A 102,165-nucleotide genomic window follows, 5' to 3' on the forward strand; every position below is an offset into this window, starting at 1 on the left:
GCGCTCAACATTAATCCCCGATACGCAAAGGCTTACAACAATCGCGGGGGTCTTTACGGTGAACAGGGAAAAGCCGACCTCGCCCTGTCCGATTTCAATCAGGCGATCAACATTAATCCCCGATACGCCGAGGCTTACTACAATCGCGGGTCTCTTTACTACGAACAGGGGAAACCCGACCTCGCCCTGTCCGATTTCAATCAGGCGCTCAACATTAATCCCCGATACGCAAAGGCTTACAACAATCGCGGGTTTCTTTACTACGAACAGGGGAAATCCGACCTCGCCCTGTCCGATTACAATCAGGCGCTCAACATTAATCCCCGAAACGCAACGGCTTACTACAATCGGGGGGTTCTTTATTACTATCGACTAGAAAGGGAAAAAGCGATCAGAGATTTGCGACAAGCCGCCGAACTGTCCCGCCAGCAAAGAAACGCGGCGTTATATGAAGCGGTTATGGAATTCCTACGGAAATTAGGCGCGGTCTAGTCCTTTTTCTTGGGTTGAGTCCGTCGGTTGGGTTGAGCGAATCAATGGGTTAAAGAAGACCTCTCAATTTTAGGGGAAAGGGAAACCTAAAACCCAACACCTAAATCTGTCTGAATGAGCGATCGCAAATTTTGTCGGCTGCATTAACGAAGTCTAAGGCGGCAATCTCGCTGCCAACCCTGATAATAAAGCTGATCGTGGCTTGAGAGCAATTCCGTTATAATAGGGGTCAACTTAATATCGTTAGCAACGCAGAATGAGGATTTCACCATGAGAATTCCATATACATATTGGAAAGAATCAGATGGGATGTTCTTGGGCTATTTGAATGAATTTCCCGATCATTGGACCCAAGGTGTTGACTTAGAAGAATTAATCGAAAACCTGATCGATCTCTACAGAACATTTACTACGGAAGAAATCCCCGGAATCAAGAGAGTTGCAGAGTTTGAATTCGCATAAAAAGACATGATTTAATTGCACAATTGGAGCAAGCTGGCTGCTACTTGATTAGACGTGGAGGGAAACATGATATTTACCATAATCCAGATACTGGAAAAACAGAACCAATTCCCAGACATCGAGAAATTAATGAGCGATTGGCTAAAAAGATTATCAAAAGTCTTACTGGTGACAGATAAATTCACAGTGCCAATCAAACAAGGCTACAAGGAAGCAAAGGAGCTATGGAAAAATGATTACTGTAGGATTTTAAAAAAGGGCGATCGCTATTCCCATCCTCTTATTTTTTTGTTGGGTTTCCTTCTTGATCTTGAGAATCGCAATATCAACTGATTTTGGTAGATAATTGAGATGGGATTTAATCCTTATTCTTCACTTAAATTAAAATCAATTCGTTGATAAATATCCAGCAATGAGATTTGAAAATTTACAGAATAAAACCTTAAAACATCATTCTCTGATTCAGATGCTTTAAATAACCATTCTCCATTATTTTGTTGATAAAATTGTTCCACATAATAACGGTATTGATCGATCAAAATATATTCCTTAAAGTCAGGAATTGAACGATAAAACTTAAACTTATCAGTGCGGTCATAATCTCTGGTTGATTTTGATAAAACCTCGACAATGATTAACGCATTAGTTACAGTATTTGTGCCTTTTCCTTCATATAATGGTTTGCCTTTAATCACCATGACATCAGGATAAGTATAAAAGCGGTATATTGGCATCCATAACCGGACATCACTCATAAAAGCCCAATAATCTTCATTGTTAATCTTAGTCGGAAAATTTTTATAAAAATTACCAGCAATTAGATTATGATTGGTTGTTGCTCCCGTCATAGGAATAATTTCTCCATCTAGATATTCATTTTTGTATGCTGCTGTTTCTTCTAGCTGACAATATTCTTCAGGTGTATAATACCGTTTTTCGACTTGAACTTGCATACTAACCTCCCTTATCTTGGTTAAATTCCCATTCAATAGCAACTTTAATATTAGCTGGTGCTGAACCTTTGGTCACTAAAGAGATACCCGTTTCACCTCCAACTTGTCAGCCAAATTCTCAAGTAACCTGACTGGGTGGATTGGCGTGGGAAACTCCCTGTTTAATCGAAGTTAATAATAATTATACATAGTCATTGACAATATTAGTAAGTAGGTAGGTATTGAAAACTTTCAGATTCCCCCGCCTATCGGCACCCCCCTGATCAAGGGGGGATCAAGGGGGGATTAAAGGGAAAATCCATTTTTAATTTAATTATAACCAGCTACTTAACTCCTGTTTAAAAAAATTTTGTTTTTTCTTCTATATTCTCGAACTGTATATAAATTTTTACACGATCGGAGGCTTGTATTTCTGTAATTTTTATCGAAAAAATCGGGTCTAAAACCTCGCATTTTAAGGCGAAAAGTTTTTGGAGCGGGGCATAAATCCCCATTACAAAAACGGCCTCCTGCCTCCTGCCCCCTGCCTCCGTTAACCCCTAGGGAAAATCAAGCCTTTTGGCGAATTGATTAAAAAGCCATTAAGCGCTCTTGCCAAAACAGGCCACAACCTGATAGACTCATTAAACCAAGGCTTCAGGGAATAAAATGGGGCAGTTCATCCCTAAGAGGGATTGACTTTTACAAGGTTTTATGGCCGCTCAACTGGAGAGTCCCCGAAATCTGGTGATTAAGAGTTTTAGCCTTTTGGCTACTGGACTGACTAAGCAGACCTAACCAATTCAACTGTATGATACCGAGTCAAGACATCGGCGAGGCAGTAGATTCAGTCAGAAAAACTGACGCACAAGACTTCTCTAATTTAATGCCTAGACCTGGCTGGCAACAAGTGGCGGGTTTAGGTAGGGGTTGTTTTTGGTATTGAACCCCGATTCTTTTTGTTCTTTACCGGTTTTAGTGATTACCAATAGGGATTAAGCCCGTAATTGGTTGAAAATTTCTATTTATTCGCAAAAATCCCTAGTTGCTCCCTGTACTAATCCTAGAAATCGACTTCATCATCAGTAATTTTCCCCAACCAATTCTCTGGAAATCAGCTTCCAGAACAATTTAGTTATTTTATGAGTAGCAATGCCTTAACCAATCGTGAACATCTAATCGAACTGTATAATCGAGGTGAACGCAACTTTGCCGAAGTCAGACTTAGCGGAGTCAATTTAAAGAGACAGTGTTTAAACCAGATTAACCTAAGTCATAGTTACTTAAAACGAGCCAATTTAACCGAAGCTTGTTTAATTAACGCTAATTTCAAGGACGCTTCCCTCGAAGAAGTTAATTTAAGCAAAGCTTGTCTTATCGATGCTAACCTAACTAAAGCCGCTCTTTCTGGGGCAAATTTGCGCCAAAGTAACCTAAGCGGCGCAATTTTGAGTAATACTGTCCTCAAAAAGGCTGATTTAAGTTCTGCCTGTTTAATTCACAGTAGCTTACTTTTTGCCCAACTGTTGAAAGCGAATCTGGAAGCCGCTAATCTCACCTCAGCTACTTTAACCCATGCCATGGCGGAGAAAGCTAACCTAAAACGGGCCATTCTCACTCGTGCTATTCTTAGCTCTGCTAATCTTAGCCATGCTAACTTAAAAGAGGCTAACCTAATTCGAGCCTATCTCTATCAAGCCAATCTGGAAAACTGCCAGCTTCAATACGCCGACCTCAGCTATGCCGATTTGCGCGGGGCGAATTTACGCGGGGCGGATTTACGTTATGCTAACCTCGAAGGTGCTAATCTGACGGGAGCTAACCTCAATTGTAGCGATTTTGAGGGAGCTAACTTAACCGGAGCCGATTTAAGCAAAACTGACGCGAATAAAGCCAATTTTCGCCAAGCTAACTTAACCGGTTGTAATCTTCTCGGTGCTAATTTAGCCTCCGCTAACCTTTCCGGTGCTAATCTACACCAAGCGGGATTACTCTTGAGTTATTTAGTGGGAAGCAATCTTAAACGAGCTAATCTCAAACAAGCTAACTTAATCGGGGCGATTTTAACCGAAAATAATCTTCTTTCTGCTTCCCTCGAAGAAACTATTCTTCCTAACGGTAGTCGCGGTAATCTCCTTTCCTAATATTCCTAGAAAAACTCGGTTGTAGAGACTTTTCTGCCAAGATTTCTATAACCGTGGGGTTTTTCCTGGGGAGATGGAAGTATTTTCAGTGAACAGTGAACAGTAAACTGTGAACTGAAAACTCACATCTGATAACTGATTCAAGGCTGACTCCTAGCCCGACCAACAAACTTTTTCAGCAGCCCTTGTGTATTATGTCCCGTTTTGTATAGCTCTAACCTGTTTAACTTCTAATTCTAAGGCGGATGCGACTTGCTCAACACTTAACCCTAAGGCTAACAAACGAGGGACCGCCTCTAGTGCTTTGTTTAGTCTGCCTTCCTCACGACCTTCCTGACGCGCTTCCTCGCGCACATCTTGAAAATACTGAGTTTGTTTTAATTCATCTAAACTAAACATAGTTTCTATCTCCCGACGATTGAGAAGCGGTAACTTATAAACGAGAATCGTCTCTATTAATTGTAAGAGTTCTTGCGGTTTTTGGTCGGGGGTTAATTCTTCTCTCACTCTTTGGATTAATTTTCGGGTGCTATCAATAGCTTTTGCTTTAGATAGGGTGATTAATTGGACTGTGGCTAAACCAATCGAAGTTTGAGGAGTGTTTTCTAATTCATTCAGATAAATCCGTCTGACTCGCTCGGAGTTGAGGAGTTCCCGATAGCGTTGAACTTGATTGGTTTCTACTTGAGGGTTAGGATAGACAATCACACCCCGCCAATCATTGGTTAAGTCGGTTTTACTGAGATATAAGAAGATTTCAGTGAAAAAGCGCTGATAAAAAGCCTCATCTTCTTGAAATTGTACCTCACACTAAATCCGTTGAGTAACGCACAGAAAACGGGTTTCTCCGAGAAACCCGTTTTCTACTCATGGATTGAAGAGCCTAAGTTAAAATTTAATTTTTTAGTATTTCTGTAGGGAGGAAGTCCAAGAATACTGACTCCTAAAGACCGACTCCTAACCCCCAAAGTTTTTCACTACATCCTAATTATATATTGGCTTCAAAAACGGGACAATAGCCTTCGGCAACCACTTTAAAACCGTAGAGGGGAGAAGCGGGATTCCAACAGCGCTGACTTTTGTAGTGGACACAGACACGACAGCAATCCATCTCCTCTAAAGCTTTGGTGATGCGATTAGGACTCTCGCTTAATAATTCCCGTTGGGAGACTCCCCGCAATAATAATTCTTCTCCTTGCCAGCGTGCTTCCACCAGTCCCGTATCGGCGAAATTACTCCACCGGGGATCCCGGGTAATCGGCTCTGGTAAGGTGATAGTGACGATCGAATCCGATTCATTTAATTCTCCCTCATAGTGACTGGGGGTCGGGGGTGTCGGTTGCAGAAAGCGATCGCCAATAGGCAATTCCACCAGAGTTCCCACGGCCGGAGAATGGAGTTGATAACGGCTTTGTAATTCTTCTAAACTGGTCAAATCCGCTAGATATAGGGGCGAGCCATGGACGAACATGATATGCTGCGGTCGCAGGTTATGGATCAGTTGGGTGGTGTTGCGACTATCGCTATGTTCGGCCAGTAGATAGGTTTCTTGGCTAATTAATCCCGAACGCTGTGCCGCTTTTAATCGGGGATTCTCCAGGTTGATATCGTGCAGGTGTTGGGGAACTAACATTAACCAAGGTTTATCCCCTTGCAGATATTTACTCACCTCCTCTAGGCGATCAATTAGTAAAATTATCGGAGTGGTTCCCCCTAGAGGTGTCGGTTTTTCTGGCAACCTTCGCAACCGGGGACAGATGCGCTCATCCCAAAATAAGGGCTGATGTTTGGCAAAATTCTGGACAGATGCGGGAAATTGTGGTAAAATTTCTAGGTAGGCATCGCAAGCTTTAGCGATCTTGCCCCCAACCCAGATATCAATGTCGCGGCCCGTGAATTGGTGGTGCGATCTCAGTAATTTTAAAATTTCTTGACCCAATCCCAAAGCGGGGACGGGTAGTAAGACATTTTGTCCCTCAGCGATCGCATGATAGATGCGATTCATCAACTGTTTTTCCTGCTGTCGTCGGTGGGGATGGCGTTCTGTGCCGTAACTGCCTTCAATAATCAGCACATCGGGGGATATTCCCCGCAGCAGATCGATCGATAATCCTTCCACCAGTTGAAAATTAGACAGGGAAAAATCGCCGGTATAGAGGACCTTATAGGTGCGTTTGGGGGTTTTGTAGGTGAAGAGAACCACGGCGGCCCCGGGTAGGTGGCCAGCCGGAAAAATCTCGACGGTGAGATCATCAAAGAGAGCGATCGGCGATCGCCATGGCCAACCCTGACAGAAACTGCCGATTTCCTCGACAGAATCGGGCCATTGTAGGGGCAGCAGTTGTACTGTCACCTCACTGGCATAAACTGGCAATTGGGGATAGGTCTGATGGAGAGCCATTAACCCACGGATGTGATCGCTGTGGGCATGACTACAGAACACCAGATCCACGGGTGGTTTTTTGTTTTGGGTCAGGGGTTGCATATCGGCCAAACCGCAATCTAAAAGTATGCGATAGGGACCGATTTTCAGTAGGAGACAAACCCCTTCCGACGCGTGACCGACACCAAAAGGTAAACAGGATAAAAGGGATTTTGACCCCCAGACGGCAGTAGAGCGTTGAACCATGGCAACCCTGATCATGATGACTGGTTAGTGAGCGGAACCATTGCCATCGTAGTTATCGCTATCGTAAAAACCGTTGCGGGTGCCGAAAAAGAGACAAGAGACGGTGAATACAGCCGTTAATGCCAACAAGATTAATTTGATGTCCATATAATTAGTGCAACTCCTCAGAGGGTATCTCCCCTCATACTAACCCAACTTTTTCGGTTGTTAGCAGCTAGGTTTCGGGTTTGACCATCGGCGCTCAACCTTTTTTCATAATTAAACCTCTTGCATAATTAATTTTTAAGGGTTCAAAAACGGCAAAAATAAGGATTAAATTGCATAAAATCTGTAAATAGACCATTTAATTAATTATTATTCATTCTTAATTCTCCTGACTACTGACTACTGACTACTGGCTCCTAACCCCAACAACAATTTTTGATTTTTATAAGAGGTCTATTAAACTTGCCAGTAATTTGTGATGATTTCATCAAAAACTACTGAAAATTATCTGAAAACCTAGCATCTTTTGTCATAATAGTCAAGAAAATTTTACAAAAATTTAGCCTGACTTTAAATTCTCCTTTGCTAAAGTGCGACCTAATGATAGGTGTAAATTGTCCCTTTTAGACATGAGGCAAAAGCAAACAAGTTATTGATTTTAACTCAGATTAGCTCAACTCAATTATAGTGAAATTTTACTATGAGTTTTCGATTAGAGTTGAAGGCTATTTAGTCAGATTATAAACTTAATTAAGGTTGATTAAAATTAAAGTTTGTTAAACTTGGCTAAGTCATTGGTCTTTTCCAGAAGAGGATAACGAATTGCTGTTTCATCGACTAGACTAGATAAATACTCATAAGTGTGACGAAGTTCATAGGCATTATCATCACTTTTTGCTTGGTTACACTGCCAGCATACCAGTTGTAAATTATCAAAATCAAACATTTTTTCTGGACAGCGGACTTTATTAATTATATGATCGATAGTGACATAATTGGGATGAAAAAATATCCGATTGATTTGATTAATAACTTTTTCCCCTTGAGAATTATTATATTCGTAACCCCTTTTGATAGCTTCTGACTTAGAAGAAGTTTTAAATTCTTCGCCATGTTTCATCTTTTTGCCACAAAAAGGACAGGGTTTTTCTTTGGCCATTGTTCGATATTGATTCGGGCTAATTAATCCTTTTTGGGGATGTTCGATAACTGCTAGATGTTGATTAGCATTCCAGATTTCTGCAATTTCATCGGAGCTATATAATTGGGACAACTTTGATTTTGATACTTTAGTCATGGCAGTACATAATAATCATAATAAAGGATATTTAGCCAAAGTTTTATCGGCTATTTCATGCAAATTTTTCGAGACTTTTTCCAACTCTTGTTTTCCTTCTTCAGACATTTTTTGGGCTTTTTCAGACTCAATAATTGCTAAATCCATGGCTTTGACAAGATTTCCCTTATTTAATTCATGCTCAAATAAACTGACAACTTTATAAGTATTATTTTTTAAATCCTGAAGAAGTTCCCAAGAGCTTTTAACCTTTCCCCAGCCGCTATTATAATAGCCCTTTTTTCTCGCTTGTCTTTGTTGCTCTAGGGAAAGGCCATGAAATAGTTCACTATTTCTTTTTTGCCATTGGCGATAGTTTATTTCTTCTAGTAACTTCATTGCTTCAGTTCCTGGTCATCTGCAAAGTAACGACTGATTTCTTGCCACTTTTTATCGCCATAGTTATTAATAATATATTTTTTAATATCCCCCAGTTGTCTTCGTAGTTTATCATTAGTTTTTTCCAGAGATTCAACTGTAGAGATGGCTCGCTCTTTTATTTGTGTAATCCCATCCTGTTGTTGCTGAATAGTATTTTTTAGATCGCTCACCGCTAGATTATAACTGTCTTTATGAACTAATTCCTTTTCTAGTAAAGCCTGTTGACGTTCCTGGCCAGTTTTAGATAGACTAGCCTTTAACCATTGACCTAAACGATAAATCTCAGATTGATCAAAATCTAATAAATCTTGACGTAACTGCTCTAACTTTTGTAGCAATTCATTAACTTTTTCTTGCCAATAACTGACTTCTTGTTTAAGCTCAACATTCTGGTTGTATAAATTCTGATTACTTTTTCCTAACTGTTCAATTTTGCCCTCGTGTCTGGATATTTGCAAGGACTGATTTGAATTAACTTTGGCTCTCTCATTTCGTTCTTGTATGATAATCTGGAACAATTCCGCCGCTACAGGATCATCAAGATGTTCTACAATCCATTCTAGATGACGTGCTTTTAACCTATCGCTCAAATAGCCCTTGATTTCTATATGTTGTTCTTTCAATAGGGCTAGATTAGATTTAATGGTCATGACCGTAATTCTGACTTTGGTAACTTATCCATAGTTATTTTAGTACAAGTATAAGCTTTTGGAAAAAAGCAATCTTATCGGTCATGGTAGTTGTGCCTGTCTCTGGGAATCAACTCGGACTGACGAAAGAAACAAAGGAAAATGGAAATTTTGCCGATCTAGGGCTGGCCTTTGCTATAAGTGAGCTATATAGCGCCTCCTTGGCTAGTGAGGAAATTCTCAAACGCTAAAGCTGAGAACTTACCGCTATAAATAAGCACACGAATCACCCAGACAGAGAAAATATCATGCGTATCGCTCACGATGTCACCGAATTGGTTGGCCGCACTCCTTTAGTACAATTGAATCGGATTCCCCAGGCGGAGGGCTGTCTTGGCCGAATTGTGATGAAATTAGAAGGGATGAATCCCGCTGCTTCCGTTAAGGACCGCATTGGCACTCACATGATTAATAGCGCCGAAAAAGCGGGTTTAATCAATCCAGAAACCACGATTTTAGTGGAACCCACCTCTGGCAATACGGGAATTGCTCTAGCGATGACTGCGGCAGCTAAGGGTTATCGCTTGATTTTAACTATGCCGGAAACGATGAGTTTAGAGCGCCGGGCGATGTTAAAAGCCTACGGTGCTACCCTAGAACTTACCCCCGGTTCCCAAGGCATGAAAGGGGCAATTTTACGCGCTCAGGAAATCGTCGATAGTATCCCCGGCGCTTATATGTTGCAACAATTTCGCAACCCTTCTAACCCAGAAATTCACCGTCTCACCACTGCTGAGGAAATTTGGCAAGATACGGAGGGACAGGTAGATTTTATTGTTGCAGGTGTGGGTACTGGAGGCACGATTACGGGAGTCGCTGAATTGATTAAACCGCGTAAACCTAGTTTTCAAGTAGTCGCGGTGGAACCTTTCAATAGTCCGGTGATTTCCGGGGGTAATCCCGGTCCCCATAAAATTCAAGGTATCGGTGCGGGTTTTATTCCAGAAGTTTTACGCACGGATCTGATTGATGAGGTAATTACTGTCAGTGATGAGGAAGCTTTTCAATTTGGTCGTCGTCTGGCAAAAGAAGAGGGTTTGCTTTCAGGGATTTCTTCCGGTGCCAATCTTTGCGCTGGGATTCAACTGGCCCAACGACCAGAAAATGAGGGTAAATTAATTGTGGTGATTCAGCCTAGTTTTGGAGAACGTTATCTGAGTACGCTGATGTTCCAAAATATCGAGGAGCGCGAGTTAACTTTGGTGTGAAAAAATATCCTCCTCAGCCTCTAGCAGTCAGCTTTAGTTGAGGGCTGATTGCTAATAGCAGAGAGCTTTTTAATCATATTTCAAGAGGGATTTTTTCACCTGTAGGGGTATTTGTAAAGGTTGCGGTTTGATTGCTTCTTTGCCAGCAAAATTATCCAATAAAGCCGATCTCACTTGTGCATCGGTTTCTCGCGAGAGAAGATAACGAAAGTATTCTTGACATTGTTCTCGACGACTGGGGGAAAGTGGCATTTCACTTAAACGTCGGACTGCCATTAAGCGCATTAAGGGATCATTGACTGTTAATTTTTCTAACCAGCCATCGAAGTTTTTTGACTCATTTTGACCGCGATGGTCGAGAAAATGCCATCCTAGCAGGATTAAAGTCAAAACCGTGCCAAATCCTTGCAAAATTGAGGCCAGAGCTAACCAGCGATTTTCGGCATAGGTCCAAATTGCCACAGCGAGATAGGTGGCTAAACTGCCTAAACCGCCACAGACTACCGCTAAAGTTAACTTACCGCTATCGGCACTGAAAAAAGCACGCCCCCACAGCCACAGTGATGGCCAGTTTTGACCCTGGAGATGGTAAACTCCGATCATCGCCCCCACCCCAGTTAAAGTGGCCAAAACTAACTGCCAATTCCACGCCCAGAGGATCAAAAAACTAGCACAAGCTGCCGCCCATGTCAAGAATTGACGGGTTTTTTTTGCGGCGAGAGTTTTCATGACTCGACGCTGCAGAGCGGGAGAGAAATAGGGAGGAAGGCGGAATACTGAAGACACGGGAAGTTTTTCACTGAGGGTTTGATGATCACTATAGCCTGTTCTCAGGCAGACAGATCATTTTTCTTGATAAAAATCCTCGTGGGAAAAGAGCGCAGTGCTAGGGTGGCCTAAAATTGCGATCGAGAATCGGCTAAAGTTCAGATTGGCGAGCTTAGGTGTTAAGATTGTTTGCCATCAAACTCAATTTTTTTTAGTAATAAATAGCTCAACAATATTCTGTAAACTTATATATAGAAACCTCAAGAAATATATTAATTTGCTGTCTTTAGGGCAGCAAGCTCTGATAGACGATCTAGAGTATTAAGTATAAATACCGCAACTAATTTTACCTAGTCACGCCAGCTGTCTAACTCATCTATTTCACTTCCGAACAGAGTTAGAACTTCCTTTGTCTCGGTTGAGTCTTGCGGAAATTTTACCTTAAGGAAAATCTCGATAATTTTGAGTCATGATTCACTAGAATCCTCAAATATTCCATAAACTGGCGAGTTTTAAGAAACCTAGGAGGTTCATCGCTATGAAAAGCCGTCTTATTGTTTGTTGTGATGGAACTTGGCAAGATTTAGGACAAGGTTATCCGACCAATGTTGTCAAAATGGTGCAAGCTATCACGCCACTTGATGATAGTAAGGGCAACCCTATCCGTCAAATCATCTATTATGACGAAGGCATTGGGACAAAACAAACTAATGCCGAGGTGACTGATACTTTAATTAAAATTGGTGGAGGTGCTTTAGGCATTAGCATTGATCATAAGATTGAGGATGCCTATCGTTTTCTGTGCTTAAACTATCAACCTGAAGATGAAATTTATCTCTTTGGGTTTAGTCGGGGAGCTTACACTGTACGCTGTTTAGCTGGGTTAATTTATAATTGTGGTTTGTTGTATCGAGAATTTATCCGACAAATCCCCAAAGCCTACGAAATTTACCGAGAAAAACAAGACCCAAATAACGCACCTAACGGTAAAAATGCCATTGATTTCCGTAATCAGTATGGACGACGAGTTCCCATTAAAGCCTTATGCTGTTGGGATACGGTTGCTTCTTTAGGTATCCCCAATATCATTCATTCTCTGCACTTGGATGAAAGGTTCAACGAACGTTATCGCTTTTATGATTCGACCATCAATCCCACAATTGAAAAGGCGTTTCATGCAGTTGCCATTGATGAAATTCGTAAAGTCTTCGATGTAACGCTAATGCACCCCCATTCTACCCAGATCAGACAACAAAAAGAACAAGTGGTTCAGGTTTGGTTTCCGGGGGGTCATGGTTGCGTTGGTGGAGGTTCTCAGGAAGAATCTGGCCTATCCGATGGAGCTTTATTGTGGATGATGGAACAAGTCGAAGCCTTGGGTTTGGCCTTAGATAAAAGTTATATTCAACATGAAGTTCATCCCAATTCTAGTGCGTATTTTGATAATACGACAAAATGGCCATTTAATGTAACGGGAACAGCACCTCGCCAATTTGAAGGGGATGTTAGCAATTTACATGAAAGTGTTAAAAATCGCTGGATAGACCTGAATCTTAATCCCCCTTATAAACCCGCTATTCCCGAAATTCAAATGATGCTTGAGAAAGAGCTTGGTGCTTTGAGAAAGAAAGAAATAGTCTCTGTTTAGCACTTCTCTACCTCAAAAATGTCGCCTTCACTTTACTTACATAAACACTCATAATCTGACCTAATTAGGAGGATTTACAGAGCTGCTCGGCTTTGTGTGGTAATTTTTGCCTATGGACGTGAAATGCTTACTAAGCAACACTTTTAGGACTATTTGGCGTTTGAATCATAACTCATTGATGACAAAAGTTTCCTCAAATGGGGATGGATGCTATGAAAAACTTGATGAGAAGTATTATTTCAGTTAGTTTAAGTCTGGCTGTTCTCCCCATTAATAGCCCCCATCTCCTATCTCAATTAAGCGAAGAAAGCTATGTCAAAATCATCCAAAATTTATTGATAACGGATAACCTAGAATCCGATTCTTTTGCTTTGATGAGAGAGGAAATATTAGGGGAAATAAAACTTGATTTTTCTGCTCAACAAGTTATTCAATTACTCGGAAATCCTACACAAAAAGGACAAGTAGAATTTTGGGCAGGGGATGCACTTTATCATCAATATTGGTATTATTCTAATCAAGGTATTACCCTCAGCATGGCATCAGAAACTGAAAAAGGACAGCAAAATATTGCCTTTATTAAATTAGTTTCCCCTTCAACACTTCCAACCAAACGAGGCATAAAAATTGGCAGTTCAATAGAGGAGGTTAGCCTTGCCTATGCCAAAGAAAAAGATCAAGAGATGTCAATACCTGATCAAACTTTTGTCGCTGGTTCAATTTATGGAGGATTAATTTTTACCTTTGATCAGGGTCGGGTCATTGAGATTTTCTTAGGAGCAGCAGCTGAATAAATGCCTATCAGTCAAGTCTCCTTGTCTGTTGTTAAAACTTGTAATTTCAGGGATAGAAATTATGTCTTACTTTATCTTTCCACTTCGTCAAAGACCCAGTTTAAGCTATAAAGATGGCGGACGACAATTTGGTGCAGATCGTCCCGGTGGTCGGAAACACGCAGGTTGTGACTTAATCGCACCAAAAGGAACGGAAATTTTAGCAATGGCAGATGGGAAAGTTATCGTCGGTCCCTATGCTTTTTTCTCTGGAACGAATGCTATAGAAGTGAAGCATGATAACGGAATGGTTATCCGTTATTGTGAAATTGGACAGATGCTTCCTCGTGGCATTCAAGTGGGAGCAAGAGTATCAAAAGGTCAAGTGATTGCCTATGTTGGTCGTCTTCATTCCGGCAGTTCAATGTTGCACTTAGAAATGTATCAAGGAACTCAAAATGGTGCATTAACACAAGCTGGAAATCGTCCTTATCAACGGCGCTCTGACTTGCTAGATCCTACTGATATTTTAGATATTTTAGATCATGCACCTTTAGTGGACTCAACACCCACACCTGATGGCGATATCGGCACAGTTAATGCTCAAGTTACTACGAGTCTTAATGTCAGAAATGATGCCAAATTATCCGCACCTGTGCAGTTTACCTTACGCTTTGGGGAAACTTGTATTGTCTTAGAAAAAGTCACAGGAGATACCTATTCCCGTGACCAAAATCAATGGTACAAAATTTACAAAGACGGAAAAATAGGATTTGCGGCGGCAGTTTATATTGATGTCACCGAGCAACCTGAAGAACCCAGTAATCTGGCAAAAGGCCGAGTTAATAATCATGTGCAGACTGTCCTAAATGTTCGGAGTCAAGCCTCCACAACCGCCCCCATTCTCTTTGAATTAAGCCCCGGTGCTACCTGTACCATTCTGCAAGGAGTGACAGGTTCTCCCTATCCTCCTAATGATCAAACCCAATGGTATCAAATCCAACAGGGGGGACAAACGGGATATGCCGCCACTTACTACATTGATAAATTCGATGAGAATAATCCTCCTCAAGTCCTGGAAATTGAGAGTGCCGAAGGACGAGTGAATCATCGGGTATCGAGTACCCTTAACGTCAGAAGCCAACCCAATACCAATTCAAACATTTTATTCACCTTAAGCACAGGAACAACCTTCAAAGTCCTAGAAGAAATTCCTGGCAGTGAATATGACTTTGGGCGCACAGATTGGTTAAAAATTGATTGCAACAATCAACAAGGTTATGTGGCCGCCTATTACGTTGATATTAACCTCGATCCACCACCGGCCAGCCGTTGGGATCAAGCCTTAATGCAAGCCCCCACAACAGGTGCATCCGCAGCGACTGCTTCTCAGGATGGACTGTCAGCAGGGGTGCAATCTTCCCACAAAATGGCACAAACTGACCTACAACGGGTAAAAGCCATGGCCGATTGTTTCTGTACTGCCGCAGCTAAATTTGGAGTTCCGGCAGCTTTATTGGCGGCCGTTGCCAGTCGAGAATCTCGGTGTGGAAATGTTTTACACAACGATGGTTGGGGAGATGGGGGTAACGCTTTTGGCATTATGCAAGTGGACAAACGCTCCCATACGGTCGAAGGAATACCTGATGGTCCCAAGAGTTTAGCCCACGTTGAACAAGCTACAGGCATTTTTGCTAATTGCCTCCAACAAGTCCAACAAAAACATCCTAATTGGGAAGATCGTTACGTCATTAAAGGCGCAGCAGTTGCCTATAATTCAGGACTTCGTAATGTCCAGACCAAAGAAGGGATGGATATTGGGACAACAGGCAATGACTACGGTTCTGATGTCATGGCACGGGCGCAATATTACGCTAATCATGTGGATTTAAGTGTCTTCCGAATTAGCCTTTAAACTGCTACCGATCCTAGTAGTCAGACCCCATAAGGGATTTATCAGGCTACTAGGGGATTATGAAAAGTTGGTTCTTCGTTACTTGGTATGGTTTGATCGGGTTTAGTTATGAAGATGTGCGTAATGTCGGAGTTAAAAGCCTTGAATTTAACCTTTGGCTAGGCCGGGAGTGGCCTAACCATCTACCACCTCTTGATTTCAGGCTATATATCTTCATTCTATATCCCCCAGGGTTTTAGAAGAGCGATAAGCATAATCATCTCGCTCTCGTTAAAAATCACTAATTACTGTTGACTAACTCCTGCTTAATTACTCGATAATTTTGATGGGCAAGGGGTAAAGTAAACCAAAACTGTGAGCCAACCTGGGGGGTACTTTTTACCCCAATTCTGCCGGAGTGAGCCTCGATAATTTGCCGACATTGGTAGGAACCTAAACCGATTCCCGTTAGGTGTTGATTATGAAGATTTCTTACATATAAATGGAAAAGATGTTGACATTGTTCTTCGTCCATGCCAATACCATTATCGCTTAAAGTGCAGTAGAGCATATCTTGGTCAATACGAGCATCTAAAGCTAATTGAATCGGTGAAGGATTATGTTTTAAGGCATTATTTAATAATTGTTCAAAAACACTTCTTAGCTGACAAGGATCGGCATCAATAGCGGGTAAGTTATCGGGGAGAAGATTAATAAAAGTAGCTTGGTATAAATCAAAATCTTTTTGCCAATCTTTCAGCCAAATTTCCACCTGTTCTTTTAAAAATAGAGGTTGACGATGCAAGATTAAAGGCCGTTCTTCAGCAAAATGATTTTCTGATAAAGCATTAATTAAAGTTAATTGTCGATCGCAACTACGCACCACCTGATCGAGCATTACTCGCGAGATAGTTACTTTTTCTGTTGGCCGACACTGGAAATTTTTTAATAACATCACTAATCCCATAATCGAAGTGCGAAGATCGTGGGATACTGCTTGTAAAAAAACCGTTTTCATTTCGTATAAACGCTGAATTTCCCGGACTTTTTCCCGCAGTTCCAGGGTTCTTGTTTCCACTTCCCGTTCCAAATTATTATTCAATCTTTGCACCCTCTGATATAGTTGCGCTTGACCGATAGCGATACAAACTTGGGTGGCTAACTGTTCTAATAATTTGACCTCGCTTTTTTGCCAATGACGGGGATGGGAATATTGATGGACAACTAAAGCACCTAAATGTTGATGATTAACCGTTAGAGGTAAAACTAAAGAGGATTTAACTTGCAGGTATTCGTAATAACCCTTGAGAGTCGGCAGAGTTTCCACCTTAGCGGTATTATCGGCAATAATTAACTTATCTAAAGAAAATAATTGTCCCAATTCTTCCAGTAATTCTGGTTCGGGAAACCAACCCATCAGCGGTGGAATCTGGGGACTACGGGACTCGGCGATTACCTTGGCCCAACCCCCCTCTTGACAGTGACCGATATAGACTTGATCGGCATCGAGAAAATTTCTGATTTCCTCAACAATGGTATTTAAAACCTGATCTATATCTAAAGATTGATGGACTTTTAAAGCCACTTGTGTTAGTAAATGTTCTCGTTCTAAAGTTTCATTTAAAGCTCGATCGATCTGTTGTCTTTCGCTAATCGTCGCCGATAAAAACAGAGAAGTTGACATGACAATGACTAAAAAGATTTGTAATATCAGGACACCTCTGGTATAATCGGGAGCCTGTAGGATAAAAGGGCTGATTCCCCCAGCCAATCCCATCAAAGCTAAAATAGATACTAAAAAATTGGCTATTACCGCTCCCCAGGTCTGAAAACGCATGGCGGCCCAAACCACAAAGGGAAAAGGGAGATATTCGAGGTACTGCACCATACTCCAATCGGGGTTAAGAAAATTCTGTTGACCACCAAAAACCACGGAAGTCACCACCGTTAGCAAACTGAGACAAAGTAAGGCCTCGCCAAAGCGTTGGGGTTGCCGGGGTTCCCGCAGAGAGTGACGATGGAAGCAAAAACGCAACAGCAGCGGCGTGGTCATTAATATTCCTGTACTATCTCCGAGCCAGATAATGCCCCACGACTGTCCAAATTGCCGCCAATCCCAAGTATTTAGCCAACTACGGGCAAAAGTATCGATAGTGGCATTAACTGCCGAGGCGCATAAAGCCGCTAAAAATACCAGTAAAAGGATATCGCGAATGCGCTGTAAAGTGGCGGAAAATCTCAGATAATGCAGGAATTGCGCCCCTAACAGGGCCGATAAACTGCTGCCGAGCGCTGAAAATAGAGCTATGGGCCAACTGCCCCCTAAAAAGAAGGTCAGAAGCAAATCCCCGATAAAAACCCCTAAAACTAGCCTTTTTCCCCCTAAAAAAACAGCAGTTAAGCCAATACCGGCACTCATCCAAATCGGGGCAGGTCGCAACCCTAAATTTAAGCAGAGATAGCCTAGCCAACCAACACCCAGATAAACTAGGGCAACAAGCACAATTTTAGACCGATCTGATGAAATCCGTAGCATTTTCAGTTATCAGTTATCAGTTATCAGTTATCAGTTATCAGATTTGAGTTCTAAGTGAGCAGTGTGTATTAAGCGAGCAGTATTAAATAGTAGTTTCCCACTGTCTTTTCACTGATTACTGATTACTGTTTACTGATCACTGGTCACTGGTCACTGATCGCTGATCACTGTTAATCTCTCTCCAGATTGCCTAAACTAGGAGTAGTTCTGCTTCATGCAGATGGGTGAAAACCGTACATTTTCCCGTTAGGAATCAAAGATCATGCGGATTTTAATTGTTGAAGACGATCCTTTAATGCAGTTAGGTTTAGAACAAGCGCTCGGTGAACAGCCGGATTTTGAGATCGTCGGTCAAGCTAGTGATGGTCTAGCGGGGGTACAATTAGCCCTATCCCTACGGCCGGATTTAGTGATCATGGACATCGGTTTACCCCGTCTCGATGGCATTGCGGCAACTAAACAGATTAAGGAGGGTTTAGCTAATGTTCATGTGGTCATGCTCACTTCCCACACTCTGCAACAGGAAGTGATCGCGGCGCTGGCCAGTGGTGCTGATGCCTATTGTATCAAGGGAGCCAGTCTCGACCGCCTTTTGGCCGCCATTGAAGCGGCCAGGGACGGAGCCACCTATTTAGACCCCCAAATTGCCCGTTTAGTCATGGATAATCTCAAACCGCCGGCAGTGCAACCTAATCCCAATCTAGCACTTTTATCCGAGCGAGAAATGGAGGTTTTAAAGTTAATTGTTGAAGGCAAAAGTAACGCTGAAATCGCCGAACAACTCTATTTAAGCACCAATACGATTAAAACCCATGTGCGGGGAATTATGAATAAATTAGCCGTGGATGACCGAGTACAAGCGGCCGTAATTGCCCTACGGTCGGGTATTGTTTAAGGAGAAAATTGCGATTTACTTATCCCCTATTCGATGCTTCTCTAATCACCTCTAAAACCTCTGAAGCATGGGAAATAGTCGGGACGTGACCGGATGCCAAAACCACTGTCTTTGCTCCCATTCTCTCGGCCAAATTAAACTGTAATTCTGGGGGGACGGCTTGATCTTGACTAGAGACAATATACCAATTTGGCGCAGCTACGTCATCGGCTAGAGAAGTGAGAGGATTTTGCACAGCGATCGCTGCGTATCCTTCGGCTAATAACTGGGCAGTTATCTGATTATAACTAGAACCATCGGCCCAAAAACCGTGAACCAAAACAATATTGTTAATTCTGTTCATAAGATCTCTTACAAAACTCGAATTACTGGCCGTTGACAAAATGATGCAAACCTCAAGCCTTAAACACTTCATCAATTCTTAGGGGTTAGAATACGGGAAGACCTTTACAAAACTATACAAACTCATGACCGTTGCTTACCCTCGTAAATTCAAGAAGACGATGAGCGCTCGCGACATCATGAAGCGTGTCATTAGCGATCGCGAAATTCATCTTGTCACCCTCAACCGCTACCGCTACAACGAACAACGTAGCTGTAAAGACCTCACCGAACTGATCGAAACCTTAGACGGACAACCGCAAGAACTGATACAGGATCTTTCCCACCACGTTGCTGATGAGGCCCGCCATGCCTACTGGTTAACCGATTTATTGATCGAATTGGGGGCCGATGTGGGGAAACCGCCGGGGTTGTCCTATATCGATGAATTTGAACGTCTTCTCGATCAAGATCAATTCCAAGGCGAAGAACAAAGGGAAGATGCACTGATTGCGGCCCTAGCGGCAATTAACGTCACCGAAAAACGGGGATGCGAATACTTTGCCGCCCATATCTATGCCCTCAAAGCAGGGGAACAAACCCCAGAAAATCTGAAAATTCAGGAAACAATCGCCAAAATCTTTCCCGAAGAAGCGGGCCATGTGCGTTGGGGTAATCGTTGGTTAGCCAAAATTGCCCAAAAAAGCCCCGAACATCGGCAAAAAGTCGAAAAAGCTAAGGCCAAATACTCAGCGATCGAACAGGCCGCCTATGAATCGGGTATGGACATCACCCTAGGGGCAGAATTGCGCCGCGTCGGTCATTTAATGGAAATCGCCGCCACTATGCCGCTTTGGGAACGTCCTCAATATCTGATCGAACGTTTACCCCAATCCCTTCTCGACCCGAAATTGCAATTATTCCGGGTAGAAGCGGCGCAAAAAGCCTGGAATCGTGATCCACAAATGTTTATGGAACGCTTTTTGCCGATGTTTTTTAACGCGGACGGCAATATCGGCAAAAAAGAGAAAGTCAACTAATTTAACCTTGATTTTCAGAAGCAATCATTCAGCGATCGCCGAATAAAGGTTCATCGAGGATCGAGAAAATCAGCTATTGTTTTAAATAGGGGTGAGTTCTCAGCTTTAGGGCCAGAGAATCACCACTTTTTTACTGTTTATTTTGGCTTTTCTCTTTTGGATTATGCGTCTTTTAGCTGCCCTTGATCGCTATCCCGATAGTGTATCGTTAACCCTAGAACCAGTAACCACCGACTCGCAAAAATTTGATTTATATTTAACTTTACACCTACAAGCTCAAATTCAATCTCTCCTCGGCGGGGAAATTAAATGGGGACTGAAAGGAGGAAAATTAGATTTTGTTTTAGTTAATTGTCTCCTAACACCAAATCTTCTTTCTAGTCAAGAGTTATACATAAATCGTATTAATAATCATCAATGGCGGTTATCCTTCAAAAGTCCTCAGTCAATATTTACAGGAGCGCTCGAAAGGATTAACCTAGGAACCGTCAGTGTGGAGGAAGAACCTTATCATCTGACGGTGCAATTTTCGGTGACAGCTGCCGATATCTGTATCACGGAAACATCGGGATTATGGAAACACGATCTAAGTCCCAATAAACATAGTATTTTAGAGCGAAAGTTAGCATTTTTCCTGATGGAAAATCAATTTGATGCTTTTTTAAGTCGTATTTCTTTGGGGTCATCCCAGGTAGAATTAGATACTGTTCTAGTTGAACCGAAAGCGGCAGCATCAGAAAATTTAGAGAAATTGCCAGGACAAATCGAGGTAATTTATGCTGCTGTTACTGATGATTTTCTGGAATTAGCCCAATTAGCTGAACTCAATCCCCTAACGGATTTTACTGGGGCAAATCTCCTAGCAGCAGAATTAAATGGTATATCTTTAGGCATGGCTAATCTCTATCAAGCGAATCTGCGGGGAGCCAATTTAACCGATGCTGATTTAAGCGAAATTAACGGCAGTCACGCTAGTTTTAAGGGAGCGGATTTAAGCGGAGCCTTATTAGCTAATGCCGATTTAAGTTATGCTGATTTTTACCGTTCTAGTTTGGCTTTAGCTAATTTAATCGGCTCCAATTTAGAAGGAGCTAATTTGGTTGAAGTCAATATCACTCAAGCGAATTTTAGCGGGGCAAAAGTGAAGGGGGCAAAGTTTGCCGATAACGTGGGTATGACCGAGGAATTGCGGGAAAATTTACGCTCGCGCGGGGCTTTCTGCGATTAGTCAACTATTAAGCTTCTATGGTAAATTGATAGGATTCCTGCCAAGTATTGCCGATCACTTCTTCGTTTTCTTCTTGATAATCCTGGTAAACTTTGCATAGTTTTTGACCTACATAGCTATCTTGATCGCACCTATTGATCAAGGAAATATTAATTACTTTCTTCTCAAATCTTGTCTCTCCTCATACATTCATTTTCTCTCATTCCCCACGCCTAATTATTATCATTCAAAGATGGGGAAATTAGTATTTATGTCAAGTTTTTAACAATTTTTCCAGAAAAAAGTTTAAATTATTTTAAGTAATTTGCCAGTTTATTACAATCTATGTCAAAATGTGATCACTAAACTGTTCCCCAGTTCCGGCCTTCCCCAAAACCAGAGACTTCCTACTGCTATAGCTAAAAATTGAGTTTAGTATCAAGGAAAACTAGAATTGTCTATGAACACATTTACTCCCCATCAAATTGTTAGTTTATTCTGCAAAAATCGAACTTTATACGGAGAAGTAATTCAGGTGATCGAAAGTCGTTCGGCTCTTTGGGTGCGTCCTCTTTGGTTAATTATAGCCGATAATTTTGAGACAATTGATGTGCGGGAAGGTTCCGATTTAATCCTGCCGATGGACTTATTTAACCCCGCCTTAGACACGGAAGTTTTGCCCTTATTCTCCCAAGTAATTAAAGATAATTATATCGCTAATATTTCCTATCCTCTCCAGGAATTTGTGCAGCAAGTTTGTCAAAGTTATCCCGAATATTTTCAGAAAAATCTATGATTGATGAAGGTTACGTTAAATACAATTGTACTTGGATTCCTGACCGTCCCTTAATAAGCTCAGAGATTGCAGAATTAAATTATTGGCGCAATCGCCTCTATCAACTGGGATTAATCGGTCAATACGATAACGGAATCGGTTTTGGGAATGTGAGTAAACGAGGAAAAATAGACAAAGAAATCATTATTTCTGGCACTAACACTGGGGGTATCTCAGTATTAAATGAATCCCATTACACCACAGTTATAGACTACGATTGGAGAGAAAATTGGGTCACTTGTCGGGGAACAATCGCCGCTTCTTCGGAAACTCTCACCCATGGAGCGATTTATGAAGCGAATCCCCAGATTAATGGGGTGATTCATATTCATCATCGCCCCCTGTGGCAAAATTTAATGTATCGAGTGCCGACCACTCAAGAAAATATCGCCTATGGAACCCCAGAAATGGCCGCAGAAATTATCCGTTTATGTCAAGAAGAGCGTCTAGAAGAGCAACAAATTTTAGTGATGAGTGGTCATGAGGAAGGAATTATCGCCTTTGGGCAAGATTTAGCAAAAGCGGGCAATTTATTATTATCCTATTACCTGCAATCTCAGTCATCTTGAAAGTGACCTCCTTTCCAACTCACCACCGGGGAGAAAAAAGTGGTTTTGATTTAGTCGTTTTCATGTTAACTTGTTCTGTAGATTTTCGTTTTTGAGGAATGCCATAGTGATCGACATCTTCCATCATCTATCTGTCTCGATCGACTTTTCGCCCCTTACCAATGTCTTGATGACTATTTCCGATCAAGACGTGGATGTCATCGGGAATTTCCAGAAATCCTTCTCAAATTTCGTCAAAACTGGGCAAGCATGGGCCCTATTAATCGGTTTCATTGTCGGTTATATGTTTCGAGGTTTTACCTCTTATTAGCTTTTCGCCTATCAGCCTTCAGCCAGAGTGAGCAATTCTTGCTATTCTTATGCTTGTAGAGTTGGAGATTTTTCTAACCTGAAGCGGTAATGCTATCAGCACCAGATTATCCCTAAAAATTGCCTAGCATATTTTGGTTAACTTTATACACAATCATCTAACGAAAACAGTGACAGCAAAGAAAACTTGGAGCGATCGCTTTGAAGGTAGTCTCCATCCTACGATCGTAGAATTTAACGCCAGTATTGGCTTTGATATCGAATTAATCGAGTATGATCTCACCGGATCGATAGCTCACGCTAAAATGCTCGCCTATACGGGTATTATCAGCCCCGAAGAAGCAGATAGTCTCGTCTCTGGATTGGAACAAATTCGTCAAGAATACCGCACTGGCAACTTTAACCCCGGCATCGATCAAGAGGACGTGCATTTTGCCGTGGAACGTCGTTTAACCGAGATTGTGGGAGATGTGGGCAAAAAACTGCACACGGCCCGTTCGCGCAACGATCAGGTAGGAACGGATATACGTCTGTATCTTAGACAACAAATCGATGATATTAGGCAAGAAATTCGCAATTTTCAGCAAGCTTTAGTCAATCACGCTGAAAACCATCTAGAAACCCTGATCCCCGGTTATACCCACCTGCAGCGCGCTCAACCGATTAGTTTAGCCCATCATCTCCTCGCTTATTTTCAAATGGCCGAACGGGATCACCAAAGATTAGGAGAAATTCGCGCTAGGACTAATATTTCGCCCCTAGGATGCGGGGCCTTAGCGGGGACGACTTTTCCGATTGATCGTCATTACAGTGCCAATTTACTCGATTTTGAGCAGGTGTATAACAATAGTCTCGATGGAGTCAGCGATCGAGATTTTGCCATTGAATTTATGACGGCCGCTAGTCTGATTATGGTCCACCTGAGCCGTTTGAGCGAAGAAATGATTCTCTGGTCTTCCCAAGAATTTAGTTTTATCACTCTCACCGATAGTTGTGCCACGGGATCTAGCATTATGCCCCAGAAAAAAAACCCCGATGTTCCCGAATTGGTGCGCGGCAAAACAGGGCGGGTTTTTGGGCATTTACAGGCGTTATTGACCTTAATGAAGGGTTTACCCCTAGCCTATAACAAAGACTTGCAGGAGGACAAGGAGGCGTTATTTGATGGCGTTAAAACCGTGCGGATTTGTTTGCAAGCGATGACGGTACTTTTAGCCACCGGGATTCAATTTAAAACTGACCGATTAGCTAACGCGGTGGCGGAAGATTTTTCTAATGCAACGGATGTGGCGGATTATTTAGCCAGTAAGGGAATTCCCTTCCGAGAAGCCTATAATTTAGTCGGGAAAGTCGTTAAAAGCAGTTTGGCAGCGGGTAAGTTATTAAAAGATTTAACCCTGACGGAATGGCAAGAATTACATCCGGCTTTTGACGCCGATATCTACGACGCGATCGCTCCTCGTCAGGTGGTAGCGGCCCGTAATAGCTATGGTGGCACAGGTTTTGAACAAGTGCGATCGGCTTTAATTCAAGCTAAAGCCATTCTCGATCATCGAAAATTTGCGTCTGAAACCCCGCCGTTCTAGGTTGGCTTTACGTTAGAATTAAAAGGCCAGTCTCGAAAACCAAGTGGACGGCGCAGCACCTTGAAAACTCGGCTTAGGGGGTTCCGACCAGAAAAGCTTGGCCGGGTAAAAAGTCGCGCGCAACAAGTACAAGAAGCTATAGGCGGTCAACGTACCGTGGGACACACGGAATCGGGCTTCTGAAATGGGGCGAAAGTCTGTGGACTCTGTGTAAGACAGTACATGGTTTTTTAACTGTGGTATGCGACGGTGGTGGAAGCAGAAACTTAAATCGTGAGGTTTAGGAATCGCCGCACTTTTAGGGCGGCGAGGATGTCAAGATTGATATTGTTAGGGGTTGGGGGATAGGTGTTAGGCAATAGGCAATAGGCAAAAGTCCTAACTCCAGTAATCCCGTCCCCTTTTTTTATTTTTTAGCTTTATATATGGGTCGTGTTTGGCATTTTATTAAAAGTGTGATGGGAATTATCTTTCGTCATCCTGTAACTGGGGTGACAATGATTCCGCTGCTTGCTGATGGTACAATTGTTTTAATCCGACGCAGAGACACCGGCAAATGGGCCCTACCGGGAGGGATGGTCGATTGGGGGGAAGATATTTTTAATACTGCCCAAAGGGAATTAAAAGAGGAAACAGGATTAAATTTAGTCAGTTTAGGGCGTTTAGTCGGGGTTTATTCCTCTTTTGAGCGTGATCCGCGCATTCACTCCATTTCAGTGTTAATTGAAGTTACAGCGTCGGGGAATTTTCAGATCAAAGATACATTAGAAGTTAGCGAGGTGAGAGCTTTTAGCGTCGAAACTTTACCTCTAGGCAATCTCAGTCACGACAATGATCGCCAACTAGAAGATTATCTCAGGGGTGCCACTGTAGTGGCTTGATTTTTTTCTAGTATCTGCGACCCTAAGTAGCTGGTTATAATTAAATTAAAAATAGATTTTAGGTTCGATCCCCCCCAACCCCCCTTAAAAAGGGGGGAGAAGAGTTCATAGTAGGGTGGGTTAGACGGCAACAATCTAGGCGTTAAAGTCAATCTAACAATCCGTCGTAACCCACCGCTTTAGTCAACCGAAAGGATATTTGATTTATGTTTGAAAATAAGATTGATCAGGTTTTACACGCGTTATAAGGAGATGTTGGGATGAGCAAACCGACTAAGTTGCCCGAAGGCTGGAAACTGGTAAGTTTGGGTGAAGTAGGAACCCTAATAAATGGAGATAGAGGTAAAAACTATCCAAGTCAAAAAGATTTTGTTGATAATGGAGTCCCTTTTATAAATGCTGGTCATATTCAAAATGGTGAAATAGATTTTGAATCGATGAACTTTATTTCTAGAAAAAGGTTTGACTTATTAGGAAGCGGAAAGGTTAAGTCTGGCGATATTTTGTACTGCTTAAGAGGCTCATTAGGCAAGACGGCAATTATCAAAGATATTCAGGAGGGAGCAATAGCATCTTCTCTGGTAATTATTCGACCTTCTGAACAAATTAGAACGGACTATTTCTATCGTTATTTAGCTAGTCCAATTGGACAGGCAGAAATTTATAAATATGATAACGGATCCTCACAACCTAACCTCTCAGCCCAAAGCCTCAAACAGTACCAGCTTCCCCTCCCACCCCTCGAAGAACAGCGAAGAATTGCGGCAATTTTAGATAAAGCGGATGGGGTGCGACGCAAGCGCAAAGAGGCGATTCGGTTGACTGAGGAGTTATTGCGATCGACTTTCCTAGAGATGTTCGGTGATTCTGAAAGAAATTTTAGGGAACACTGTGGACAGGATTGTTTTCTACCCCTAGAAAAGTGTATTGAGAGGTTCATTGATTATCGTGGAAAAACACCAACAAAAGCTAATTCAGGTGTTCCACTTATTACAGCAAAAATAATCAAAAATGGCCGAATACAGCCACCTAATGAATTCATTGCCCGAGAAAATTATGACTCATGGATGCGTAGAGGTTTGCCACAATTAGGTGATGTTCTTTTTACGACAGAAGCCCCCCTAGGAGAAGTCGCTCAAGTTGATGATCCTGATATTGCTTTGGCTCAAAGAGTTCTATTGATGCGAGGTAAATCTAATATTCTTGATAATACCTATTTGTTTGGCACTCTTCAGAGTTCATTTGTTCGTGACCAAATTGAGCGCAGATCTACAGGTAGTACGGTTAAGGGAATTAGACAGAAAGAGCTAAGAAAAGTTGTAATTCCCATTCCTCCAATATTCTTACAACGTAAATATGCAAGTTTTGCTGTTTCCCAACAGAAATGCACGGACAGACAAAAATTGCTATTTAAAGAATCTGAAAATCTCTTTAATTCCCTTTTACAAAGGGCATTTAGGGGGGAACTGTAGCCATGACAGCCGGAGGATTACTGCCATAATCTTGTGGGAAATGCCATTAAAAAAGACCGTTGGACAATTAGCCAAGATTCCTATCATCTCACACTGTCACGAGGGAAAACCTAGATAAAATAACCGAACTTGCTGTTTTTTTATATAGCAAAAAATGGGTTATTTAGGACGCTTTCAATTTTCAAACTCTTATCGGTCAAGGGTTTCAGCGATTGATTGTCCTAACCACCCCGATCTTTGCTATAGATTGAAAAACTATGTTAGTCAGATTATCAATGATAGTGAAAACCTTGTGGATGCTGTGAGTAAAGCCTTCAGGCATCTGTCCTAACTAACTCGTTCTATGCCATACCAAGCCGGAAGGAGCCGCATTCCTAAAACTCACCCTTGGCTCATTTTGTTGTTTCTCCCATCTCCCCATCACCCCATCACCCCAAGTCCACAGACAGGCTTAAGTGGCTAGAAGCTAGATATATCAATGGTCTTAATTAATTCTTATCAATCGAATTAAATTTTTGTAAATAAAATTCTCGATCGGATTAATTATTTTTTCCAAATTCCGCTAGACTTATTTAGTAAGTTCAATCGAGATTCAATATTCCATAGCTAAATTTCTATAGCACGGGCTAGAAGGAAAGTTTAGCGAGGGATTCCTTTACCCATAATTCAGCACACATATTTGCTTTAGCAGCAGGTAGGAGGATTCTATGTCAAATTTTTCGAGACGGAAATTTTTAACCACGGCGGCGGTTTCAGCGGCAGGGGCTGTTGTCCTCAAAGGTTGTTTGGGTAATCCCCCCGACACTACGGGTGGAACCACCACCACCGCGCCCGCTTCCCCGGTTGCTTCTCCCGTAGCGGTGGCCCCCGGAGAGGCCCCCGAAACCACCAAAATTAAATTAGGTTATATCCCGATTGTTGAATCAGCACCTTTAATTATTGCCAAGGAAAAAGGCTTTTTTGCCAAACACGGGATGCCCGATGTGGAAGTCTCCAAACAAGCAAACTGGGGATCCGCTAGAGATAACGTCGAAATTGGGGCAGATGCGGGCGGAATTGACGGAGGACAGTGGCAAATGCCCATGCCTTACCTAATTTCCGAGGGACTAATCACCAAAAATAACGTTAAAGTCCCCATGTATGTGTTAGCGCAGTTAAACACCCAGGGTAACGGAATTGCGATCGCAAGTAAACACGAGGGCAAAAACATCGGTTTAGACCTAAAACCGGCCAAAGATTACATCCTCGGCATGAAAACGACGGGAACTCCCTTCAAAGCTGCCTATACCTTCCCGAAAGCTAATCAAGACTTCTGGATTCGTTATTGGTTAGCCGCCGGTGGTATTAACCCCGATACGGATATTAACCTAATTGCCGTACCCGCAGCCCAAACCGTGGCCAACATGAAAACGGGAACCATGGATGCGTTTAGTACCGGTGATCCTTGGCCGGCGCGAATTGTAGCTGATCAGATCGGTTTTATGTCAGCTTTAACCGCAGAAATCTGGCCCTATCACCCGGAAGAATACCTCGCTATCCGCGCCGATTGGGTGGATAAAAACCCGAAAGCCACCAAAGCGGTGTTAAAAGGAATTATGGAAGCGCAGCAATGGCTCGATCAAGAGGCAAATCGGGCAGAAGCGGCGGCAATTCTCGCTAAACCGGCTTATTTCAACCTCAAAGAAGAAATTATCGCCGGTCCCCTCAAAGGAATGCAGAAAATGGGTGACGGTAAACCGGAAATCACCGACAAAAATAAAGGGGTTTTCTACTGGAAAGATCCCGCCGGTAGCGTTTCCTATCCCTACAAGAGTCATGATCTCTGGTTTTTAACCGAAAGTGTTCGTTGGGGTTTCTTGCCGAAAGAAACTTTAACCACTGCCTCAGCATTAATCGACAAAGTTAACCGCGAGGATCTTTGGAAAGCGGCAGCCACAGAATTAGGAGTTCCCGCAGCTGATATTCCCACCAGTACCTCCCGCGGTGTCGAAAAATTCTTTGATGGCAAGACTTTTGATCCTGCCAATCCCCAAGCTTATCTCGATAGCTTGGCAATCAAAAAATAGCGAGCTTTTCTCGATAGGCTAGGTGCATAAAAAATCTAGTCTATTAATCCCAAAAATGTTTTCTTCTCTTCCCAATCAAGTAACTTTATCTTCAACAAAGGAAAACGGCAAAATGGCAAGTAGCGTCAGCAGAAAAAGTAACGGTGGTTTCAACTTCGGTAAATTCTGGAAAAAACATTCCCATGACATTCTTCCCCCCATTATCGGTACCCTGGGTTTTCTGATTGTTTGGCAATTAGTCTCGATGCTGGGATTAATCAAATTACCCCCCCCATCCGACCTAATCACCAATGAGCGTACCCGTACTTATTTAATGTATCCTTTCTTTGATCGTGGGGGCATTGATAAGGGACTATTCTGGCAAACTTTAGCCAGTCTGCAACGGGTATTAATCGGTTATTCTTTTGCCGCAGTGGTGGGTATTGGTGTTGGGATTATGGTCGGTTTAAATTCCTTCTTAAATAAGGCCCTCGATCCCCTTTTCCAATTCCTGAGAACAGTTCCTCCTCTTGCTTGGGTTCCCCTATCTTTGGCCGCTTTACAACAAAACCAACCTGCAGCTTTATTCGTTATCTTTATTACCGCAGTTTGGCCGATTTTGATTAATACCACCGTCGGTGTCCAACAAATTCCCCAAGACTATATCAACGTTAAACAAGTCTTGCAATTGTCCAGCAAAAAATTCTTCTTCAAGATATTAATTCCCTCGGCACTTCCCTACATCTTCACGGGTTTGAGAATTGCGATCGGTTTAGCTTGGTTAGCGATTATTGCGGCTGAAATCGTTATGTCGGGTATCGTCGGTATCGGTTTCTTTATCTGGGATGCCTACCAAAATAACTACATTAGCGATATTATTCTTGCGCTGTTTTATATCGGTGGTGTGGGTTTATTACTCGATCGCTTTATGGCTTGGTTGCAAACTCAAATCGTTCGTCAATAGGGAATCAATGGGGAAAGTTTCCCCATTTTTCAAATAACTGAAACTTGAGTAAATTTAAGGAGAAAAAACTATGAGTTTGTTTGTCGCTGTCGATAACATTGATAAAGTATTCCCCCTCAGTGGTGGCGGTGAATATGTGGCCTTGAAAGGGATCGATTTACAGATAAAAAAAGGGGAATTTATCTCCCTCATCGGTCACTCTGGTTGCGGAAAATCAACCCTCTTAAACATGATCGCTGGTTTAGATTTGCCCACGGAAGGAGTGGTGACTTTGCAAGGTCAAAGCATTAAAAAACCAGGGCCCGATCGCATGGTAGTCTTCCAAAACTATTCCCTTTTGCCCTGGTTAACCGTCAAAGAAAATATCACTCTGGCTGTCGATCAAGTTCTCACCCAACTATCAGAAGACGAAAGAAAAGCTGAAGTCGAAAAATATATCGATCTGGTCAATCTTCGTCATGCAGTGGATAAACGTCCCAACGAATTATCGGGGGGGATGAAACAACGGGTAGCGATCGCTCGCGCCCTAGCCATCCGTCCGAAAGTCCTGCTTTTAGATGAACCCTTTGGCGCGTTAGATGCCCTGACTAGAGGTAATCTACAGGAACAGTTAATGCAGCTGTGCGAAGAATACCAAATGACCTCGGTAATGGTGACGCACGATGTGGATGAAGCGGTGCTATTATCCGATCGCATCGTCATGCTCACCAACGGCCCCGGCTCAAAAATTGGCGGTATTTTGGAAGTAGATATCCCCCGTCCCCGCAAACGCATGGAAGTGGTGGAACACCCCAGTTACTACAGTCTCCGGAGTGAAATTATCTATTTCCTCAACCAACAAAAACGGATCAAAAAACTACGCGCTCGCAAAGTCGAAGTTATTGCCCGTCACGGTTTAGAAAAAGTCAATCTAGAAATCGGTTTTGTTCCCCTCACCGCTTGCGCGCCCCTAGCAGTGGCCAAAGAAAAGGGATTCTTCACTAAACATGGTCTAGATGAGGTGAATTTAGTCCGGGAAACCAGTTGGCGAGGCGTTGTGGACGGGATCGCAGGGGGATTCCTCGACGGGGCGCAAATGCCTTCGGGAATGCCCACCTGGTTAACCGTCGGTGGTTATCAGGAGCAACCTTTGCCGATTGTCAGCGCCCTGACTATGACTCGTAACGGTAACGGTGTCACCCTCGCTAAACGCTTCTATGACGAGGGAGTGATTGACGGTAACGCCTTAAGACAGATGCTATTGGAATCGAAGGAGCAGCGCCATATTTTTGGCATTGTTCACCCCTCCTCGATGCACAATTTGCTCCTGCGTTACTGGTTAGCGGCCTCTGGTATTGACCCGGATAAAGACGTTCACCTCGAAACTATTCCCCCGGCCCAAATGGTAGCCGACCTGAAAACCGGTAGTATTGACGGTTACTGTGTCGGTGAACCTTGGAATCTCAGGTCCGCCATGGAGGGTATCGGTTACACCGTCGCCACCGACTTAGAAATCTGGCAGGGCCACCCGGGTAAGGCCCTGGGAGTCCGGGAAGATTGGGCTAATAAATACCCTAATACCCATGTCGCTTTAGTCAAAGCACTGCTGGAAGGTTGTCGCTACTGTGCCGAGGAAGGGAATCAGGAAGAAATTCGTCAAATCCTCGCCAGTCGTCAGTATCTTAGTACCAATATCGATTATATCCAACTGGGTGATCCCAACTCCTACGCGTGCAGTCTTGATCGACCGATGAAAGAATATGCACACCATCTGTTCTATGGAGATGGGGTAAATCGTCCCAGTCGTACCGAACACCTCTGGATGATGACCCAAATGGCTCGCTGGGGCCACATTCCTTTCCCGCGTAACTGGGTAGAAATTCTCGAACGCGTCTGTCGGGTGGGTGTCTTTAGTACCGCGGCCCGGGAATTGGGTCTAGGGGATATTAAATATCGTCGCACACCGATCCTTTTATTCGATGGTATCGAGTTTGATGCCGAGGATCCGATCGGTTATCTCAATAGTTTAGAGATCAAACAAAACGTCACCATGGCCGAAGTGGCTATTGATGCTCGTCCTAGTGCCAGTGAATCTCGCAAAATTGCCTAAAAATCGACTAAGGGGATAATTCCTAGCCAATTATCCCCGGTCATTGCTCCTATTATCTAATTCCCCCCAAAGACTAATCATGTATACCACCACCGACACCGTTAACCGGGCAACCCAGGCCCCCACTAAAGAAGCTTTTGTTACCATTGAAGGAGTTTCTAAGGTTTATCCCACTCCCAGAGGCCCCTACACCGTCCTTAAGGATGTTAATCTCAGCATCAATGAAGGTGAATTTATCTGTGTGATCGGTCACTCCGGTTGCGGTAAATCGACCCTATTAAATATGGTGTCGGGTTTTTCTTCTCCCACCGATGGCATTGTTAAAGTTAACGGTAAGAAAATTACTAAACCTGGGCCCGATCGCATGGTAGTGTTTCAAAACTATGCTTTATTGCCTTGGTTAAGTGTTTTTGAAAATGTCTATCTCGCGGTAGATGCGGTGTCTCCCAATGCTCCGGAAGCACAAAAACGCTCGATCGTGCGGGAACATTTAGCTATGGTGGGTTTAACCGAAGCTATGGACAAAACCCCTCCCCAAATCTCCGGGGGGATGAAACAACGGGTTTCGATCGCCCGGGCCCTTTCTATCCGTCCGGAGGTGTTGATTCTTGATGAACCTTTCGGTGCCTTGGATGCGATTACCAAAGAGGAATTACAGGAAGAATTGCTGAAAATCTGGCAAGATAAACGCTGTACGGTGTTGATGATTACCCACGATATCGATGAGGCTCTTTTCCTCGCTGATAAGCTGGTAATGATGACCAATGGACCGGAAGCGAAAATCGGCGAAGTGATGAATATTCATTTCCCCCGTCCCCGCGATCGGGAGAGAATTATGGAGGATCCGGAATATTATCGTCTGCGTAACTATGCCCTCGACTTCCTCTATAATCGTTTCGCTCACGATGATGTTAGCTAGATGTGAGCATTTGTATTAGTTTGGGGTGCGGTTGACTTAATAGCGATCGCACCTAGATTTTTTTTTTAGGGAAGCCTTCTTCAAGTAAAATTATTTCTAAGTAGGTAGATTTTAAAAATTGTCAGATACCCCCCTTAATAAGAGGGGATCAGCACCCCCTTTATCAAGGGGGGATCAGCACCCCCCTTATCAAGGGGGGATCAAGGGGGGATATACCTACTTGTTAGCTAAATAGAACAATTAGCAATCAAATACAATAATAATTTTTACTTTTTACTTAATCGATCATGCTCAAACAGATACGGAAACTACTTATCAATTTTGGTCAACAATGGCGCGATGAAGATTTCATGAGGTCGATTCATCTCATTGAAAACATAGTTTCTAAGGTTTTATCCGTAGCCTTAATTATTGTTATTCTTGTTTCTCTTTATGATCTAGTAGTTATCCTAATCAAAGACCTATTTACTACGGAACCAGTCGGTTTTTTTAGTAAAACTTTAATTGAAATCTTCGGATTATTTCTCAATATTTTGATTGCCTTAGAGTTATTAGAAAACGTCACTGCTTACCTAAGAAAACACATCGTACAGGTTGAATTAGTCGTAGTTACGGCTTTAATTGCCATCTCTCGAAAAATTATTATTTTCGACCCCAATAAATACAGTAAAGATGATTTAATTGCCCTCACTGTGGGAACCTTAGCTTTAGCGGCAAGTTATTGGTTAATCAGAAAAGTTAATCGCGATAATCGTTCTTGAAGTAGTGATTAAGTACCTAGACAGAATTAATCACAGATATTTTTGACTTCTGGAGTTGAGCAGTTCTGGGGTTCTCTCCTTCCAGAGTGTCAATTTAATTTTGTCCAATTACTGATTAGGGAAAGGGTTAGATTGAGAAAACCTAAAACCTAACCCTTCTAAATATTTACTCGACTCTAGAAATATTACCCGCTTTAATCCAACCTTCGCGACCATCGGACAGACGTACGCGCTGCCACTGCCCATCGCTGCTGGTTCCCACCACACTGACTTTAGTATTGTAATCCAGACCGCCGAGACGAGTCGATTCACTGGTAGGTTCAGAGCGCAGACTTAAACCGCTTTGCCATGTCACCCGCGCTTGATAACCCTCGGATGTGGTTTCTTTTTTACTTGCTTCGGGACTGGGTTTCGGGGCAGCTTTTGGTGCTGGGGCATTGGGAGACTCTTTCACCTCAGCTTGGGGTTGTTCTTGGAGGGGAGTAGTGGGGATGGGTTTAGCAGCTTTTTCCTCCTTAGTTTCCTCTTTTTTCTCCTCGGTAAAGACGGGTTTAGGAGGATTAGAATTCATACCAGAGAGAAGCATATAGGCGACAGCAGTAGCCCCACCGACCAGAATCGCCACTCCCAGGACAAAACCGACCATAAATTGCAATAAACCAGATAAACGCTTCATATTGGTGCTAAATTAACTGTTAGGATTAACATTAAAACGATCATCGCGAGAGGCTAAACGAGCTTTACCTGACTTAGCCCAATCCTGTAGAAATTGGATCTGTTCTTGAGCAGTGCGGGCCAGGGGTATAATCTGACTAGCGGCCTCAAGCACATCATCGGTGCTAAAGTCGCGATTTTGACTAAACCCGATGTGCATCGCTTCCACGATGGTTTGTTCGATTTCTGCCCCCGAAAAATCGGGAGTTTCGTAGGCTAGTCGCTTTATATCATAACTTTTTAGATTATGGGGCCGGACTTTCCCCAGATGAACGCTAAAAATCTCCTCGCGGGACTTTTGGCTAGGTAGTCCGACAAAAAATATCTCATCGAAGCGTCCTTTTCGCAACATTTCCGGGGGCAAAGATTGGATGTTATTAGCTGTAGCGACGACAAAAACTGGCGATTGTTTCTCGGCTAACCAAGTGATAAAAGTCCCGAAAACTCGCCCGGTGGTTCCTCCGTCGCCTTTCCCATCCACTCCGGCGAAAGCTTTATCGATTTCGTCTATCCACAGCACACAGGGAGCTAAAGCTTCGGCGAGATTAATCATCTGACGGGTACGCGATTCCGATTCTCCCACCAATCCGCCAAATAAACGCCCCACGTCTAGACGCAGTAAAGGTAAGTGCCAATGATGGGAAATAGCTTTCGCTGTCAGGGATTTACCCGTCCCTTGAATTCCCACCAATAGTAAACCCCGGGGATTGGGTAAACCGTAGGCGCGGGCGCGTTCACTAAAGGCACCACCGCGACGAATCAGCCAATCTTTGAGGTTATCTAGGCCCCCGATGTCAGAAATCTGCTCTGTGGCGGGATAAAAGTCCAATATCTGGGTTTGACGAATCGATTGGCGTTTTTCTGCCAAAATTAATTCCACGTCCTCTGGCTCAATTTTGCCGTGACTGGCTAAACATTTGGCTAAAACCCGACGAATTCTCTCTAGGGATAATCCTTGGGCAGAAAGCACTAATTCATCGAGGAGTGGTTCTTTGACGGGTTGTCCGGTGGCGGCGATTAATCGCTGGATTTCCTGTTTAATTTCTTCGCCACTGGGGAGGGGAAAATCGACGACGGTGATTACTTCGGTGAGATCTGAGGGGATAGACAGTTCGGGAGCGACGATAATTAGGTTTTTGGGCTGAGATTTCAGGGAACGGGCCAGATTTCGCAATTTTCTGGCGATGGAAATATCTTCTAAAAAGCGCTGGAAATCGCGTAAAATTATGATGGCGGCGATGTTAGACGGCAGCTTTTCGACGAATTCAAGAGCTTGCAGGGGATTACGCCGAGCAAAGTTCTCATTATTGGGATTATCTTGATAACCATCCACGAAATCCCAGACATAGACAGCACGGTTATGGCTCTGTTTGGCAATATCGGCGATCGCTTTTTCGAGACGTTCTTCTTCTAGGGTGGTAACATAGATGAGAGGATAGCGGGCCCGCAGCAGTAATTCAAATTCTTCACCAAAGCTCATAGCTATTCGTCTATAGTTTTTGCTATTTATATCGTCATCAAAAAATATAGCAGTTAGCCGTCTCTTGGATATTTTAGTACAAATGCTCGGACTTCTTCTCTGCAGCTCCCTGTTCTAGTGTAGTCTTAACGAGTAATTGACCGCCTTTATCCTCAAGATGAAGTGTAACCTAATTTTGATATCGACGGCCGGCGACCGACTCCCCAAAAGGAAAACTTTCTACCTCACCATTAGGATAACTGCTATGTATGAATAATGTTATTGATCATGATCGTTTATTTAAGGAATTAATTTCGACTTTTTTTGTTGAATTTATTCAGTTGTTTTTCCCCGCGGTTATTAATTATTTAGAGCCTAATCAGATCACATTTTTAGACAAAGAAGTCTTTACCGATGTCACGGAAGGAGAAAAGTATGAAAGTGATTTAGTCGCCCAAGTTCAATTTCGAGGACAATCATCATTTTTCTTAATTCATCTAGAAGCACAGTCTAGCTCTCAACCGGAATTTAATCGGCGAATGTTTAATTATTTCGCTCGTCTGCATCAAAAATTTGCCTTACCAGTTTATCCGATTGTCATATTTTCCTATGAGCGTCCACAAAAAGAAGCAATTCGTCAATACAAAATTGATTTTCCTGACTTAAAAGTGTTAGAATTTAACTATCAAGTTGTCCAGTTAAATCGCTTGCATTGGCGAGATTTTCTCAATCAAGCTAATCCCGTCGCCGCCGCTTTGATGGCCAAGATGAAAATTGCCGCTCGGGATAGAGCAAAAGTTAAGGCACAATGTCTAAGATTATTGGTAACATTAAGATTAGATGCTGCTAGAATGCAATTGATTTCAGGCTTTGTCGATACCTATCTCAATCTCAACTCGTCCGAGGAGATAGAATTTCAACAGGAGATTAGCACATTTATTCAACCCGAACAGGAGGGAGTTATGCAGATTACCACCAGTTGGATGCGTCGCGGTTTAGAACAGGGTTTAGAACAGGGTTTAGAACAGGGTTTAGAACAGGGTTTAGAACAGGGTTTAGCAAGAGAAAGAAATCTAATTGTCCGTCTGATTAAACGTAAGTTAGGAGCTATTGATGTGACTCTAGAGAGTCGGATTATGACCTTGAATATTGATGATCTGGAACGAGTGGGGGAAGCTTTATTAGATTTTTCGACAGGGGAAGATTTAACTAATTGGTTAAATGATTTAGATGCTTAGTATTTTTCTATTAAACTTCACAGAAAGCTATTTATATTATGGTTATAACTTTTGAAAATGCTATCCAAGAAACTCAAGATTTACTAAGTCAAATTGAGTTTTTAGATGCCAACACAATCACTCAAAAACTTACTGAGTTAGTCTCGACAGAAAATGGAGCTAGAGGATTTTTTGTTACTTATTTAACCAGCGATTTATCCTATACGGAATATCCTAGTTTAGAAGTAATCACGGCTTTAAAAACTTCCCCGATACTGGTGAATGAATTATTGGTTAAAAATCTGGCTATGTCCACGGCAATGGTCATCTATCATCGCGGTCAAGGAGACGAAGAAAACGCCCGAGGTTCTGAGAAAGTTCAAGAAAAAACCAGTCAACTAATTAAGGAGTTATTGTCGCCAGCCTTGGGGGAAAAATTACAACAACTAGCCAGCAGTTTAAACACAGGACAAGGAGAATATCAAGCCTTTCTAGAACGCTGGGGATATGACGATCGCCAACGTCAGGCGATCACAGAAATTATGCAACCTTTTCTTCAGTAACTAGGGTTTGCCGGAAAAGTTGGTTGGTGGGAGCAGGGTGTGGGGTGTGGGGTTTTACCAATTCCGATCACTCCGGGGTCCGACACCTTTGGATGGTCAAAAAGTCTAAAAAAGTCTAAAAGTGTTATCCAATAAGGTTTTTGGATTTATTCAGGCGGACTTCGGTATTTCCTAGTCAACTTCTAGGCGGTAAAACCCTAAGCCGATGATGGGATTTGAACCCACGACCAATTGATTACGAATCAACTACTCTACCACTGAGCTACATCGGCACATTGCCAATTTCCGATTATATCACGGACAATAGATACAGAGCTAGAAAGATTTTTAGATTTTTTTATGAGCAAATCCCCTCGACTCGATCCCCAAAAATACGCCCGCTTGAAAGCGGAAGCGGCCAATCCCTATCGAGGGCTGCGGCAGTTTATCTATCTCGGTTTAGGGGCTTCTGGTTTTATCGGTGCGGTGGTTTTTCTGGCCCAATTAGCGGCAGCGAGGGACGTAGCCACCGCCTTACCCAATTTTGCCCTACAAACCGGTGTGGTGGCCCTGATGATTTGGTTATTTCGTCGGGAAAAAAAAGCTGGCGGTTGAGGGAGTAGCCACCGATAGCCAAAATAGTCTCTTCCCCTGAAGAATAAAAGTTAACATTAACTCTAGTCTTTTCGTGTTATGATCGAAGAGAGAGTCAAGATTGGTGTTCAAGTTCGTTTCCAGTATTAATCCGGTAAGTCTTTTACTTTAGTATTGTTCGGCTTCTCCCTGAATTTTGTGTCTCCACACCGTTTCGAGTATTGATCGAGGATTCAAGTATTATGTCTATTTTTGTTGGTAATCTCTCTTACGAGATTTCCCAAGATGATCTAGTCGATGTCTTTGCAGACTACGGCAAGGTCCAAAGAGTCCATATTCCCGTTGACAAAGAGACAGGCCGCAAACGCGGTTTTGCCTTCGTGGAAATGGAAAATAAAGGCCAGGAGGGTGCCGCGATTGCCGCACTGGATGGTGCTGAATGGATGGGGCGAGCAATTAAAGTTAACCAGGCCCGCGATCGTGAAGAGCGCACGCCCTTCAATGGTGGTGGTGGTGACAGAAAAAAACGCTATTAAGCTTTTTTTGTGAATAATTGTGGGAGGGTGGACAGGGTTCACCCTTTTTTTGTCGTTAATTAGGGTTTGCGGCAAAAAGTTTTTCGTGGGGGCAGGGTGTGGGGTGTGGGGTGTGGGGTGTGGGGTTTTACCCATTTTCAGGGGGTCAGTTACCTAATTTTCAGGGAAAAAGTACCTGAATTTTACCCCCGATCACTCCAAGGGTCAGCACTTTTTGAGGTAAAAAAAGTCTAAAAACCTTATCTAACAAGGTTTTTAGATTTATTCAGCAAACCCCAAGTAAAGTATAAGGGATATCGTCATCAGATTCTGATCGGCGATCGACTCTTTCTGTGTTATGATCGAGGCGAGAGTCAAGATTAGTGTTCAAGTTCGTTTCCAGTATTAATCTGGTAAGTTTTTTACTTTAGTATTGTTCGGCTTCTCCCTGAATTTTGTGTCTCCACACCGTTTCGAGTATTGATCGAGGATTCAAGTATTATGTCTATTTTTGTTGGTAATCTCTCTTACGACATTTCCCAAGATGATCTGGTCGAGGTCTTTGAAGACTACGGCAAGGTTAAAAGGGTTCATATTCCCGTGGACAAAGAGACAGGCCGCAAACGCGGTTTTGCCTTCGTGGAAATGGAAAATAAAGCCCAGGAAGGTGCCGCGATTGCCGCACTGGATGGTGCTGAATGGATGGGGCGATCAATTAAAGTTAACGAAGCCCGCGAGCGTGAAGAGCGCACGCCCTTCAATGGTGGTGGTGGTGACAGAAAAAAACGCTATTAAGCTTTTTTTGTGAATAATTGTGGGAGGGTGGACAGGGTTCACCCTTTTTTTGTTGGTAATTGCGATCGCTGCTCCCCTCAAAACCAATAGAAATCTAAATGTCTGAGTCTCTCCAAAAGGTAACAAGTAAACTATAAAGGATATCGTCATCAGGTCTGATCGGCGATCGACTCCCGAATATATGGACAAAAAAAACCCATGGAGACAACCTATACCCTAGCTGATGGGCGTGAAGTGCTTCAATGCCCCACTTTAGTTGAAGACGATCGCACGGGCATGAGTCCCGAAACCCTAAAACGGGCTTTTCTGGACAATCTATTTTATTTGCAAGGGGTTAACCGCACTAATGCCAGTCCCTACAATTACTATGTCGCCCTTGCCTACACCGTTCGCGATCGCCTGCTGCGTCGTTTTCTGAAATCCACCGACACCTACAAACAAGAAAAAGTTAAACTCGTCTGCTATTTCTCCGCCGAATTTCTCATGGGGCGGTATTTAGGTAATAATCTCGCTAATTTGGGTATTTATGACCTAATCAAAGAGACGATCGAGGAATTAGGTCTTGATTTTGAGGAAATTATCGAACAGGAACCAGATCCCGGCCTCGGAAACGGCGGTTTAGGGCGTTTAGCGGCTTGTTTCCTCGATTCTCTTGCTTCCCTAGAAATTCCCGCCATCGGTTACGGTATCCGCTACGAATTTGGCATTTTCCATCAAATCATCCAAAACGGTTGGCAGGTGGAAATCCCCGATAACTGGCTACGCTTCGGCAATCCTTGGGAATTACCCCGTCCCGATGAAAGTGTGGAAGTAAAACTGGGAGGCCGGACGGAAATCTATCACGATGATAAGGGACAGGAACGGGTCCAATGGCTGCCGGAACGTCGGATTTTAGCCATTCCCCACGATACCCCCGTCCCGGGTTATAAAACCAACACGGTGAACGCTTTGCGTCTCTGGAAAGCAGAAGCGAGTGAATCGTTTAATTTTGAGGCTTTTAACGCCGGGTTATACGATCAATCCGTGGCTGAAAAAATGGACGCAGAAACCATTTCTAAAGTCCTTTATCCCAACGATAACACCCCCGCCGGTCGAGAATTACGTCTCGCCCAACAATACTTTTTTGTGGCCGCTTCCCTGCAAGATTTAATTCGCATTCACCTAAAAAACCACAAAAATCTGCAAAACTTCCACGAAACCGCCGCTATTCAACTGAACGACACTCACCCCGCCATTGCGATCGCTGAGTTAATGCGTTTGTTAGTGGATGAAAACGGCTTAGAATGGTCAAAAGCTTGGACAATTACCCAAAAAACCTTCGCTTATACCAATCATACCCTATTGCCGGAAGCCCTAGAACGTTGGTCGGCGGCTCTGATCGGGAAACTGCTGCCCCGACATCTAGAAATTATCTACCTGATCAATCACTTTTTCCTCGACGATGTGCGGACTTGGTTTCCCGATAACGAGGAATTATTGGGCAAATTGTCAATAGTTGAAGAAGCTGGTTGGGGTAATAAACAAATTCGCATGGCTAATTTAGCCTGTGTGGGTAGTCACTCGATTAACGGAGTCGCTGCCTTACACACGGAGTTACTGCAAAAAGATACCCTGAAAGAGTTTGCCATGCTCTGGCCAGAAAAATTCTACAATAAAACCAATGGTGTCACCCCGCGCCGGTGGATTTTATTGAGCAATCCCCAATTATCGGCACTATTTACCGAAAAAATCGGCGATAATTGGTTAAAAGACCTGAAGGAATTGCGAAAACTGGAACAATACCTTGATGATCCTGAATTCCGTCAGCGTTGGTATGCAATTAAACAGGCGAATAAGGCCGATTTAGCGGCTTATATTCTGAAAACCTGCAATATCGAGGTGGATGTTAATTCGATTTTCGATGTGCAGGTAAAACGGATTCACGAATACAAACGCCAACATCTGGCAGTTCTGCACATTATCGCCCTTTACAATCGCATTAAACAGAACCCCCACGTCGATATTGTGCCGCGCACTTTTATCTTTGGTGGTAAGGCAGCCCCCGGCTACTTTATGGCGAAGTTAATTATTAAGTTAACTAATGCTGTAGCTGAAATTGTTAATAAGGATCCTGATGTCAGAGGTCGTTTAAAAGTGGTTTTCCTGCCTAATTTTAACGTTTCTTTGGGTCAGCGCATCTATCCGGCGGCGGATCTTTCCGAACAGATTTCTACGGCGGGCAAGGAAGCTTCCGGAACCGGTAATATGAAGTTTGCCATGAATGGCTCCCTCACTATCGGGACTCTGGACGGTGCTAATATCGAAATTCGCGAGGAAGCAGGGGCAGAAAATTTCTTCCTTTTTGGCTTGACAGCAGAAGAAGTTTATGCTAAGAAGGCCCACGGTTATGAACCGATGAGCTATTACAAAAATAATCGCGAATTGAAGGGAGTGATCGATCGAATTAAGAGTGGTTATTTTAGCCATGGTGACACGGAATTATTCAGACCGATCGTCGATTCTCTCCTCTACGATGACCAGTATATGCTTTTAGCTGATTATCAATCCTACTCTGATTGTCAGGAACAGGTAAGTGAAGCTTATCGCGATCGAGACAAGTGGACGCGGATGTCGATTCTTAACTCGGTTCGCATGGCCAAATTCTCTAGCGATCGCACAATCTGGGAATATTGTCAAGAGATTTGGAAAGTTAATCCGGTCAAGATTAGTTTAGAGGATTAAGAAGAAGTTTCGGGGTGGGTTAATCTCCGCCCCAAATTTTTTTTACTTTTGTCAAAAATAATTACATATTCGCAATAAAATACACTTTTTTGAGCAAATTAATGTACCCTGATTACACAAGGCGATCAATTATTTTAGCCGTCGAGATTTTTAATCCTTATAAGATTGTTTCCCTAATTGCCAAATTAACAATTACATACCGGAAAACAATGACAGCAGAATTTAAGTTTATTCCCCTGCAATTTCACTGGGTTGCTATCAATCCTAAACCGATTGGGGTTGTCTATTTTATCGGTGGTGCTTTCTTCGGCACTTTTCCCAATCTGTTCTATCGTTATCTGCTCAAACAAGTCTTTGAACGAGGCTATACTGTTATTGCTATTCCCTATCGTTTTACTTTTCGCCATTGGAATGTTTCCCTAGAAATGGTCAAAGATTTGATTGGATTGAGAAAGGCTATTTATGAAGAAGCTAAGTTTTTAGGCTATGAAAATAACCTTGATTTGTATTTAGAAGATCCGACTGCTGGTAATCCTAATTATTTTTGGATGGGCCATAGTTTAGGGTGTAAATATATCTCCCTTTTAGAGGTTTTAAGTGATGTGGAAAACACAGAACTAGAACAGGTTTTGAGTGGTTGTGTCGGCAAAAATCAAGCCGAAGATATCCAAAAATCGCTAAATAATACCGATGTCCATGCCGTATCTCTGAAAAATCAACCCTCGCTTTTACTGGCTCCTGTAATTGCTGGCATAGATAGTGCAATTCCCATAGCGGCCCTAGCTAAATTAGTGCAGAGTTTGGGTTTAGATGTACAGCCAAACGTGCAGGAAACCCGTTGTTTAATTAGCAATAGTAACCTATTTCGACTCTTGGAAATTATCGCCTTTGCTAAGGATCTACAGGCTAAAGATACAGTAGCTTGGTTCATTAAAGAACTAAGTCAACAACTCTTAAAACCAGTAGTTCCCTTAGCCAATCGCACCCATCTAGCACCCCTTGGCTGGCGCAATGGCGACCAAGAATTAGCCGATAATGTGATTAAATCAATTCAGGAATTACGCGCTAAACTCATCTCCTGTTATCCCCAAAGTCAGGAAAAAGAGGAAGTCTTAATGAAGATGATTTCTGAAAATTAATCAATTGAGGATAGGGAGAGGTTGCTAACGGTCAATATTGCCACCTGAATCGCTTTTTCGATGGCCTGTTGTTTGCTTTCTAAACTAATCCCTTCCTCTTTACTTCTTTGGGCAATCACAGCACAAATACAAGCGGCAGTAAATCCATAAACCCCCGCCATTTTAAATAAAGTTCCCGCTTCCATTTCATAATTGAGAATATTTAAACGTCGATATTCTTCCGTAATTCCCTCTAAATGACGCTGAAGATAAGGGTTAGCAGAAGACAGGATTCTTTCCTGTCCTTCATAAAAACTATCCACAGAAGCGGTAATACCTACATGATAATTTACTCCCAAAAATTGAGCCGATTTGACTAGAGCAACTGTCAAAAAAGGATCCGCCACTGCGGGATATTCCGGAGGAGCAATATCATTAGCTGCACCTTGCCTACATAAAGCCGCTTGGGAGATAATAATATCACCAATTTTTATTCTATTTTGAATTGCGCCACAAGTACCAATACGAATAATAGTTTTAATTCCCACCTGTATTAATTCATTAACCACAATACTCAAAGATGGCGCACCCATGCCACTGGTAGCCAGAAGAATTGGGGTAGAATTATCTAGATAGCCAAGATAACTATTTAATCCGCGATAATCCGATAGTAAACGTGCATTTTGTAAATAAGTTTCAGCAATATAGCGTGAGCGTTCTGGTTCCCCCGATAATAGGGTGATAGTCGGTTTTGCCGTGCCTAAATCCTCACTGCTAAAGTTGAGATGATAGGGTTTTTGGTGAGATAAGATATTGGACATTTAAATTAAATTAAGAGCAGTTACTTTGGTTAAATAGGCTTTTGGTTATTATAACAACTTTAGGTTTAAATTGAAATTAAATATTTAATTATTGACAAAATAGAATCAAGCTTAAGGACGACTATTGATGTTAAGTTCTTGCACTAATTCCTGTACTGTGGTTGAGGGATTGGCATCAAAAGGATGTTTTTTTGCTTCATCTCTATCTTGAATAAGTTTTGCTGCATTAGTTATTGCTGTTGTCTGGTATGGCTTTAATTTTTCGTACATATCCTCTCGATTTTTTTTATATTTTTCTTTCTTGTTTAATAATCCATACTTTTGCATCTGTTTAGTTAAAATTGTTAGGTATTCACTTCGGGATGTGGCAATATCCAGATATTGAAAGTGTAAAATAAACCAAATTTCAAAAGCTTCATTAGAATAGGCAATCTTGACATTATTTTCTTTAGCCAGTCTTTCTGCTTGATTAAATTGCTCTTTAGAACAGTTATCTTTATCAAAAACACACCAGATTTGATCAAATGAGTCATCTTGTTTTAGATTATCTATAATCTGAATAGCTTTGTTGACTAAACTCAAGCTATTTTTACCTTCACCTTTCACCATAACTTCAAATTTCTTAGGAACAGCAAAAGCCTTAAAATAGTTAACTTCAGTTTTTTCTCCCTCGCAAACAATTAAAAATCTTTTTCTTGTTTCTCTAGTCTTAGTTTGGCGACGCAAATAATCAGAAGTATTCCTGTTGTTACTCATACTAATTACCAATAATTGTACTTAAATCACCAATAAAAGGTATTGCTCCATAACGACCTTGAATATAATCTTTTTCAAAGGTATTATTATTAATATCAGCAAATTCCACCAAAGAATATAAATCTGTTGCTCCTTGATGATTTTTTTCGGTAAACCAAATTTGATCCCTCCTTAAAAATTTATAACTAAGTAAATTAATATCGTGAGTAGTAAAAATAAGTTGAGCATTTTTGGGATTAGTTTTCTGAGAATTAAATAATTCGATTATACTTCTAGTCATTGAAGGATGAAGTCTGGCATCCAATTCATCAATTACTAAAACTTTCCCTCTTTGCAAAGTGTCTAAAATCGGTGCTGACAGAGCCAAAATCTTTTTAGTTCCATCAGATTCATGATTGTCCATATCAAAAATTTCTAACTCAATCATTTTACCTGTTGAGTCATACTTTGGATGATAGGTTTTTATGGTAGCGGACTTTATTTCACCGCTAGAGTGACTGATGATATTTCTGACAACATCCGGTAAATCTTGCGGGAGACTGTCTAAGGAAATTTTTCTGCTTTCTATTTCTAGGTTGAGATTGTCAATACTTAAATCTAATTTTTTAATTAACTTAATCACATCATCAATCAAATCTTGTCTATTAGAAAGATGCTCAAGCGTAATCGCTTTTAATAATTCCACATCTAACCCTGACACAACACCTAAGTGACTAAACCAAGAGACAATTTCCACCGCTAGAGAATTATTAAATTGAGCCGCTAGTGATAAAAACAGAGTATTTTTTTTGGTCAATCCTCTTAGTATATTACCTTGTTCAATATTTTTGCTATATTCTATTTTATCGTCTTGCCGATTAAAAATTTTAGTTTCACGACTTCTGGGCGTACAAAATAACCATTCGGAAACTACTTGCTTTTGAGTTACTTCAAATCCATATCTATAAGTTTTGTTTTTTAGCTGAAAAACTATTTCAAAAAAGGATGGTTTATCAACAGTTTCGGTATTTAATCTAAAGGGTTCCACATCTATTTTGTCAGTGATTTGTAATTTTGCAGAATTCATGACAAACCATCGCACAAAATTGAATGCCAGAATTAAATTACTCTTACCACTGGCATTTGCTCCATAAATAGCGGCACTTTTCAGTAAACTAAATTGTTGATTAACCTTAAAAACATTATTTTTATCAAGCTCATCATTACCACAGGCATCCTCCGCAGCTACCATGCTGAGAGTGACTACATCTTTAAAAGAGCGATAATTGCCGACACTAAATCCGATGAGCATTGCATATTAACCCTAAAAGTCTCTAAGGAATAAAGGAGACGATACTTTTATTTTATGCACTTGTTGAGCATTTGAACAAGAATTGTCCTCAGAATCGGCAAACAATCACAGAAAAAAGGTAAGGAATTGATTTTCCTTACCTGATGATTGTAGCCTTTTGAAAACAAATTTACACTTTTGCTGACTCTTTAACTAACTTATCCCAACCCAATTCCTTGAGGTTATTGTTGCGACGCAGGGGACGAGTAGCTAATTCTAAAATATCTCGCGCATTGGTAAAACCGTGGATTTGAGCAAAAGTAAATTCTACCGACCATTTAGTGTTAATTCCCCGCGCTTCTAAGGGATTTGCATGGGCCATTCCTGTAATCACTAAATCGGGTTTTAACTCGTAAATGCGCTGAATCTGATTGTAGTTATCAGGTTTTTCGATAATTTTCGGGATGGGAACACCCATATCATTACAGGTTTTTTCTAGTAATGCTAATTCGGCCGCTTGGTAGCGTTTATCCATGTAGGGAATACCGATTTCATCACAAGTCATCCCGCAACGAATTAGGAAACGTGCCAGGGAAATTTCTAGTAAATTATCCCCCATAAAGAAGACCGATTTACCGCGCACAAGTTGCAGATAATCCTCTAAACTTTCCCAAATTTTTGCCTCTCTTTCTTCTAATCCCTGCGGTTGTACTCCCAAAACAGAACAGATTTTTTCTATCCAAGCGCGGGTTCCATCCGGACCGATGGGAAAGGGTGCGCCAATTAATTTACACTTACGACGACGCATTAAAGTGGTGGCAGTTCGTGATAGAAAAGGATTGACACCAGCCACATAATAACCTTCTTCAATTACCGGTAATTCGGTAAAGCGTTTGGCCGGCAACCAACCATCAATTTTAACTCCTTGTTTTTTTAATTCTAGGGTTAAATTGGTCACAATCGGGTCGGGAACAGACCCAAATAAAACTAAAGGAGGATGGTCTTTATATTCCGATTCTTCCTGTTTAATTTCTTCTTTTTTACGTCCAAAAGTTAAGAGTTTCTGGATAGCATTCCGTTCTTCTTTTTCCTCTTCGTGCTTAACTTTTTCGGGACATTTATGCACCATAGAAGCGAGGACGGTATCTTCCCCTTGAGTAAAGGCATAATCTAAACCATTAGCGCGCGCTGTCACGATAGGAATACCGATTTCTGACTCTAGTTTCGGTGCTAATCCTTCTAAGTCCATTTTGATAATTTCGGTGGTACAAGTACCGATAAAAACGATAACGCTAGGGTTTCTATCTCGTTTAATTTGTAAGCAGAGGCGTTTTAGTTCTTCGTAGTCTTTTAGTTGAGCGGAAATATCCCCTTCTTCTAATTCGGCCATAGCATAACGCGGTTCGGCGAAAATCATCACCCCCATGGCATTTTGCAGGAAGTAACCACAGGTTTTTGTGCCGATAACAAGGAAGAAACTATCTTCGATTTTTTGGTATAACCAAGCAACACAGCTAATCGGACAAAAGGTGTGATAGTTGCCGGTTTCACAATCAAATTGTAAAGCGCTCGGTTCTTGAGTGGCGGTCATGTTTTTAGGTTCTCCTTTAACTTGGTTTATTTAGGTTTTCTTGTTGTAACTCTTGGCGGATTTTTTGCAGTACAGGATCCTCAGTAGGATATAAAGAATTACTTAATTCTCTTTCTTTCTTTTCTAGTCGTTTTTTCTCAGGATCAAAATTTAATCCTAAAACTTCTAGAAGTTTGTTGCCATCGGAACTAAGCTGACAAAAGGGATACATCCACACTGATAATTGAGATTCTAAAACGGTAATCGCACCTATAATTATGTCAGCACTGGCACGTTTACCACCGTCGGGAGTTTTTCGCCACGAATCTTTAGAATCCATTAAAGACTTAATCCACGGTTGATTGTTTTGGTAGTAATCTAACCATTTATCTGGTAAGATTTTTAGCAATTCCTCAAAAATAATTACTTTGTTTTTTTCGACTGATAATTGTTTTTCTCGGAATCCGTTGAGATATTCAGTGTGCGAATTAGAAATCAGTAATTCTTTTTCCGATTTTTCCAACTCCTTTTTTTCAGAATCAAAATTTAGTCCTAAGACTTCTACCAGTTTGTCCCCATCGGAACTAAGTTGACAAAAGGGATACATCCACACTGACAACTTAGGTTCTAAAGCTGTTGCTGCCGCTATAATTATGTCAGCACTGGGACGTTTACCACCGTCGGGAGTTTTTCGCCACCAGCCTCTAGAATCCATTAAAGACTTAATCCAAGCTTGATTATTTTGGTAGTAATCTAACCATCGCCGCGGTAAGCTGGCTTTTAATTCCTCAAAGTTGCTCATTTTGTCCCCTTGGCTAAATAATGATGTTTTCCCTATTAGAATTCCCAATGAGAGGAAAAAATGATCATTATCAAGTCCTCGATAAAATTCGTGGGTAGGGTGGGTTAGGCGACGATAAGTTAGGCTATTAACTAATAAGTTAATTATTTGCAGTAACCCACCCATAAAAAGAGTTTATTGGTGGTTATTGGTGGTTATTGGTGGGTTACGCTGTAGCTAACCCACCCTACAAAATAATCTAAACCATCATCAGGTCTAATTCTTCCTCGGCGTTAACTTTGGGTTTATCGGCATTAAGATAGAAATCCGATAATAAAGTGAATAATTCCCGGTCGGCAGATTCTTTGGGAATAACTCCTTCTGGTTTGGCTAAAATCTGATCGGCAATGTTGAGATAATAGTCACAAACATAACTTAACATCGGATCCTTGTCGGCCATTTCAAAGAGAGTTTGACCTTTAACTCTGGAGACGCGAATATCTTCAATTAAGGGTAAAACTTCTAACACTGGCATGGGAACATGATCTACATATTTATTAATTAAATCGCGTTTTGAGGTGCGATTACCAATTAATCCGGCTAGTCGCAGGGGATGGGTGCGCGCTTTTTCTCGGACGGAAGCGGCGATGCGATTGGCGGCAAAAAGAGCGTCAAAGCCGTTATCTGTGACAATTATGCAGTAATCGGCGTAATTTAAGGGTGCGGCAAATCCTCCACAGACCACATCCCCCAAAACATCGAACAAAATCACGTCAAATTCATCAAAAGCGTTCAATTCTTTTAATAATTTCACCGTTTCCCCGACGACGTAACCGCCACAACCGGCACCGGCCGGAGGGCCACCTGCTTCCACACATTTGACACCACCGTAACCCTCATAGATAACGTCTTCAGGCCAGATGTCTTCGTAGTGAAAATCTTTTTCTTGGAGGGTATCGATGATTGTGGGAATAAGAAAGCCTGTCAGGGTGAAAGTGCTATCATGCTTGGGATCACAGCCTATTTGTAGGACTTTTTTACCTCTTTTGGCTAAAGCGGCCGAAATATTACAGCTTGTTGTCGATTTACCGATGCCACCTTTTCCGTAGACTGCGAGTGTTAAAGGCATGGAAGTTCTCCTAAATGTGCGCTTGAATGGTGAGTTTGTTTATCAGTTCTTTGATCGCCATTATTGACCATCTCCCCACCCCTTGGAAAGAGGCTCAATTTTTGTCTGCTATAGCTAGAGTGAGATTAAAAAAGTAAAAATTAGATAAATAATTTTTTAGAGCTTATAGCGTTTCTGAAATTTATAAAAACTTATAAAAACAGCTTTGTTTATATATTTACTTTAAATACAAACAATAAACAAAAAACGCCAAAGCTTTACAAAAACTCGATAAACAGGGTTTTACCGTGGCAAACCGGGACAAAAAGGGTCAAGATAGAGGCAGTCTAGAGACCGATGTAGGATTTTCGTGAATAATCATTACAATTTTCCCCGTCAGCAGATTAAATAAATCTATCCTCAGAACGATAAGGATTACTAAAGGCCTTCGTACAATTGGGGGAAAGTACCTATGGAATTTCCTATGCGAGTTAAGCAAAAAACGCTGACTACTCTCTTATTAGAGAATAAGGCTCCTAAATATCGTCCTTTTCTGGGTTTTTTTCTGGCTGGGTTTCCCTTGCTGTTTTTAGCCTCTGTGGTTTATTTCCAGCGCGCTTATCTCGACTGCATTCGGTTAGGCACAAAAAGAATAGATTGTCAATATGTCCAAGAGTATAATTTTCCTGTTTCTAGTCGGGAAAATTTTTCTTTAACTCACATTAAAGCTACGGCTGTCTATCAGGAAGTTTTTATCAGTGTTGAGCAGAAAAAAACTGTTAATAACACGGTTTTATTGGTCGGAAGAAATAACTATCTCTACATCGAGAATTTTCGGGATGTGCAGTCAGCTAGTAATTTTAAAACTCAATTTGATAGTTTTGTGAATAGATATCAAAATCGGGGAATTATTGCCAAAAGTCCCCTAGATACCTTGTCAGCACTGCTAGAACAGCATCATAATTATCCCTATTATCTCTGGGGTATGTTATGCTTATTGTCAGGTCTATTGTTACTTTATGATGCCAGCTATTGGGAGAGTTATGTCTTTAATCAAGGCAACGCTACCCTAACCCGTAGGCGACAACATTTAATTTTTAGAAGTAAAAGTGATTATCTTCTAGAGAGAATTGTTGGGGCAAAAGTAGAAGATTACAAAGGCTTTTTGGGGTCTAATTACTGGAGGATTATTTTAACTCTAGCGAACGGGGAAAAAATTATCCTCAATTGCCGGTTACTGGAATCTATCAGTAACGGAAAAAGGGAAGAAAAAATCCTGGCAATGATTGCCGAAAAGTTAAACTTAACTCAAGAGGAAGTGTTAATCTAAGTAAATGCGCTCAAATTCTAGTTATTTAAAGTCTCTTTTTTTCGGTTTCCTATTAGTGACTGTGTTAGTTTATATATTGCGCGGCATGGGAATATTATCTTTTTTACCCGGAGGATTAATTTTGTTATTAATTCTCTCTTCCGTGGTGACGGGAATTATCTACGGAATCGATAAAACCCGCCGTTTTTAGGAAAATATTGGCTCTCCAGAGAGAAGCGAGAAGAGCCGAACGGTTCTACTGATAATGATTAACCCAAAGGTCAATTTGTCAGCAATCCCACGGATAAAAATAACTGATGGTGAGCCATAGATATTTCTCCAAAATTGAGATGCAGCCATTGCCAAAGGCTAACATACCTAGGCTAATTAACCGGGGACTAAAGAAGATTTGAGCGCAAAAATTTTCTCGATTACCTCTTCTACCACCTTATCGGGAGTGGAAGCACCGGAAGTTACTCCGACGACAATTTTTCCCTCATTTAACCAGTTATCGGTGATAATTAAATCGCCACCTAAAGGTTTATGTTCGATGCGATTACCGGGGAGAATGCGCTCGGCACTATCGATATGATAGGAGGGAATGGCACGCTCGATCGCTATTTCCTGTAGATGAGTGGTATTAGAGGAATTATAACCGCCAATTACCACCATTAAAGAAAGCGGTTCTTTCACCAGTTCAAACATGGCATCTTGACGCTCTTGAGTGGCATCACAGATGGTATTAAAACTCATGAAATGATCTTTAAAATCGATCGGTCCGTACTTTCTCAACATAGTATGCTCAAAGAGTTTGCCAATTTCCTCCGTTTCACTTTTCAGCATCGTGGTTTGATTGGCAATACCGATATAATCTAGATCGCGATCGGGATCGAAACCCTGGGAATGAGCATTTTTAAACTTCTCTAAAAACTCGTTTTTATCGCCACCGTGGAGAATATAATTAGCGACATAATTAGCTTGAGCCAAATTTAAAACGATTAGATAAGTGCCGGCAAAAGAGCTAGTGGCGATCGTTTCTTCGTGATTATATTTCCCGTGAATAATCGAAGTGTGGTCGCTTTTTTTGTGCTTTTCCACGGAATTCCACACCTTAGAAACCCAGGGACAAGTGGTGTCCACAATCATGCAACCCTTATCGTTAAGTATTTGCATTTCCGAGACACTAGCCCCAAAAGCAGGTAAAATCACCACATCCCCCGATTCCACCACAGTAAAATCTTTTTGGCCATTTTCCACCGGAATAAAACCCACGGCCATGGAGCGCAGACGCTGATTAACCGAGGGATTGTGAATAATTTCGTTAGTAATCCAGATACGTTCCAGGGGAAAATGTTGACGAGTTTCGTAGGCCATAGCAACAGCGCGTTCTACCCCCCAACAAAAACCAAAAGCTTGAGCGAGATAGATCGTTACGTCACCCCGTTCTAAACGATAATTATTTTCACGAATTTTTTGGATCAGGTCGCTTTGATACTCATTGGTCATCGCATCCATTACTTCCTCTTTGTGACCGAATCCCTTGCGGTTATAGTTATCCGATTGCTGTAGGGTGCGTTTAAAGGATTTTGTATCCATGATTCTCTGATAGGGGTATTGGTGGCGCTAAATTGGGCGAGACAGTAGCTTGCCATATATTAAAAATACCTTATCTAGTCAGCGCAGGGGGTCTTTAGAGACTAGATAGAAATTCCTCATCGATATCGTAACCAAACTGTTGAGCGAAAAATTTTAAGCGAGATAAAGCAGGAATTTGCTGACTTTTCAGCCAATCAGACAAAATAAAGAGTTTTTGCATCACAAAAATCTCTAAAGCTTCGGGATTATATTGAATTCCTTCCCCGCGATGGAATTGATGGGGGACTAACATAGCAGCATAACGGGCGATTTCTCCATGTTTTGGGTCAAGAATAAAGATTAACCAGGGATAAACCGCATCTAAACGCAGAAACCACAGCCTGACTTCCGGTATCTCCGATAATTCTCGCACATCACCCTCCGCACGAGGATAATCTATCTCTAATTGTAGAGCTTGTTCCAGTTCGGCGATCGCTGCTCGCGACTGATAATCTTGAATAATAGTCTCTAAAGATGAAAGATCGAGATTTTGGATTTGATTGGGGTTAAGAGCGATTTTGACAGTCATAGGGGCAAATAAAAGGTTATATCGGGCGAAATTACTGTTTTTTATCCCCAGATCGGCAATGATCTATCTCAGAAAATACCCTCGATTGGGACAAAAAAACTAAGTATGACTATTCTCTCACTCCGGAGTGAGAGAGGGAAACTGGACTAAAATAGACCTCTTGTAAAAATCAAAAATTGTTGTTAGGGTTAGGAGTCAGTAGTCAGTAGTCAGGAGAATTAAGAATGAATAATAATCAATTAAATGGTCTATTTACAAATTTTATGCAATTTATAGCAATTCCCATAGTTGTGAGGTACAGAGTCTTAGGTTTTGAGGAGTCAGGAGTCAGGAGTCAGGATTCGGGATTCAGGAGTCAGGATTCGGGATTCAGGATTCAGGAGTTAAGATTTTGGTGTACCTCATGAGATTGGGAAACGCTATAATCCTTATTTTTGCCGTTTTTGAACCATCAAAAATTAATTATGCAAGAGGTTTAATCCTCATGATTGGATTTCTCCTACAATTTAACCTCGGTTGAACACTGGGGGTTTTTTACTCGGCAAAATCGGGAACTCAGGTTATTGATAACTATTAGCTTGACGGGTAAACATAAGGTGATATTGTCCTCGTTTGCTCATCAGTTCCCCTTGACAAAGAGCTAATCGATGACTAATTACTATGGTTATTTTATCGGTGGCTAAAGTGCGAAACATTTGCTAGATTTCCTATTCTGCATTAGCAGCAGGGGAGGCAGTCGGTTTCTCAAAAATGACCAATTCTCAGGATAATTATTCTAGAGAATTTAACCCTTTTTCCCTTAACTTAATTAAGTTCAATCCATCGGGATTATCAAAGAGAGTGATATCGGGTAAATTAGCTACTTTATCAATTACTTTACACCAGACAAATCCTCAAACTAGATCGCACAAAGAAGCAAAGAGTCAACTGGTAATCCTGCTGAGGGAATCGCTGAACAAGCTCAGGAAAATTAATCCGCTCACACTTGCGACTACCTTTAAAACAAACAAAGGTTGAGTCTTCTCTGACGAATAATACACATTATTACATTCTCCCGCACTCGAACCAAGAATAAAGGTACAATAGAACTGTAGAGATCTGGAGGGTTGCTATGTTTACACACAACTTAGATGACAGAAAACTGCCCCTCGATCGAGAAGGGAAAACACAGCGAAAACTCACCTATCGTTCACCAAAAATCTACCACCTTGCTCACCCTAGCAATTTGTCAACGGAAGGGAATTCAAGGATTGTGGGATTTAGAAGGAAAATTTTCCCTCGTTATTCTTGATGGAAGTCCTGCAGCAACATTCCCTAGGCATTGGTGATGTCAAAAGTGGCAGTCGCATCGGCAGTTCCCTAGCTGTGATCCCATGGTTGCCACCAAGCAACTGAAGTATGACTAGGATATCATCCCGGAGCGGCAAGGGGAACTGGACTAAAATCCCCAAGGTTGGATTTCTCCCACAATTTAACCCCCTCTGCACACTGGGGGTTTTTTAGTCAGCAAACCCTAACCAGGGACAAGAATAAATTAGTCAATTTATGGTAAAATAAGCCCGTCTTTTCCGATTTTATCCCATGCAGGCCGACTTTTTTACTAATATCCTCTTACCCGTTGCCCTAGGCGTTTTAATGTTAGGTATGGGATTAGGATTAATTCTCGCCGATTTTCAGCGTATCACCCGTTATCCCAAAGCAGTCCTGATCGGTTTAGTCAATCAAATTATTATTCTACCGATCGTCGGCTTTATTATTGCTTCTCTTTTGCCTCTCCGGCCAGAAATTGCCGTCGGTTTAATGATTGTCGCCATTTGTCCAGGCGGTCCTTCCTCCAATGTTTTAACCTATTTAGCTAAGGGAGATCTGGCCCTTTCTGTTACTTTAACCGCTTTTAGCAGCATCATCACCATTTTCACAATACCTTTTTTAGCTAGTTTCACTCTCTGGCATTTTATGGAGGAAAGTGCCGCTATCTCCCTACCCATTGGTCCCACTATGGCGCAGATATTTTTGATTATAGTTTTACCCCTGGTTATGGGTATGACTATCCGCCATTACTTCCCTTTACTGGCCAAAAGTCTGGAACCGATAACTAATCGTTTGGCCGTGATTTTTCTAGCGGTTATTATCTGCTTATTAATCCTGAGAGAATGGCAACGTTTACCTTTATTTATCGCTCAAACTGGCCTGGCAGTGATTATTTTAAACACGATTGCTTCCCTAATTGGTTTTTTCAGTGGTCGTTTATTTCAATTAACTATTCCCCAAAGAATTTGTATCGCCATCGAAGTGGGTATTCAAAGCGGCACTTTAGCTATTGCTATCACTGCCGGTTTATTAAAGAATCCCGATCTGGCCATTCCCGCAATGGTCTATAGTTTATGGATGTATGTCAGCGCTTTTATCGCTGTTTATTATGGTCGCAAAAAAGCAGCTTTGGCAAAATAGCTAAATCGGGTGATAGGATCTAGCTAAAAACTGATAACTGATTATGTTAATTGGTAAATATTTAACCCTAGAGGAATTATCTACCTGTTCCCAAACCTATCAAAAGTATGCATCACAAATCGACCCCTACCCAAAAAATCCTGCAACGATCACCGCTTGGCAAAATCTCGCTCACTTTATTATCGATCCAATTATTGATAATTTTGGTCGAGAAAGATTCCAATTAACCTATGGATTTTGTTCCAATGATCTGAGAAAATTTCTGCAAAAAAAAGACCCGATCACCGGCTTAAAAAACGGTAGAATCGATCCCAGTCGTGATCAACATTGCGCCCACGAAATTAATCAAAAAGGTCAATATTATTGTCAGCGATTGGGGGCAGCCTGTGATTTTCGGATTATCGATTTAACTAGCGATCGCCTGATAGATTGGATTTTAACCGCAAAATTACCCTTTGATTCTCTCTATTTTTACGGAATTAATCGCCCAATTCATATCAGCTACGGACCCCAACATAAACGAGATTTATGGACTTTTACCGCTAAAGGAACACCGACTAAAAAAGGTTTACAATCATGGTTAGAAGCCGCTAAATCTATCGATTATGAAGCTAAAAAATCCCCCGAAACTGGGGGATAATCAAGACCTAAAACCCTCTTCTTTTAGATTTCTGGTTCCAGATCGTCCTCCTCGTCCTCATCGGCCGGTTCCGTGGGGAAAGGAACCGAACCCATGTCTAATTTATCCCGCAATAACTTCTCAATTTCCGCCGCTACTTCTGGCTTTTCTTCAAGATATTTAACGGCATTATCGCGACCCTGGGCAATATTTTCGCCATTATAGCTATACCATGCCCCTTTACGAGTAACCACGTTGGTTTGTTCGGCGATATCGAGCATACAACCCACTTGGGAAATGCCTTTACCGAAGATAATATCAAATTCAGCAATCCGGAAAGGAGGCGCAACTTTATTTTTAGCCACCTTAACTTTAGCCCGAATTCCGTATTCCCCTTCCGTGCCTTTTTTCAAAGTTTGAATGCGACGGATATCTAAACGCACCGAGGCATAAAATTTTAAGGCCGTTCCTCCGGTGGTCACTTCAGGATTACCGTAGGTGACACCGATTTTTTGCCGCAGTTGGTTGAGGAAAATCACCACACAACCGGATTTACCAATATTACCGGCAATTTTTCGCAGGGCTTTACTCATCAAACGGGCCTGCAATCCCACCTGATTATCCCCCATTTCCCCTTCAATTTCCGCCCGTGGCACTAAAGCGGCCACCGAGTCGATGACGACGATATCCACGGCCGAAGAACGCACTAACTGGTCAACTATTTCTAAGGCTGCCTCCCCCGTATCCGGTTGTGCCACCAGTAAATTATTGATATCTACCCCTAAAACATCGGAATAGGTGGGATCTAAAGCGTGTTCCGCATCGACAAAGGCCGCCACTCCCCCAGCTTTCTGCACTTCTGCGATCGCATGGAGGGCTAAGGTGGTTTTTCCAGAACTTTCCGGCCCGTAAATTTCGACGATGCGGCCTTTCGGTAAACCGCCACCCAAAGCCATATCTAGGGTTAAGGCACCACTAGGCACGGTTTCCACCCGCATCCGGGTGGCGTCTCCTAAACGCATAATCGAACCTTTGCCAAAGTTGCGCTCGATTTGATTTAAGACTAAACCTAAGGCCTTATCTCGATCGGAATTATTTGTCATTGTCGCCATTAATTTTCTCCCCAGTTTTCTTAAGTAGTACAGCAGTATGCAAAGATTGTAGCCTGTTTTAATCTTGATCACCAAAAAGTTAGAGACTTTTTCCAGAATGGTGATCAAAAATTAAAAGTTTTGATTTTTACAGCCAAGGCCGGCTCATCTGTTCTAATTGCGTCACCTCTCGCGCTTCTAAACTCCATCCTAACGCTCCGGCATTTTCGATCGCTTGGGCCGCAGTTTTTGCCCCCGGAATGGGAATCACATCCCCTTGGGCGATTAACCAATTGAGGGCGACTTGTGCGGGGGTTTTTTGGTATTTTTCGCCCAATTCTTGCAGTACCCTTAAAATTGGGGCTATTTTCTCCAAACCTTCTTTTTTGAACCGCGGGTCAACTTTTCTGGCTCCATCGGGCAAATTCTGGCTTTCTGGGCTATATTTACCCGTCAGTAGTCCTTGAGCGAGGGGGCTGTAGGCGAGGATGGTGACACCTAATTCCTTGGCCGTGGCTAAAATTCCCTTAGTTTCTATTTTGCGATACAAAAGCGAATACTGCACCTGATTGACCGCTAAGGGAACCTCTTTTTTCGCCAAAATCTGGCTGGCTTGACGCATTTGCTCGGCGGAATAATTACTTACACCCACGGAACCAATCCGGCCGCTTTTTACTTCTTCCCCTAGGGCATTCATTAGGGTTTCTTGGCTAATTAGGAAGGTGAAGGGCCAATGTACTTGGTAAAGGGCCATTTTATCGGTTTTTAGACGGTTTAAGCTCTCGGTAATGGCATTATGCACCGCATTCGCCCCCAATCGCCACGGTATGGGGGCAAATTTGCTGGCAATATCGATGGGAATATCAGTCTCTTGCGTAAATTTTCCTAAGAGTCGTTCCGATTCCCCCAGTCCATAGACTTCGGCAGTGTCAAAAAAGGTGATTCCTGCCTCTACTGCCGCTTTAAAGGCTTCCTCTACCTGACTAGCTCCGTATTCCTTGCCATAGTTCCAGAATAGTTTATCTCCCCATGCCCAAGTCCCGATTCCCAAGGCACTGACGGCAATTCCTGTTTGTCCGAGATTAGCGGTTTGTCTAGTCATATTCCCTACAAAGAATGACAGCGTTTCTCATTTAAAGTTGAAGTGTAACCTATATTTGGTCTGACTCCCCACTAACCCCCTTTTTTGATTAGAGTTCTTGCATAATTAATTTTTGAGAGGGCAAAAATGAGAAAAATAGACATAAAATTGCATAAAAGCCCTAAATAGAGCATTTAATTGATTAATGCTCATTCTTAATTCTCCTGACTCCTGAATACTGGCTCGGAGACTCCTCACCTAAGGTCAGATTTTTGATTTTTGCAAGAGGTCTATTCTGGGAAATTCCCACCCATAATTAATGGGAAAGGACTTGACTTTGCCGGCGACTTGCGCTATGCTTTTCTTATAATGGGAATCTGTGCAAATTTTTTCAAATTTAAAGATTTCCATTATGAATAAAATCCTTTAAAAATATTATCGCAAAATCTGCCGATAAAAGCAAGCAAAATTTTGCCGAATTTGGTCTGACTCACCACATCTTGATCGGCGATCGCGTCCTACTTTTTCAGCCAATCCTAGGTAACTAGCTGACATCCATCGTGATAAAATCGGCCTTGTCTTTCTTCTGCCAGCGCGACGCCGAGCGGCGGTATGTTGAGCTTATTTCCCTTTTACTTTTTACTTGGTATAAATCGTGCAGGTTTTCATTTATCACACTCCCGAACTTACCCCCGTCCATACTCTACCCGATTGCGCCGTCGTTATCGATGTTTTAAGAGCAACAACCACGATCGCTACTGCCCTCAATGCCGGTGCAGAAGCAGTGCAAACCTTTAGCGATCTGAAAACCCTGATGCAGGTGAGTGATACCTGGCAACCAGAAAAACGTCTCCGGGCAGGAGAAAGAGGCGGCGCGAAAGTGGAAGGCTGCGATCTGGGCAATTCTCCCCTCGATTGTACCCCTGATTTAATGAAAGGTCGTCGTCTGTTTATCAGCACCACTAACGGCACTCGCGCGCTGCAAAGGGTGGAAGAATCCCCGATCGTGATCACTGCGGCTATGATCAATCGGCAAGCTGCCGTTAATTACTTATTGGATAAGCAGCCCGAAACCGTCTGGATTGTTGGCTCTGGTTGGGAAGGGGGTTATTCTCTGGAAGATACGGCCTGTGCTGGAGCGATCGCCGATGCGCTACAAGAACAATCGGGGCAAATGGCGATCGGTAATGATGAGGTTATCGCCTCGATCGCTCTTTATCGTCAATGGCAAAATGATCTTTTAGGAATGTTCCACAGTTGTAGTCACGGTCAGCGCCTCTTGCGTCTCCACTGTCAAGAAGATTTAAAATACTGCGCTAATATTGACTCTCTTGATGTTTTACCGATCCAAAAAGAACCGAGCATTTTAGTCAAACTTTAGACATTACCCCCCAGAGAAAGGGTCATCAGTGCCGGTAGGAGTATCGATCCTAGCCGGATTCCTTTATTTAGGGTCTGCTGAATAAATCTAAAAACCTTGTTGGATAAAACTTTTAGACCTTTTTGAAATCCAAAAGTGCCTCGTCTGGGAGTGATCAGGGGGAAAATTCAGGTACTTTTTCCCTGAAAATTAGGTAATTGAGCAGATGAAAATCGGTAAAACCCTACACCCCACACCCCACACCCCACACCCTACACCCTACCCCCACCAATAAACTTTTTGCCGCAAACCCTATTTATAGTTTGCCAACCATGACTATCGATTCTTTACTGCAACCTTTTCAGCGTTTTGGTGTCAATCTCGGTTTAGAAAGAATAAAAAATCTGCTGGAGATTTTAGGCAATCCCCAAGATAAAATTCCGATTATTCATGTCACGGGAACTAATGGCAAAGGTTCGGTTTGTGCCTATCTATCATCTATTCTCAGCACCGCCGGTTACAAAGTCGGACGTTATATTTCTCCCCATTTAATTGATTGGACGGAAAGAATCTCTATTAATGGCGAAAATATTGAAACCGCGACTTTAGAAAACCTGCTTAAATATATACAATCGCTTATCGATCCCCAGCAGGAAAGTCCTACTCAATTTGAGGTAATTACTGCCGCTGCTTGGCTGTATTTTGCTCAGGAAAAGGTGGATATTGCCGTGATGGAAGTGGGTTTGGGAGGAAGATTAGATGCGACTAATGTTTGCGCTCAACCTTTGGTTACTGTCATCACTTCTATCAGTCGGGAACATTGGCAAAATTTAGGGCCGACGGTTGCCGATATTGCCGGGGAGAAAGCGGGGATATTAAAAGCGAATTGTCCCGCAGTTATCGGACAATTACCGGAATCAGCGCAGGGGGTAGTTAGGGAGAGAATCAAGCTGTTAAATTGTCCGAAGGTATGGGTAGAAGCTGCCGAAAAAATTGCTGATAATCGGGCCAAATATCAAGGGTTAGAATACCCTTTATCCTTAGCGGGAGATTTTCAATTAACTAATTCCGCTATAGCGATCGCTGTTGTTAATATTTTACGTCAGCAAGGTTGGCAAATTAGCGATGAAGTCGTGCAAGAAGGAATGGCAAAAACTCGCTGGTTAGGACGTTTACAAACCGTTAGTTGGTGTCAGCGAGAAATTTTAATAGATGGCGCTCATAATCCCGCTGCTGCTATTGGTTTAAGGCAGTATGTAGATAGTTTAAAGGCTCCAAAAATTATCTGGGTGATGGGTATTTTATCGACTAAAGATCATCGAGAAATATTCCAAGCTTTATTAAGAAAAGGCGATAGTTTATATTTAGTTCCTGTCCCAGATCATAGCAGTGCCAATCCTGAAACCTTAGCGGAATTAGCGGCTTCAATTTGTCCAGAATTATCTCACCTAGAGACTTGTTCCGATGTATTTTTAGGACTAAAAAAAGCCATCCAAGAATCTGCCGATAGTCAGATAATTCTCTGTGGATCGCTTTATCTAGTCGGTTACTTTTTAGGGAGTTTGTTTCAAGGAAAATAAAACATCAATTTTACTGGTGGTTTTATCAGGCATAGTGGCAGTAATTCCGATCCCGCGTACCGATTCTAAAAAGGCCTTTGCTTCTGGGGTTAATTCCCCGGCAGGAAGATTATTAATTCCCCCTGCTTTAGCGATAATTTGCTCCACATCGATGAAGAAATAACCGAGATTATTTTTAGGCAAATTGGCGATCGATGCTTGGAAATTCTCACTTTTGCTAATCGGTTGATTCGGTTGCGGTTGATAGGGAATTCCGACGGTCATTTTTAGGGTATCATTATTAGGCCAAGCATAGGTTAAAATCGCTTGTTCTTCCGCTTTCCATTCAGTCACATCTTGGCCAGAAATTTGACTGTTTTCTATGGTGATAAAGGGAACAGTTTTCACCAATTGATTTAACCTATCGAGGGTAGTTTTTGCCGCTTGATGATCGCCGGTTTGCCAGATCATCATTCCCCCAAAACCTAACCCTCCCACTGCTTGCTGGTTGGGGATAATTCCGAAGGCAAATTCTCGATCCATCCAGTTAAAAACTTCTTTATCCGCGTCAAGGGTTGCCATCTGAAAATTCTCACGGATCTGACGCAGAAAAACTTGTAATTCTGGGTTAGTTTGGGACTGTTTTTCTGCTTCTTCCCATCCCTGTTTAAGATTATTACCACTCCAGAGTACGATGGTATCTCCGGGTAAATAATTTAAAACTTGATTTCTGCTGGGGGAAGGTAGGGTAGAAATAGTTTCAGGGGCCAATTTAGCCACCATTTGTAATTGTAATCCCGTATCGGTGACACCCACTCCTGCGACAACATCTTGAATTTTTGCTAATTCTTGCCGACTTTGGGGAGATAAATTAGCATCTGCTCCCAAGATTTTGGCATAATCATCGATATAAATTGTCGCTAGGGTATTGGGTAGATTGAGGGATTGGGAAAGCAGTTTTCTCACTTCCGGTTTACTGCTAAAAGATGGCTGTCCTTGATAGGTATTGATCGCCGCTTCTAACACCTTTTTATCGTAGGATATCAACAAAAAATCGCCAGTAACGGCAGTATAAATGGTGGTGTTATCCTGCCAATCTATAGCAGTAATTTTAATATCTTTGTAGTCACTGGTGCTAGTTTTGCGATTAACTTGTTGTCCTAGTTTTTTCTGGAATTCTGACGCTTTAATTTTATCTTTGATACCGATAACCGTTAATAATTCCGATTGTCCGGGGGTAGCTGTGGGAAGAAAAGCAAAGCTAATACTACCGATCCAGGGTTCGATATCCCGTTGATAATCAATCTTATCGGTGAAGATATTTTTTTGTAATTCTTCTAGTCCTTGACTAACCGCAGTTCGCGATTCTGGTGTACCATATTTAGCTAACACTGACCAAGCTTTTGCATCCGTGGAGACAAAACTACTAGCAAAGGCAGTTTCTGGGATAACTTTTGCCGATTCTAAGGGAGTGAATCTTTGCCAAGGAAGTTGTCCCCGCAGATAAAGATAGACACCTCCTGCGGTTACTGCTGTTAATCCTAGGACGACTAAACAACCGGGTAAAAATGATTTTTTTGACATATAATTGTGGTTTGGTTAAAAAGTTCAATACTTGGCGATCAATTTGTCTTCGGTTGTAGTCTCTAGAGCAGTCCTATTGTAGTTATCCTAATTATCTTATCTTATCCCCAAAGGGAACAGGTAACATTTTAGCTGATTTTTGCGAAATTATTGCTAATTACCAGAGAAAATTGGCTCATTCTTGGTTAGCTTGCCAACCCACCGCTTGATTAATGTTAGTCAACCCATTAGCCTCTAATTTTTCTGTTAATCCTTGTAAAATATTTGATACTAGCCAGGGTCCTCGGTATAACCAACCAGTATAAATCTGTAATAAACTCGCACCGGCGGTAATTTTTTCCCAAGCATCATCGAGAGAAAAAATACCTCCCACTCCAATTATCGGTAAATTGCCTTGGGTTTGCCGATAGATAAAACGGATCACTTCCGTGGAACGTTCCCGCAAAGGTTGCCCACTAATTCCCCCTGCTTCTTCAGTGATTGGTTTACCAGTTTCAGGCAGAATTGTAGTTTTTAATCCCGTGCGTTTAGTGGTGGTATTAGTAGCGACAATTCCAGCTAATTGATAGGAGAAAGCTAACTCGATAATTGTTATGATATCTTCCCATTCCAAATCGGGAGAAATTTTCACTAATAGGGGTTTTCTGCCTTGATTTTCTCTTTGTAAAATGTCGAGGATTTTATCGAGTTGTTCCCCACTTTGCAGGGAACGCAAACCGGGAGTATTGGGAGAACTAACATTAACGACAAAATAATCAGCATGGGGGAATAAATAGCGAAAACTGCCTAAATAGTCCTCCGGAGCCTTTTCTAGGGGCGTATTTTTCGATTTACAGAGGTTAATGCCGATGGGAATCTGTCGGGGTTGTCGTTGCCAAGATTGCTGGAGAGTTGCCGCTAGAACCGACGCACCGAGGTTATTTGCCCCCATACGGTTTAATCCGGCTAAATCTTTCGGTAAACGAAATAATCTCGGTTTTGGGTTGCCCGGTTGCCCTTCTAGGGTGACAGCGCCCACCTCGGCAAAACCAAAGCCGAAACTATGCCAAAGTCCTGCCCCTACACCGTCTTTATCGAATCCTGCCGCCAATCCGACGGGATTGGGGAAATTTAACCCCCAAAGGCTTTGCGATAGGCGAGAATCGCTAAAACTGAGGGATTCTGATAATTGTGAGATTAACCATTGTCCCCAAAATTCCCCCCGCGAGCGATCGATTTTTTGCAGAGTATTTAATAATTGTTTTTGTGTTCCCTCTAAATTGCCCCGAATAGCCTTGAAAGCTAGGGGATAAAAGGGTTTAATTGTATCAATTATATTTGTCATAAAAAGACAGGAATTAAGGGTTAGGTGTAGGGTGGGTTAGGCAAGAACAAATTATGTTTTTGACAAAAAAATTCAAATTTGCCGTAATCCACCTAGCATAATCTTTATAAACCTTGACGAGGATTAAAAGTTTCGATCGCCCGTATTTTTTGATAAAGTTCTAATTCTTCAGGGCTAGGATTGGGAGGATTAACTAATAGAATTTCCACTAATTGATCGCCCCTTTCTCCTTGGGAAGTGGGATAACCTTTGTTAGCTAAACGTAATCTTTGACCACTTTTTAACCCCTTAGGAATCATCATTTTAACTAACCCGTCAATGGTAGGAATTTCCACAAAACCGCCCACAATTGCCTCGCTAGGAGTAATCGGTACTTGACAGACAAGATCAGAACCTTGAATCCTAAAAAAATGATGCCTAGCGATAGTTATTTTTAAATATAAATCACCCCCTTCAATACCCTGACCTTTGAGACGAATTTTCTGCCCATCGATCATGGCTGCCGGCATATCAACCTCTATTGATCTACCATCTTCCAGACGAATTCTTTGTCTGCCACCTTGATAGGCTTTCTCTAAAGGTAAAGTCAATTTTGCTTCCACATCTCGACGAGTTAAACGGGGAGAGGAGGCAATTTTAGCACGCTTAGTATTAAGGTTATTAAAATCTTTAAACTTCCATAGATCCTGTTCTGTACGGGGGATTTTTCCATTACCGTTACTATTGGCTTTTTCCCCCGGACGTATCCCACGGCGCTTAATCCCCGTCAAGGAACGATTATACTCAACTCGTTTTTCTTCATCGGAGAGAACATCATAAGCTTCATTAATATCTTTAAACTTTTCTTCGGCCGATTTATCCCCTGGATTAACATCAGGATGATATTGGCGAGCCAGTCGTCGAAAAGCCTTTTTGATCTCGTCACCAGTAGCCGTGCGAGATACTCCTAAAACATCATAATAATTAACTAATTGTGGCATATATTCAGTTATCAGTTATCAGTTATCAGTTATCAGTTATCAGTTTTAAGTGAGCAGTATGTATTAAGTGAGCAGTATTAAATAGTAGTTTCCCACTGTCTTTTCACTGATTACTGTTTACTGTTTACTGATCACTGTTTACTGATCACTGATTAAAACCAATCATCATCGTCATCATCCCAGTTATTTTGGGGGGGGATATTGCGGGAACGATTGCCGCTGCTGCGGCTACTTTTACTATTGTTATAACTTTTTTCCTCCGAAGGGGGGGGACTTTGCCAATCGCTATCGCGGCCATTGTAGTAATTGTCCTGATTGCGGGGGCGATAACTATCTTGATTAGCCGAATAATTGGGTCGATAATCACTTTGATAACCCGGTGTACTAGGACGATAATCCTGACGATAACGATCGCGACGCGGTTCGGAGGGAAGATCATCTTCCTTATCCCCGGTAAAAGTCTTGCGAATAGCACTAAAAAAGCCCTCGTCTTCCTCGTCGTATTGTAGCCGTACCTCGCGATTTAATTCATAGATAACATCCTGTAGGTCCGCCTGGGCGCGATCGATGCGACGGTCATCATTTTTCTCCAAAGCGTCGATAATTTCCGTACTCAAAGACTCAATTTGACGACGATAGGAACGGGTGAACTCATTACCAAAATCGAGAGTAACATCTTTTAAGCGTCGTTGGGCTTGATCCACCAGAGAGCGGGCGCGATTGCGTTTATCGACCTTTTCGCGACGGGTGCGATCTGCTTCGGCAAATCGGGCAGCATCGCCGATCATGCGGTTAATTTCCCCTTCGCTGAGGGTAGAAGCGCCTTGAATGGTGACACTTTGCTCCCGTCCGGTCATTTTATCCCTAGCGGTGACTTGTAGAATACCGTTAGCATCGATATCGAGGGACACCTGCACTTGGGGAATGCCCCGGGGTGCGGGGGGGATACCGGTTAATTTAAAACGTCCCAGGGATTTATTATCGTTGGCCATTTCCCTTTCCCCCTGCAAGACGTGAATTTCCACCACAGTTTGATTATTTTCGGAAGTGGAAAAAAGGTCAGATCTGCGGACGGGAATAGTGGTATTGCGGGGGATTAACTTTTTCATCACACCGCCGATGGTTTCTAAACCCAAGGATAAAGGGGTCACATCGAGGAGCAGCACGTCTTTGACCTCGCCGCCCAAAATTCCCGCTTGAATAGCCGCCCCGACCGCTACAACCTCATCAGGGTTAACATTTTGATTGGGTTCCCTATCGATAAAACTCCGCACTAAATCCTTCACCACGGGCATCCGCGTGCCGCCGCCCACCAGTACCACTTCGTCTAGTTGGACGGGGGACAAACCGGCATCAGAAAGGGCCCGTTTGAGAGGACGACGGAGACGACTGATTAAATCGCCGCATAATTCCTCAAATTGGGCCCGACTCAGGCGAGTTTCGATGTGTTTGGGTCCGTCTTCCGTGGCGATGATAAAGGGTAGATTAATATCGGTGACGCTGACCCCAGATAGTTCAATTTTGGCTTTTTCTGCCGCTTCTGTGAGTCTTTGTAAGGCTTGCCGGTCTTGGCGCAGCTCCACGCCTTCCTGTTCCAAAAATTGATTGGCTAACCAATCGACGATTCTTTTATCGAAATCATTGCCGCCTAATTGGGTGTCGCCACTGGTGGCTTTCACCTCAAAAACGCCGTCACCCACTTCTAGGATAGAAACATCAAAAGTACCGCCTCCCAGGTCAAAAACGAGGATTTTCTTGCTTTCCTGTTCATCGAGACCGTAGGCTAGGGCAGCGGCGGTGGGTTCGTTGAGAATCCTCATCACTTCTAACCCCGCGATTCGTCCCGCATCCCGGGTGGCTTGACGTTGGGAGTCATTAAAATAGGCGGGGACGGTGATGACGGCCCCGGTGACTTCTTCCCCTAGATAACGGCTGGCTTCTTCGGCTAATCGGCGTAAAATTAGGGCGGAAATTTCTTCGGGGGCGAATTCTTTTTGCAGACGGGGGCATTTAATTTTGATATTGCCCATCTCATCCCGGCGGATGGTGTAGGGGACGCGCTTCGATTCGGGGTTTAATTCCGAGTAGCGACGACCTATGTAGCGTTTGACTCCATAGTAGGTGTTTTGGGGATTGAGTACCCCTTGTCGCCGGGCCATTTGACCGACCACTAACTCCCCATCTTTATTAAAACCGACCACAGAAGGGGTGGTTCTCATGCCCTCCGAGTTGGCGATGACCACTGGCTTTCCGCCTTCCATCACGGCGACGACGGAGTTAGTTGTCCCTAGATCAATGCCTACTACTCTACCCATGCTTGTTTTTGTCTCCCCCTAGATTTCGATAACTTCGGGACTTTTACCTTCGATCGATAGTTTAAATCGCTTAATGCTTGTTGACAATATTGTATCGAATTGTCTTAGGTTCTCGCTCTCAGTTCGGAGCGATTGAGGGTGTGATTACCGAAGTGGTCTTTTAGTGATCGCTGGCGATCGAGCTTGGGGGGGTGAAAATATGGCTAGATTTCCAGATTTTCCCTTAATTCCGGCGGTGCTGGACAACAAATAGAGATTCTTTCCCCTGTACTGGGATGATTAAAAAGGATTTGATTGGCATGGAGATAATAACCACAATCTCCCGGGACTGCATCCGGTCGCGGTAATCCCCCCAGACCATACAAGGGATCACCGATTAAGGGATAGCCAAAAAAGGCCAGATGAATGCGAATTTGATGGGGTCTGCCCGTAAAAATTTGTACTTCTAATAGGGTACTATCGGGATGTTTTTTTAAGACTCGACCATCACTGCGGGCCGATAACCCATCTGTGAGCGCACCGTAAACGTAGCCTAAAATGGGATGGGCGATTTTCCCGATCGCTTGATTAATAGTAAAGTTATCCGGTATGTCGCCCCGACCCACTAAAGCTCGATATATTTTGGTAATTTTCCCCTCTCGCATCTGTTGACTCAATTTAGCTCTAGCTGGCTTTGATTTCGCCATTAAGACTATGCCCGAAGTGCCGCGACCAAGACGATGAATTGGATAGGGAGTGACATCGCCATAATGCTGATGTACCAAATGGATAAGAGTATGTTCGAGAAATCCCCCCCCCGCTAACACGGGTAATCCCGAAGGTTTCGCCACCACTAACACCTCGGCATCCTCGTAGAGTACCTCAAAAAAGAGCGGCACTTCCGGTTCTGTCCAAGGTGGGCGCTGATAGGTCAATTGCTGCCCGATTTCCAAGACTGTATCGGGGTAAGCGGGACGACCGTTGACTAGAATTGCTGCTGATAAAATGCGATCGAGCCATTCTTCTGGGCTAGAATGGGGATATTTGCCCGCATAGTAGGCTAATAGGCTTAATCCTGCCTGATTTCTGCTAATTTTATCTCGATAAATCCAACCTTGATTGGGCATTGGGGAATTATGAATTATGAATTATGAATTATGAATTGGGGAGAAGGGAGAAAAAAGCTGCCTCCTGCCTCCTGCCTCCTGCCTCCTGCCTCCTGCCTCCTGCCTCCTGCCTCCTGCCTCCTGCCTCCTGCCTCCTGCCTCCTGCCTCCTGACCCAATTCGACAAAGATAAGCAAAAATTATGTATTGACTCCAAAAACTTGAGAATATTTAAATTAACATTCCGCAATATTTACAAATTCTTAAGAATTAATTGAGAAAGATTTTTATTTAACAACGATGTTACAATGGTTACAGCGATTTTAATGAATTTCATAGTGGGTTATTTTGTGCTTTTTTGGACAGCAAGGGTTGAAACCCTTGCCACACCTACAAGGTGATCCCAATTAAGACAGGTAAATCAGTCAATTTCACCCACAACGATGATCTTTTTTTTGTGTAGTTTTGTTGCAAAAAAAAAGTTTTTTTGACAAAAAGCACAAAGTATGCAGGAGTAGTGCAGAGAGGGAAGTGGGGGAGTGGGAATTATGAATTATGAATTATGAATTGGGGAGGTGGGGAAGTGGGGTGTGGGGAGAATCAATAAAAATAATCTTCTGCCTCCTGCCCCCTGCCGACCGCCGACCGCCCCTGCCCCCTAAGAGCTTCCAGTGGGGAATTACTCTACCACCCAGGGAGTGATGGCGGGAGTCCAATTAGCCAATTCTGCATCGCTAAACCAGAGACTAACTTCATCTTTGGCGGTATCTGGACCATCGGAACCATGGATAAGATTGCGTCCAACACTAATGCCAAAATCACCGCGAATCGTACCAGGTTCGGCATTGAGGGGATTAGTGGCGCCAATAATTTTTCTAGCGGAGGCAATTACTCCTTCTCCTTGCCAAACCATAGCCACCACGGGGGAGGAAGTAATAAAATCGACTAGAGAACGGAAAAAGGGTCTTTCTTTATGAACAGCGTAGTGTTTTTCCGCTAATTCGCTAGAAACCTGCATCATTTTCAACCCAACCAGCGTAAAACCTTTAGCTTCAAAGCGTTGAATAATTTCCCCCACCAGATTGCGCTGTACACCGTCGGGTTTAATCATTAAGAAAGTGCGTTCCATACTGCCTCTTAAAATTTAGCCATAAATTGTCACAAAACCCAGATTAACCCGGAATGGCATCCTAGAGAATGGCAGAATTTTCGCTTAAATTGCTGAGTCAGCTTGCTGTCCGACTGAGATAGAAAGTTTTCGTTTTGTCTCCCGACACCCCGCCCCCAGGAAAAACTTTTTTAGTAAACCCTAAATATAGTGGTAATTTAGAGAGTTACCGAGAAACAAAAGATAAAAAGGATGATTGTAGCGGCGAATTGCCTTTGCCCTCCTTTAATAACTTCTGCTTATCAATATAAGTGGGAGAGAGTCACAAATATTGAGATGCACCCAAAAGATGAGTCTAAAACTTTACTTTTTGCGTCATGGCGAAACCACCGCCAGTCAAGCGGGTAGTTTTTGCGGTCGATTAGACTTGCCACTAACCCCGGCCGGGGATGAAATGGCCAAGGATTTCGCCCTTGTCTATCGAGATGTGCCTTGGACAGCGATCTATTCTAGTCCCCTCAAGCGCACCCTGGCCACCGCCATCCCTTTAAGCGATCTCTTAGGTATTCCCATCCACAAACGGGAAGGATTAAAAGAGATTGCCTACGGCCAATGGGAGGGAAAAACCGCAGCCGAGGTTAATCGGGAGTTTCATGATGATTATGTGCGCTGGTTAGCAGATCCAGGCTGGAATTCTCCCACAGGAGGCGAAAAAGGCATCGATATCGCTCGTCGCAGTTCGGAAGTATTAGAGGAAATCGACCATAATCACGATGATGGCCATATTTTGATCGTTTCCCATAAAGCAACGATCCGAATCATGTTATGTTCTCTTTTAGGCATTGATATCGGCCGTTATCGCGATCGAATTGCCATGCCCGTGGCCTCGGTGACGATCGTCGAATTAGCCGAACACGGTCCCCTCTTTCAAGTTATAGGCGATCGCTCTCACCTCCGCAATGACCTGCGCTCGCGAGCGGGAACCTAACCAGTCAACAGTAACAAGGGAAGCCCCGGATTTGGTCTGCTGAAAAACTATGTGCTTGATGTTATATTTTCTACGACACGGACAGACAGCCTATAGCAAAACGGGAGGATACTGTGGTACTCCAGAAAATGACCCCGGTTTGACTGCCGAAGGCATCGAAATGGCCGAGGAATTCGCCGATGTCTATCGTTCTTTACCTTGGCGCGCGGCCTATGTCAGTCCCCTCCAAAGAGCTATTCAAACCGCTAAACCCCTCTGTGAAGCGGTGGGACTGAAATTAGAAATCCGGCAGGGATTACAAGAGATCGGTTATGGTCTTTGGGAAGGAATGCACCCCAACGATATCGATCGTCAATACCATGATCTCTATGTACGCTGGTTGACGGATCCTGCTTGGAATGCTCCCCCCAACGGGGAAAGGGGGATCGATATCGCCCGTCGTTCCGCAGCCGTTTTGGAGGAAATCGAACACACCCACAGTGATGGCAATATCTTGATCGTTTCCCACAAGGCTACCATCCGGATCATGCTCTGTAGTCTGATGGGCATTGATGTGGGCCGTTATCGCGATCGATTTGAAATGCCCGTGGCCGCTGTCAGTATTGTCGAATTAGGCAGTCGTGGCCCGCTTTTCCATGGCATCGGTTTACGCTCCCACCTCAGTGAGTACCTGCGTTCTCTTCCTTGCACCTAATCAGGAGGCAGGAGGCAGGAGACAGGAGACAGGAGACAGGAGACAGGAGACTTAAGAAGGAGCGTTAATTGATTAATGCTCTATTTAGGAATTTTAGGCAATTTTATGCCTATTTTTCTTATTTTTGAACTCTCAAAAATCAATTATGCAAGAACTCTACAGTTTACTGATCGCTGAAAATACTCCCCACTTCATAATTCATAATTCATAATTCATAATTCCCAATTTATGCCCAAAATCCATCACTTTGAGCTATTACCTTCCACTAATACTAAAGCTTGGCAATTATTAGAATCGGGGGAAAATCCGCCTTTTGTGGTGATTGCTAGTCAACAAAGTGCCGGGAGAGGACAATGGGGACGGGAGTGGATTTCTGAACCGGGAGGATTATATTTATCTTTGGCGTTAAATCTTGATTTAGAGGTGGATAAATCTGCCCATCTCGTTCTCGCTACAGTTTGGGGCATCGCTTATCACCTCAATTGTCAAGAAATACCTGTTAAAATCAAATGGCCGAATGATTTGGTATTATTAGGGCGCAAACTAGGGGGAATTAACCTAGAAACCCGTATTCAGGGTCAAAAAATCCCGCAAGCAGTCATCGGAGTGGGCCTCAATTGGTCTAATCCTGTCCCCCCCACCGGTATTAATTTACAGGCTTTTACTGGCAATAAAATCACCTCGATCGCTCAGTTAACCGATGTCACTAGCGAAGCTATCCTATACGGCTATGAATATTACTGTAATCACGGCATAAAAGCTCTATTAGCTTCTTATTTAGAACTTTTTGCCAATTTTGGTCAAAAGATAGTTTTTGAGGGCTATCAGGGCATAATAACGGGGGTAAGCGATCGAGGGGAATTAAAAGTTAAATTAACTTCGGACAATGCCAGTAGCGAAATTTATATACCGGCTGGCAGGGTCAGTCTCGGTTATAATCAAGTCTAAATATTTTTTTGACTAAACTGTGAGAAGTGAGGCCGCCCTATGTATCCTTCATCGGTGATATTGAAACTTTTTCTCGGAAAATCCTTAAAAAAGAAGCTGAGTTTATGCAGTGGTCTCGGTTTGGTGATTGGCGGTCTGCTCACTCTTGCTCCCAATGCGATCGCTAATTCCGAAACTGGCAGCGAAACCCCAGTGGTGGAAAATGCCGCCCCGACTCTGAAAGCCCCCGTTATCAAAGAAAATACTAATCCTGCCCCCCGTCTGGCTATCCCCGAAAACCATCAAACCGATATGCCTACCCTTGCCCCCCGGGCCGGCGGTAAAAATAATTTTATCGATACTAGAAACTTTAACCCCCCCAGTTCCGTTGTCGTCACCGAGCGCCGCAGTGGTTGCCAAACCATCGCCCAAAATGGTCAACTGGTAGGAGGTAGCTGTAATCTGGCGGCCCGGTCTTCCCGTCGTCAGCCGGTCAGCACTGTGGCCAAACCCTTACCCCCGGTTAATCTGGCCCGGGTGCGTCTCAATCCTAATCCAGCCGTGCGGGTAGGACGGCAGCCCCGAAATCAGCCGGTTATCGCTAATAATTCCCTGGGTCGTTATGCCCCCACTCTCGTCGCTTCTAGCGCCCCGGTACGTCTGGCTGCCCCGACGGTGATTCCCAGTCAGGTGGTGGCCCTCAATCCCCCGGAATGGAATGGCGTAAAATTAGCTTTGGCCCCGGTGACTCGCGCAGAAGTGGAAGCAATCAGCGAAGCGACCACCTATGAGCGGGCCACCCGTTTAAGTCCCACGGATTCTAACCCAACTCAACGCACGGATTTACTCTTTCCCCTCGCCCTTCCCGCCCAAATTACCTCGGTTTTTGGGTGGCGAAATCATCCAGTCAGCGGGAATCGGGCCATGCACGCGGGTACTGATTTAGGCGCACCGATGGGAACACCTGTATTAGCCGCCTACGCAGGGGAAGTGGCCACCGCCGACTGGTTAGGAGGTTACGGATTAACGGTGATTTTACGTCACCTCGATGGTAGTCAAGAATCTCGTTATGCCCACCTTTCGGAAATTACTGTCAAACCGGGAGAATGGGTGGAACAGGGGGCGGTTATCGGTCGTGTGGGTAGTACGGGACTTTCTACCGGTCCGCACCTACACTTTGAATGGCGACACCTAACCGAACAGGGTTGGACCGCCGTAGATGCCGGTTTACATCTAGAATTAGCCCTCGATAATCTGGTGCAGAGAATGCAAATGGCCGCAGCCACTGACCCTAATCAGAATTAATTTGTTTTGGGTTACAAATATAGCGGTTTTTGGAACTTAAAAACGCATCGTTGAGCTTTTGCCCAATTGATGCGTTTTCATACATTCGCAGTATTAAGTAGTTGGACAAAAATAAAGTTAACTGTGGGGCAAGGAGTCGGTCGTCAGGAGACGGGAGACAGGATACACGCTAAGATACAAATAATAAACTTGAGAGAAGCACTTGATTAAATATGACTCTAACTAACGTTGAAGTAAATCCCTCGACTCCAGAAGATTTTTTAGATTCTGAAACATTAGTACAGGTCGATTTAATGCAGCAAAAGATTCAACAATATATACAAACCCTATCAGTAGAAAATTTAAAGATGATTCTAGAATTTGCCGCTTATTTGTCAGATAAAGAAAGTGAAAAGGCAACGCAAGAAATTAGAGCAATCCCGAATATTATGGAACATTTGAAAGAAGCTGAAATGGATTTACAATCAGGTTGCCTCATTGATTGGGAAAGCTGAGATGACTTATAAAGTCCGTTTGACAGCTAAAGCAAATAAAGTTTATTCTGAAGCGGATCCAATCTTAAAAAAGAAGATGGCTAAGTGTTTAAAACTCCTTCAAGAAACACCGAAAAATCACCCTCAAATTAAAGCATTAAAGGGAGAATTTGCTGGGAAGTATCGCTTCCGCGTTGGAGACTATCGGGTTATCTATACAGTTGATGATAGTCAGTCTCAAGTTATCGTCTTGCTGATTGAACATCGCAGTCAAGCTTACCGCCAATAAATAGGGTTTGCTGAATAAATGTGAAATGTAGGCAAGGTAGAGGTTTTGTGGCTTTTCTCCCGAAACAGGTGCAAGATTCTGAGAGAATCGTGCTTCAAAACCTTGCGTCTTCATGGTTCCGCGTCCTGTAGGGGCGAAGCATTCGGACAATAACTTATCGGTGAAACCGTAGATTTTCTATCCGAATGCTTCGCCCGTACTTTTTCAGCAAACCCTATGTTCTATAAAAATGGTAATGCAAGGTTTTTGAAGCTCCCAATCCTCATAGTGTTAATATTCGCTAATCTCATCCAATTGGAAAGGCAAAATTTGAGAAAAAAAGTAGAAGTTAAGGAACGCGGAGCATTCGTTCTTCGATTTCTTGCCAGACGGTAGGGGAAATATTAACAGCCACTTTTTGGCATTTGAGAATCCGGCGATTAATATAAAAATAATGCCTGTCTATTTCGCTAATTTCGTTGATGGATAAATTAAGTAATTCAGGCGTTAAATTAAAAGCAGTACTCCACATTTTCAAGAATTGATCAGCAAATTCTTGACGTTCTTTTTTAGCCGCTTTATCATCAGGAATAATTTGTTTGAAAGCTTCTAAATCAGCGCTTAATTGGTAAAAATTAACCTTAGAAACAATTCGATCCTGAGCAAATAAGTTAACTAACTGGACAAACTCATCGATGAGTTTGGGGGTAAAGGACATCTTGGTGATTAAGTAGGCGATCTCGGGGGCGTAGGCGTAGGCGATGACGATGCTGTGGATGATGGCGGTGACGTTGGGGATGTGGATGACGTTGTAGCTGTAGATGATGCAGGTGTAGAAGATGACGAGCCAATAGGCGATCGCTCTTCTTCCTACAGGTTTAATCGGACTATCAACAGAATCTTTAGTCATCTCATCTGCCCATTGCAAAATCGGCACTAATTTTTGACCGAGGGGCGTTGTAAGATAATTATGGGCTTCTTTCTCCATTGCTAATAACAATTTATCGGCTTTCCCTCGCATCAAACCCGCCACTAACAAAAACACCTCTTGCCAACGAGTTTCTGTTACATAATTCTTAACTGCTTCTTCAATCAAATCATTATCATAGATATACTGAGCCGTGAGGTATTCCTGAAGGGTTAAATGAGAAAAAGAATAGACATCTCTCGCCCGCTCTACTAAAATTCCCTGTTCAATTTCAATGGTTTTTAATACTTTTTCTCCGTCTAAATGTTGCGGAGCATTTAAGTTTTGTTTAAGGTGATCTTTAATTTGCTTAACAATTTCTCGTTTTTCTAAAAAAAGTTTATCTGCTACAAAATTCTGATAAGCAATTTCAGATAGCAAAATTTCTTCTTGCTCAATACTGAGATTTTCATAAACTAAACCGCGATTAGGTAAACGTTTTTCGGCTGACCATTTCTCCAATAAAATTCTTAACGCATCTTGATAAAGGCGACTGCGATTTGTGGGAAAAGATTGATTTTCATCATAAACCAAACACAAAAAAGTCAACAATAACGGTGTATGAGCTAACTCTTTTGCACTTTTATACTCCTCCTTTTGCAACAGTTCCCAACAATTTTTAGCCGTCTCATTTTTGCGGTCTAATTCCGAACTAAACCAATGTTCAATAAAACTTTGAATTTGCTGATCATCAAATTCGACAATTTCAATATCGGTAAATTGTCGAAGATGAGTTCTAGCAGCAGTGCGACAGGAGAGAATAAAACGATTTTTATGATGCCTATCTACAAAATCTTGAATTTTCTCGATTACATTATTCACATTAGCTGTTGGCAGTTCATCCAAACCATCTAATAAAATTAGTAATTCCCCTTTTTCTAGTTTATTGCTAATACTTTTTTCCACGTTGGGAAAACCGCAGATTTTAAACTCCTCTTCAATTAATACCTGAATATTAATCTCGTTCTCTTTAAAGTTTTTCAACTCCAGTAAAACAGGTGTTAGAGGATGCTGATAACTGCCTTGCTTTCCCTTGAGAGCTTCTAAACCAACTTTTCGCAAAAATGTAGATTTACCAATACCGGGATCACCAAGTACCATTAAATATTGTTCTTGATTAGCCAAAAGTAAACCATCTTTTTTACCATCATCCCTAAAGTTAAACCGTCGCTGCTTACTCTCACGGTATTTATTTTCTAAATTTTCATCATAATAATCCCTGACTAAATTTCCTAAACATTTGACATTAACATAAATTGACTCCAAATCCATCGGCTTAGACATTTTTAAAACCTTAATCATGCCGTGCCGATCCCAGTAACGTTGAGGATATTTCCGCAAAAAAAGATACTTTACCTCTCTAATAAGCTGCCCGACATCTTTATTCAATAACTCATTTTTCTTAATACCCTCCCACCCCGATTTAGTGATTTGGTCAATCAAACTCTTAGCCCCTGCCATTACAATGGTTGTTTCAATTCCTGTCATAACTTAACCCCTGTAAATCCTCTAAAGTTCAGTATAAGCCAGAAAGCGGGCTTCTCATCAACTCAGAAAGCGGGTTTCTCATCATCAACCCAGAAACCCGCTTTCTCCGCTTTCTTATCATCAACTCAGAAAGCGGGTTTCTTATGTCCACATCATAAATATAAATCCACTCATGTGGGAAAAAATCTCTGATTTTTTCCTCACTTTCTTTAGGTAATTTTGGCTGTCCTTTTTCTAATTTCACCACTTCAATAAAAGTAAGAGCAGAAGTCACGATTATTACCTGACCATTTTCAGCTGCTTTGAGAACAGAAATACAATCATTAATTTTATCCTTTTCATTTTTCAGGAAAGCTAAAAAAACACAAGAATCCCAGTAGTGTAGCTTTTTTGTTGGACGAATCAATTACTTCCTCCCAAAATTCCGATCATTTCCTCAATGGTAGGTAAATCTTTTTTCTGAGGAAAAAGATCAATTGACTCAACTTTAATCCCGATTTTTTCCCCATCTTCTCTAGAGGTAACTATCCCCGATACAGAGACTCTTTTTTCTAGATATTCTTTGATATTATCAAGTAAATTTGGTTCAAAGTAACATTTAACACTTTTATTAGTCAATAAATTGTAAACTCTAAAAATAGGTTTACGACTTACATCAATAGCTTTAAGCACACCTTCTACAGTACCAAAACTTTGATATTTTCTCCCGATAATTTCATCAACATTAGCAATCAAAGCTTGATTCAAGTCGATACACCTCGAATCAAAGCCCAATTGCACCATAAACTCATCTCTTTTTTTCAATATTGCTAATGATCGCGCACTTTCTAAAGCTCGATCAGAAAAATACTTAGGGCGAATCGGATGTTCTAAAATTGTTACTATTCCCCTTTCTACAGTCTTAATAACTTCAGAAATTTGACTAGGTGTAATCTGATCTTGAGGCATTCCTTCTAAAGTAAGATGAATGCTGCCACTATGAACTTGAGAGATTCTCCAATTTATCAGGGTGCGATTTTTGTTAGCAAGGGTTTTATCTACTTCATGGAGTAGTATTGCTAATTGTTCTTGAGCCTTGATAAATTTATCAAAAGACAACAGTGAGCCTTCTATATCTAATGTTAGGCTCTTGATTGTTTCCTTCGATACAGGGCTTTCCCCTTTAGTCATGGCTCTAGGAATCGTGATAATTATCTCAAGTGTAAAGGTTTTGGCTAACTACTAAAGCTTCCTACTTTACATTTTTACATGAACTAAGCCTAAAGCCTAAACTAGGTTGACCTATAACCACAAAAAAACCCGCTGGCGCGGGCTTTTTTCACAAAACCAAAGTTTTAATTAACCTAACAACGCTTTTGCCTTCGCTACCACCTTATCCACGGTAAAACCAAACTTCTCTGACATTCCTAGAGAAAATATCGTAATTTTGTTAAAATAATCTCAAAGAAGAGCCTCTAAAATTGAAGATAATGTCTAAAATCGCTAAAAAACTTAGTAATTCTCCTTTTCGTTATCCCGGCGGTAAATTTTATGCCCGTAAGCTAATCTTAGCTTGTCTTCCCAGTCACCATAAGTATTGTGAACCTTTTGCGGGGGGAGCATCTATATTCTTTGCTAAGGAAAGTGTAGCAGAGAATATTCTCAATGACAAAGATGAAGAATTAATCAACTGTTATCGACATATCAAAGATTATCTTGGTAGTCTAATTGAATTATTAAAAGATCTAAACGCTACCAAAGAATTACACAGTTATTATAAAAATGAATTTCAACCAGCCAATGACCTAGAAAGAGCCATGCGTTGGTATTATCTAAATAGAACTTCCTACTCAGGAATTATGAAACTTGAAAATTGTTATTGGGGCTATGGTGATAAGTATTCTATGCGTCCTGAAAACTGGCCTTCTCACCTAAAAACCACTTCGGAAAAACTGCAAAATGTCAATTTATCTTGTTTAGATGTTGAAAATTTAATCAATCAATTACCCGATGATTACTTTTTATTTGTCGATCCTCCTTACTTTCAAGCAGATCAAAATAAATTCTATAGCGGTGTGCAGTCGTATGAGGTACAGTGTCACGAGCTATAAACCATGCTAGGCAAAGCTTGGTCTGTATCTCACTCAAGCGCTTACCGCTATATTCCTGTTTCTTCAGTCTAGAAGATCATGAAAGGTTATGTAAGACGTTGAAAAAACATCAACATCGATTTAAATTTCTTTTGACTTATGATAATTGCTCCGAAATTAGAGAAATGTATGATTGGTGTATTTCTTTACAAGATAATGAATGGAATTACACTATTAATCGAACTGATGATCAAAAAAATGGTTTAAAATTGGAACATGGTTATCAGAGTGAAAGACGCAAGGGCAAGGAGGTATTTATTGCTAATTATGATCTTCAGAAACCCGCAAGATTCACACCTCTACAATTAAGTTTATTCGATATATCTTGATTGCTAATTTTAATCAAGTAAATCCTCTATTTTTTTGATCGGGAGCCATGGTTGTAGAGGTTCAGTCGTATTAACATCAAAGAAAATTTTGGGATAATTAGGGATGAAATTACAGTTGTGATCCTGGCATTTCTGGCGAGAACACTTGATGTTATTGGTTTGATTTGCTGTTAAATCTTTACTCCTGGCAACGTACATTTTTAAAAGGGCTTCTTCTTGATTATTAATATTAATTTTGCTTAAAAATATTTGCTCTTTTGGTGTGGGCTTCCAAACAAATAGTCCTGTTTCTAAATTGGTCTGAAAAAAAGCATTGGCAAGAGATGTAATCACTAAATCAAAATCTGTTTCAATATATTGATCTTTGTGAATACGGCGGTTCCTCTATCCATCTGGCACAGACAACCCCTTATTGGATAAGCCTTTCGGCGTGGAGAATGTACCAGACCAGTCCTGAATCCGCCATATTTAGGCTTGTTGAAGGTATTCCTATCAATTTAGACCTTTGTTCTGCCGCTTTGTCTCCTAAGGTTCTTGATCTCATACATTTGACTTCAATAAAAGGTCTGATACCTCCCTGAAGACGGAAACTACCTTTTTTGGCTAACTTACATTCAGCAGAGTATTTTTTGGCGTTTTTTTGATTGATAATAGCTACGTCTATATCGTGAGAACCAGCTTGAGGATTTAAGCGAGGATTAGTAACTAAATAATTATTCGAGAGTATTTTTGACAGTTCATCTTGTACAGTGAACTCAAAAAACTTGCCACGAATCATAGGAATAACTTTTGGATCATTGAGAACTTCTGTAATATATAGCGTTTCCCAATCTCATGAGGTACACCAAAATCTTAACTCCTGAATCCCGAATCCTGACTCCTGAATCCTGAATCCCGAATCCTGACTCCTGACTCCTGACTCCTGACTCCTGACTCCTGACTCCTCAAAACCTAAGACTCTGTACCTCACAACTATGGGAATTGCTATATTTTTTCAAACCATTCCCATTCAAGCTCGTTATCATGCAAAAACTGCTCAAGCAATTTAATCAAATCTTCTGACATCATCAGTATTTACATCGGAATTTATAGACATAGTGTTAAAAAGCTCCGAAAGACTTATGTTTAATGCTCTACATAAAGAAATCAAGCATAGTAAAGAAGGATTCCTTTTACCACGTTCAAGAAGACTGATGTAAGTTCTATCCAAATTGGCCGCTTCGGCCAACCTTTCTTGGGATAAACCCTTTTGAATGCGAGCATTATGTAAACATCTGCCAAATTGAGCTAAATTGTCCTTTGCCATGCTTCGATTAAACTGCCTGACGTGACCCCTAGTCCACTGACTGACAGTCACAATAGAAAAACAAAAAAATGAGCCAGATTTTTCTGACTCATTACAGCTAAGATTTCAGGTAATTAACCTAACAACGCTTTTGCCTTCGCTACCACGTTATCCACGGTAAAACCAAACTTCTCTAGAATCACACCCCCCGGAGCAGAAGCGCCGAAGGTATCAACCCCCAACACATCCCCCTCATCGGTGATGTAGCGATGCCAACCCATGGTTGAACCCGCTTCCACCGCGAGACGTTTTTTCACTGCTTTCGGCAATACCGATTCTTTGTATTCTGCCGATTGTTCCTCGAATAGCTCCCAACAGGGCATAGAAACGACGCGAGCTTTAATTCCTGCTTCTTTCAACACCGCAGCCGCTTTATCACAGAGATACAACTCGCCCCCCGTACCGATGAGAATGACATCGGGAGTACCTTCACAATCGGTGATAACATAAGCACCTTTAGCCACACCCGCAAGGGAAGTTCCCGCTAAATTGGGCAGATTTTGACGGGAGAGAGCCAATAAAGTCGGGCGTTTCTTTTCGCTCACCGCTACTTTATACGCGCCAGAAGTTTCCGTACCATCTCCCGGACGCATGACTAACAGGTTAGGAATAGCTCGCAGAGAAGCAACGTGTTCCACGGGTTGGTGAGTCGGTCCATCTTCCCCTAAGGCAATGGAATCGTGAGTCATTACCCAGATGACGCGAGTTTCTGACAATGCCGATAAACGGATAGAATTCCGCATATAGTCGGTGAAAATCAGGAAAGTCGCCCCGTAGGGAATCAATCCCGTGTTATGGAGAGCAATACCGTTACAAATCGCCCCCATCGCGTGTTCCCGCACGCCAAAATGGACGTTACGCTCCTGATAACTGCCTTTTTGGAAATTACCAAAATGCTCTAATTCCGTGTAGTTAGAGTGGGTTAAATCCGCCGAACCGCCGATTAAACCGGGTAAAACCCCCGCAAGCGCATTTAAGCAGATTTCCGAGTGTTTACGACTAGCCAGCGCCTTATCTTCGGGTTTATAAACCGGTAAAGCTTGCTCCCAACCTTCCGGCAGTTGACCGGTGGTTAACTGTTCAAATAAAGACGCTTCTGCGGGATATTTAGCCTGATATTCGTTAAATAACTTATTCCAGTCCGTTTCTGCCGTCGCTCCCTTGTCCACTGCTTGCCGGAAACGATTTAATACCTCATCGGGAACCACAAACGGCTCGGATTCCCAACCTAAGGCTTTCCGGGTTAACTCGATTTCTGTTGCTCCTAAAGCTGCCCCGTGAACATCGGCGGTATTAGACTTATTGGGGGAACCATAACCGATGGTAGTGGTGATTTTAATCATCGAGGGTTTATCGGTGACAGCTTTGGCGGCTGCGATCGCATTGGCAATGGCATCTAAATCGGTGTTACCATTCTCGACGTGCTGAACGTGCCAACCGTAGGCTTCAAAACGCTTGCTCACGTCCTCGGTAAAAGCGATATCGGTGGAACCATCGATCGAGATATGGTTATCATCGTAGAGGGCGATTAACTTGCCTAAACCCCAGTGACCGGCTAAAGAACAAGCTTCTCCGGAAATACCCTCCATATTGCAACCATCACCCAAAATCACATAGGTGTAATGGTCGATAATTTTGGCATCCGGTTTGTTGAAACGGGCTGCTAAATGGGCTTCTGCTAGGGCCAAACCCACACCATTGGCAATCCCTTGACCCAGGGGACCAGTGGTCACTTCTACCCCTTCCGTGACGAAATTTTCGGGGTGGCCGGGGGTTTTCGATTTCCACTGCCGGAATTGTTTAATTTCCTCTAGGGGAACGCTATCGTATCCCGTCAGGTACATCAAAGCGTACTGCAGCATACAACCGTGACCGGCGGAGAGAACAAAACGATCGCGATTGACCCATTGGGGGTTTTTCGGGTTAAAACGCAGGAATTGATCCCAGAGAACAAAGGCCATGGGAGCGGCTCCCATGGGCAGTCCGGGGTGTCCCGATTTAGCTTTTTCTACGGCATCTACCGCTAAAAAACGCACGGCATTAATACAAAGTTCTTCGAGGGATTGGGAGGCGACAACCATAATGTTTTTTAGAATGAACTACAAAAATAAGACCAGGTTAAAGAGGGAGCCACTCACAGATTACTCTTTCAGGGGCATCGACTCAAGCATATTTTCTAAAAGCTAGGGTGACGTTATGGCCACCAAATCCAAAGGAGTTGGAGAGGGCAGCGTTAACTATCTGCTGACGACTTTCGTAGGGGACGTAATCGAGATCGCAATCGGGGTCAGGATTGTCCAGGTTGAGAGTCGGGGGAATCCGATCATTCGCGATCGCCATGACCGTGGCCACGGCTTCAATGCCGCCAGAACCGCCTAAAAGGTGGCCTGTCATCGATTTGGTGGAACTGACGGGGATTTGGTAGGCCGATTCTCCTAAAGCTTTTTTAATCGCCTTGGTTTCCGTGGGATCATTGGCCCCTGTACTGGTGCCGTGGGCGTTGATATAGCTAATTTCCGCCGGAGTTAAACCGGCATCTTTGAGCGCTAATTCGATCGCTCTGGTGGCCCCACGACCATCGGGAACCGGTGCGGTCATGTGATAGGCATCGCAAGTCAGACCATAACCGATCATTTCGGCGTAAATCCGCGCCCCACGGGCCAAGGCCGTTTCTAATTCCTCTATAATCAAAATTCCTGCCCCTTCCCCCATGACAAAACCATCCCGATCCTTATCAAAGGGACGACTGGCCCGGGTGGGGTCATCGTTGCGGGTGGACAGGGCCTTAGCGGAGGCAAAACCAGCCAACCCTAGGGGGGTAACGGCGGCTTCCGTCCCACCGCAGATCATCCCTTTGGCTGAACCCTTTTGTACTAGACGGAAAGCATCGCCGATGGCATTGGAACCGGCGGCGCACGCGGTCACGGTGCAGTTACTCGGTCCCTTGGCCCCCGTGTGGATGGCGGTTAAACCGGCGGCCATATTGGCAATCATCATCGGGATCATGAAGGGACTACACCGGCTCGGTCCTTTTGTCAAGTAAATTTCCTGTTGATCCTCCAGCACTTTTATGCCACCCACGCCCGTACCGATTAGTACGCCTATATCATCGGCATTGAGAGCGTCGATCACTAATCGAGAATCTTGCAGTGCTTGCAAACTAGCAGCGACGGCAAATTGAGCGAAACGGTCCATGCGCTTTGCCTCTTTGCGATCCACATATTCGTGGGGGTCAAAACCCCGCACTTCCCCAGCAATGCGACAAGCGTGACGGGAGGCATCAAAGTGGGTAATTAAACCAATGCCACTTTTGCCGTTGATTAAGCCTGTCCAATAGTCTGCTAGATTATTGCCGAGGGGAGTGATCGCACCCATCCCCGTGATGACAACCCTTTTTAATGGCAATTCTGTCATGTTTGTTCAAAAATAAGGGCAGATTTTGCCCCAGATATTTAATCCTAAATTGTCAATTTTCCCGCAATAATTAGGCGGTTGCTTCTACTTTCCCGCTAATATAATCGGCAGCTTTGCCCACAGTGTCAATTTGTTCGGCCGCTTCGTCGGGAATTTCAATATCAAATTCTTCCTCTAAAGCCATCACCAACTCGACCACATCAAGGGAATCCGCTTTCAGATCATTAGCAAAGCTTGCTTCGGGAGTAACTGTACCCGAATCCTCTACTTCTAATTGTTCCACAACAACTTTTTTAACTCGCTCGAAAATGTCTGCACTCATGGATGTCAATTTTTATCCGCTGGTTTACCAGACTCTAGCCTCTAGGGTCTGGGGAAATGGGGCGGTGTTACCATTTCCGACAATAAATTTCGGTTAGCTTTTTCACTGACCATTTTTCATCTTACTGGAAGTTGTTCCCCTCTTGATGAAGTTTTTTCTCGATCATCGGGGAAGTGGGGAAGTGGGGTGTAGGGTGTAGGGTGTGGGGTGTGGGGTGTAGGGTGTAGGGTGTGGGGTGTGGGGAGAATAAATAAAAATAATCTCCTGTCTCCTGACTCCTGACTCCTGATTCCTGCCTCCTGCCTCCTGACGACCGAATAAAAAGCCAAAATATAACGGATAACTCCGAAATCCAGATAATAATCATGGCTGACCATTACCCCAATTCTAGAATTATCCGTTTTTTTGGGTTTTCTTGACTACTATTCGGCGGTAGCCAATCCAGTTTCGGTGCTGCCAGTGCTGCGACGACGGGTGAGAGTATTAAAGAGCATAATTCCGATCGCTTTGATCAGATTACCTTCCAACTCTTGGAACATTTTCATGTTCATGCCAAAAGCGGCGTTAGCTTCGGTGACAATGCGATCAGCCATGGCTTGATCCACTGGTAACTCGTCGAGGGTTTGACGATAGTGGTTTTTATAGGCTTTTTCGTCGGAAATATCTTTGAAATCATAGAAAGCCGTGCCACCAGTTTCCAGATTCATCGCTTTTTCGGCGATTTTTTTCAAGATTTGCCCCCCGGACAGATCGCCGAGATAACGGGTATAGGAATGAGCGACTAATAATTCGGGTTCTGTTGTGGCGATTTCCCGAATCCGGTTAACGTAGGCCTGACCTGCGGGAGATAAAGCGATCTCGTTGCGCCAATTGGGACCGTAATAAAAATATAAATCCTGTTCCAGCGTATTTTTGCGATTGAGTTCAGGAAAACAGATTTTAGAAACGACGGGATGACTACGAAGTTTTTCCATCTCCTCCTCCATGGCCGAATAGACGAAGTAGAGGTTAGCCACCAGTTTGCGATAGGAAGTTTTTTCTACCACGCCTTTGAGAAAACACTTGACAAAACCGACGTTTTCTGCCATGGTATGGGATTTTTTCGTGCCTTCTCGCAGTTGAGTTGATAAATTAACGCTCATATTATGATCACCTGTTGGGATGAGTAGAATGGATCGGGTTCGTTACAGATGCTTACTAAAACCGCCTATTTTGGTAGATTAAACTGAATTGATCGGTAATTTTATTAAGAATTTTTACAGTGCCGCCGGGGGAGTTTAGGGGAGAAATTTAGCTCTAGCAGGGCTTCCCAGCCAGTTGAAACCGGTATCGATGGAGATGGCGCAATTGTAAAGATTAGTGAAAAACGGCTCCCTAGCCGATCTTGGGGAGAGAGAGGCTAGGATTTAGCACTAATATCGATTATCGAGCAACATTCTTCACACTTCTTATTAATTCTTAACATTCACGAGACTTATATCAGCAAAATTTCACAAATTAAAACCGAATTTAGCAATCATGCTTATAATCAGTACAGGATTCTTTATGTTGTGCTAAACTCAAGCCCTTGAGAGACAAAGCCCTAGTTGCGATGTCAGCGAGAACACATTTAGCAACTCCCTACCCAAACCGTTAGTCATAACACTCTGGTAATGCCCCGAATACTTGTAATCGATGATGATCCTGCAATCGCGGAATTAGTCTCCATCAACCTGGAGATGGCGGGTTATGACGTTAATCCCGCAGAGGACGGGATTAAAGGCCAGGCCTTGGCCGTCCAGTTACAACCCGATTTAATCATGCTGGATTTAATGTTGCCCAAAGTCGATGGTTTTACCGTCTGTCAGCGTTTGCGACGAGATGAACGCACGGCCGACATCCCGATTTTGATGCTCACAGCCTTGGGACAAACCCAAGATAAAGTGGAAGGTTTTAATGCGGGTGCCGATGATTACCTGACCAAACCTTTCGAGGTGGAGGAAATGTTAGCTAGGGTGCGCGCTCTCCTGAGACGCACCGATCGCATTCCCCAAGCCGCTAAACACTCAGAAATACTCAGTTTTGGACCTTTAACCCTGGTTCCCGAACGTTTTGAGGCGGTCTGGTTTGAAGGTGTGGTCAAGTTAACCCATCTAGAATTTGAGTTACTCCACTGTCTTCTCCAACGTCACGGTCAAACCGTTTCCCCTAGTGATATTCTCAAGGAAGTCTGGGGATATGATCCCGATGATGATATCGAGACTATTCGCGTTCATATTCGCCATCTGAGAACGAAACTAGAACCCGATCCCCGCCACCCTCGCTATATTAAAACCGTTTACGGTGCGGGTTATTGTCTGGAGTTACCCACCAATGAACAGGTGGCGCTTGATTCATCGGCGGCAACAGTTTAAACAGGGAGCAATTGTCTAAATAGGCAATAGGGAAAATTGTTTCCTCGCTCCTCCTCCTCTTCAGATTGAGAAGGTTTGACCGGGGGAAAGCACCCCCAGCAAGTCAGGACAATGGTGGGAGTAACTGGGGCTGGCTGAATAAATCTAAAAACCTTGTCGGGTAAGACTTTTAGACCTTTTGTCAATCAAAAAGTACGATATCTGGGAGTGATCGGGGGGAAATTTCAGGGACTTTTTCCCTGAAAATTAGGTAATTGACCCCCTCAAAATCGGTAAAACCCTACACCCCACACCCCACACCCTGCCCCCACAAAAAACTTTTTGCCGCAAACCCTAACTACTGGTTTAAGGTAAATCCGTCGCCCCCATCAAAAAGCGATCGCATTCCCTGGCAGCCCCGCGGCCTTCATTAATCGCCCAAACCACCAAACTTTGACCACGACGACAATCCCCCGCTGCAAAGACTTTCGGTAAGCTAGTGGTAAATTGACCGTGTTCGGCTTTGATATTGCTGCGGGCATCCTTTTCTAAGCCTAAATCATCGAGTAAAGGCTGTTCTGGTCCCAAAAATCCCATGGCTAATAGAACCAATTGCGTCGGGATGACTTTTTCGGTTCCCGCCACCGGTTGGGGGATAAACTGCCCTTTTTCGTTGCGTTGCCATTCCACCCGTACCGTGTGAATCCCTGTGACGTTACCCTCGCTATCCCCCTCGAATTTAGTCGCTGTGGTGGTATAAACCCGGGGGTCATCACCAAAACGCGCGGCCGCTTCCTCTTGTCCATAGTCCAGACGGTAGATTTTCGGCCATTCGGGCCAGGGATTATCGGCGGCCCGTTCGCGGGGCGGTTGCGGCATAATCTCTAATTGGGTGACGCTACGGCAGTTATGACGCAGGGAAGTCCCCACACAGTCGGTTCCCGTATCGCCACCGCCGATAATTACCACGTCTTTACCCGCGGCCGAGATAAAATCCTCCCCGGGCTGTCCGTCTAGTAGTGCTTTTGTATTAGCGGTGAGAAACTCCATGGCGAAGTGAATACCCTTTAATTGGCGACCTTCAATGTTTAAATCCCGGGGTTTGGTGGCTCCGGTACAGATAACCACGGCATCGTATTCGTTTAATAGGTCTTGGCTGCTGATATCCTTGCCCACTTCCGTGTTACAGACCATTTTTACCCCTTCCTGTTCGAGCATCTGGAGACGACGCAGAACCACTTCTTCCTTATCTAACTTCATGTTGGGGATACCGTACATTAATAGTCCCCCGGGGCGGTCGGCCCGTTCATAAACTGTCACCCAGTGACCGGCTTTATTTAACTGGTCGGCGGCCGCTAATCCAGCAGGTCCAGAACCGATCACGGCCACTTTTTTGCCAGTACGGATGGCGGGGGGATTGGCAGTAATCCACCCGGATTCCCAACCTTTGTCAATAATCGAACATTCAATATTTTTGATCGTAACGGGGGGATTATGAATACCGAGAACACAGGAACCCTCACAGGGAGCGGGGCAGACTCTACCGGTAAATTCGGGGAAATTATTGGTTTTATGGAGGCGATCGAGGGCTTCTCGCCACAATCCTCGATAGATTAAATCATTCCATTCGGGAATCAGGTTATTAATCGGGCAACCACTGGCCATGCCACTAATTAGGGTTCCCGTGTGACAAAATGGTGTGCCACAATCCATACAACGGGCGGCCTGATTGCGGAGTTTATCTTCTGGCATGGGAAGATGAAACTCATCCCAATTATGAAGGCGATCGAGGGGGGTAAGTTCGGAAGGAAGTTCACGCAGGAATTCGATAAAGCCAGTCGGTTTGCCCATAGTCTCTGTTATCTCTGTCGTTTATTCCCTATCTTCCTTCACAGTTCGATCGATCCTCGCAACTTTACCGATTTCTTTAATCTTATCGGCAACTCACTGGACTAACAGGCGGTAATTTTGACAAATTGGGTAATTAACTATTGAGTTAAAAACAGGCGATTTCAAGAGGAAGGGGGCAATTCTAACGGGATAGCCCCGATTATTCCCTTACGAAAATCATTGAGTAACTGCATGGCTGCCCTTTCTTTATCTTCTTGATATTTGAGATTGGCCAATTTTTCGATAAAATCCTCCCCAGTCATGTCTAGAGTATTCAACCCATAACGAGATTGTAAAAGTCCTTCATACTGTAATTCTATTAATAAATCGACAAAAGCCGCCGCTATCCTTTGGTTATCATAACCTGCATCGCCAATATCCTCACAGATAGCTAATTTCACCGCATCCTTTTGATTTTCTAAACGGGAAGGGATCACCCCCGGCGCGTCTAATAATTCTAAGGTGTCGGAAATTCGTACCCATTGTAATTGTCGCGTTACTCCGGCCCGGCGGGCGCTGGCAACGACTTTTCGCCCTAATAAACGGTTAATCAGGGCAGATTTGCCCACATTGGGAAACCCAATCACCACGGCCCGCACTGGACGCGGTAACATTCCTCTCAGTTGGCGTTTTTGGTTAATTTCATCGCCAATTTTTTCTGCCGCTTTGATAATTGCTTTAACTCTTTCTCCCTGTTTAGCGTTAGTAAAATAGACGGTTTCTCCTTGACTTTTAAACCATGTTACCCATTGTTGCTGGGCAGATTCGGGAATCATATCGAGACGATTTAAGATTAATAAGCGCGGTTTATTGCCAATCCAATCGTCCACCTGGGGATGATGGGAAGCCAAGGGAATGCGAGCATCGCGCACTTCTAGGACCACATCCACGAGTTTAAGATGTTCCTTGAGTTTTCTTTCCGCTTTGGCAATATGACCGGGATACCATTGAATTAACGACATGGGAGATGGGAGTATAAAATTAAATTTTATCAGGAATAGTCCCTAGATAGCTATAATTATCTGAGAAAAAGTTTAGTAATTTCACTGCAACTATAACAGGATTGTCGATGACTAATTTAAAAAAATGGCAAATTATTAAATCCGAGCTAGTTTTTCATAATCGTTGGTGTCAAGTCCGTCAAGACGCGGTGAAATTATCCTCTGGACAAGTTATCGATGATTATTTTGTTAATATTCGTCCTGAAATTGTTTTAGTTGTTCCAGTTACTGGGGATAATCAATTAGTTTTTGTTCGTCAATATCGTCACGGAGTTAAGGAAATTTTATTGGAATTTCCCGCTGGGGCAGTGGATGCGGGTGAAGATAATATTACCACAGCAGCGCGTCGGGAATTCGAGGAGGAAACTGGTTATCAAAGTGAGTCTCTAATACCTTTGGCTGTTTTGTACGATAATCCTGTTAAAGATACTAACAGAATTCATATTTTTTTGGCTCTTAATGCTACCCCCACCGGTCAACAAAAGTTAGATATTACCGAGGAAATTGAAGTTATTATGCGACCTTTACAGGAAATTAATCCCCAGGAAATTACTGTCTCTGGTAGTTTGGCTGCTTTCTATTTAGCGAGAGATTTTTTAAAGCAAAATTAAGGAGGTATGGCAGTTATATTAAGGGGGAGGTAGGAAGTGTTCGTTTTGGGTGGCCAGTGGTCAGGAGATTATTTTTATTTATTCTCCCCAATTCATAATTCATAATTTATAATTCATAATTTATAATTCATAATTCCCACTGTCTATGAGTAATTTTTTTATGATTGCTGGCTTTATCCTATCAGCTTATGCAATCGTTGCTAACGATTCCCTACAAACTTTAGGGACTTTTTTAAGTGCCAATGAAGAACGTCCCTGGTGGATTTTATGGCTGTATTCCAGTATAATCTTAGCCTCGATTTTTATCGCTGGTTGGTGTATTAATCGGGGAGATGTGGCCTATAATCGACTAGAAATGATTCCCTTCCCAGAAAATTTTACTTGGATTTATATCGTTCCTCCCTTAGCAATTTTAATTCTCACCACTTGGGGAATACCCGTGAGTACAACCTTTTTGGTTTTAACAGTTTTTGCTCCCCAATCTCTAGATGAAATGTTAATTAAATCCGCTTGGGGTTATGCTCTTGCTGTTATAGTGGGGTTAGTCATCTATCGAATTATTTATCGATTAGAAAACTTTTTCCTAGAAACAGTTAATAAAGAACCTCAAAAAATCTGGGTGGTTTTACAGTGGTTATCTACTGGGTTTCTCTGGAGTCAATGGTTAATGCAAGATTTTGCTAATATTTTCGCCTATCTTCCCAGAAAGTTAGCGGCAACATGGTTAGTTTTATCTCTAACAGTTATGCTACTCCTGCAAACCATCATTTTTATTAATCACGGGGGTCAAATTGAGAAAATTGTCACTAGCAAAACTAACGCCCATGATCCGCGTTCTGCAACAATTATTAACTTGATTTATGGCCTAATTTTACTGTTTTTTGTTGGCTATAATCATATTCCCATGAGTACCACTTGGGTATTTTTAGGTTTATTAGGAGGTCGAGAAATTTCTCTGACTTTAACCAGAGAAACCCCTAATTTAGCCGCCACGGGTAAATTGGTTTTAGGGGATGCCTTGAAAGCTTTTATCGGTATGATTGTTAGTGTTGCTATCGCTCTTGCTTTACCTCTAATCGCTCAAAAAATTAACTATCTATAAGGAATTATGAATTATGAATTATGAATTATGAATTGGGGAGCTTTTTTTCAGTTATCAGTAAACAGTTAACTGATAACTGATAACTGATAACTGATAACTGATATTAGTGGTCGTACCGCATAAGATTAAGAAAAGGTCTATTTTCAAAACTTAAGAATAACAAGATTGGGGAGATAGGCGATCGATTGATGCTCCGGAGTGATAAAGTTTTCTATTACTGATAATCTCGAAATTATCGTTCAACCAGATTAAAGATGCTTCTGTGACTAGACCTTCTTCAAGAGTGACTAGGGAAAAATTGCGAGATTTACCCGTATCAGAGTGGAGAATGCGAGGGACACTAGCAGCATTCAGATAAACAGTTCCCATCTCGGAAGTGACCACGGGATTGCGTAAACGGGAAGTAGTATGACGGAGACGGTGGTGCATATGACCGAAACTGACGAGAGGAACCTGTTTTCCTAATAGCTGTGCTTGTTCGATGGCCGCCGCTAAATCCGGATCCCCGTGGTCCCCTCCCAAGGGTTGCCAATCGCGACCACAGATAGCTTCCGCTTCCTTTCCCAGTCCAGCCGGACCATTGTGACCTAAAAAAATCAGGTTATTATAGGCAGTATCTTGAATATTAGCGATAATTGTGGCAGTAGATTCGGCAAAACTGCTGATATTATAGCGTTCTTGAAAAAATTCTCCATTTTTCCACTCGGATCCCCCCCAAGTAAAGGGACGACCCCCAACAATCGAAAGCTGTAAACTGGGTAAGTCTAGTTTTGAGTAACCCACATGAGCAACCCCTAATAATTCTAACTGGGCGGTGACACGATCTTCTTGATCGCGATCGTAGGGACATTGTTTTCGTCCCCAGGGGGTGGCACTATACCAAGCGTCATGATTACCGAGAATAACGGCTTTTGGTAAGGACAAACTAGCAATCCGACCGACAATTTCTAGGGATTCATTGCCAAAATCGCCGACAAATAGGGCTAAATCCACTTGTAAAGCTTCTAAAGCTAAATTATCTTCTATTTCCCATTGGTCGTGAACGTCACCGATGACGGCGATTTTATAGGTGCGAGGGAAAGAACTTACCATTACCAGTTATTAACTATCATTTACCAGTAACGATCATAGCTAGGATTGGCCGAATAAATAGACCTCTTGCAAAAATCAAAAATCTGACCTTAGGTGAGGAGTCTCCGAGCCAGTAGTCAGTAGTCAGGAGAATTAAGAATGAGCATTAATCAATTAAATGCTCTATTTGGTTATTTTATGCAATTTTATGCTTATTTTTCTCATTTTTGCCCTCTCAAAAATTAATTTTGCAAGAACTCTGGTAAAGATGTAAAGATTTAAAACAAAGTTATCCACAGTCATCGGTTTGTTTGTAAATTTAGATACAGAATTATCAGGGTGATCTGTGTATGTCCTTACTACAATACCGCACTACTGCCGTTGTTACTCGCCCCCAAGCAAACACATGGGTACAACTCAGAATGCTCCCCTCTCCATACAGCTTTGATGAAGCGCTACTACTCTGTGAACAGGATCAGGGCCGTTGGGTGGCATGGATTCCCGATTTTGGCGAAATTATCTTGATCGAAGGGCAATTTGAGGGATAAACTAACTCTTGCTAACAATTAAAGCAGATAAACAGCGATCGATCACTTGTTTTAATACTAGAGCCGTCCAATCGATATCGGCCGCGCTGGTGTCCCTTCCCAGGGTTAAACGAATTCCCGCTAATGCTTCTCGATCGCTGTAGCCCATAGCTTTTAAAATTGGACTAGGGGAAAGTTTGCCACTATGACAGGCGGATCCGGAACTAATGCCGATTCCTGCTAAATTAAGCTGACGAACTAGCTGTTTTCCCGTGATGTGACTGTTATCGTCCGGACGGACAATAAAGCTGACGTGGTGGGGTAAACGATAGAATCGGTCTCCTGTGGGCAGCAGATAAGGATAATCGGCTAAGAGGTCAAATAATCGATCTCGTAGGGCGATTAAACGCATTTTTTCGCTAATTAAGTCTTTTTGGGCTAATTCGGCCGCTAAACCGAAAGCTGCGATCGCTGGTACGGCTGGGGTTCCCGATCGCAGACCTTTTTCCTGACCACCGCCCCGCAGTAATGGTAGAATATCGACACCGGCTCTGACGTATAAAGCTCCCGATCCTTGCATTCCATAAATTTTATGGCTGGAAAGAGATAATAAATCTACGGGCAGTTTCCGCACATCAATATCGCATCTTGCCGCCACCTGCACCGCATCGGTGTGAAAAAGAACTCCCCTTTTCCTGGCAATGCTGCCCAATTCTTCAATCGGTTGTAGGGTTCCCACCTCACTTTGTCCGTAAATAATGGAGATTAAGACCGTATCGCTTTGAATTGCGGCTTTTAGGTCTAAAGGATTCACCCTACCTTGACGATTGACGGGAAGACGAGTAATTTGCCAACCTTGCTGCTCTAATTGTTTACAGGGTTCAGCGATCGCCGAATGTTCCACACTAGAAATAATTATATGACGGGGGCGGTTATACTGTTGAGCAACCCCGATAATTGCTAAATTATCGGCTTCCGTGCCGCCAGAAGTGAAGATAATCTGGTCTGGATTGGCATTAATTAACCCTGCCACCTGTTCTCTGGCCATTTCGATGACTGTCGCCGTATCCTGTCCCCAAGTGTGTAAACTGGAGGGATTGCCCCAATGATGCCGGAGAATAGTGGCAACCCGCTCGATTACTTGGGGATGAGTGGGGGTAGTGGCACTATAGTCAAGATAAATTTGCATTATTTTACAATCTGGCCGATAAGAAGCAAAGACAGGCAGCTACTTTCAGTTTAGCGGCTTAAGGAGATTAGAAAGCGGGTTTCTTGGGTTTCTACCTACTCATCTAACAACAGCCCCTTTAACTCTGGAGAGATGACATCTATATCCATCATCATAAATGAACGACAAGCAGCCATCGAGCCTAAAATCGCGACAATAATTTCCAGATTGGGTAGTGTTCCTTCTCGCCATCCCACATATTCGCGAAAACTGGAGAATTCCCATTCCTGTGGTTGACTCACCAAACCCGCTTTCACTGGATTACAATAGAGTTCTTGCATAATTAATTTTTGAGAGGGCAAAAATGAGAAAAATAGACATAAAATTGCATAAAAGCCCTAAATAGAGCATTTAATTGATTAATGCTCATTCTTAATTCTCCTGACTCCTGAATACTGGCTCGGAGACTCCTCACCTAAGGTCAGATTTTTGATTTTTGCAAGAGGTCTAATGAATATACCTCGACAAATTCAACAAATACTCTGTGTCATTTACTAGAATTGCCTGAAACCGCCCTTGAAACAATGAGCCAACTCGCCCATATCGCCGATTCATGGCTTTGGTATAAGACAGGGAAAAGGCTTGCATTACCGCAGAAAGCTCGGCTTTTTTCAGCCGTACTAGCAGGTGATAGTGGTTGGGCATCAAGCAATAGGCAATAACATCTAGCGTTTCTACCAGATATTTACGCACCAATCGCAGAAAAAAAAGATAATTTTCTCGCTCAAAGAAGATATCTTGACGGTTATTGCCGCGATTATAGATATGGTAGTATTGTCCTGCTTGAAAGATATTCTGACGATAGGGCATATTTATCTTATCTCTAGAAAACAGCTTTCTCTGGCTTACCATTCTAAGCTAAGAGAAAGCGGAGAAAGCGGGTTTCTGAGTTGTTGATGAGAAACCAGCTTTCTGAGTTGTTGAGAAACCCGCTTTCTGAGTTGTTGATGAGAAACCAGCTTTCTGAGTTGTTGATAATTAACTAATAATTCGCCAAGACAAAATGCTGGTCATAGCTGTCTAATAATGCTTGGATTTTTTGATTAGAAGCAAATCCTCTATCCATTACGCCAACTCTATTTACACGAATTGCTTCTATCGTTTTTCCTCCTTCTTTCGAGTCATGACCTTGACCAAAATGTATGAAGATTCCGACCACCTCTGTTGTGATACTATTAAGACCAGAGAATAGTTTTACTTGATGCAATCCCTGCGACCATAGTAGTTTACTGGTTAAGCTAATTATTGTTGAGTCAATAGGAAATAAAGCTCGCGCATTCTCTATTACTTTTTTGGCAACCAAACGCTTATTTAATCCGATAATTACTTCCTCAAAAGGGCTGATTTATCTAATTTTGCTTGCCTTAGAAAATGTGGATAAATTTACATTAATTTCTTGAAGTACCATTCGACTGCATAAGTCCCTCATACTGACGATGCTTTTATCTAAAGCAAAACCAATCCAACAGGACAAAAATGTAACCGTGTCTAAAGCGTGGTAGTCATTTTTAGGCAGTAGTTTGAGAAGCTCTTTTATGAGTTTTGAGAAATTCGTCATCAGGGCAACCTCCCTATTGTGAGGGTAATAAGTTGTCTAGATTCTATCTATAATAGCATTTTTTGTCTGACTTTTCTCAACGTTAAACACTTCTGGATTTATTCCGCTGTTCAATTGAAGATTGAAAAAAAATTAGAACTACTTTGGGGCAAAAAATTAGGAGCAGATAATTCTAAAGAAGCTAAGTCAGTCAATTGGATTTTTGCCGCTTTAACCGATTTTAATGGAAGACTGCAAGCGAGAAATATTGTCAGATTTTTGTACTATGCTGCTAATATTACTGTAGAAAAAAAAGAAGAAATACAATTTTCTAAATGGTCGAATACTAGACTGTTGCCTCCCCAAGCGATTCGACGAGCGCTTGAACCCTGTAGTCGAGAAAAAGTTAGAGAGTCTAAGGAAGAATATCCTATATTTAAAAGCTGGGTAGAAGAAAGTTTACCTAAATATAGTGATAGAAAAATTCCTTTTTCTCTAGAACAGTTTAATCTGAATGGCACTCAAGTCAATATTCTTGAGCAAATGGGAGTGATTTATGAGGATAAGGATAAAGAAGATGCAGTTCGTTATTATATGCCAGAAATATTCCGTGAAGGGTTAGGATTTTCTAGTCAAGTTCCGCGTCCTCGTGTTCTCGTTTTAAAGCGCAAAGTTTTGGGGAAATCAAATTTTTAATGGTTCGAGCTTTTTGGCAATGACTATATGATTTGTTATCAGCTTTTCAAAACAGGATTTGCTATTACCCAGCATTGGGGAATTGATTCGTTCATCAAAAAAGCTACACTACCGGGATTCTTGTTTTTTTTAGCTTTCCTGAAAAATGAAAAGGATAAAATTAATGATTGTATTTCTGTTCTCAAAGCAGCTGCAGATGGTCAGGTAATCTGTCACCGCCGCCTACTCTAGTGCAGTCAAAGTGGATCGCCTGAAGCCATCAAAACTATCCAGGGTGCAGGAGTTGAACCTGCCTAGCACGAATTATGAGTTCGTTGCCTCAACCGCTCGGCCAACCCTGGGTTATACTATTAACTCATTATAGATCGGTAATTACTCTGAACGTGAAAATTCGGACCCACCAAGATGAAAAAATTTTCAATCAGCACCTCCTTGCAGTTAGGACTCCTTTTGATGGTAGCCATGTTAGCCGCCGGCTTCGGTAGCGGTTGGGTAGCCTATCAATTAGGAATCGCTTCCCTGAAGGGGGTCAGTCAACCGGATATCAACCCCGCTAAAAAGTTTACCAACGATCGCACCAGTTATGGTCGCAATCAAACTTTTATCCCCGTGAAGGAAGAAGAGGTGCTGAAAAGAGTGAGAGTTTATATGCAACAACAGAAAAACCAACCGCAATCAAAGGACGAAACCAAAGGATAGGCTTTAAAAAAGGCGAATTTTGCCTTTTCGCTATGGATAATCAGGATTTATTGACTCGTTTAATTTTAGTCTTTTTACTAATCGTCCTCAATGCTTTTTTCGTAGCGGCCGAATTTTCGCTTGTGTCTGTCCGTCGTACCCGCATCAGTCAGCTAGTGGCTGCGGGAGATGTGCCAGCGCAGACGGTCCAATCTCTACAAAGAAGTCTCGATCGCTTACTTTCCACTACCCAATTAGGTATCACCCTTTCTAGTTTAGCTTTAGGTTGGATCGGGGAGAGTACCATGACCGTTTTTGTGAGGAAATTACTAAGTTTTTTACCCTTTTCTTTAAACTGGCAAAATCTTCTCTCCCATGGCTTCTCTCTTTGTCTAGCTTTTTTAATCGTGGCCTATCTCCAGATAGTTTTTGGGGAACTTTATCCCAAATCCCTAGCTTTAATTTATGCCGAACCGATGGCGCGATTATTAGCCGCACCTATTGGCGTTATTTCCAGGATTTTTAAGCCTTTTATCGGTATTCTAAATCAATCAACTCGTTTTTTATTGGTTTTAACCCGTATCCCCGAAGTGGATCTACAGCGTTCTAGTCGGGTAACTTCCGAGGAATTACAATTAATTATCAGCATGGAAGGGGAATTAACGGGATTAGAAGCAGCGGAAAGGAAAATTTTAAATAATGTTTTCCAGTTTAGCGAAATCACTGCCGCAGAAATCATGGTTCCCCATAACCGTTTAATAGCTATTCCCTCGACCGCAACTTTTGAGGAATTACTGCTCCAAGTAGTTAACAGCGGCTATTCTTGTTATCCTGTGGAAGGAGATTCTGGTGATGATATCCGTGGTCTGATCGATTTTAAAGATTTAGCTTTACCCCTTGCCGAAGGTCAGTTAAATTTAACAACCCCGATTAAACCTTGGTTAAAACCTGCGCGTTTTTTCCCCGAAACCACTGCTTTAAATGAATTACTAACAGTGATGCGGGAATCATCCTTAAAGATGGTTATCATTGTGGATGAATTTGGCAGAACAGCCGGTTTATTAACCCTAAAAGATTTAATCGGCGAGATTCTGGGAACTTTTTCCCCTAGGGATGAATCAGGAACAGTAAAATATCAACTCCTCGATGAATCGACTTTTCTCGTACAAGCACAAATGAATTTAGAGGACGTGAACAAAGCATTAAATTTAAGTTTACCCTTGGCCGATGAATACCAAACCCTAGCCGGTTTTATCCTCCATCATTGGCAAAAAATACCGAGGGTGGGAGAACAATTATATTACCAAAATTTAGAATTTACCATCATTTCTAAGGTCGGCCCTCGCTTGGAACAAATTAAGATTTATCGGCAACAACTATCCTAAGGATATAAACAAGAAACAACTTTTCTCATGGCTCCTTCCTGATTGTTAATCGCGTCAATAGTCGCCCACTCCTGTCACCATGAAACACCTTTTGACACTCTTCCCCCTCAGCTTGGGATTAATTGCCCTCACCCCCGCAAATTTGCCCCTAGAACGTTTTGAAATCTCACAATTAGGAACATCTACGGGATACGATGAACGACTGCTAACCGACAAAAAAACCCTCCTACAAGCGATCAATCATAGTTTACGTTATCTGAATAGCTCGGCGGCGATCCGCGCCTATCAAAATTATCCTATTCCTGAAATAACTCGTCAGCGAGTGCAGCGTTCCTTAGTACGTTTTCGTCAATTAGTGCAGAATTCTCCCACTCCCGCAGCTCTACAAAAGGCAGTTAAAAAAGAATTTATTTGGTATCGTTCTTTGGGTAATGATAGCCAGGGAAATGTTAAATTTACTGGTTATTTTGAGCCAATTTATCAAGCAAGTCGGCAAAAAAACGCCGAGTATAAATATCCTCTCTATCGCCGACCTGCTAACTTTTCTCGCTGGTCTAAACCCCATCCAGCTAGGGTAGAATTAGAGGGAAAAGATGGTTTACTGGGGGAAAATAGCCGTCTGGCGGGATACGAGTTAGTCTGGTTAAAAGATCGCCTAGAAGCTTATTTAGTTCATGTGCAAGGTTCGGCAAAATTACGTTTACCTAATGGTCAAATTATGAGCATCGGTTTTGATGGCAATACCGAGCATCCCTACACAAGTCTGGGAAAAGAAATGATTGCTGATGGTATTTTTCCCGCCGAGGGGTTAACCTTACCAATGGTTTTGGATTTTCTCAGAAGTAATCCTGAGCAATTAAAGAATTACATTCCCCGCAATAATAGGTTTATTTTCTTTCGAGAAACCCACGGTGCGCCTCCCATTGGTAGTATTGGAGTTCCAGTTTTACCAGAAAGATCGATCGCTACAGATAAAAGTATTTTTCCCCCCGGTGCTTTAGCGGTAATTGAGACAGAAATTCCCCAGGAAAATCTTAATAAAAAATTAGTGAGTCGCTATGTTCTCGATCAAGATACTGGCAGCGCGATTAAAGGTACTGGGAGGGTAGATATTTTTATGGGAACAGGAAAAAATGCGGGTGAGCGAGCCGGTTTAATTAATACTCCGGGTCAATTATATTATTTATTATTGAGGGAATAGGAAATAGTATAGGTAAAATTAAGATAGACTCCCCAGAATCAGTTATCATACTTAAGTGAGAATTTAAACAATAGAATCATGAAAAAAACCATAAATATAGATTGGTCGGATTGTGGTCCAATTACTTTAGTAGTCGTGCAGCCGACTTCTTTTTGTAATCTCAATTGTGATTACTGTTATTTACCCGATCGCCATTTAAAAAATACCCTATCCTTAGATTTAATCGAGCCGATTTTTCAGAGGGTTTTTAGTAGTCGTTTTCTCCAAGATGATTTTACCATTTGCTGGCACGCAGGCGAACCCTTGGCAGTTCCCATCAGTTTTTATGAAAGTGCTTTCGCCAAAATTGCAGAAGTTAGCGAGAAATATAATCAGCAGGGTTACTGTTTTCGTCATTCAGTACAAACTAACGCCACTTATATTAACGATGCTTGGTGTCAATTATTTAAAAAGCATGATGTTTATGTGGGAGTCAGTCTTGATGGACCGGCCTTTATTCACGATATCCACCGGCAAAACCGCAAGGGAACTGGCAGTCATGCTGCTACGATGCGGGGGATTTCTTTCTTGCAAAAACATGAAATTGATGTGAGTGTTATCGCTGTTTTAACAGAAGATTCCCTCGACTATCCCGAGGAAATTTTTAACTTTTTTTGGGATCATGGTCTTACCGATGTGGCTTTTAATATGGAAGAAACCGAGGGTATTCATTCACAATCTTCCTTAGATAAATTAGGTATTGAACAACGTTATCGCCAGTTTATCGCCAGATTTTGGGAGTTAGTCACGGCTAAACAAGGAGAATTTAAGCTGCGGGAATTTGAATCTATCTGTAGTTTGATTTATGCCGATGAACGCTTAGAAAATACCGATATGAATCGACCTTTTATGATTGTCAATTTTGATAATCAAGGTAATTTTTCCACCTTTGATCCGGAATTACTATCGATTAAAACCCAACCCTACGGCGATTTTATCTTTGGTAATGTTTTGACCGATTCCCTGGAATCTATCTGTGAAACCGAGAAATTTCAACAAATTTACGCTGATATGCGCGGCGGAGTCGATTTATGTCGGCAAAACTGCGATTATTTTGGGGTTTGTGGGGGTGGTGCCGGTAGTAACAAATATTGGGAAAATGGCACTTTCAACTCCACAGATACTAAAGCCTGTTTATACCGAATTAAGTGTATCACCGATATTGTTCTTGATCGCCTAGAAAATTTATTAGAAGTTTAGGGATTTTTTTAGCTATCAGTTATCAGTAATCAGTAAACTGATAACTGTTTACTAATAACTTATGAAAAAAACTTGATCTAAATACCATTTCTGCAAAGTAAGGACAGAGATGGTCATGTCTGCTACGAATAAAGAAAAATGGGATTATTCTTCTTCTAAACTTAATCCTAACGCCTGTAAGCGTTCCGCTAGTCGGTCCGCACGTTGTTTTTCTTTATCAGCGCGTTTCTTTTCTTTATCAGCGCGTTTCTTTTCTTTATCGGCACGTTTCTTTTCTTGACGCATTTGAGACTCTAACTCAACAGTTGTTAAAAATTTCTCTCCATCGGGACGATACAATTCTAAACTAGATTTATCCCAGATAAAACGCATACCTAAGCGGGGACTTATCCAGTCATTGATGGGGATAATTTCTCTTAAATTTTCTCCCTGTCTTTGCCAACCTTGTAAACGACAGCGCATCGGGTTATATAAATAGTATTCTTCTACACTATATGTGTCATAAAACTCTAATTTTCGACTCATTTCTGCTTTTGTATTCTTCGGTGATAGAATTTCAAAAACCACTTGAGGAGCGATATTTTCTTCCTGCCATTGACGATAGGAACCCCTTCGTCCTTTGGGACGGCCAAAAGCTACCATCACATCGGGAGCAACCGGTGAAACCAAAGTAGAACGCAGAGGATACCAGAGTAAATCTCCGGCAATAAACACCCTAGGGTCATCGGCAAAGATAATTTCTAAATTCTCCTTAATTTTAACAATCCACTCATATTGTTCGGTATTATCTGCCATCGGTTGACCATCACTATCTGGGAAAAGAAGATCGTCGTCAATATCAAGATAACTAACCATTGTCTTTTAATTTTAATAGATGGTTGTTTTCTGATTGTAGCAAGATAATTATGAATTATGAATTATGAATTATGAATTATAGCGTTTCCCAATCTCATGAGGTACACCAAAATCTTAACTCCTGAATCCTGACTCCTGACTCCTGACTCCTGACTCCTGACTCCTGACTCCTGACTCCTGACTCCTCAAAACCTAAGACTCTGTACCTCACAACTATGGGAATTGCTATATGAATTATGAATTGGGGAGATGGGGTAATGGGGGAGTGGGGGAGATGGGGTAATGGGGGAGTGGGGGAGATGGGGTAATGGGGGAGGAAGGTGAAAAAAGCTGAAAAAGGTCT

Annotated in this window: 104 protein-coding genes, 2 tRNA genes and 3 pseudogenes; 58 read left to right on the forward strand and 51 right to left on the reverse strand. The window is 42.5% G+C overall.

What is annotated here, in order from left to right; genetic code table 11:
• From N0824_RS09185 to N0824_RS20525, 4 genes are all read left to right on the forward strand, one after another.
• A partial coding sequence (locus N0824_RS09185; protein WP_146184271.1) for a tetratricopeptide repeat protein occupies positions 1-492 on the forward strand: 492 nt, incomplete at its 5' end.
• Between the two features lie 270 nt (positions 493-762).
• Complete coding sequence (locus N0824_RS09190; RefSeq protein ID WP_002800870.1) at positions 763-954, forward strand: type II toxin-antitoxin system HicB family antitoxin; 192 nt, start codon at positions 763-765, stop codon at positions 952-954.
• Complete coding sequence (locus N0824_RS09195; RefSeq protein ID WP_012267861.1) at positions 951-1,133, forward strand: type II toxin-antitoxin system HicA family toxin; 183 nt, start codon at positions 951-953, stop codon at positions 1,131-1,133. The genes N0824_RS09190 and N0824_RS09195 overlap by 4 nt, the downstream gene beginning before the upstream one ends.
• Entirely contained in the window at positions 1,084-1,287 is a 204-nt protein-coding gene (locus N0824_RS20525) for a hypothetical protein (RefSeq protein ID WP_146184272.1), read from the forward strand. Before N0824_RS09195 ends, N0824_RS20525 begins: the two co-directional genes overlap by 50 nt.
• A gap of 32 nt (positions 1,288-1,319) precedes the next feature.
• On the opposite strand, the gene N0824_RS09200 is transcribed toward N0824_RS20525, so the two are convergent.
• Both N0824_RS09200 and N0824_RS21665 read right to left on the reverse strand, forming a co-directional pair.
• Positions 1,320-1,907: a Uma2 family endonuclease gene (locus N0824_RS09200; RefSeq protein ID WP_108936537.1), complete on the reverse strand. Its 588-nt coding sequence runs from the start codon at positions 1,905-1,907 to the stop codon at positions 1,320-1,322.
• A 1-nt stretch (position 1,908) separates the two neighbouring features.
• Positions 1,909-2,001 (reverse strand): annotated as a pseudogene (locus N0824_RS21665) (hypothetical protein); the annotation flags it as partial.
• Positions 2,002-2,697: 696 nt separating this feature from the next.
• Between N0824_RS21665 and N0824_RS21575 the strand changes: the two are divergent.
• Together N0824_RS21575 and N0824_RS09205 are read left to right on the forward strand one after the other, a co-directional pair.
• Positions 2,698-2,832: a hypothetical protein gene (locus tag N0824_RS21575; RefSeq protein WP_255420522.1), complete on the forward strand. Its 135-nt coding sequence runs from the start codon at positions 2,698-2,700 to the stop codon at positions 2,830-2,832.
• A gap of 196 nt (positions 2,833-3,028) precedes the next feature.
• Positions 3,029-4,030 carry a pentapeptide repeat-containing protein gene (locus N0824_RS09205; protein ID WP_108936538.1) on the forward strand — a complete coding sequence of 334 codons (1,002 nt, stop codon included), beginning with the start codon at positions 3,029-3,031 and terminating at the stop codon, positions 4,028-4,030.
• A 192-nt stretch (positions 4,031-4,222) separates the two neighbouring features.
• On the opposite strand, the pseudogene N0824_RS09210 reads toward N0824_RS09205, so the two are convergent.
• From N0824_RS09210 to N0824_RS09230, 6 genes and pseudogenes are all read right to left on the reverse strand, one after another.
• Positions 4,223-4,840: pseudogene (locus N0824_RS09210) on the reverse strand (Rpn family recombination-promoting nuclease/putative transposase); the annotation flags it as partial.
• Positions 4,841-5,018: 178 nt separating this feature from the next.
• A complete protein-coding gene (locus N0824_RS09215; protein ID WP_108936609.1) occupies positions 5,019-6,659 on the reverse strand; it encodes an MBL fold metallo-hydrolase in 1,641 nt (546 codons plus the stop codon).
• A 24-nt stretch (positions 6,660-6,683) separates the two neighbouring features.
• On the reverse strand, positions 6,684-6,806 hold the full coding sequence (locus tag N0824_RS21580; RefSeq protein WP_002737208.1) for a hypothetical protein: 123 nt from the start codon (positions 6,804-6,806) through the stop codon (positions 6,684-6,686).
• A 604-nt stretch (positions 6,807-7,410) separates the two neighbouring features.
• The gene (locus N0824_RS09220; RefSeq protein ID WP_108936539.1) at positions 7,411-7,941 is read right to left on the reverse strand and encodes an HNH endonuclease; all 531 of its coding nucleotides are present in this window, start codon (positions 7,939-7,941) and stop codon (positions 7,411-7,413) included.
• A 15-nt stretch (positions 7,942-7,956) separates the two neighbouring features.
• Positions 7,957-8,319, reverse strand: a complete 363-nt coding sequence (locus N0824_RS09225; protein ID WP_108936540.1) for a hypothetical protein — start codon at positions 8,317-8,319, stop codon at positions 7,957-7,959.
• Entirely contained in the window at positions 8,316-9,011 is a 696-nt protein-coding gene (locus tag N0824_RS09230) for a hypothetical protein (protein WP_108936541.1), read from the reverse strand. Before N0824_RS09230 ends, N0824_RS09225 begins: the two co-directional genes overlap by 4 nt.
• A gap of 83 nt (positions 9,012-9,094) precedes the next feature.
• On the opposite strand from N0824_RS09230, the gene N0824_RS20975 reads away from it, so the two are divergent.
• Both N0824_RS20975 and cysK read left to right on the forward strand, forming a co-directional pair.
• Positions 9,095-9,241 carry a hypothetical protein gene (locus N0824_RS20975; protein ID WP_199224900.1) on the forward strand — a complete coding sequence of 49 codons (147 nt, stop codon included), beginning with the start codon at positions 9,095-9,097 and terminating at the stop codon, positions 9,239-9,241.
• A gap of 57 nt (positions 9,242-9,298) precedes the next feature.
• The gene (gene cysK / locus N0824_RS09235; RefSeq protein ID WP_108936542.1) at positions 9,299-10,258 is read left to right on the forward strand and encodes a cysteine synthase A; all 960 of its coding nucleotides are present in this window, start codon (positions 9,299-9,301) and stop codon (positions 10,256-10,258) included.
• 69 nt (positions 10,259-10,327) lie between these two features.
• Here the strand turns inward: cysK and N0824_RS09240 are convergent, their stop codons facing one another.
• Positions 10,328-11,044, reverse strand: a complete 717-nt coding sequence (locus tag N0824_RS09240; RefSeq protein ID WP_108936543.1) for a hypothetical protein — start codon at positions 11,042-11,044, stop codon at positions 10,328-10,330.
• 520 nt (positions 11,045-11,564) lie between these two features.
• Here N0824_RS09240 and N0824_RS09250 point away from each other — a divergent pair.
• The 3 genes from N0824_RS09250 (at position 11,565) to N0824_RS09260 (ending at position 15,362) form a co-directional block, all read left to right on the forward strand.
• Positions 11,565-12,674: a DUF2235 domain-containing protein gene (locus N0824_RS09250; RefSeq protein WP_108936545.1), complete on the forward strand. Its 1,110-nt coding sequence runs from the start codon at positions 11,565-11,567 to the stop codon at positions 12,672-12,674.
• Between the two features lie 212 nt (positions 12,675-12,886).
• Positions 12,887-13,468, forward strand: a complete 582-nt coding sequence (locus tag N0824_RS09255) for a hypothetical protein (protein ID WP_146184273.1) — start codon at positions 12,887-12,889, stop codon at positions 13,466-13,468.
• Between the two features lie 61 nt (positions 13,469-13,529).
• Complete coding sequence (locus N0824_RS09260; protein ID WP_108936547.1) at positions 13,530-15,362, forward strand: SH3 domain-containing protein; 1,833 nt, start codon at positions 13,530-13,532, stop codon at positions 15,360-15,362.
• 280 nt (positions 15,363-15,642) lie between these two features.
• Here N0824_RS09260 and N0824_RS09265 read toward each other — a convergent pair whose 3' ends face one another.
• Positions 15,643-17,877, reverse strand: coding sequence for an MASE1 domain-containing protein (locus tag N0824_RS09265; protein WP_108936548.1), 2,235 nt, complete (start codon positions 17,875-17,877; stop codon positions 15,643-15,645).
• A 262-nt stretch (positions 17,878-18,139) separates the two neighbouring features.
• Between N0824_RS09265 and N0824_RS09270 the strand changes: the two genes are divergently transcribed.
• Positions 18,140-18,772 (forward strand): response regulator transcription factor, encoded by a 633-nt coding sequence (locus N0824_RS09270; protein ID WP_108936549.1) that lies wholly within the window; start codon positions 18,140-18,142, stop codon positions 18,770-18,772.
• A 19-nt stretch (positions 18,773-18,791) separates the two neighbouring features.
• Here N0824_RS09270 and N0824_RS09275 read toward each other — a convergent pair whose 3' ends face one another.
• Positions 18,792-19,115, reverse strand: coding sequence for an alpha/beta fold hydrolase (locus tag N0824_RS09275; protein WP_108936550.1), 324 nt, complete (start codon positions 19,113-19,115; stop codon positions 18,792-18,794).
• 124 nt (positions 19,116-19,239) lie between these two features.
• Between N0824_RS09275 and N0824_RS09280 the strand changes: the two genes are divergently transcribed.
• On the forward strand, positions 19,240-20,133 hold the full coding sequence (locus N0824_RS09280) for a DUF455 family protein (RefSeq protein ID WP_108936551.1): 894 nt from the start codon (positions 19,240-19,242) through the stop codon (positions 20,131-20,133).
• Between the two features lie 163 nt (positions 20,134-20,296).
• Complete coding sequence (locus N0824_RS09285; RefSeq protein WP_108936610.1) at positions 20,297-21,361, forward strand: pentapeptide repeat-containing protein; 1,065 nt, start codon at positions 20,297-20,299, stop codon at positions 21,359-21,361.
• 7 nt (positions 21,362-21,368) lie between these two features.
• On the opposite strand, the gene N0824_RS21585 is transcribed toward N0824_RS09285, so the two are convergent.
• Complete coding sequence (locus N0824_RS21585) at positions 21,369-21,503, reverse strand: hypothetical protein (protein WP_255420523.1); 135 nt, start codon at positions 21,501-21,503, stop codon at positions 21,369-21,371.
• A gap of 297 nt (positions 21,504-21,800) precedes the next feature.
• Here N0824_RS21585 and N0824_RS09290 point away from each other — a divergent pair, with 297 nt between their 5' ends.
• From N0824_RS09290 to N0824_RS09345, 12 genes and pseudogenes are all read left to right on the forward strand, one after another.
• Positions 21,801-22,136, forward strand: coding sequence for a hypothetical protein (locus tag N0824_RS09290; protein WP_108936552.1), 336 nt, complete (start codon positions 21,801-21,803; stop codon positions 22,134-22,136).
• Entirely contained in the window at positions 22,133-22,744 is a 612-nt protein-coding gene (locus tag N0824_RS09295) for a class II aldolase/adducin family protein (protein WP_108936553.1), read from the forward strand. The genes N0824_RS09290 and N0824_RS09295 overlap by 4 nt, the downstream gene beginning before the upstream one ends.
• Before the next feature lie 106 nt (positions 22,745-22,850).
• A complete protein-coding gene (locus N0824_RS09300) occupies positions 22,851-23,054 on the forward strand; it encodes a hypothetical protein (RefSeq protein ID WP_108936554.1) in 204 nt (67 codons plus the stop codon).
• Between the two features lie 169 nt (positions 23,055-23,223).
• Positions 23,224-24,639, forward strand: coding sequence for an argininosuccinate lyase (argH, locus tag N0824_RS09305; protein WP_108936555.1), 1,416 nt, complete (start codon positions 23,224-23,226; stop codon positions 24,637-24,639).
• A gap of 425 nt (positions 24,640-25,064) precedes the next feature.
• On the forward strand, positions 25,065-25,520 hold the full coding sequence (locus N0824_RS09310; protein WP_108936556.1) for an NUDIX hydrolase: 456 nt from the start codon (positions 25,065-25,067) through the stop codon (positions 25,518-25,520).
• 260 nt (positions 25,521-25,780) lie between these two features.
• Positions 25,781-26,992 carry a restriction endonuclease subunit S gene (locus N0824_RS09315; RefSeq protein WP_108936557.1) on the forward strand — a complete coding sequence of 404 codons (1,212 nt, stop codon included), beginning with the start codon at positions 25,781-25,783 and terminating at the stop codon, positions 26,990-26,992.
• Between the two features lie 24 nt (positions 26,993-27,016).
• A pseudogene (locus tag N0824_RS09320) lies at positions 27,017-27,106 on the forward strand (hypothetical protein); the annotation flags it as partial.
• Between the two features lie 593 nt (positions 27,107-27,699).
• Entirely contained in the window at positions 27,700-29,058 is a 1,359-nt protein-coding gene (locus N0824_RS09325) for a CmpA/NrtA family ABC transporter substrate-binding protein (RefSeq protein WP_108936559.1), read from the forward strand.
• 112 nt (positions 29,059-29,170) lie between these two features.
• Positions 29,171-30,001: a nitrate ABC transporter permease gene (ntrB, locus tag N0824_RS09330; RefSeq protein ID WP_108936611.1), complete on the forward strand. Its 831-nt coding sequence runs from the start codon at positions 29,171-29,173 to the stop codon at positions 29,999-30,001.
• A gap of 70 nt (positions 30,002-30,071) precedes the next feature.
• The gene (locus N0824_RS09335) at positions 30,072-32,090 is read left to right on the forward strand and encodes a nitrate ABC transporter ATP-binding protein (protein ID WP_108936560.1); all 2,019 of its coding nucleotides are present in this window, start codon (positions 30,072-30,074) and stop codon (positions 32,088-32,090) included.
• Between the two features lie 79 nt (positions 32,091-32,169).
• Entirely contained in the window at positions 32,170-33,009 is an 840-nt protein-coding gene (locus tag N0824_RS09340) for a nitrate ABC transporter ATP-binding protein (protein WP_045361277.1), read from the forward strand.
• Positions 33,010-33,296: 287 nt separating this feature from the next.
• A complete protein-coding gene (locus N0824_RS09345; protein WP_002781338.1) occupies positions 33,297-33,770 on the forward strand; it encodes a phosphate-starvation-inducible PsiE family protein in 474 nt (157 codons plus the stop codon).
• Between the two features lie 166 nt (positions 33,771-33,936).
• Here N0824_RS09345 and N0824_RS09350 read toward each other — a convergent pair whose 3' ends face one another.
• Both N0824_RS09350 and N0824_RS09355 read right to left on the reverse strand, forming a co-directional pair.
• The gene (locus N0824_RS09350; protein ID WP_108936561.1) at positions 33,937-34,446 is read right to left on the reverse strand and encodes an SH3 domain-containing protein; all 510 of its coding nucleotides are present in this window, start codon (positions 34,444-34,446) and stop codon (positions 33,937-33,939) included.
• 12 nt (positions 34,447-34,458) lie between these two features.
• Entirely contained in the window at positions 34,459-35,964 is a 1,506-nt protein-coding gene (locus N0824_RS09355; RefSeq protein ID WP_108936562.1) for an AAA family ATPase, read from the reverse strand.
• A 248-nt stretch (positions 35,965-36,212) separates the two neighbouring features.
• Between N0824_RS09355 and N0824_RS09360 the strand changes: the two genes are divergently transcribed.
• Both N0824_RS09360 and N0824_RS09365 read left to right on the forward strand, forming a co-directional pair.
• Positions 36,213-37,181: a DUF4351 domain-containing protein gene (locus N0824_RS09360; RefSeq protein WP_108936563.1), complete on the forward strand. Its 969-nt coding sequence runs from the start codon at positions 36,213-36,215 to the stop codon at positions 37,179-37,181.
• Between the two features lie 38 nt (positions 37,182-37,219).
• On the forward strand, positions 37,220-37,723 hold the full coding sequence (locus N0824_RS09365; RefSeq protein ID WP_108936564.1) for a hypothetical protein: 504 nt from the start codon (positions 37,220-37,222) through the stop codon (positions 37,721-37,723).
• A gap of 200 nt (positions 37,724-37,923) precedes the next feature.
• Here the strand turns inward: N0824_RS09365 and N0824_RS09370 are convergent.
• Positions 37,924-37,995, reverse strand: a tRNA-Thr gene (locus N0824_RS09370).
• A gap of 67 nt (positions 37,996-38,062) precedes the next feature.
• Here N0824_RS09370 and N0824_RS09375 point away from each other — a divergent pair.
• The 5 genes from N0824_RS09375 (at position 38,063) to N0824_RS09395 (ending at position 43,466) form a co-directional block, all read left to right on the forward strand.
• The gene (locus N0824_RS09375) at positions 38,063-38,317 is read left to right on the forward strand and encodes a DUF3493 domain-containing protein (RefSeq protein WP_108936565.1); all 255 of its coding nucleotides are present in this window, start codon (positions 38,063-38,065) and stop codon (positions 38,315-38,317) included.
• A gap of 221 nt (positions 38,318-38,538) precedes the next feature.
• On the forward strand, positions 38,539-38,832 hold the full coding sequence (locus N0824_RS09380; RefSeq protein WP_108936566.1) for an RNA-binding protein: 294 nt from the start codon (positions 38,539-38,541) through the stop codon (positions 38,830-38,832).
• 480 nt (positions 38,833-39,312) lie between these two features.
• Positions 39,313-39,606, forward strand: coding sequence for an RNA-binding protein (locus tag N0824_RS09385; RefSeq protein WP_108936567.1), 294 nt, complete (start codon positions 39,313-39,315; stop codon positions 39,604-39,606).
• A gap of 198 nt (positions 39,607-39,804) precedes the next feature.
• Positions 39,805-42,327, forward strand: coding sequence for a glycogen/starch/alpha-glucan phosphorylase (locus N0824_RS09390; protein WP_108936568.1), 2,523 nt, complete (start codon positions 39,805-39,807; stop codon positions 42,325-42,327).
• 209 nt (positions 42,328-42,536) lie between these two features.
• On the forward strand, positions 42,537-43,466 hold the full coding sequence (locus N0824_RS09395) for a DUF1350 family protein (RefSeq protein WP_108936612.1): 930 nt from the start codon (positions 42,537-42,539) through the stop codon (positions 43,464-43,466).
• On the opposite strand, the gene N0824_RS09400 is transcribed toward N0824_RS09395, so the two are convergent.
• The 6 genes from N0824_RS09400 to bchL form a co-directional block, all read right to left on the reverse strand.
• The gene (locus N0824_RS09400; RefSeq protein WP_108936569.1) at positions 43,463-44,266 is read right to left on the reverse strand and encodes a nucleoside phosphorylase; all 804 of its coding nucleotides are present in this window, start codon (positions 44,264-44,266) and stop codon (positions 43,463-43,465) included. The genes N0824_RS09395 and N0824_RS09400 overlap by 4 nt on opposite strands.
• Positions 44,267-44,377: 111 nt before the next feature.
• Positions 44,378-45,022 (reverse strand): RloB family protein, encoded by a 645-nt coding sequence (locus N0824_RS09405; protein WP_108936570.1) that lies wholly within the window; start codon positions 45,020-45,022, stop codon positions 44,378-44,380.
• A gap of 1 nt (position 45,023) precedes the next feature.
• Positions 45,024-46,313, reverse strand: a complete 1,290-nt coding sequence (locus N0824_RS09410) for an ATP/GTP-binding protein (RefSeq protein ID WP_108936571.1) — start codon at positions 46,311-46,313, stop codon at positions 45,024-45,026.
• Positions 46,314-46,482: 169 nt separating this feature from the next.
• On the reverse strand, positions 46,483-47,883 hold the full coding sequence (locus tag N0824_RS09415; RefSeq protein ID WP_046662684.1) for a ferredoxin:protochlorophyllide reductase (ATP-dependent) subunit N: 1,401 nt from the start codon (positions 47,881-47,883) through the stop codon (positions 46,483-46,485).
• A 16-nt stretch (positions 47,884-47,899) separates the two neighbouring features.
• Positions 47,900-48,664: a DUF5331 domain-containing protein gene (locus N0824_RS09420; RefSeq protein ID WP_108936613.1), complete on the reverse strand. Its 765-nt coding sequence runs from the start codon at positions 48,662-48,664 to the stop codon at positions 47,900-47,902.
• Between the two features lie 238 nt (positions 48,665-48,902).
• Positions 48,903-49,772 (reverse strand): ferredoxin:protochlorophyllide reductase (ATP-dependent) iron-sulfur ATP-binding protein, encoded by an 870-nt coding sequence (gene bchL / locus N0824_RS09425; RefSeq protein WP_108936572.1) that lies wholly within the window; start codon positions 49,770-49,772, stop codon positions 48,903-48,905.
• A gap of 463 nt (positions 49,773-50,235) precedes the next feature.
• Between bchL and N0824_RS09430 the strand changes: the two genes are divergently transcribed.
• Complete coding sequence (locus N0824_RS09430; RefSeq protein ID WP_108936614.1) at positions 50,236-51,081, forward strand: hypothetical protein; 846 nt, start codon at positions 50,236-50,238, stop codon at positions 51,079-51,081.
• 4 nt (positions 51,082-51,085) lie between these two features.
• Entirely contained in the window at positions 51,086-51,271 is a 186-nt protein-coding gene (locus tag N0824_RS09435; protein ID WP_002798718.1) for a hypothetical protein, read from the forward strand.
• 176 nt (positions 51,272-51,447) lie between these two features.
• On the opposite strand, the gene N0824_RS09440 is transcribed toward N0824_RS09435, so the two are convergent.
• The 3 genes from N0824_RS09440 to N0824_RS21590 form a co-directional block, all read right to left on the reverse strand.
• Positions 51,448-52,656, reverse strand: coding sequence for a 4-hydroxy-3-methylbut-2-enyl diphosphate reductase (locus N0824_RS09440; protein ID WP_108936573.1), 1,209 nt, complete (start codon positions 52,654-52,656; stop codon positions 51,448-51,450).
• 94 nt (positions 52,657-52,750) lie between these two features.
• Positions 52,751-53,224 (reverse strand): CRR6 family NdhI maturation factor, encoded by a 474-nt coding sequence (locus N0824_RS09445; RefSeq protein ID WP_108936574.1) that lies wholly within the window; start codon positions 53,222-53,224, stop codon positions 52,751-52,753.
• Between the two features lie 560 nt (positions 53,225-53,784).
• The gene (locus N0824_RS21590) at positions 53,785-53,919 is read right to left on the reverse strand and encodes a hypothetical protein (RefSeq protein WP_255420524.1); all 135 of its coding nucleotides are present in this window, start codon (positions 53,917-53,919) and stop codon (positions 53,785-53,787) included.
• Positions 53,920-54,354: 435 nt separating this feature from the next.
• Here N0824_RS21590 and N0824_RS09455 point away from each other — a divergent pair, with 435 nt between their 5' ends.
• From N0824_RS09455 to N0824_RS09465, 3 genes are all read left to right on the forward strand, one after another.
• Positions 54,355-54,552: a hypothetical protein gene (locus N0824_RS09455; protein ID WP_108936575.1), complete on the forward strand. Its 198-nt coding sequence runs from the start codon at positions 54,355-54,357 to the stop codon at positions 54,550-54,552.
• A 253-nt stretch (positions 54,553-54,805) separates the two neighbouring features.
• Positions 54,806-55,675 (forward strand): bile acid:sodium symporter family protein, encoded by an 870-nt coding sequence (locus N0824_RS09460; protein WP_108936576.1) that lies wholly within the window; start codon positions 54,806-54,808, stop codon positions 55,673-55,675.
• Positions 55,676-55,718: 43 nt separating this feature from the next.
• On the forward strand, positions 55,719-56,315 hold the full coding sequence (locus N0824_RS09465; RefSeq protein WP_108936577.1) for a hypothetical protein: 597 nt from the start codon (positions 55,719-55,721) through the stop codon (positions 56,313-56,315).
• Between the two features lie 23 nt (positions 56,316-56,338).
• Here the strand turns inward: N0824_RS09465 and recA are convergent, their stop codons facing one another.
• Together recA and N0824_RS09475 are read right to left on the reverse strand one after the other, a co-directional pair.
• Complete coding sequence (gene recA, locus N0824_RS09470) at positions 56,339-57,406, reverse strand: recombinase RecA (RefSeq protein ID WP_106909248.1); 1,068 nt, start codon at positions 57,404-57,406, stop codon at positions 56,339-56,341.
• Between the two features lie 127 nt (positions 57,407-57,533).
• Positions 57,534-58,487: an aldo/keto reductase gene (locus tag N0824_RS09475; RefSeq protein ID WP_108936578.1), complete on the reverse strand. Its 954-nt coding sequence runs from the start codon at positions 58,485-58,487 to the stop codon at positions 57,534-57,536.
• A gap of 634 nt (positions 58,488-59,121) precedes the next feature.
• On the opposite strand from N0824_RS09475, the gene N0824_RS09480 reads away from it, so the two are divergent.
• Both N0824_RS09480 and N0824_RS09485 read left to right on the forward strand, forming a co-directional pair.
• Complete coding sequence (locus N0824_RS09480; protein ID WP_002798709.1) at positions 59,122-59,847, forward strand: 2-phosphosulfolactate phosphatase family protein; 726 nt, start codon at positions 59,122-59,124, stop codon at positions 59,845-59,847.
• A gap of 311 nt (positions 59,848-60,158) precedes the next feature.
• Positions 60,159-61,406: a folylpolyglutamate synthase/dihydrofolate synthase family protein gene (locus N0824_RS09485; RefSeq protein WP_108936579.1), complete on the forward strand. Its 1,248-nt coding sequence runs from the start codon at positions 60,159-60,161 to the stop codon at positions 61,404-61,406.
• Here the strand turns inward: N0824_RS09485 and N0824_RS09490 are convergent.
• The 6 genes from N0824_RS09490 to ndk all read right to left on the reverse strand — a co-directional run bounded on the left by N0824_RS09490 (position 61,380) and on the right by ndk (position 69,801).
• Entirely contained in the window at positions 61,380-62,969 is a 1,590-nt protein-coding gene (locus N0824_RS09490) for a DUF3352 domain-containing protein (protein ID WP_108936580.1), read from the reverse strand. The two genes, N0824_RS09485 and N0824_RS09490, sit on opposite strands and share 27 nt — an antisense overlap.
• A 175-nt stretch (positions 62,970-63,144) precedes the next feature.
• Positions 63,145-64,293, reverse strand: a complete 1,149-nt coding sequence (locus N0824_RS09495) for a quinone-dependent dihydroorotate dehydrogenase (RefSeq protein ID WP_108936581.1) — start codon at positions 64,291-64,293, stop codon at positions 63,145-63,147.
• Between the two features lie 104 nt (positions 64,294-64,397).
• Positions 64,398-65,273, reverse strand: coding sequence for a J domain-containing protein (locus N0824_RS09500; RefSeq protein WP_108936582.1), 876 nt, complete (start codon positions 65,271-65,273; stop codon positions 64,398-64,400).
• 152 nt (positions 65,274-65,425) lie between these two features.
• Positions 65,426-67,588 carry a molecular chaperone DnaK gene (gene dnaK, locus N0824_RS09505; protein ID WP_108936583.1) on the reverse strand — a complete coding sequence of 721 codons (2,163 nt, stop codon included), beginning with the start codon at positions 67,586-67,588 and terminating at the stop codon, positions 65,426-65,428.
• Between the two features lie 203 nt (positions 67,589-67,791).
• Entirely contained in the window at positions 67,792-68,694 is a 903-nt protein-coding gene (locus tag N0824_RS09510; protein WP_108936584.1) for an RluA family pseudouridine synthase, read from the reverse strand.
• 657 nt (positions 68,695-69,351) lie between these two features.
• Positions 69,352-69,801: a nucleoside-diphosphate kinase gene (gene ndk / locus N0824_RS09520; RefSeq protein ID WP_002800982.1), complete on the reverse strand. Its 450-nt coding sequence runs from the start codon at positions 69,799-69,801 to the stop codon at positions 69,352-69,354.
• A gap of 328 nt (positions 69,802-70,129) precedes the next feature.
• Here ndk and N0824_RS09525 point away from each other — a divergent pair, with 328 nt between their 5' ends.
• The 6 genes from N0824_RS09525 to N0824_RS09550 all read left to right on the forward strand — a co-directional run bounded on the left by N0824_RS09525 (position 70,130) and on the right by N0824_RS09550 (position 74,456).
• Complete coding sequence (locus N0824_RS09525) at positions 70,130-70,768, forward strand: histidine phosphatase family protein (RefSeq protein ID WP_108936585.1); 639 nt, start codon at positions 70,130-70,132, stop codon at positions 70,766-70,768.
• A gap of 49 nt (positions 70,769-70,817) precedes the next feature.
• Positions 70,818-71,462, forward strand: coding sequence for a histidine phosphatase family protein (locus tag N0824_RS09530; protein ID WP_002759710.1), 645 nt, complete (start codon positions 70,818-70,820; stop codon positions 71,460-71,462).
• A 228-nt stretch (positions 71,463-71,690) separates the two neighbouring features.
• Positions 71,691-72,410 carry a biotin--[acetyl-CoA-carboxylase] ligase gene (locus tag N0824_RS09535; RefSeq protein ID WP_108936586.1) on the forward strand — a complete coding sequence of 240 codons (720 nt, stop codon included), beginning with the start codon at positions 71,691-71,693 and terminating at the stop codon, positions 72,408-72,410.
• Positions 72,411-72,449: 39 nt separating this feature from the next.
• Positions 72,450-73,694 (forward strand): M23 family metallopeptidase, encoded by a 1,245-nt coding sequence (locus N0824_RS09540; RefSeq protein ID WP_108936587.1) that lies wholly within the window; start codon positions 72,450-72,452, stop codon positions 73,692-73,694.
• A gap of 212 nt (positions 73,695-73,906) precedes the next feature.
• Positions 73,907-74,188 (forward strand): hypothetical protein, encoded by a 282-nt coding sequence (locus N0824_RS09545; protein WP_002800999.1) that lies wholly within the window; start codon positions 73,907-73,909, stop codon positions 74,186-74,188.
• 1 nt (position 74,189) lies between these two features.
• Positions 74,190-74,456, forward strand: coding sequence for a type II toxin-antitoxin system RelE/ParE family toxin (locus tag N0824_RS09550; RefSeq protein ID WP_108936588.1), 267 nt, complete (start codon positions 74,190-74,192; stop codon positions 74,454-74,456).
• 328 nt (positions 74,457-74,784) lie between these two features.
• Here N0824_RS09550 and N0824_RS09555 read toward each other — a convergent pair whose 3' ends face one another.
• Genes N0824_RS09555 through N0824_RS09565 form a run of 3 tightly spaced genes read right to left on the reverse strand, consistent with a single transcriptional unit; the run spans position 74,785 to position 78,060 of the window.
• A complete protein-coding gene (locus N0824_RS09555) occupies positions 74,785-76,890 on the reverse strand; it encodes an NACHT domain-containing NTPase (RefSeq protein ID WP_108936589.1) in 2,106 nt (701 codons plus the stop codon).
• Between the two features lie 28 nt (positions 76,891-76,918).
• The gene (locus N0824_RS09560; protein WP_233256397.1) at positions 76,919-77,296 is read right to left on the reverse strand and encodes a hypothetical protein; all 378 of its coding nucleotides are present in this window, start codon (positions 77,294-77,296) and stop codon (positions 76,919-76,921) included.
• Complete coding sequence (locus N0824_RS09565) at positions 77,293-78,060, reverse strand: hypothetical protein (protein ID WP_108936590.1); 768 nt, start codon at positions 78,058-78,060, stop codon at positions 77,293-77,295. Before N0824_RS09565 ends, N0824_RS09560 begins: the two co-directional genes overlap by 4 nt.
• 299 nt (positions 78,061-78,359) lie before the next feature.
• Between N0824_RS09565 and N0824_RS21900 the strand changes: the two genes are divergently transcribed.
• Together N0824_RS21900 and N0824_RS21905 are read left to right on the forward strand one after the other, a co-directional pair.
• Entirely contained in the window at positions 78,360-78,980 is a 621-nt protein-coding gene (locus N0824_RS21900) for a DNA adenine methylase (protein WP_233256398.1), read from the forward strand.
• 164 nt (positions 78,981-79,144) lie between these two features.
• Positions 79,145-79,348, forward strand: coding sequence for a hypothetical protein (locus tag N0824_RS21905; protein WP_233256399.1), 204 nt, complete (start codon positions 79,145-79,147; stop codon positions 79,346-79,348).
• Between the two features lie 9 nt (positions 79,349-79,357).
• Here the strand turns inward: N0824_RS21905 and N0824_RS21315 are convergent, their stop codons facing one another.
• From N0824_RS21315 to N0824_RS09605, 7 genes are all read right to left on the reverse strand, one after another.
• A complete protein-coding gene (locus N0824_RS21315) occupies positions 79,358-79,681 on the reverse strand; it encodes a hypothetical protein (RefSeq protein ID WP_233256400.1) in 324 nt (107 codons plus the stop codon).
• A 76-nt stretch (positions 79,682-79,757) separates the two neighbouring features.
• The gene (locus tag N0824_RS21320; RefSeq protein WP_233256401.1) at positions 79,758-80,126 is read right to left on the reverse strand and encodes a hypothetical protein; all 369 of its coding nucleotides are present in this window, start codon (positions 80,124-80,126) and stop codon (positions 79,758-79,760) included.
• A gap of 267 nt (positions 80,127-80,393) precedes the next feature.
• The gene (locus N0824_RS09580; protein WP_036386251.1) at positions 80,394-80,654 is read right to left on the reverse strand and encodes a helix-turn-helix domain-containing protein; all 261 of its coding nucleotides are present in this window, start codon (positions 80,652-80,654) and stop codon (positions 80,394-80,396) included.
• A 113-nt stretch (positions 80,655-80,767) separates the two neighbouring features.
• Positions 80,768-82,774: a transketolase gene (gene tkt / locus N0824_RS09585; protein WP_108936591.1), complete on the reverse strand. Its 2,007-nt coding sequence runs from the start codon at positions 82,772-82,774 to the stop codon at positions 80,768-80,770.
• Between the two features lie 82 nt (positions 82,775-82,856).
• A complete protein-coding gene (gene fabF / locus N0824_RS09590; RefSeq protein WP_108936592.1) occupies positions 82,857-84,107 on the reverse strand; it encodes a beta-ketoacyl-ACP synthase II in 1,251 nt (416 codons plus the stop codon).
• Between the two features lie 70 nt (positions 84,108-84,177).
• Positions 84,178-84,429: an acyl carrier protein gene (gene acpP / locus N0824_RS09595; RefSeq protein ID WP_108936593.1), complete on the reverse strand. Its 252-nt coding sequence runs from the start codon at positions 84,427-84,429 to the stop codon at positions 84,178-84,180.
• Between the two features lie 422 nt (positions 84,430-84,851).
• Entirely contained in the window at positions 84,852-85,571 is a 720-nt protein-coding gene (locus tag N0824_RS09605; RefSeq protein WP_108936595.1) for a heme oxygenase (biliverdin-producing), read from the reverse strand.
• A gap of 510 nt (positions 85,572-86,081) precedes the next feature.
• Here N0824_RS09605 and N0824_RS09615 point away from each other — a divergent pair.
• Positions 86,082-86,822, forward strand: a complete 741-nt coding sequence (locus tag N0824_RS09615) for a response regulator transcription factor (RefSeq protein ID WP_108936596.1) — start codon at positions 86,082-86,084, stop codon at positions 86,820-86,822.
• Between the two features lie 345 nt (positions 86,823-87,167).
• Here N0824_RS09615 and N0824_RS09625 read toward each other — a convergent pair whose 3' ends face one another.
• Together N0824_RS09625 and ylqF are read right to left on the reverse strand one after the other, a co-directional pair.
• Positions 87,168-88,652 carry a glutamate synthase subunit beta gene (locus N0824_RS09625; protein ID WP_108936598.1) on the reverse strand — a complete coding sequence of 495 codons (1,485 nt, stop codon included), beginning with the start codon at positions 88,650-88,652 and terminating at the stop codon, positions 87,168-87,170.
• Between the two features lie 161 nt (positions 88,653-88,813).
• The gene (gene ylqF / locus N0824_RS09630) at positions 88,814-89,653 is read right to left on the reverse strand and encodes a ribosome biogenesis GTPase YlqF (protein ID WP_108936599.1); all 840 of its coding nucleotides are present in this window, start codon (positions 89,651-89,653) and stop codon (positions 88,814-88,816) included.
• 107 nt (positions 89,654-89,760) lie between these two features.
• On the opposite strand from ylqF, the gene N0824_RS09635 reads away from it, so the two are divergent.
• Complete coding sequence (locus N0824_RS09635) at positions 89,761-90,303, forward strand: NUDIX hydrolase (protein ID WP_108936600.1); 543 nt, start codon at positions 89,761-89,763, stop codon at positions 90,301-90,303.
• A gap of 160 nt (positions 90,304-90,463) precedes the next feature.
• Positions 90,464-91,405: a hypothetical protein gene (locus tag N0824_RS09640; RefSeq protein ID WP_108936601.1), complete on the forward strand. Its 942-nt coding sequence runs from the start codon at positions 90,464-90,466 to the stop codon at positions 91,403-91,405.
• Positions 91,406-91,555: 150 nt separating this feature from the next.
• Here the strand turns inward: N0824_RS09640 and N0824_RS09645 are convergent, their stop codons facing one another.
• Entirely contained in the window at positions 91,556-92,497 is a 942-nt protein-coding gene (locus N0824_RS09645; RefSeq protein WP_108936602.1) for a TIGR04168 family protein, read from the reverse strand.
• 329 nt (positions 92,498-92,826) lie between these two features.
• Between N0824_RS09645 and N0824_RS09650 the strand changes: the two genes are divergently transcribed.
• Positions 92,827-93,024, forward strand: coding sequence for a hypothetical protein (locus N0824_RS09650; protein WP_002784450.1), 198 nt, complete (start codon positions 92,827-92,829; stop codon positions 93,022-93,024).
• A gap of 1 nt (position 93,025) precedes the next feature.
• Here N0824_RS09650 and N0824_RS09655 read toward each other — a convergent pair whose 3' ends face one another.
• The 4 genes from N0824_RS09655 to N0824_RS09670 all read right to left on the reverse strand — a co-directional run bounded on the left by N0824_RS09655 (position 93,026) and on the right by N0824_RS09670 (position 95,534).
• On the reverse strand, positions 93,026-94,192 hold the full coding sequence (locus N0824_RS09655; RefSeq protein WP_108936603.1) for a cysteine desulfurase family protein: 1,167 nt from the start codon (positions 94,190-94,192) through the stop codon (positions 93,026-93,028).
• Between the two features lie 95 nt (positions 94,193-94,287).
• Positions 94,288-94,512 carry a hypothetical protein gene (locus tag N0824_RS09660; RefSeq protein WP_199224901.1) on the reverse strand — a complete coding sequence of 75 codons (225 nt, stop codon included), beginning with the start codon at positions 94,510-94,512 and terminating at the stop codon, positions 94,288-94,290.
• Between the two features lie 166 nt (positions 94,513-94,678).
• Positions 94,679-95,041: a transposase gene (locus N0824_RS09665; protein ID WP_233256402.1), complete on the reverse strand. Its 363-nt coding sequence runs from the start codon at positions 95,039-95,041 to the stop codon at positions 94,679-94,681.
• A 172-nt stretch (positions 95,042-95,213) separates the two neighbouring features.
• Positions 95,214-95,534 (reverse strand): transposase, encoded by a 321-nt coding sequence (locus N0824_RS09670; protein ID WP_158269545.1) that lies wholly within the window; start codon positions 95,532-95,534, stop codon positions 95,214-95,216.
• A 369-nt stretch (positions 95,535-95,903) separates the two neighbouring features.
• Here N0824_RS09670 and N0824_RS09675 point away from each other — a divergent pair, with 369 nt between their 5' ends.
• Positions 95,904-96,464: a hypothetical protein gene (locus N0824_RS09675; RefSeq protein WP_233256403.1), complete on the forward strand. Its 561-nt coding sequence runs from the start codon at positions 95,904-95,906 to the stop codon at positions 96,462-96,464.
• Between the two features lie 27 nt (positions 96,465-96,491).
• A complete protein-coding gene (locus tag N0824_RS09680) occupies positions 96,492-96,695 on the forward strand; it encodes a hypothetical protein (RefSeq protein ID WP_233256404.1) in 204 nt (67 codons plus the stop codon).
• Between the two features lie 37 nt (positions 96,696-96,732).
• On the opposite strand, the gene N0824_RS09685 is transcribed toward N0824_RS09680, so the two are convergent.
• Positions 96,733-96,805: transfer RNA gene (locus N0824_RS09685), tRNA-Ile, on the reverse strand.
• Positions 96,806-96,869: 64 nt separating this feature from the next.
• Between N0824_RS09685 and N0824_RS09690 the strand changes: the two genes are divergently transcribed.
• The 4 genes from N0824_RS09690 to grrM all read left to right on the forward strand — a co-directional run bounded on the left by N0824_RS09690 (position 96,870) and on the right by grrM (position 100,967).
• Positions 96,870-97,163: a hypothetical protein gene (locus N0824_RS09690; RefSeq protein WP_046662652.1), complete on the forward strand. Its 294-nt coding sequence runs from the start codon at positions 96,870-96,872 to the stop codon at positions 97,161-97,163.
• A 32-nt stretch (positions 97,164-97,195) separates the two neighbouring features.
• Positions 97,196-98,527: a hemolysin family protein gene (locus N0824_RS09695; protein WP_108936605.1), complete on the forward strand. Its 1,332-nt coding sequence runs from the start codon at positions 97,196-97,198 to the stop codon at positions 98,525-98,527.
• Positions 98,528-98,606: 79 nt separating this feature from the next.
• On the forward strand, positions 98,607-99,728 hold the full coding sequence (locus N0824_RS09700) for a murein transglycosylase A (RefSeq protein WP_108936606.1): 1,122 nt from the start codon (positions 98,607-98,609) through the stop codon (positions 99,726-99,728).
• A 78-nt stretch (positions 99,729-99,806) separates the two neighbouring features.
• The gene (grrM, locus tag N0824_RS09705; protein ID WP_108936607.1) at positions 99,807-100,967 is read left to right on the forward strand and encodes a cyclophane-forming radical SAM/SPASM peptide maturase GrrM/OscB; all 1,161 of its coding nucleotides are present in this window, start codon (positions 99,807-99,809) and stop codon (positions 100,965-100,967) included.
• A gap of 144 nt (positions 100,968-101,111) precedes the next feature.
• Here the strand turns inward: grrM and N0824_RS09710 are convergent, their stop codons facing one another.
• Entirely contained in the window at positions 101,112-101,822 is a 711-nt protein-coding gene (locus N0824_RS09710) for a Uma2 family endonuclease (RefSeq protein WP_108936608.1), read from the reverse strand.
• Positions 101,823-102,165 lie beyond the last annotated feature (343 nt).

The sequence above is a fragment of the Microcystis sp. 0824 genome (assembly GCF_003112475.1).
GTDB classification, from domain to species: Bacteria; Cyanobacteriota; Cyanobacteriia; order Cyanobacteriales; family Microcystaceae; genus Microcystis; species Microcystis aeruginosa_C.

Bases quoted from the DNA above. Each gene is read 5' to 3' on its own strand.
- N0824_RS09190 (WP_002800870.1), top strand. From the start codon at position 763: ATGAGAATTCCATATACATATTGGAAAGAATCAGATGGGATGTTCTTG.
- N0824_RS20525 (WP_146184272.1), top strand. From the start codon at position 1,084: ATGAGCGATTGGCTAAAAAGATTATCAAAAGTCTTACTGGTGACAGAT.
- N0824_RS09200 (WP_108936537.1), bottom strand. From the start codon at position 1,907: ATGCAAGTTCAAGTCGAAAAACGGTATTATACACCTGAAGAATATTGT.
- N0824_RS21575 (WP_255420522.1), top strand. From the start codon at position 2,698: ATGATACCGAGTCAAGACATCGGCGAGGCAGTAGATTCAGTCAGAAAA.
- N0824_RS09205 (WP_108936538.1), top strand. From the start codon at position 3,029: ATGAGTAGCAATGCCTTAACCAATCGTGAACATCTAATCGAACTGTAT.
- N0824_RS09215 (WP_108936609.1), bottom strand. From the start codon at position 6,659: ATGGTTCAACGCTCTACTGCCGTCTGGGGGTCAAAATCCCTTTTATCC.
- N0824_RS21580 (WP_002737208.1), bottom strand. From the start codon at position 6,806: ATGGACATCAAATTAATCTTGTTGGCATTAACGGCTGTATTCACCGTC.
- N0824_RS09220 (WP_108936539.1), bottom strand. From the start codon at position 7,941: ATGACTAAAGTATCAAAATCAAAGTTGTCCCAATTATATAGCTCCGAT.
- N0824_RS09225 (WP_108936540.1), bottom strand. From the start codon at position 8,319: ATGAAGTTACTAGAAGAAATAAACTATCGCCAATGGCAAAAAAGAAAT.
- N0824_RS09230 (WP_108936541.1), bottom strand. From the start codon at position 9,011: ATGACCATTAAATCTAATCTAGCCCTATTGAAAGAACAACATATAGAA.
- N0824_RS20975 (WP_199224900.1), top strand. From the start codon at position 9,095: ATGGTAGTTGTGCCTGTCTCTGGGAATCAACTCGGACTGACGAAAGAA.
- cysK (WP_108936542.1), top strand. From the start codon at position 9,299: ATGCGTATCGCTCACGATGTCACCGAATTGGTTGGCCGCACTCCTTTA.
- N0824_RS09250 (WP_108936545.1), top strand. From the start codon at position 11,565: ATGAAAAGCCGTCTTATTGTTTGTTGTGATGGAACTTGGCAAGATTTA.
- N0824_RS09255 (WP_146184273.1), top strand. From the start codon at position 12,887: ATGAAAAACTTGATGAGAAGTATTATTTCAGTTAGTTTAAGTCTGGCT.
- N0824_RS09260 (WP_108936547.1), top strand. From the start codon at position 13,530: ATGTCTTACTTTATCTTTCCACTTCGTCAAAGACCCAGTTTAAGCTAT.
- N0824_RS09265 (WP_108936548.1), bottom strand. From the start codon at position 17,877: ATGCTACGGATTTCATCAGATCGGTCTAAAATTGTGCTTGTTGCCCTA.
- N0824_RS09270 (WP_108936549.1), top strand. From the start codon at position 18,140: ATGCGGATTTTAATTGTTGAAGACGATCCTTTAATGCAGTTAGGTTTA.
- N0824_RS09275 (WP_108936550.1), bottom strand. From the start codon at position 19,115: ATGAACAGAATTAACAATATTGTTTTGGTTCACGGTTTTTGGGCCGAT.
- N0824_RS09280 (WP_108936551.1), top strand. From the start codon at position 19,240: ATGACCGTTGCTTACCCTCGTAAATTCAAGAAGACGATGAGCGCTCGC.
- N0824_RS09285 (WP_108936610.1), top strand. From the start codon at position 20,297: ATGCGTCTTTTAGCTGCCCTTGATCGCTATCCCGATAGTGTATCGTTA.
- N0824_RS09290 (WP_108936552.1), top strand. From the start codon at position 21,801: ATGAACACATTTACTCCCCATCAAATTGTTAGTTTATTCTGCAAAAAT.
- N0824_RS09295 (WP_108936553.1), top strand. From the start codon at position 22,133: ATGATTGATGAAGGTTACGTTAAATACAATTGTACTTGGATTCCTGAC.
- N0824_RS09310 (WP_108936556.1), top strand. From the start codon at position 25,065: ATGGGTCGTGTTTGGCATTTTATTAAAAGTGTGATGGGAATTATCTTT.
- N0824_RS09315 (WP_108936557.1), top strand. From the start codon at position 25,781: ATGAGCAAACCGACTAAGTTGCCCGAAGGCTGGAAACTGGTAAGTTTG.
- N0824_RS09325 (WP_108936559.1), top strand. From the start codon at position 27,700: ATGTCAAATTTTTCGAGACGGAAATTTTTAACCACGGCGGCGGTTTCA.
- ntrB (WP_108936611.1), top strand. From the start codon at position 29,171: ATGGCAAGTAGCGTCAGCAGAAAAAGTAACGGTGGTTTCAACTTCGGT.
- N0824_RS09335 (WP_108936560.1), top strand. From the start codon at position 30,072: ATGAGTTTGTTTGTCGCTGTCGATAACATTGATAAAGTATTCCCCCTC.
- N0824_RS09340 (WP_045361277.1), top strand. From the start codon at position 32,170: ATGTATACCACCACCGACACCGTTAACCGGGCAACCCAGGCCCCCACT.
- N0824_RS09345 (WP_002781338.1), top strand. From the start codon at position 33,297: ATGCTCAAACAGATACGGAAACTACTTATCAATTTTGGTCAACAATGG.
- N0824_RS09350 (WP_108936561.1), bottom strand. From the start codon at position 34,446: ATGAAGCGTTTATCTGGTTTATTGCAATTTATGGTCGGTTTTGTCCTG.
- N0824_RS09355 (WP_108936562.1), bottom strand. From the start codon at position 35,964: ATGAGCTTTGGTGAAGAATTTGAATTACTGCTGCGGGCCCGCTATCCT.
- N0824_RS09360 (WP_108936563.1), top strand. From the start codon at position 36,213: ATGAATAATGTTATTGATCATGATCGTTTATTTAAGGAATTAATTTCG.
- N0824_RS09365 (WP_108936564.1), top strand. From the start codon at position 37,220: ATGGTTATAACTTTTGAAAATGCTATCCAAGAAACTCAAGATTTACTA.
- N0824_RS09375 (WP_108936565.1), top strand. From the start codon at position 38,063: ATGAGCAAATCCCCTCGACTCGATCCCCAAAAATACGCCCGCTTGAAA.
- N0824_RS09380 (WP_108936566.1), top strand. From the start codon at position 38,539: ATGTCTATTTTTGTTGGTAATCTCTCTTACGAGATTTCCCAAGATGAT.
- N0824_RS09385 (WP_108936567.1), top strand. From the start codon at position 39,313: ATGTCTATTTTTGTTGGTAATCTCTCTTACGACATTTCCCAAGATGAT.
- N0824_RS09390 (WP_108936568.1), top strand. From the start codon at position 39,805: ATGGAGACAACCTATACCCTAGCTGATGGGCGTGAAGTGCTTCAATGC.
- N0824_RS09395 (WP_108936612.1), top strand. From the start codon at position 42,537: ATGACAGCAGAATTTAAGTTTATTCCCCTGCAATTTCACTGGGTTGCT.
- N0824_RS09400 (WP_108936569.1), bottom strand. From the start codon at position 44,266: ATGTCCAATATCTTATCTCACCAAAAACCCTATCATCTCAACTTTAGC.
- N0824_RS09405 (WP_108936570.1), bottom strand. From the start codon at position 45,022: ATGAGTAACAACAGGAATACTTCTGATTATTTGCGTCGCCAAACTAAG.
- N0824_RS09410 (WP_108936571.1), bottom strand. From the start codon at position 46,313: ATGCTCATCGGATTTAGTGTCGGCAATTATCGCTCTTTTAAAGATGTA.
- N0824_RS09415 (WP_046662684.1), bottom strand. From the start codon at position 47,883: ATGACCGCCACTCAAGAACCGAGCGCTTTACAATTTGATTGTGAAACC.
- N0824_RS09420 (WP_108936613.1), bottom strand. From the start codon at position 48,664: ATGAGCAACTTTGAGGAATTAAAAGCCAGCTTACCGCGGCGATGGTTA.
- bchL (WP_108936572.1), bottom strand. From the start codon at position 49,772: ATGCCTTTAACACTCGCAGTCTACGGAAAAGGTGGCATCGGTAAATCG.
- N0824_RS09430 (WP_108936614.1), top strand. From the start codon at position 50,236: ATGCGAGTTAAGCAAAAAACGCTGACTACTCTCTTATTAGAGAATAAG.
- N0824_RS09435 (WP_002798718.1), top strand. From the start codon at position 51,086: ATGCGCTCAAATTCTAGTTATTTAAAGTCTCTTTTTTTCGGTTTCCTA.
- N0824_RS09440 (WP_108936573.1), bottom strand. From the start codon at position 52,656: ATGGATACAAAATCCTTTAAACGCACCCTACAGCAATCGGATAACTAT.
- N0824_RS09445 (WP_108936574.1), bottom strand. From the start codon at position 53,224: ATGACTGTCAAAATCGCTCTTAACCCCAATCAAATCCAAAATCTCGAT.
- N0824_RS21590 (WP_255420524.1), bottom strand. From the start codon at position 53,919: ATGTTTCGCACTTTAGCCACCGATAAAATAACCATAGTAATTAGTCAT.
- N0824_RS09455 (WP_108936575.1), top strand. From the start codon at position 54,355: ATGACAGAAAACTGCCCCTCGATCGAGAAGGGAAAACACAGCGAAAAC.
- N0824_RS09460 (WP_108936576.1), top strand. From the start codon at position 54,806: ATGCAGGCCGACTTTTTTACTAATATCCTCTTACCCGTTGCCCTAGGC.
- N0824_RS09465 (WP_108936577.1), top strand. From the start codon at position 55,719: ATGTTAATTGGTAAATATTTAACCCTAGAGGAATTATCTACCTGTTCC.
- recA (WP_106909248.1), bottom strand. From the start codon at position 57,406: ATGGCGACAATGACAAATAATTCCGATCGAGATAAGGCCTTAGGTTTA.
- N0824_RS09475 (WP_108936578.1), bottom strand. From the start codon at position 58,487: ATGACTAGACAAACCGCTAATCTCGGACAAACAGGAATTGCCGTCAGT.
- N0824_RS09485 (WP_108936579.1), top strand. From the start codon at position 60,159: ATGACTATCGATTCTTTACTGCAACCTTTTCAGCGTTTTGGTGTCAAT.
- N0824_RS09490 (WP_108936580.1), bottom strand. From the start codon at position 62,969: ATGTCAAAAAAATCATTTTTACCCGGTTGTTTAGTCGTCCTAGGATTA.
- N0824_RS09495 (WP_108936581.1), bottom strand. From the start codon at position 64,293: ATGACAAATATAATTGATACAATTAAACCCTTTTATCCCCTAGCTTTC.
- N0824_RS09500 (WP_108936582.1), bottom strand. From the start codon at position 65,273: ATGCCACAATTAGTTAATTATTATGATGTTTTAGGAGTATCTCGCACG.
- dnaK (WP_108936583.1), bottom strand. From the start codon at position 67,588: ATGGGTAGAGTAGTAGGCATTGATCTAGGGACAACTAACTCCGTCGTC.
- N0824_RS09510 (WP_108936584.1), bottom strand. From the start codon at position 68,694: ATGCCCAATCAAGGTTGGATTTATCGAGATAAAATTAGCAGAAATCAG.
- ndk (WP_002800982.1), bottom strand. From the start codon at position 69,801: ATGGAACGCACTTTCTTAATGATTAAACCCGACGGTGTACAGCGCAAT.
- N0824_RS09525 (WP_108936585.1), top strand. From the start codon at position 70,130: ATGAGTCTAAAACTTTACTTTTTGCGTCATGGCGAAACCACCGCCAGT.
- N0824_RS09530 (WP_002759710.1), top strand. From the start codon at position 70,818: ATGTGCTTGATGTTATATTTTCTACGACACGGACAGACAGCCTATAGC.
- N0824_RS09535 (WP_108936586.1), top strand. From the start codon at position 71,691: ATGCCCAAAATCCATCACTTTGAGCTATTACCTTCCACTAATACTAAA.
- N0824_RS09540 (WP_108936587.1), top strand. From the start codon at position 72,450: ATGTATCCTTCATCGGTGATATTGAAACTTTTTCTCGGAAAATCCTTA.
- N0824_RS09545 (WP_002800999.1), top strand. From the start codon at position 73,907: ATGACTCTAACTAACGTTGAAGTAAATCCCTCGACTCCAGAAGATTTT.
- N0824_RS09550 (WP_108936588.1), top strand. From the start codon at position 74,190: ATGACTTATAAAGTCCGTTTGACAGCTAAAGCAAATAAAGTTTATTCT.
- N0824_RS09555 (WP_108936589.1), bottom strand. From the start codon at position 76,890: ATGACAGGAATTGAAACAACCATTGTAATGGCAGGGGCTAAGAGTTTG.
- N0824_RS09565 (WP_108936590.1), bottom strand. From the start codon at position 78,060: ATGACTAAAGGGGAAAGCCCTGTATCGAAGGAAACAATCAAGAGCCTA.
- N0824_RS21900 (WP_233256398.1), top strand. From the start codon at position 78,360: ATGTCTAAAATCGCTAAAAAACTTAGTAATTCTCCTTTTCGTTATCCC.
- N0824_RS21905 (WP_233256399.1), top strand. From the start codon at position 79,145: ATGTATGATTGGTGTATTTCTTTACAAGATAATGAATGGAATTACACT.
- N0824_RS21320 (WP_233256401.1), bottom strand. From the start codon at position 80,126: ATGATTCGTGGCAAGTTTTTTGAGTTCACTGTACAAGATGAACTGTCA.
- N0824_RS09580 (WP_036386251.1), bottom strand. From the start codon at position 80,654: ATGGCAAAGGACAATTTAGCTCAATTTGGCAGATGTTTACATAATGCT.
- tkt (WP_108936591.1), bottom strand. From the start codon at position 82,774: ATGGTTGTCGCCTCCCAATCCCTCGAAGAACTTTGTATTAATGCCGTG.
- fabF (WP_108936592.1), bottom strand. From the start codon at position 84,107: ATGACAGAATTGCCATTAAAAAGGGTTGTCATCACGGGGATGGGTGCG.
- acpP (WP_108936593.1), bottom strand. From the start codon at position 84,429: ATGAGTGCAGACATTTTCGAGCGAGTTAAAAAAGTTGTTGTGGAACAA.
- N0824_RS09605 (WP_108936595.1), bottom strand. From the start codon at position 85,571: ATGAGCGTTAATTTATCAACTCAACTGCGAGAAGGCACGAAAAAATCC.
- N0824_RS09615 (WP_108936596.1), top strand. From the start codon at position 86,082: ATGCCCCGAATACTTGTAATCGATGATGATCCTGCAATCGCGGAATTA.
- N0824_RS09625 (WP_108936598.1), bottom strand. From the start codon at position 88,652: ATGGGCAAACCGACTGGCTTTATCGAATTCCTGCGTGAACTTCCTTCC.
- ylqF (WP_108936599.1), bottom strand. From the start codon at position 89,653: ATGTCGTTAATTCAATGGTATCCCGGTCATATTGCCAAAGCGGAAAGA.
- N0824_RS09635 (WP_108936600.1), top strand. From the start codon at position 89,761: ATGACTAATTTAAAAAAATGGCAAATTATTAAATCCGAGCTAGTTTTT.
- N0824_RS09640 (WP_108936601.1), top strand. From the start codon at position 90,464: ATGATTGCTGGCTTTATCCTATCAGCTTATGCAATCGTTGCTAACGAT.
- N0824_RS09645 (WP_108936602.1), bottom strand. From the start codon at position 92,497: ATGGTAAGTTCTTTCCCTCGCACCTATAAAATCGCCGTCATCGGTGAC.
- N0824_RS09650 (WP_002784450.1), top strand. From the start codon at position 92,827: ATGTCCTTACTACAATACCGCACTACTGCCGTTGTTACTCGCCCCCAA.
- N0824_RS09655 (WP_108936603.1), bottom strand. From the start codon at position 94,192: ATGCAAATTTATCTTGACTATAGTGCCACTACCCCCACTCATCCCCAA.
- N0824_RS09660 (WP_199224901.1), bottom strand. From the start codon at position 94,512: ATGCAAGAACTCTATTGTAATCCAGTGAAAGCGGGTTTGGTGAGTCAA.
- N0824_RS09665 (WP_233256402.1), bottom strand. From the start codon at position 95,041: ATGCCCTATCGTCAGAATATCTTTCAAGCAGGACAATACTACCATATC.
- N0824_RS09680 (WP_233256404.1), top strand. From the start codon at position 96,492: ATGATTTGTTATCAGCTTTTCAAAACAGGATTTGCTATTACCCAGCAT.
- N0824_RS09690 (WP_046662652.1), top strand. From the start codon at position 96,870: ATGAAAAAATTTTCAATCAGCACCTCCTTGCAGTTAGGACTCCTTTTG.
- N0824_RS09695 (WP_108936605.1), top strand. From the start codon at position 97,196: ATGGATAATCAGGATTTATTGACTCGTTTAATTTTAGTCTTTTTACTA.
- N0824_RS09700 (WP_108936606.1), top strand. From the start codon at position 98,607: ATGAAACACCTTTTGACACTCTTCCCCCTCAGCTTGGGATTAATTGCC.
- grrM (WP_108936607.1), top strand. From the start codon at position 99,807: ATGAAAAAAACCATAAATATAGATTGGTCGGATTGTGGTCCAATTACT.
- N0824_RS09710 (WP_108936608.1), bottom strand. From the start codon at position 101,822: ATGGTTAGTTATCTTGATATTGACGACGATCTTCTTTTCCCAGATAGT.